Source organism: Streptomyces rubiginosohelvolus, from assembly GCF_014649875.1.
GTDB classification, from domain to species: Bacteria; Actinomycetota; Actinomycetes; order Streptomycetales; family Streptomycetaceae; genus Streptomyces; species Streptomyces rubiginosohelvolus.
In genome coordinates this window covers 342398-453894 of record NZ_BMTW01000004.1, presented here as the reverse complement: position 1 = coordinate 453894, position 111497 = coordinate 342398, and the positions used below count along the sequence as shown (strand labels likewise).

The 111497-nt window shown below is 72.8% G+C and carries 109 protein-coding genes, 2 pseudogenes and 1 riboswitch (2 of these 112 running past the window's edge); of the genes and pseudogenes, 49 read left to right on the top strand and 62 right to left on the bottom strand.

Annotated features, from left to right (window positions below; all coding sequences use genetic code 11):
- From ftsR to IE134_RS14225, 4 genes are all read left to right on the top strand, one after another.
- On the top strand, positions 1-48 hold the 3' portion of the coding sequence (gene ftsR / locus IE134_RS14240; RefSeq protein ID WP_030713672.1) for a transcriptional regulator FtsR. 696 nt of this gene lie to the left of the window's left edge; only the last 48 of its 744 coding nucleotides appear in the window; the start codon falls outside the window, past its left edge; the stop codon is at positions 46-48.
- A gap of 53 nt (positions 49-101) precedes the next feature.
- Positions 102-575, top strand: coding sequence for a bifunctional nuclease family protein (locus tag IE134_RS14235; protein ID WP_006123076.1), 474 nt, complete (start codon positions 102-104; stop codon positions 573-575).
- A 170-nt stretch (positions 576-745) separates the two neighbouring features.
- Complete coding sequence (locus tag IE134_RS14230) at positions 746-1372, top strand: MerR family transcriptional regulator (protein WP_189430660.1); 627 nt, start codon at positions 746-748, stop codon at positions 1370-1372.
- Between the two features lie 110 nt (positions 1373-1482).
- Positions 1483-2943, top strand: coding sequence for a DNA polymerase IV (locus IE134_RS14225; protein WP_030713678.1), 1461 nt, complete (start codon positions 1483-1485; stop codon positions 2941-2943).
- Here IE134_RS14225 and IE134_RS14220 read toward each other — a convergent pair.
- Positions 2862-3236: a PRC-barrel domain-containing protein gene (locus IE134_RS14220; RefSeq protein WP_030713681.1), complete on the bottom strand. Its 375-nt coding sequence runs from the start codon at positions 3234-3236 to the stop codon at positions 2862-2864. The two genes, IE134_RS14225 and IE134_RS14220, sit on opposite strands and share 82 nt — an antisense overlap.
- Before the next feature lie 132 nt (positions 3237-3368).
- Positions 3369-3466: riboswitch (glycine riboswitch) on the top strand.
- Between the two features lie 194 nt (positions 3467-3660).
- On the opposite strand from IE134_RS14220, the gene gcvP reads away from it, so the two are divergent.
- Positions 3661-6546: an aminomethyl-transferring glycine dehydrogenase gene (gene gcvP, locus IE134_RS14215; RefSeq protein WP_030713684.1), complete on the top strand. Its 2886-nt coding sequence runs from the start codon at positions 3661-3663 to the stop codon at positions 6544-6546.
- A gap of 118 nt (positions 6547-6664) precedes the next feature.
- Here gcvP and IE134_RS14210 read toward each other — a convergent pair whose 3' ends face one another.
- Both IE134_RS14210 and IE134_RS14205 read right to left on the bottom strand, forming a co-directional pair.
- Positions 6665-6871 carry a DUF5999 family protein gene (locus IE134_RS14210; RefSeq protein WP_007452228.1) on the bottom strand — a complete coding sequence of 69 codons (207 nt, stop codon included), beginning with the start codon at positions 6869-6871 and terminating at the stop codon, positions 6665-6667.
- Positions 6872-7206: 335 nt separating this feature from the next.
- Positions 7207-7791 carry a hypothetical protein gene (locus IE134_RS14205; protein ID WP_010062209.1) on the bottom strand — a complete coding sequence of 195 codons (585 nt, stop codon included), beginning with the start codon at positions 7789-7791 and terminating at the stop codon, positions 7207-7209.
- 484 nt (positions 7792-8275) lie between these two features.
- On the opposite strand from IE134_RS14205, the gene IE134_RS14200 reads away from it, so the two are divergent.
- Positions 8276-9781 carry a glutamate-cysteine ligase family protein gene (locus IE134_RS14200; protein WP_030713688.1) on the top strand — a complete coding sequence of 502 codons (1506 nt, stop codon included), beginning with the start codon at positions 8276-8278 and terminating at the stop codon, positions 9779-9781.
- 82 nt (positions 9782-9863) lie between these two features.
- Here the strand turns inward: IE134_RS14200 and IE134_RS14195 are convergent, their stop codons facing one another.
- Positions 9864-11657 carry a substrate-binding and VWA domain-containing protein gene (locus IE134_RS14195; RefSeq protein ID WP_229823549.1) on the bottom strand — a complete coding sequence of 598 codons (1794 nt, stop codon included), beginning with the start codon at positions 11655-11657 and terminating at the stop codon, positions 9864-9866.
- A gap of 185 nt (positions 11658-11842) precedes the next feature.
- Between IE134_RS14195 and IE134_RS14190 the strand changes: the two genes are divergently transcribed.
- Positions 11843-12622: a CPBP family intramembrane glutamic endopeptidase gene (locus IE134_RS14190; protein ID WP_030713696.1), complete on the top strand. Its 780-nt coding sequence runs from the start codon at positions 11843-11845 to the stop codon at positions 12620-12622.
- A gap of 33 nt (positions 12623-12655) precedes the next feature.
- On the opposite strand, the gene IE134_RS14185 is transcribed toward IE134_RS14190, so the two are convergent.
- From IE134_RS14185 to IE134_RS14175, 4 genes and pseudogenes are all read right to left on the bottom strand, one after another.
- Positions 12656-13477, bottom strand: a complete 822-nt coding sequence (locus tag IE134_RS14185; RefSeq protein ID WP_030713699.1) for a PhzF family phenazine biosynthesis protein — start codon at positions 13475-13477, stop codon at positions 12656-12658.
- A 130-nt stretch (positions 13478-13607) separates the two neighbouring features.
- Entirely contained in the window at positions 13608-13847 is a 240-nt protein-coding gene (locus IE134_RS14180) for a hypothetical protein (protein WP_189430658.1), read from the bottom strand.
- A pseudogene (locus tag IE134_RS34125) lies at positions 13819-14055 on the bottom strand (DUF6400 family protein); the annotation flags it as partial. The gene IE134_RS14180 and the pseudogene IE134_RS34125, both read right to left, overlap by 29 nt.
- Positions 14056-14317: 262 nt before the next feature.
- Complete coding sequence (locus IE134_RS14175) at positions 14318-14713, bottom strand: RidA family protein (protein ID WP_030713705.1); 396 nt, start codon at positions 14711-14713, stop codon at positions 14318-14320.
- 98 nt (positions 14714-14811) lie between these two features.
- On the opposite strand from IE134_RS14175, the gene IE134_RS14170 reads away from it, so the two are divergent.
- Positions 14812-15783, top strand: a complete 972-nt coding sequence (locus IE134_RS14170; protein ID WP_189430656.1) for a helix-turn-helix transcriptional regulator — start codon at positions 14812-14814, stop codon at positions 15781-15783.
- A 64-nt stretch (positions 15784-15847) separates the two neighbouring features.
- Here the strand turns inward: IE134_RS14170 and IE134_RS14165 are convergent, their stop codons facing one another.
- Positions 15848-16966: an NADAR family protein gene (locus IE134_RS14165; protein WP_098895541.1), complete on the bottom strand. Its 1119-nt coding sequence runs from the start codon at positions 16964-16966 to the stop codon at positions 15848-15850.
- Positions 16967-17128: 162 nt separating this feature from the next.
- Here IE134_RS14165 and IE134_RS14160 point away from each other — a divergent pair, with 162 nt between their 5' ends.
- The gene (locus tag IE134_RS14160) at positions 17129-17737 is read left to right on the top strand and encodes a PadR family transcriptional regulator (RefSeq protein ID WP_073824656.1); all 609 of its coding nucleotides are present in this window, start codon (positions 17129-17131) and stop codon (positions 17735-17737) included.
- Positions 17738-17829: 92 nt separating this feature from the next.
- Here the strand turns inward: IE134_RS14160 and IE134_RS14155 are convergent, their stop codons facing one another.
- The gene (locus IE134_RS14155; protein WP_097971011.1) at positions 17830-18261 is read right to left on the bottom strand and encodes a type II toxin-antitoxin system Rv0910 family toxin; all 432 of its coding nucleotides are present in this window, start codon (positions 18259-18261) and stop codon (positions 17830-17832) included.
- Positions 18262-18322: 61 nt separating this feature from the next.
- Positions 18323-18535, bottom strand: a complete 213-nt coding sequence (locus IE134_RS14150; RefSeq protein WP_030713715.1) for a hypothetical protein — start codon at positions 18533-18535, stop codon at positions 18323-18325.
- Between the two features lie 246 nt (positions 18536-18781).
- Between IE134_RS14150 and IE134_RS14145 the strand changes: the two genes are divergently transcribed.
- From IE134_RS14145 to IE134_RS14135, 3 genes are all read left to right on the top strand, one after another.
- Positions 18782-19327, top strand: coding sequence for a Clp protease N-terminal domain-containing protein (locus tag IE134_RS14145; protein WP_030713718.1), 546 nt, complete (start codon positions 18782-18784; stop codon positions 19325-19327).
- Between the two features lie 86 nt (positions 19328-19413).
- Positions 19414-20439 (top strand): EamA family transporter, encoded by a 1026-nt coding sequence (locus tag IE134_RS14140; protein ID WP_189430654.1) that lies wholly within the window; start codon positions 19414-19416, stop codon positions 20437-20439.
- Positions 20440-20601: 162 nt separating this feature from the next.
- On the top strand, positions 20602-21561 hold the full coding sequence (locus IE134_RS14135; RefSeq protein WP_189430653.1) for a DMT family transporter: 960 nt from the start codon (positions 20602-20604) through the stop codon (positions 21559-21561).
- 68 nt (positions 21562-21629) lie between these two features.
- On the opposite strand, the gene IE134_RS14130 is transcribed toward IE134_RS14135, so the two are convergent.
- On the bottom strand, positions 21630-22340 hold the full coding sequence (locus tag IE134_RS14130; protein ID WP_030713724.1) for a pyridoxamine 5'-phosphate oxidase family protein: 711 nt from the start codon (positions 22338-22340) through the stop codon (positions 21630-21632).
- Positions 22341-22375: 35 nt separating this feature from the next.
- Between IE134_RS14130 and IE134_RS14125 the strand changes: the two genes are divergently transcribed.
- Positions 22376-23707, top strand: a complete 1332-nt coding sequence (locus IE134_RS14125; protein ID WP_030713726.1) for an aminotransferase class I/II-fold pyridoxal phosphate-dependent enzyme — start codon at positions 22376-22378, stop codon at positions 23705-23707.
- Here the strand turns inward: IE134_RS14125 and IE134_RS14120 are convergent.
- Entirely contained in the window at positions 23698-24807 is a 1110-nt protein-coding gene (locus tag IE134_RS14120; RefSeq protein ID WP_189430686.1) for a DMT family transporter, read from the bottom strand. The genes IE134_RS14125 and IE134_RS14120 overlap by 10 nt on opposite strands.
- Positions 24808-24881: 74 nt before the next feature.
- Between IE134_RS14120 and IE134_RS14115 the strand changes: the two genes are divergently transcribed.
- Entirely contained in the window at positions 24882-25796 is a 915-nt protein-coding gene (locus IE134_RS14115; RefSeq protein WP_030713733.1) for a LysR family transcriptional regulator, read from the top strand.
- Between the two features lie 39 nt (positions 25797-25835).
- Here the strand turns inward: IE134_RS14115 and IE134_RS14110 are convergent, their stop codons facing one another.
- Positions 25836-26306 carry a pyridoxamine 5'-phosphate oxidase family protein gene (locus tag IE134_RS14110; RefSeq protein ID WP_097886756.1) on the bottom strand — a complete coding sequence of 157 codons (471 nt, stop codon included), beginning with the start codon at positions 26304-26306 and terminating at the stop codon, positions 25836-25838.
- A gap of 142 nt (positions 26307-26448) precedes the next feature.
- On the opposite strand from IE134_RS14110, the gene IE134_RS14105 reads away from it, so the two are divergent.
- Positions 26449-27120, top strand: a complete 672-nt coding sequence (locus IE134_RS14105; protein ID WP_126931949.1) for a cysteine hydrolase family protein — start codon at positions 26449-26451, stop codon at positions 27118-27120.
- Here IE134_RS14105 and IE134_RS14100 read toward each other — a convergent pair.
- From IE134_RS14100 to IE134_RS14080, 5 genes are all read right to left on the bottom strand, one after another.
- Positions 27107-27565, bottom strand: coding sequence for a Rieske (2Fe-2S) protein (locus IE134_RS14100; protein WP_030713743.1), 459 nt, complete (start codon positions 27563-27565; stop codon positions 27107-27109). The genes IE134_RS14105 and IE134_RS14100 overlap by 14 nt on opposite strands.
- A 113-nt stretch (positions 27566-27678) precedes the next feature.
- Positions 27679-28668 carry an alpha/beta hydrolase gene (locus IE134_RS14095; protein ID WP_126931950.1) on the bottom strand — a complete coding sequence of 330 codons (990 nt, stop codon included), beginning with the start codon at positions 28666-28668 and terminating at the stop codon, positions 27679-27681.
- A gap of 52 nt (positions 28669-28720) precedes the next feature.
- Positions 28721-29434: a C39 family peptidase gene (locus IE134_RS14090; protein ID WP_030714107.1), complete on the bottom strand. Its 714-nt coding sequence runs from the start codon at positions 29432-29434 to the stop codon at positions 28721-28723.
- 142 nt (positions 29435-29576) lie between these two features.
- The gene (locus IE134_RS14085) at positions 29577-30599 is read right to left on the bottom strand and encodes a helix-turn-helix domain-containing ATP-binding protein (RefSeq protein ID WP_126931951.1); all 1023 of its coding nucleotides are present in this window, start codon (positions 30597-30599) and stop codon (positions 29577-29579) included.
- 303 nt (positions 30600-30902) lie between these two features.
- Positions 30903-31742: a LysR family transcriptional regulator gene (locus tag IE134_RS14080; RefSeq protein WP_126931952.1), complete on the bottom strand. Its 840-nt coding sequence runs from the start codon at positions 31740-31742 to the stop codon at positions 30903-30905.
- Between the two features lie 92 nt (positions 31743-31834).
- On the opposite strand from IE134_RS14080, the gene IE134_RS14075 reads away from it, so the two are divergent.
- Positions 31835-32572 (top strand): SDR family oxidoreductase, encoded by a 738-nt coding sequence (locus tag IE134_RS14075; RefSeq protein ID WP_098020351.1) that lies wholly within the window; start codon positions 31835-31837, stop codon positions 32570-32572.
- Positions 32573-32603: 31 nt separating this feature from the next.
- Here the strand turns inward: IE134_RS14075 and IE134_RS14070 are convergent, their stop codons facing one another.
- A complete protein-coding gene (locus IE134_RS14070) occupies positions 32604-34544 on the bottom strand; it encodes an ATP-binding cassette domain-containing protein (protein WP_098020352.1) in 1941 nt (646 codons plus the stop codon).
- A gap of 295 nt (positions 34545-34839) precedes the next feature.
- On the opposite strand from IE134_RS14070, the gene IE134_RS14065 reads away from it, so the two are divergent.
- The 7 genes from IE134_RS14065 (at position 34840) to IE134_RS14035 (ending at position 40931) form a co-directional block, all read left to right on the top strand.
- Complete coding sequence (locus IE134_RS14065; protein WP_030713757.1) at positions 34840-35721, top strand: HipA family kinase; 882 nt, start codon at positions 34840-34842, stop codon at positions 35719-35721.
- Entirely contained in the window at positions 35718-36101 is a 384-nt protein-coding gene (locus tag IE134_RS14060) for a DUF3037 domain-containing protein (RefSeq protein ID WP_030713760.1), read from the top strand. The genes IE134_RS14065 and IE134_RS14060 overlap by 4 nt, the downstream gene beginning before the upstream one ends.
- 238 nt (positions 36102-36339) lie before the next feature.
- Positions 36340-37101 (top strand): 3-oxoacyl-ACP reductase FabG, encoded by a 762-nt coding sequence (fabG, locus tag IE134_RS14055; protein WP_006122981.1) that lies wholly within the window; start codon positions 36340-36342, stop codon positions 37099-37101.
- A gap of 20 nt (positions 37102-37121) precedes the next feature.
- A complete protein-coding gene (locus IE134_RS14050; protein WP_189430651.1) occupies positions 37122-37877 on the top strand; it encodes an SDR family oxidoreductase in 756 nt (251 codons plus the stop codon).
- 118 nt (positions 37878-37995) lie between these two features.
- Positions 37996-39576 carry an ABC transporter substrate-binding protein gene (locus IE134_RS14045; RefSeq protein ID WP_030713769.1) on the top strand — a complete coding sequence of 527 codons (1581 nt, stop codon included), beginning with the start codon at positions 37996-37998 and terminating at the stop codon, positions 39574-39576.
- Between the two features lie 101 nt (positions 39577-39677).
- Positions 39678-40361: a uracil-DNA glycosylase gene (locus IE134_RS14040; RefSeq protein WP_030713772.1), complete on the top strand. Its 684-nt coding sequence runs from the start codon at positions 39678-39680 to the stop codon at positions 40359-40361.
- 96 nt (positions 40362-40457) lie between these two features.
- The gene (locus IE134_RS14035; RefSeq protein ID WP_030713775.1) at positions 40458-40931 is read left to right on the top strand and encodes a hypothetical protein; all 474 of its coding nucleotides are present in this window, start codon (positions 40458-40460) and stop codon (positions 40929-40931) included.
- A gap of 44 nt (positions 40932-40975) precedes the next feature.
- On the opposite strand, the gene IE134_RS14030 is transcribed toward IE134_RS14035, so the two are convergent.
- Both IE134_RS14030 and IE134_RS14025 read right to left on the bottom strand, forming a co-directional pair.
- Complete coding sequence (locus IE134_RS14030) at positions 40976-41452, bottom strand: hypothetical protein (protein WP_078614398.1); 477 nt, start codon at positions 41450-41452, stop codon at positions 40976-40978.
- A 147-nt stretch (positions 41453-41599) separates the two neighbouring features.
- Entirely contained in the window at positions 41600-42121 is a 522-nt protein-coding gene (locus IE134_RS14025) for a DinB family protein (protein WP_373296798.1), read from the bottom strand.
- A 135-nt stretch (positions 42122-42256) separates the two neighbouring features.
- Here IE134_RS14025 and IE134_RS14020 point away from each other — a divergent pair, with 135 nt between their 5' ends.
- Positions 42257-43162 carry a Gfo/Idh/MocA family protein gene (locus IE134_RS14020; protein WP_126931953.1) on the top strand — a complete coding sequence of 302 codons (906 nt, stop codon included), beginning with the start codon at positions 42257-42259 and terminating at the stop codon, positions 43160-43162.
- Here IE134_RS14020 and lnt read toward each other — a convergent pair.
- The 4 genes from lnt to IE134_RS14000 form a co-directional block, all read right to left on the bottom strand.
- The gene (lnt, locus tag IE134_RS14015; RefSeq protein ID WP_189430649.1) at positions 43086-44834 is read right to left on the bottom strand and encodes an apolipoprotein N-acyltransferase; all 1749 of its coding nucleotides are present in this window, start codon (positions 44832-44834) and stop codon (positions 43086-43088) included. The genes IE134_RS14020 and lnt overlap by 77 nt on opposite strands.
- A gap of 163 nt (positions 44835-44997) precedes the next feature.
- Complete coding sequence (locus IE134_RS14010) at positions 44998-45489, bottom strand: nuclear transport factor 2 family protein (RefSeq protein ID WP_030713784.1); 492 nt, start codon at positions 45487-45489, stop codon at positions 44998-45000.
- A 66-nt stretch (positions 45490-45555) separates the two neighbouring features.
- A complete protein-coding gene (locus IE134_RS14005; protein WP_030713785.1) occupies positions 45556-46425 on the bottom strand; it encodes a universal stress protein in 870 nt (289 codons plus the stop codon).
- A 75-nt stretch (positions 46426-46500) separates the two neighbouring features.
- A complete protein-coding gene (locus IE134_RS14000) occupies positions 46501-47514 on the bottom strand; it encodes a ferric reductase-like transmembrane domain-containing protein (RefSeq protein ID WP_126931955.1) in 1014 nt (337 codons plus the stop codon).
- Positions 47515-47749: 235 nt separating this feature from the next.
- Here IE134_RS14000 and IE134_RS13995 point away from each other — a divergent pair, with 235 nt between their 5' ends.
- Both IE134_RS13995 and IE134_RS13990 read left to right on the top strand, forming a co-directional pair.
- A complete protein-coding gene (locus IE134_RS13995) occupies positions 47750-48424 on the top strand; it encodes a hypothetical protein (RefSeq protein ID WP_030713791.1) in 675 nt (224 codons plus the stop codon).
- A gap of 370 nt (positions 48425-48794) precedes the next feature.
- Positions 48795-49412, top strand: a complete 618-nt coding sequence (locus IE134_RS13990) for a sigma-70 family RNA polymerase sigma factor (protein ID WP_030713794.1) — start codon at positions 48795-48797, stop codon at positions 49410-49412.
- A gap of 6 nt (positions 49413-49418) precedes the next feature.
- Here the strand turns inward: IE134_RS13990 and IE134_RS13985 are convergent, their stop codons facing one another.
- The 4 genes from IE134_RS13985 to IE134_RS13970 are packed head-to-tail and all read right to left on the bottom strand — an operon-like array spanning position 49419 to position 53770.
- Positions 49419-50654, bottom strand: a complete 1236-nt coding sequence (locus tag IE134_RS13985; protein ID WP_189430647.1) for an MFS transporter — start codon at positions 50652-50654, stop codon at positions 49419-49421.
- Between the two features lie 10 nt (positions 50655-50664).
- Positions 50665-51888 (bottom strand): ATP-grasp domain-containing protein, encoded by a 1224-nt coding sequence (locus IE134_RS13980; protein ID WP_189430646.1) that lies wholly within the window; start codon positions 51886-51888, stop codon positions 50665-50667.
- Positions 51885-53033, bottom strand: coding sequence for a pyridoxal-phosphate dependent enzyme (locus IE134_RS13975; RefSeq protein ID WP_189430644.1), 1149 nt, complete (start codon positions 53031-53033; stop codon positions 51885-51887). Before IE134_RS13975 ends, IE134_RS13980 begins: the two co-directional genes overlap by 4 nt.
- On the bottom strand, positions 53030-53770 hold the full coding sequence (locus IE134_RS13970) for a class I SAM-dependent methyltransferase (protein ID WP_189430642.1): 741 nt from the start codon (positions 53768-53770) through the stop codon (positions 53030-53032). The genes IE134_RS13975 and IE134_RS13970 overlap by 4 nt, the downstream gene beginning before the upstream one ends.
- Before the next feature lie 428 nt (positions 53771-54198).
- Here IE134_RS13970 and IE134_RS13965 point away from each other — a divergent pair, with 428 nt between their 5' ends.
- Together IE134_RS13965 and IE134_RS13960 are read left to right on the top strand one after the other, a co-directional pair.
- Positions 54199-58368, top strand: coding sequence for a bifunctional nitrate reductase/sulfite reductase flavoprotein subunit alpha (locus tag IE134_RS13965; RefSeq protein ID WP_030713809.1), 4170 nt, complete (start codon positions 54199-54201; stop codon positions 58366-58368).
- A 20-nt stretch (positions 58369-58388) separates the two neighbouring features.
- Positions 58389-58955: an AAA family ATPase gene (locus tag IE134_RS13960; protein ID WP_098895248.1), complete on the top strand. Its 567-nt coding sequence runs from the start codon at positions 58389-58391 to the stop codon at positions 58953-58955.
- A gap of 121 nt (positions 58956-59076) precedes the next feature.
- Here IE134_RS13960 and IE134_RS13955 read toward each other — a convergent pair whose 3' ends face one another.
- From IE134_RS13955 to IE134_RS13945, 3 genes are all read right to left on the bottom strand, one after another.
- Entirely contained in the window at positions 59077-59664 is a 588-nt protein-coding gene (locus IE134_RS13955; protein WP_032768629.1) for a DUF4352 domain-containing protein, read from the bottom strand.
- Positions 59665-59843: 179 nt separating this feature from the next.
- Positions 59844-60716, bottom strand: coding sequence for an undecaprenyl-diphosphate phosphatase (locus IE134_RS13950; RefSeq protein WP_030713817.1), 873 nt, complete (start codon positions 60714-60716; stop codon positions 59844-59846).
- 163 nt (positions 60717-60879) lie between these two features.
- Positions 60880-61602 carry a TVP38/TMEM64 family protein gene (locus IE134_RS13945; RefSeq protein WP_189430640.1) on the bottom strand — a complete coding sequence of 241 codons (723 nt, stop codon included), beginning with the start codon at positions 61600-61602 and terminating at the stop codon, positions 60880-60882.
- 22 nt (positions 61603-61624) lie between these two features.
- Here IE134_RS13945 and IE134_RS13940 point away from each other — a divergent pair, with 22 nt between their 5' ends.
- The 4 genes from IE134_RS13940 (at position 61625) to IE134_RS13925 (ending at position 64796) form a co-directional block, all read left to right on the top strand.
- Complete coding sequence (locus tag IE134_RS13940; RefSeq protein WP_179892628.1) at positions 61625-62377, top strand: DNA alkylation repair protein; 753 nt, start codon at positions 61625-61627, stop codon at positions 62375-62377.
- A gap of 60 nt (positions 62378-62437) precedes the next feature.
- Entirely contained in the window at positions 62438-62611 is a 174-nt protein-coding gene (locus IE134_RS13935) for a hypothetical protein (protein ID WP_179888179.1), read from the top strand.
- 100 nt (positions 62612-62711) lie between these two features.
- Positions 62712-63887: an elongation factor Tu gene (gene tuf / locus IE134_RS13930; protein ID WP_030713823.1), complete on the top strand. Its 1176-nt coding sequence runs from the start codon at positions 62712-62714 to the stop codon at positions 63885-63887.
- 63 nt (positions 63888-63950) lie between these two features.
- Positions 63951-64796, top strand: coding sequence for a spermidine synthase (locus tag IE134_RS13925; protein ID WP_098018672.1), 846 nt, complete (start codon positions 63951-63953; stop codon positions 64794-64796).
- Positions 64797-64851: 55 nt separating this feature from the next.
- On the opposite strand, the gene IE134_RS13920 is transcribed toward IE134_RS13925, so the two are convergent.
- Positions 64852-65943 carry a DUF8017 domain-containing protein gene (locus tag IE134_RS13920; protein ID WP_030713829.1) on the bottom strand — a complete coding sequence of 364 codons (1092 nt, stop codon included), beginning with the start codon at positions 65941-65943 and terminating at the stop codon, positions 64852-64854.
- Positions 65944-66064: 121 nt separating this feature from the next.
- Here IE134_RS13920 and IE134_RS13915 point away from each other — a divergent pair, with 121 nt between their 5' ends.
- Complete coding sequence (locus IE134_RS13915; protein ID WP_030811725.1) at positions 66065-66502, top strand: DUF4442 domain-containing protein; 438 nt, start codon at positions 66065-66067, stop codon at positions 66500-66502.
- Positions 66503-66605: 103 nt separating this feature from the next.
- Here the strand turns inward: IE134_RS13915 and IE134_RS13910 are convergent, their stop codons facing one another.
- Positions 66606-67136, bottom strand: coding sequence for a gamma carbonic anhydrase family protein (locus IE134_RS13910; protein WP_030713834.1), 531 nt, complete (start codon positions 67134-67136; stop codon positions 66606-66608).
- Between the two features lie 160 nt (positions 67137-67296).
- Between IE134_RS13910 and IE134_RS13905 the strand changes: the two genes are divergently transcribed.
- From IE134_RS13905 to IE134_RS13895, 3 genes are all read left to right on the top strand, one after another.
- On the top strand, positions 67297-68046 hold the full coding sequence (locus IE134_RS13905; protein ID WP_030713838.1) for an acyltransferase: 750 nt from the start codon (positions 67297-67299) through the stop codon (positions 68044-68046).
- 100 nt (positions 68047-68146) lie between these two features.
- On the top strand, positions 68147-68719 hold the full coding sequence (locus IE134_RS13900) for a helix-turn-helix domain-containing protein (RefSeq protein WP_189430638.1): 573 nt from the start codon (positions 68147-68149) through the stop codon (positions 68717-68719).
- A 117-nt stretch (positions 68720-68836) separates the two neighbouring features.
- Positions 68837-69391 carry a YbaK/EbsC family protein gene (locus IE134_RS13895; RefSeq protein ID WP_030713844.1) on the top strand — a complete coding sequence of 185 codons (555 nt, stop codon included), beginning with the start codon at positions 68837-68839 and terminating at the stop codon, positions 69389-69391.
- 33 nt (positions 69392-69424) lie between these two features.
- On the opposite strand, the gene IE134_RS13890 is transcribed toward IE134_RS13895, so the two are convergent.
- Together IE134_RS13890 and IE134_RS13885 are read right to left on the bottom strand one after the other, a co-directional pair.
- Entirely contained in the window at positions 69425-70240 is an 816-nt protein-coding gene (locus IE134_RS13890) for an AAC(3) family N-acetyltransferase (RefSeq protein WP_189430635.1), read from the bottom strand.
- A gap of 46 nt (positions 70241-70286) precedes the next feature.
- Entirely contained in the window at positions 70287-70760 is a 474-nt protein-coding gene (locus tag IE134_RS13885) for a CoA-binding protein (protein WP_229823548.1), read from the bottom strand.
- 75 nt (positions 70761-70835) lie between these two features.
- Here IE134_RS13885 and IE134_RS13880 point away from each other — a divergent pair, with 75 nt between their 5' ends.
- From IE134_RS13880 to IE134_RS13870, 3 genes are all read left to right on the top strand, one after another.
- The gene (locus tag IE134_RS13880; protein ID WP_097982589.1) at positions 70836-71468 is read left to right on the top strand and encodes a YigZ family protein; all 633 of its coding nucleotides are present in this window, start codon (positions 70836-70838) and stop codon (positions 71466-71468) included.
- Positions 71469-71657: 189 nt separating this feature from the next.
- A complete protein-coding gene (locus tag IE134_RS13875; protein WP_189430634.1) occupies positions 71658-72827 on the top strand; it encodes an exonuclease SbcCD subunit D in 1170 nt (389 codons plus the stop codon).
- Positions 72824-75835 carry an AAA family ATPase gene (locus IE134_RS13870; protein ID WP_098895252.1) on the top strand — a complete coding sequence of 1004 codons (3012 nt, stop codon included), beginning with the start codon at positions 72824-72826 and terminating at the stop codon, positions 75833-75835. Before IE134_RS13875 ends, IE134_RS13870 begins: the two co-directional genes overlap by 4 nt.
- 21 nt (positions 75836-75856) lie before the next feature.
- Here the strand turns inward: IE134_RS13870 and IE134_RS13865 are convergent, their stop codons facing one another.
- Complete coding sequence (locus IE134_RS13865) at positions 75857-76303, bottom strand: Lrp/AsnC family transcriptional regulator (RefSeq protein ID WP_030713861.1); 447 nt, start codon at positions 76301-76303, stop codon at positions 75857-75859.
- Positions 76304-76391: 88 nt separating this feature from the next.
- Here IE134_RS13865 and IE134_RS13860 point away from each other — a divergent pair, with 88 nt between their 5' ends.
- Positions 76392-76886, top strand: coding sequence for a rhodanese-like domain-containing protein (locus IE134_RS13860; RefSeq protein WP_098895253.1), 495 nt, complete (start codon positions 76392-76394; stop codon positions 76884-76886).
- A gap of 46 nt (positions 76887-76932) precedes the next feature.
- Here the strand turns inward: IE134_RS13860 and IE134_RS13855 are convergent, their stop codons facing one another.
- The 3 genes from IE134_RS13855 to IE134_RS13845 all read right to left on the bottom strand — a co-directional run bounded on the left by IE134_RS13855 (position 76933) and on the right by IE134_RS13845 (position 80109).
- A complete protein-coding gene (locus tag IE134_RS13855) occupies positions 76933-77814 on the bottom strand; it encodes an ATP-grasp domain-containing protein (RefSeq protein WP_030713866.1) in 882 nt (293 codons plus the stop codon).
- Between the two features lie 57 nt (positions 77815-77871).
- Entirely contained in the window at positions 77872-79560 is a 1689-nt protein-coding gene (locus IE134_RS13850; RefSeq protein WP_030713869.1) for a DUF885 domain-containing protein, read from the bottom strand.
- A 69-nt stretch (positions 79561-79629) separates the two neighbouring features.
- On the bottom strand, positions 79630-80109 hold the full coding sequence (locus IE134_RS13845; RefSeq protein ID WP_006122929.1) for an Lrp/AsnC family transcriptional regulator: 480 nt from the start codon (positions 80107-80109) through the stop codon (positions 79630-79632).
- Between the two features lie 59 nt (positions 80110-80168).
- Here IE134_RS13845 and IE134_RS13840 point away from each other — a divergent pair, with 59 nt between their 5' ends.
- Positions 80169-81383, top strand: coding sequence for a trans-sulfuration enzyme family protein (locus tag IE134_RS13840; RefSeq protein WP_126931963.1), 1215 nt, complete (start codon positions 80169-80171; stop codon positions 81381-81383).
- On the opposite strand, the gene IE134_RS13835 is transcribed toward IE134_RS13840, so the two are convergent.
- The 5 genes from IE134_RS13835 to pdxR all read right to left on the bottom strand — a co-directional run bounded on the left by IE134_RS13835 (position 81316) and on the right by pdxR (position 90431).
- Positions 81316-82743, bottom strand: a complete 1428-nt coding sequence (locus IE134_RS13835; protein ID WP_030713875.1) for a GNAT family N-acetyltransferase — start codon at positions 82741-82743, stop codon at positions 81316-81318. The two genes, IE134_RS13840 and IE134_RS13835, sit on opposite strands and share 68 nt — an antisense overlap.
- A 65-nt stretch (positions 82744-82808) precedes the next feature.
- Positions 82809-85598 carry a DUF7824 domain-containing protein gene (locus IE134_RS13830; RefSeq protein WP_189430632.1) on the bottom strand — a complete coding sequence of 930 codons (2790 nt, stop codon included), beginning with the start codon at positions 85596-85598 and terminating at the stop codon, positions 82809-82811.
- Positions 85595-86974, bottom strand: coding sequence for an SWIM zinc finger family protein (locus IE134_RS13825; RefSeq protein ID WP_098018693.1), 1380 nt, complete (start codon positions 86972-86974; stop codon positions 85595-85597). The genes IE134_RS13830 and IE134_RS13825 overlap by 4 nt, the downstream gene beginning before the upstream one ends.
- Positions 86975-87083: 109 nt before the next feature.
- Positions 87084-88676, bottom strand: a complete 1593-nt coding sequence (locus tag IE134_RS13820) for an alkaline phosphatase D family protein (protein ID WP_030713884.1) — start codon at positions 88674-88676, stop codon at positions 87084-87086.
- A gap of 225 nt (positions 88677-88901) precedes the next feature.
- Positions 88902-90431, bottom strand: coding sequence for a MocR-like pyridoxine biosynthesis transcription factor PdxR (gene pdxR / locus IE134_RS13815; protein ID WP_373296797.1), 1530 nt, complete (start codon positions 90429-90431; stop codon positions 88902-88904).
- 47 nt (positions 90432-90478) lie between these two features.
- Between pdxR and IE134_RS13810 the strand changes: the two are divergent.
- Positions 90479-91273: pseudogene (locus IE134_RS13810) on the top strand (DMT family transporter); the annotation flags it as partial.
- Positions 91274-91420: 147 nt separating this feature from the next.
- Here the strand turns inward: IE134_RS13810 and IE134_RS13805 are convergent.
- Complete coding sequence (locus IE134_RS13805; RefSeq protein WP_098895813.1) at positions 91421-92251, bottom strand: alpha/beta fold hydrolase; 831 nt, start codon at positions 92249-92251, stop codon at positions 91421-91423.
- Positions 92252-92373: 122 nt separating this feature from the next.
- Here IE134_RS13805 and sigJ point away from each other — a divergent pair, with 122 nt between their 5' ends.
- Both sigJ and IE134_RS13795 read left to right on the top strand, forming a co-directional pair.
- The gene (gene sigJ / locus IE134_RS13800) at positions 92374-93258 is read left to right on the top strand and encodes an RNA polymerase sigma factor SigJ (RefSeq protein ID WP_098895814.1); all 885 of its coding nucleotides are present in this window, start codon (positions 92374-92376) and stop codon (positions 93256-93258) included.
- Positions 93259-93544: 286 nt separating this feature from the next.
- Entirely contained in the window at positions 93545-94315 is a 771-nt protein-coding gene (locus IE134_RS13795; RefSeq protein ID WP_030713899.1) for a GntR family transcriptional regulator, read from the top strand.
- A 198-nt stretch (positions 94316-94513) separates the two neighbouring features.
- Here IE134_RS13795 and IE134_RS13790 read toward each other — a convergent pair whose 3' ends face one another.
- The 7 genes from IE134_RS13790 to IE134_RS13760 form a co-directional block, all read right to left on the bottom strand.
- On the bottom strand, positions 94514-95671 hold the full coding sequence (locus tag IE134_RS13790) for an ROK family protein (RefSeq protein ID WP_030713902.1): 1158 nt from the start codon (positions 95669-95671) through the stop codon (positions 94514-94516).
- Positions 95672-95801: 130 nt separating this feature from the next.
- Positions 95802-96350, bottom strand: a complete 549-nt coding sequence (gene mug / locus IE134_RS13785) for a G/U mismatch-specific DNA glycosylase (RefSeq protein ID WP_189430629.1) — start codon at positions 96348-96350, stop codon at positions 95802-95804.
- Between the two features lie 70 nt (positions 96351-96420).
- The gene (gene purB, locus IE134_RS13780) at positions 96421-97854 is read right to left on the bottom strand and encodes an adenylosuccinate lyase (RefSeq protein WP_030713906.1); all 1434 of its coding nucleotides are present in this window, start codon (positions 97852-97854) and stop codon (positions 96421-96423) included.
- A gap of 85 nt (positions 97855-97939) precedes the next feature.
- Positions 97940-98788, bottom strand: a complete 849-nt coding sequence (locus tag IE134_RS13775; RefSeq protein WP_030713910.1) for an SGNH/GDSL hydrolase family protein — start codon at positions 98786-98788, stop codon at positions 97940-97942.
- A gap of 44 nt (positions 98789-98832) precedes the next feature.
- Positions 98833-99852, bottom strand: a complete 1020-nt coding sequence (locus IE134_RS13770) for a hemolysin family protein (RefSeq protein ID WP_098018702.1) — start codon at positions 99850-99852, stop codon at positions 98833-98835.
- Positions 99849-101186 (bottom strand): hemolysin family protein, encoded by a 1338-nt coding sequence (locus IE134_RS13765; protein ID WP_098018704.1) that lies wholly within the window; start codon positions 101184-101186, stop codon positions 99849-99851. Before IE134_RS13765 ends, IE134_RS13770 begins: the two co-directional genes overlap by 4 nt.
- A 105-nt stretch (positions 101187-101291) precedes the next feature.
- Positions 101292-101732, bottom strand: a complete 441-nt coding sequence (locus IE134_RS13760) for a GNAT family N-acetyltransferase (RefSeq protein WP_098018706.1) — start codon at positions 101730-101732, stop codon at positions 101292-101294.
- A gap of 95 nt (positions 101733-101827) precedes the next feature.
- On the opposite strand from IE134_RS13760, the gene IE134_RS13755 reads away from it, so the two are divergent.
- Together IE134_RS13755 and IE134_RS13750 are read left to right on the top strand one after the other, a co-directional pair.
- Complete coding sequence (locus IE134_RS13755; protein ID WP_010062312.1) at positions 101828-102055, top strand: hypothetical protein; 228 nt, start codon at positions 101828-101830, stop codon at positions 102053-102055.
- Positions 102052-102423, top strand: a complete 372-nt coding sequence (locus IE134_RS13750; protein ID WP_010062313.1) for a hypothetical protein — start codon at positions 102052-102054, stop codon at positions 102421-102423. Before IE134_RS13755 ends, IE134_RS13750 begins: the two co-directional genes overlap by 4 nt.
- Positions 102424-102426: 3 nt before the next feature.
- Here IE134_RS13750 and IE134_RS13745 read toward each other — a convergent pair whose 3' ends face one another.
- From IE134_RS13745 to bioB, 4 genes are all read right to left on the bottom strand, one after another.
- Entirely contained in the window at positions 102427-103110 is a 684-nt protein-coding gene (locus IE134_RS13745) for a class I SAM-dependent methyltransferase (protein WP_030713918.1), read from the bottom strand.
- Between the two features lie 142 nt (positions 103111-103252).
- Positions 103253-103951 carry a dethiobiotin synthase gene (bioD, locus tag IE134_RS13740; protein WP_030713921.1) on the bottom strand — a complete coding sequence of 233 codons (699 nt, stop codon included), beginning with the start codon at positions 103949-103951 and terminating at the stop codon, positions 103253-103255.
- A 6-nt stretch (positions 103952-103957) separates the two neighbouring features.
- A complete protein-coding gene (locus tag IE134_RS13735; RefSeq protein WP_030713924.1) occupies positions 103958-105319 on the bottom strand; it encodes an adenosylmethionine--8-amino-7-oxononanoate transaminase in 1362 nt (453 codons plus the stop codon).
- On the bottom strand, positions 105312-106574 hold the full coding sequence (gene bioB, locus IE134_RS13730) for a biotin synthase BioB (protein ID WP_030713927.1): 1263 nt from the start codon (positions 106572-106574) through the stop codon (positions 105312-105314). The genes IE134_RS13735 and bioB overlap by 8 nt, the downstream gene beginning before the upstream one ends.
- Positions 106575-106722: 148 nt before the next feature.
- On the opposite strand from bioB, the gene IE134_RS13725 reads away from it, so the two are divergent.
- Positions 106723-107883, top strand: coding sequence for an 8-amino-7-oxononanoate synthase (locus IE134_RS13725; protein WP_098018711.1), 1161 nt, complete (start codon positions 106723-106725; stop codon positions 107881-107883).
- Here IE134_RS13725 and IE134_RS13720 read toward each other — a convergent pair.
- Together IE134_RS13720 and IE134_RS13715 are read right to left on the bottom strand one after the other, a co-directional pair.
- Positions 107876-108130, bottom strand: a complete 255-nt coding sequence (locus tag IE134_RS13720) for a DUF397 domain-containing protein (protein ID WP_189430627.1) — start codon at positions 108128-108130, stop codon at positions 107876-107878. The genes IE134_RS13725 and IE134_RS13720 overlap by 8 nt on opposite strands.
- A gap of 10 nt (positions 108131-108140) precedes the next feature.
- Positions 108141-109007, bottom strand: coding sequence for a helix-turn-helix domain-containing protein (locus IE134_RS13715; RefSeq protein WP_030713933.1), 867 nt, complete (start codon positions 109005-109007; stop codon positions 108141-108143).
- Between the two features lie 236 nt (positions 109008-109243).
- On the opposite strand from IE134_RS13715, the gene IE134_RS13710 reads away from it, so the two are divergent.
- Complete coding sequence (locus tag IE134_RS13710) at positions 109244-109675, top strand: ATP-binding protein (protein WP_030713936.1); 432 nt, start codon at positions 109244-109246, stop codon at positions 109673-109675.
- A gap of 39 nt (positions 109676-109714) precedes the next feature.
- On the opposite strand, the gene IE134_RS13705 is transcribed toward IE134_RS13710, so the two are convergent.
- A complete protein-coding gene (locus tag IE134_RS13705) occupies positions 109715-110656 on the bottom strand; it encodes a LysR family transcriptional regulator (RefSeq protein ID WP_030713937.1) in 942 nt (313 codons plus the stop codon).
- Between the two features lie 74 nt (positions 110657-110730).
- Here IE134_RS13705 and IE134_RS13700 point away from each other — a divergent pair, with 74 nt between their 5' ends.
- Positions 110731-111402 carry a LysE family translocator gene (locus IE134_RS13700; RefSeq protein WP_098896172.1) on the top strand — a complete coding sequence of 224 codons (672 nt, stop codon included), beginning with the start codon at positions 110731-110733 and terminating at the stop codon, positions 111400-111402.
- Between the two features lie 55 nt (positions 111403-111457).
- On the opposite strand, the gene IE134_RS13695 is transcribed toward IE134_RS13700, so the two are convergent.
- A protein-coding gene (locus IE134_RS13695) for a C40 family peptidase (RefSeq protein WP_030713942.1) crosses the window boundary here: on the bottom strand, positions 111458-111497 show its final stretch. Its footprint extends 434 nt past the window's final position; only the last 40 of its 474 coding nucleotides appear in the window; its start codon lies beyond the right edge, outside the window; the stop codon is at positions 111458-111460.

Below are 111497 nucleotides of genomic sequence, written 5' to 3'. Positions count from 1 at the left end.
CTGCACGCGGCGCTCGTGCAGAGCGCTCTGCGCACCCGCCTGCACTGACCTCGGCGGTGCCCGACTACCCAAACATGGCGAGCACGTCCTAGGGTTGCTGTGTGAACGAGCTCGACGTTGTCGGTGTCCGGGTGGAAATGCCCTCCAACCAACCGATCGTTCTCCTGCGTGAAGTGGGAGGCGACCGGTACCTCCCCATTTGGATCGGTCCGGGGGAGGCGACCGCGATTGCCTTCGCCCAGCAGGGCATGGCTCCCGCCAGGCCGCTGACCCATGACCTGTTCAAGGATGTGCTCGAGGCCGTGGGCCAGGAGCTCACCGAGGTCCGCATCACGGACCTGCGCGAAGGGGTCTTCTACGCGGAGCTCGTCTTCGCCAGCGGAGTCGAGGTGAGCGCGCGGCCCTCCGACGCCATAGCGCTCGCCCTGCGGACCGGCACGCCGATCTACGGCAGTGACGGCGTGCTGGACGATGCGGGCATCGCGATCCCCGACGAGCAGGAGGACGAGGTGGAGAAGTTCCGCGAATTCCTCGACCAGATCTCTCCGGAGGACTTCGGTACGAACAGCCAGTGACCGTCCCTCAGAGGGGTGCCGTCAGCGCATCCGACAAGCCTTTCCCGGAAACGAGACACGGGAAACCACCCTCAGGGTGATTATCACTCGGCGTGCCGAGTGTGGCGATCGTTGACGCACCCCGAGTGACTGCCTACCTTCGAGTGGGCAGGTCAAGGACGGAGGTCGGCGTGAGAAGCAGCGGCGACGGAGCGGCGGCGGGTGGGCCGTATCCGCAGCACGGCAGTGGAGCCGACCACACCATCAGGCAGCCGGTTCAACCGGCGGCGATGGCAGCGGGCGGCGTGGCAGCGGCGAGCGATGCCGGCGACATCGGCTATCGCGGACCGACGGCGTGCGCGGCGGCGGGGATCACCTACCGCCAGCTGGACTACTGGGCCCGTACGGGGCTGGTCGAGCCCAGTGTGCGCCCGGCCTACGGGTCGGGGACCCAGCGTCTTTACAGTTTCCGGGACGTGGTCCTCCTCAAGATCGTCAAGCGGTTCCTGGACACCGGGGTCGCGCTCCAGAACATCCGCACCACGGTCCAGCATCTGCGAGACCGCGGTTTCCAGGATCTCGAACGCATGACGCTGATGAGTGACGGCGCCTCGGTCTACGAGTGCTCCTCGCCCGACGAGGTCGTCAGCCTGCTCCAGGGCGGGCAGGGGGTCTTCGGGATCGCCGTCGGCGTCGTCTGGCGGGACGTGGACGCGGCGCTCTCGCAGCTGCACGGCGAGCGGGTCGACACCGGCGAGACGCTCATCGGCCACAACCCCGCGGACGAGCTGGCCCGGCGGCGTAACCGCGCGGGCTGAGCACCCGGGCGAGCGGGACGACGCGACAGGACGACGGACACGGGACGGTCCGGTGCCTCACGGGGCGCCGGACCGTCCCGTTGTCAGTGCCGTAGGGCAGCATCGACGGTGTGAGACCCGCGCCCACCATCCTTCACCTGGACATGGACGCCTTCTACGCGTCGGCGGAGCAGGCGGCCAAGCCGAGTCTGCGCGGCAAGGCGGTCGTGGTGGGCGGCCTCGGCCCGCGGGGAGTGGTCGCCACCGCCTCGTACGAGGCCCGGCGGCTGGGAGTGCACTCGGCGATGCCCACCGCGCAGGCCCGGCGGCTCGCACCCAACGCGGCCTACCTGGTGCCCCGCTTCTCGCTGTACCGGACGGTGAGCGACCAGGTGATGGAGCTGCTGGGGCGGCTGTCCCCCCTGGTGGAGCCGCTCAGCCTGGACGAGGCCTTCGTGGACCTGGAGGCCGGCGGGACGGCGGACGACTCGGCCTCGGCCCGCGCCACGGGGGAGGGGCTGCGGGCGGCCATCCGGGCGGTGACCGGTCTGAGCGGATCCGTCGGACTGGCGGGTTCCAAGATGCTCGCCAAGATCGCCTCCGAGGAGGCCAAGCCCGACGGGCTGCTCGTCATCGAACCGGGCACCGAGCGCGAGCTGCTCGCCCCCATGTCCGTACGCATCCTGCCGGGGGTCGGCCCGGCCACCGGCGACCATCTCCGGCGCGCCGGGATGACCACGGTCCACGACCTGGCCGAGGCGGGCGAGGCGGAGCTCGTGCGGCTGGTCGGCAAGGCCCACGGCCACGGGCTCTTCCGGATGGCGCTGGGCCTCGACGACCGGCCGGTGGTCGCCGAGCGGGACGCCAAGTCCGTATCGGTGGAGGACACCTTCGACGTGGACCTGCACGACCGGGTCCGGGTGCGCGCCGAGGTCGAGCGGCTGGCCGTGCGGTGCGTGGAGCGGCTGCGCGCCGCCGACCGGTCGGGCCGCACGGTGGTGCTGAAGGTGCGCCGCTACGACTTCTCCACGCTGACCCGCTCCGAGACGCTCAGAGGCCCCACGGACGACCCCACCGTGGTCCGTGAGGCGGCGGCGCGGCTGCTGGAGTCCGTCGACACCACGGGCGGCGTACGGCTCCTGGGGGTCGGGGTCACGGGACTTGCCGACTACACCCAGGAGGACCTGTTCGCCCAGGCCGCGGATGCCCGGGAGCTCGCACAGCGGGCCCTGGAACACCCCGCGCCGACCGCGGAGGGCGGCGAGGAGGAAGCAGTACCGGAAGCCGAGGCGGACAGTGCCGAGCAGCTCGCCGCTCGCCGCTGGCCCGCCGGACACGACGTGCACCACGAGGAGCACGGGCACGGCTGGGTCCAGGGGAGCGGGATCGGCCGGGTCACCGTCCGGTTCGAGGAGCCGTGGAGCGCGCCCGGCCGGGTCCTCACCTTCCGGATCGACGACCCGCTGCTGCGGCCCGCCGATCCGCTGCCGCTCGTCCGTGAGAGCCCCGACTACTCCTCCTGGCCCGCCAGCCTGCCGAAGTCCCGGTCCTCGGGCGCCGGCTCCTCCGAGGGCGGGGAGTCCAGCCCGTAATGCCGGTAGAGCTGGAGCTCCTGCTCGGGTGACAGGTGCCTGCCGACGCCGAAGTCCGGCGCGCCCTTGATCAACGCCCGGTCGAAGGGGACGCGCAGCGCGTCCTCGACGAACTCGCTGGGCTCCAGCGGGACGAAGGCGTCCCTGCTGAACAGGCCGGTGCGCACGGCCGCCCACTCGGGCACCCCCGTCGCGTCGTCGAGATAGACCTCATCCACCGTTCCGATCTTGGCGCCCTTGCGATCGAAGGCCTTGCGGCCGATCAGGCGGCGCGGATCGATATCCGTCTGCACGGTGCCTCCCACTGGTCGCGGACTGCTCACGGCGGTCCTGTCGCTCCACCAGCACCAGACAAATGCAGATCCGTGGTGTCGGCCACTCGAGAGCTCCGGCGCGGAGGCCGCTGGTACGCTGGCAATGGCTGCTGACCCCGTGCGGGAGAGTCCTCCGGTGGAGAATCCGGAGGCGCCGAAGGAGCAACTCCTCCCCGGAATCTCTCAGGCCCCCGTACCGCACGGACGAGGTCACTCTGGAAAGCAGGGCGGATCCGTGCGGGCGCAGGCCCGGGTGGACCCTGACCCTCACCGACGGTGAAAGTCGGCACGCCCCCGGGCGGGCCGGTGAAGCTCTCAGGTTGAGATGACAGAGGGGGAGGCCGTTCGGGCACCCGCGCCGTGGTGCCCCTCGCAGGTCGTGACAGACCAGGAGGCCTCCACCATGACCCCCCGTCGCACTCCGCTCTCCCAGCTGGAGCAGGGCATTCCGTTCGAGCAGCGCCACATAGGGCCCGATGCCGAGGCCCAGGCGAAGATGCTCGCCCAGGTCGGCTACGGCTCCCTCGACGAGCTGACCGCCGCCGCGGTGCCCGACGTGATCAAGAGTGCGGAGGCCCTGAACCTTCCCTCGGCGCGCACCGAGGCGGAGGTCCTGGCCGAGCTGCGCTCGCTGGCCGACCGCAACGAGGTGCTGGCCCCGATGATCGGCCTCGGCTACTACGGCACCTTCACGCCGCCCGTCATCCTGCGCAACGTCATGGAGAACCCCGCGTGGTACACGGCCTACACGCCGTACCAGCCGGAGATCTCCCAGGGCCGCCTCGAAGCCCTCCTGAACTTCCAGACGATGGTCGCCGAGCTGACCGGGCTGCCCACCTCCGGCGCCTCCCTGCTCGACGAGGGCACCGCGGCCGCCGAGGCGATGGCCCTCGCCCGGCGCGTCGGCAAGGTGAAGAAGGGCGTCTTCCTGGTCGACGCCGACACCCTGCCCCAGACCGTCGCGGTCATCGAGACCCGCGCCGAGCCGACCGGCGTCGAGGTCGTCGTCGCGGACCTGAGCGACGGCATCCCCGCCGAGATCGCCGAGCGCGGCGTCTTCGGCGTCCTGCTCCAGTACCCGGGCGCCTCCGGTGCCGTCCGCGCCATCGAGCCCGTCATCGAGCAGGCCCACGAGCTGGGCGCGATCGTCACCGTCGCCGCCGACCTGCTGGCCCTCACGCTGCTCACCTCGCCCGGCGCGCTCGGCGCCGACATCGCGGTCGGCACCACCCAGCGCTTCGGTGTCCCGATGGGCTTCGGCGGCCCGCACGCCGGCTTCATGGCGGTCCGCGAGAAGTTCGCCCGCTCCCTGCCCGGCCGCCTCGTCGGCGTCTCCGTCGACGCCGACGGCAACAAGGCCTACCGTCTGGCCCTCCAGACCCGCGAGCAGCACATCCGCCGCGAGAAGGCCACCAGCAACATCTGCACCGCGCAGGTCCTCCTCGCCGTGATGGCCGGGATGTACGCGGTCTACCACGGCCCCGAGGGGCTGCGGACGATCGCCCGCCGCACCCACCGCTACGCCGCGATCCTCGCCGACGGACTGCGCACCGCCGGGGCCGACGTCGTGCACGGCGCGTTCTTCGACACCCTGACCGTCCGGGCCCCCGGCAAGGCCGCCGGCATCGTCGCCGACGCCCGCGAGCGCGGGGTCAACCTCCGCCTCGTCGACGCCGACCACGTCTCCATCGCCTGCGACGAGACCACCACCCGCTCCCAGATCTCCGCCGTCTGGGCCGCCTTCGGCGCCGAGGGCGACATCGAGGCGCTGGACGCCACGGTCGCCGACGCGCTGCCCGAGGCGCTGCTGCGCTCCGACGACATCCTGACCCACCCGGTCTTCCACCAGCACCGCTCCGAGACCGCGATGCTGCGCTACCTGCGCAAGCTCGCCGACCGCGACTACGCGCTGGACCGCGGCATGATCCCGCTCGGCTCCTGCACCATGAAGCTGAACGCGACCGCCGAGATGGAGTCGATCACCTGGCCCGAGTTCGGCGCGCTGCACCCCTTCGCCCCGGCCGAGCAGGCGCAGGGCTTCCTCACCCTCATCCGTGAGCTGGAGGAGCGTCTCGCCGAGGTCACCGGCTACGACGCGGTCTCCATCCAGCCCAACGCCGGTTCCCAGGGCGAGTTCGCGGGTCTGCTGGCCGTCCGGGCGTACCACCGGGCCAACGGCGACGACCAGCGCACCGTCTGTCTCATCCCGTCCTCCGCGCACGGCACCAACGCCGCCAGCGCCGTCATGGCGGGCATGAAGGTCGTCGTGGTGAAGACCGCCGACGACGGCGAGGTCGACGTCGCGGACCTGCGCGCCAAGATCGAGCTGCACCGCGACGAGCTGGCCGTGCTCATGATCACCTACCCGTCCACGCACGGGGTGTTCGAGGAGCACGTCGCCGACATCTGCGGCGAGGTGCACGACGCGGGCGGCCAGGTGTACGTCGACGGCGCCAACCTCAACGCGCTGGTCGGGCTGGCCAAGCCCGGCAAGTTCGGCGGCGACGTCTCGCACCTGAACCTGCACAAGACCTTCTGCATCCCGCACGGCGGCGGCGGCCCCGGCGTCGGCCCGGTCGGCGTCCGCGCCCACCTCGCCCCGTACCTCCCCAACCACCCGCTCCAGCCCGCCGCCGGCCCGGAGACCGGTGTGGGCCCGATCTCGGCCGCCCCGTGGGGCTCCGCGGGCATTCTGCCGATCTCGTGGGCGTACGTCCGTCTGATGGGCGGCGAGGGCCTCAAGCGGGCCACGCAGGTCGCCGTGCTGGCCGCGAACTACATCGCCAAGCGCCTGGAGCCGCACTTCCCGATCCTGTACAGCGGCCCGGCCGGACTGGTCGCGCACGAGTGCATCGTGGACCTGCGCCCGATCTCGAAGGCGACGGGCGTCTCCATCGACGATGTGGCCAAGCGCCTGATCGACTACGGCTTCCACTCGCCGACCATGTCGTTCCCGGTGGCCGGCACGCTGATGATCGAGCCGACGGAGAGCGAGGACCTCGCGGAGCTCGACCGGTTCTGCGACACCATGATCGCGATCCGCGCCGAGATCGAGAAGGTCGCGTCGGGGGAGTGGAGCGCGGACGACAACCCGCTGTCCAACGCCCCGCACACCGCCGCCGCGCTCGGCGGTGACTGGGAGCACGGCTACAGCCGCGAGGAGGCCGTCTTCCCGGCCGGGGTGTCCGCCGCCGACAAGTACTGGCCGCCGGTGCGCCGCATCGACGGGGCTTTCGGCGACCGGAACCTGGTCTGCTCCTGCCCGCCGCTGGACGAGTACGACAACTGAATCAGCCTGTCACAGGGCGTGCGCCGGGAGCGGCGCGCGCCGGACATGCGTCGGGGCCGGTGCGGAGATCTCTCCGGGCCGGCCCCTTTTTCCGTATGACTCTTGCGTACGGCCGTTCTCAGGCCGCCTTCACCACGCGGCCGGCTGCCAGCGGCCGGTGCGGGGCGATGATCTGCCCGTCGGGCAGCAGTTCGCCGGTGTCCTCGAAGAGCAGGACGCCGTTGCACAGGAGGCTCCACCCCTGTTCGGGGTGGTGGGCCGTCAGGCGGGCGGCCTCCCGGTCGGGCGAATCGGCGGTGGGGCAGGGTGGCTGGTGCTGGCACATGGATGGGTTCTTTCGCTGCGTCGAGTCGAGTGTCCTGCGGCTGGATGAGTCGTTCATGGCCGCCCCCGTATCAGTCGGTCCGGTCCCAGTGTTGCCCTACGGGGAAGAATCCGCAGGGATTTCGCTGCAGCACCCGTATTCCTCCCATGACGCATCACCCGCGCGGACGGTTCAACGCAACTGCACTGTCCCTTTGGGTGGTTCGGGGTGGTCGGATGGGACTAGTCCGAACGGGCAGCACAGCGCCCCCGCAGCGAACCCTCTCCGCCGCCCGTCGTGCGGGGGCGGATCGGGGTCGCCACGGGGGCGCTGTGCCCGGGCCGTGCCGACGTCGGTCAGGCCGAGCTGAGGAGTGGCCCCGGGGCCACCCGCAGCGAGATGACGGGCAGCAGATCGGCGACCCGGTGCGGGCGGTGGGCCGCGATGCCCGGCGGGGCCGGCGCCAGGGGCACCAGGACGTCCGTCGGCGCGAGCACCCCGCCGGAGGGATCGGCCTCGGTGTCGCCGTGCAGCCACAGGGTGAGCATGTACAGCTCCGGGATCGACAGCAGCCGCGCCTGGCAGCCGGGGGCCGAGGCCTCCGCCTGCCGGACGGCCAGCTCGGTCGAGGCGAGGTAGGGGCCCTCGAAGAAGTGCGAGAACGTCCAGCCGTCGGGGGTGAGCACGGTGTCCGCCGCGGCGACCGCGCGGCCCTCGCTCCGGATCAGGAAACGCCAGGCCGCCAGGCGGGTCAGCGGCGCCGTCCCGGTGGGAGCGATCCGGTCCAGCACATGCACGGGAAGCGGTAGTTCGGGGCTCAGCGGTCCCTGGACGGACCGGAGACCGGGGGTTCGGGCTTCGCGGACGGCGGTGGGAGAACCGAGGGCCGCGAGAACGCTGCGCAGGGCGGGCGCGGGAGCCGGGGGAACATGCAGCGGCATAGTGGGTCGCCTCTCACTTCGGAGACACGGTGGAGCGTGGGCGGGTGCAGACGGCGCTGTCGGCGTGCGGGCCAGAGGAGGCCGATGACGGGCGAGTCGTATCAACGCTCTGCCTCGTTGAGCGGAGTTTATATGACGCGTGTTCACACAGTGTTTCCGCTAGCAGTCGCGGATATGTCGCGCAAGGCGTCATCCGGCCTTCGAATCGCGGTATTCCTGCGGATTTCACCGGCCGCGGTCGATGGCGACCAGGCACCCTTCCGATGACACGGACGGCCGAAACTCGTCGGTGTTTTCACCACGCATGAACCAGCCGAAAATGCCCCGTGCCGCATGCCGTGGGAATGTGCCCCCGGTCTCCTGCAACCAGACTATCGGGTATCGGAGGCCCGTGGGGGCGTTACGGATCACTCTCGCTGGGCACTATCGATCGTGATGCGAGCGGCCTGGGCCGCGGGCCGCCCACTGGAGGAGGGACCCCTCGATGGGGGAGAAGGTCGTGGCGGGAGCCCTTGACCTGTCCGATCGACAGGCGTACCGGACGAAGCTCAACCGGTGCCTGGAAGGGCTGGGGAGGCTTCTGGAGGAGCGGAGGTTCGACCGTCCGCGGAATCTGATGGGGCTGGAGATAGAGCTGAATCTCGCGGGTTCCGACGGGCTGCCCCGCATGATGAATCAGCAGGTGCTCCAGCGCATCGCGAGCCGGGATTTCCAGACCGAACTGGGGATGTTCAATCTCGAAGTGAATATCGTCCCGCACCGCCTCGGCGGCCGGGTATTCGATCAGCTCTCGGAGGAGTTGCGGACCGGCCTCGCCTATGCACACCGGAAGGCGGGGGAGGTGGACGCGGGGATCGTGATGATCGGAATCCTGCCCACCCTGGGGGAACACGACGTGGTGTCCGCGAATCTCTCGGACGTGGACCGCTACACCCTGCTCAACGATCAAATGGCGGCCGCCCGGGGGGAGGATTTCGCCCTGGATATCGAAGGCGTCGAGCGGTTGGTCTGCACCTCGCCCTCGATCGCCCCGGAATCGGCCTGCACCTCGGTCCAGCTGCATCTCCAGGTGACGCCGGCCCGGTTCGCCGACGTCTGGAATGCCGCGCAGGCGATCACCGGCGTCCAGATCGCGCTGGGCGCCAACGCCCCGTTCCTGTTCGGCAAGGAGCTGTGGCGCGAGTCCCGGCCGCCTCTGTTCCAGCAGGCCACCGACGTACGGCCGCCGGAGCTGGCGAACCAGGGCGTACGCCCCAGGACCTGGTTCGGGGAGCGCTGGATCGGCTCCGCGCACGAGCTGTTCGAGGAGAATCTGCGGTACTTCCCGCCGCTCCTGCCGATCTGCGATGACGAGGACCCGCTGGAGGTGCTGGACGCGGGCGGGGTGCCCGAGCTGGGCGAGCTGGTGCTGCACAACGGCACCGTCTACCGCTGGAACCGCCCGGTGTACGGGATCGCCGACGGCGTTCCCCATCTGCGGGTGGAGAACCGCGTCCTGCCCGCAGGACCGACGGTCACCGACGTGATCGCCAACGCCGCGTTCTACTACGGACTCGTGCGGGCGCTCGCCGAGGAGTCCCGGCCGGTGTGGAGCCGGCTGCCGTTCGAGGCCGCCGAGGAGAATTTCACCGAGGCCTGCCGGCACGGCATCGAGGCCGAGATGCTCTGGCCCCGGTCCGGCCGCTCCGGCGGACTGGCCAGGATCCCCGCCGTACAGCTGGTGCTGGAGGAACTGCTGCCGCTGGCCGCCGCCGGACTGGACGCCTGGCACATCGAGCCCGCGGACCGGGACCACTATCTCGGCGTGATCGAGGAGCGGTGCAGGCGGCGCGTCAACGGGGCCTCCTGGCAGGTCGCCACGTACGACCGGGCCCTGGACGCCGGGCTCGGACGGGAGGCGGCACTCGCGGCCATGACGCGGCGCTACGCCGAGCTGATGCACGCCGGGGAGCCGGTGCACACCTGGCCGGTGGGGTTCCCGGCCCCCTGAGGCGCGCACGTACGCGAGGGAGTGACGGGACCGGCTCGCGGCCCGTCACTCCGTTGCGTTGCGGTGCGGCCGGTCCGGGCCGTCACTCCTGGGCGGCGCGGCCGTTCTGTCCCGCCGCCATGATGGCCTGGAGGATCACCGCCTGGATCTCCGCCGGGTCGCTCACCTCGTAGCCGTCGCCGCCGGTGACCCGGGCGATCTCGGCGACCTCGTCGCGGTCCGCGTCCGGGCCCACCGCGATCGCGATGACCGGGACGGGGCGCTCCGGGTCGACGAGCTCCTTCAGCTCCGTGATGAGGCCGCTCCGCGAGATGCCGTCCGTGTCCTGGTTGGAGCCGTCGGTGAGGATCACCAGTGCGTTGAACTTCCCCTTCACATACGTCGACCGTGCCTCCTTGTACGAGGCCAGCGTCGTGTCGTACAGCCCGGTCGCCCCGCCGGGCACCGGCTGGAGTCCCGCGAAGGCGGCCGTGAGCTTCTCCCGGTGGGTCCCGCCGCCCGCGGCGCGGTCGCCGAGCCGCTTCGTCTCCATGAGCCGCCGGTAGTCCTTCTGGCCGTCCAGTGTGGTGGCGAACTCCCACAGCCCGATCTCGTCGTCGGGCGTGAACTGGTTCAGCGCCTGGATCAGCGACTCCTTGGTGACGTCCATCCGGGACTGGTTCCGCCCCGGCACGAGCGTCGCCATGGAACCGGAGGCGTCGACCACCGTGGTCAGCCGCGCGCTCTGCACGGTGATCGTCCACATCCCGAGGGTCTCCTGGAGCTCCTCGGCCGAGGGCGCCTGGAGGGCCGGTTCCGCGTACGGCTGGGGCTTGCGGCCACCGGCCGCCGCGACGAGGGAGTCCTTCGCGCTGCCGTCACCGGCCCGGAAGCCGTGCTCGGCGAACGTGGCCTGAGCCTCCCGGTCGCCCAGCAGGTTCATGAAGCGCAGGGCCGCGCGGGACTCCGCGGTGCTCAGCCGCGCCTCGTTCACCAGCGTGTACGGGTAGTCCAGCAGCGGAGTGCCGTCTTCCGGGTAGAAGAGGTCCAGCTTGCCGGCGCCGGTCGCCTCCGCGTTGTGCGTGAAGGCCGCCTGCTCGGAGATCAGGACCGCCTGGTTGCGCTTCGGATTGCCCTCCTCGGCCCCGGACGTGCTCCGCGCCAGGGTCTCCAGCACCTGTGCGTCGCCGTCCGACATCCGCTCGGCGAGCACCTTCGCGGTCTGGGCGACCCGGGTGTCACTGTCTCCGCCCTGCCGCGCTGACGAGGCACCGATGCCGGCGAGCGCCAGCAGCCCGGTGGCGCTGCGCGCCGGGTCCGCGGCGCCGAGGCGCACCCGGTCCGAGCCCAGCGCCCCGGCCACCAACTCGGCCCAGGAGTACGTCTTACGGGGCCAGCCCAGGGCACGCGAGGCGGAGGGCACCATGGCCAGGGCCACGGGGGAGGAGGCCACCGAGTCGGACGGGGAGACGGGGACGCCGTCGCCGAGGCCCTTGGCCCGCTCCAGCCACAGGTCGGAGTCGGGCAGCCAGACCTGGAAGCCGGGTTCCGAGTCCCCTGCCGCGAGGGCCTCGGCGACCTTGTGCGCATCGCGGGCCAGCACCTCCACCACGAGGCAGCGGCCGTCGGCCTTCACCTGGTCGGCGTGGGCCTGCTCGGCTATGGAACGTACGGCGGGGGCGATGTCCGGGGACGCGACCACGGACAGGCGCACCGCGGAGTCCTCGCAGGACTCGGAGAACGACAACAGGCCGCCCTTGGCCGCGACAGCCGTTCCCGTCGCCACGGCGAGGACGAGCAGGGTGGCGATGGCGACCGTACGACGCCGGCGCCGGGTGCTGGGGTGGCCCCGGCGTCCCTCCGCCGCCTGGCTGTCGGGCAAGCTATGACGTCCCATGTCGGTGGTACCCCTCCTTGAGGATCAAACAAGGAAAAGGGGGACCCGACCATCAGCGATGGTGGTCATCCCCCGGCCTGTCGCGCATGATCTTCGTACCTTTATTCGAGACCCTAGCGGGACGGTCGGTGGGATGAGACGCGATTGCAGAACAAAAGGCAGGTGTGCAGGTGGAGGCCGGGCGCGTGGCTGATTCTTATCCCCAAGAGGCCGTGTCACGAAGGATCTTGCGGTCCGAGGTGGTGCTGGTCCTGGCGCTCTCCCTGGGAGCCAGCGCACTGTCGGCCCTCATCAGTTTTGTCGGATCTCTGACCAAACCGGGAGGATTGAAGGACCAGGCGGCGACGCTCAACGGTTCGTACGCTCCGGGCCGTCCATGGCTTGATCTGGCCTGGCAAATGTTCGGGATCGCAACGGCTCTGGTGCCGGTCGCGCTGGTCGCGCATCTGCTGATCCGGGAGGGGGCGGGCCTGCGGGCCATCGGCTTCGACCGTACGAAGCCCTGGTTCGACCTCGGCCGGGGAACCCTGGTCGCGGCCGGTATCGGCAGCGCCGGCCTCGCCTTCTACCTCGTGGCCCGCGCCACCGGGTTCAACCTGACGGTCGTTCCCGAATCCCTGCCCGACGTCTGGTGGAAGTTCCCCGTACTGATCCTCTCGGCGATCCAGAACTCCGTGGTGGAGGAGGTCATCGTCGTCGGGTATCTGCTGCGCAGGCTCGGGCAGTTGGGGTGGACGCCGATGGCCGCCCTCGTGACCAGCTCCGTCCTGCGCGGGTCGTACCACCTGTATCAGGGCATCGGCGGCTTCATCGGCAACGTGGTGATGGGCGTCGTCTTCGTGCTGCTCTACCGGCGCTGGGGCCGGGTGGGCCCGCTGGTCGTCGCGCACGCGCTCCTGGACATCGGGGCGTTCGTCGGATACGCGCTGCTCGCAGGCCGGGTGGACTGGCTGCCGACGCCGTAGGGGCCCGCTCCGGGCTTCAGAAGGTTCCGGGCTTCAGAAGGCGGTGAGCAGTTCGCCGTCGATCACGGTGACCGCGGTGCCGGTCAGCAGAGTGCGCTCACCGCGCAGCGCGGTGCGGACCAGCCCCGAGCGGGCCGACGCCTGGAGCCCGGTGAGGTCGTCGCGGCCGAGCCGGGCCGACCAGAAGGGGGCCAGCGCGGTGTGGGCGCTGCCGGTGACCGGGTCCTCGTCGACGCCGACGCCGGGGAAGAAGCCGCGCGAGACGTAGTCGTAGCCCCGGGCGGGGTCCTCGGCCGCTGCGGTGGCGATGACGCCGCGCCGGGAGTGGGTCGCCAGGGCGGCGAAGTCCGGGGCGAGCGCCCGTACAGCCGCCTCGTCGCGGAGTTCGACGAGCAGGTCGCCGATGTGCTCGCCGGTGCCGTGCACCGAGACGGGGTCGCCCCCGAGGGCGTCGGCGAGTCCGTACGGCACCGGCTCCTCGGACAGCGGGGCGGTGGGGAAGTCGAGGGTGAGGCTGCCGTCCGGGTGGGCGGTCGCGCTCAGGATCCCGCAGCGCGCGGTGAAGCGCACCGGGCCGGTGGCCAGGCCCGTGGTGTGCAGGACGTGGGCGGTCGCGAGCGTCGCGTGCCCACACATGTCGACCTCGGCGACGGGGGTGAACCAGCGCAGCGCCCAGTCGGCCGTGCCGCCCGGCGGCAGCGGGTGGGCGAAGGCCGTTTCGGAGAGGTTGACCTCGGCGGCGATCTCCTGAAGGCGTTCGGCGGCCGGGAACGCACCGCCCTCCAGCAGGAGCACACCGGCGGGGTTGCCGGAGAAGGGGCGGTCGGTGAACGCGTCGACGATGCGAATCCTCATACGCCGACCGTAGAGCGCCGGAACGGAGACCGGCCAAGGCCAATTCGCGGTGTCTGGCTCCTTGGCCTCCGGCTGTTCCGAGGCGGCCGGCGGCTCCTGGGCCTCAGGCGGCTCCGAGGCGGCCGGCGCCTCACGGGCAGGAGGTGCCGCCGCCGCGGTGGGGGAGGCCGGGCCGGGTGTCCAGCGACCAGGTGTGCGTACAGCCGGGGCACTGGAGGTGCAGGACCGGGCCGTTGCCGGCGATCAGATGGCGCCAGTGCTCGCCGCAGGTGCGATGGTCCGCGCAGGTCGCGCAGTGGCGGGCGGCGTCGCAGGCGGGGCAGGCCACCCAGGCGCGGCGGGCGATGTCCGCCCTCGTCCGGCAGGACACCGGCGGCCACCAGCCGGTCGTAGGTGCGCTGCTGCTCGGCGTCCAGACCCGAGTAGAGCAGGGCGTAGGCCTCGTTCTCGCTGCGGAGGGCGGCCACCGGATCCCAGTCGGGCCCCAACGCGGCGACGACCTCGGCCCGCCGCCGGGCTTCCTCGAAGGTCAGGTCGATGGTGAAGGGGGTGAGCTCGGCTGTCCGGTCCTGGTTCATGGCTGCGCTTCCGGTGCGGGGGTGAAACCTCACCATCTGTACCAGGGGCGCGCGGGAAGAGGGAAGGGTGACCTAAGTTGCCCGGCGGCGGCTCGGACGCGCCGTCCCGGGGCCGTGTCCGACGGATCGGCGGGGGAGGGCGGGGGATTGTCCCGTACGGAGATGCCGACGGTGGCCCGCGCCGCGCGCGGCCCTGTGGCCCTGTGGCCCACGTCATAGCGGGAGCCGGTCCGGCTCGGGCCGGACCGGCGACGAGGCCGCGTCAGGCGACGGCGGTGCCTTCCAGCTCGACCATCAGCCCGGGGATCGCCAGCCGCGTCACCCCGAGCATCGTGCTGGCCGGCGCCACCCCGGCCGCGCCCAGCCGTCCCGCCAGGGTGCCGTAGTGCTGGAAGAGCAGATCGACGTCGGTCGTGTAGACGTTGAGCCGGACGAGGTTCGCGAGAGACATGCCGGCCTCGCTCAGGACGGCCTCCAGATTGTCGACGCTCAGTGCCAACTGGGCCGCCATGTCACCGTTGTGCTGGGGCTTGCCGTCCTCGCCCGTCGCGGTCTGCCCCGCGATGTACAGGGTCCGCGACTGTCCGGAGACGAGTTCGCCCTGGTTGAAGCCCAGATCCACCGACCAGGTCACCGGGTTGACGGCCGTTCGTTCCACTGCCACTTCAGCTCCATTCGATTCGACCGAGAAGGTACGAGGGGAGCCTTCCAACAAATGATGACACCCTTGGTCAGGTATTTCGTTAGGGTTCCCGCATGCGCGCCGACCGCCTGGTCTCGCTGGTCCTGCTGTTGCGACAGCGTGGCCGGCTGACCGCCGACACCCTGGCCCGCGAGCTGGAGGTGTCCACCCGCACGGTGCTGCGGGACATCGAGGCGCTGTCCTCGGCCGGCGTTCCGGTCTACGCCGAGCGCGGCCGGCACGGCGGGTTCGCGCTGCTGCCCGGCTTCCGGACCGAACTGACCGGGCTGAACCACGACGAGGCCCTCGCCCTGCTGGCCGCCGGATCGGGGCGCGGGGAGCAGGTGTTCGGCCTCGGGGCGGCGCTCGCCTCGGCCATGCGGAAGGTGGTCGACGCGCTGCCCGAGAGCCATCAGGCCGCCGCGGGCGACGCGGCCCAGCGGTTCCTCGTCGACCCGGAGACCGATCTGCTCTCACGCCGCACGGTCGCCGACGAGGTGCCCGACACCACCATGCTGGCGGTCCGCCGGGCCGTGCTCACCGGGCACAAGCTGCGTATCCACTACGCGGCCACGGGCCGGGCGCCGCAGTGGCGCACGGTGGACCCGATCGGCCTGGTGACCGTACGGGACCGGGGCTATCTGCTGGCCACGCGATCCGGCGAGGACCGCACCTACCGGCTGTCGCGTGTGCTGGCGGCCGAGGAACTGCCCGATCCGGCGGAGCGGCCCGACCGCGTCGACCTGGACCGGATCTGGCGGGAACGTTCCGCGCGGTTCCTCTCCGACGACCACATCACCGCGCTGGTACGGGTGAGCCCGATGCGACGCGAGGAGCTGCTGGGCACCGTCCGGGCCGTCCGCGCGGAGGGCCTCGAAGACGACGGCTGGTCGCGCCTCGAGGTTACCTTCCAGGACGCGCGGCACGCCGAATGGGCGGTGTGGCAGCTCGGCACGGACGCGGAAGTCCTGTCTCCGCAGTCCCTGCGCACCGCCCTGCGCGACCGCGCGGCCACGATCGTGGCCCGCTACGGGGGCGCGCCCTGAGAGAGGGGACTCACCGGGCCGTCTCCTGCGGGCCCGGTCTGCCCGCAGGAGACGGTCCGCCCGGTCACAGTCCGGGGATCCCGTTTCGCCGCAGGTGCAGTTCGGAGCGGACGAGTTCGAGGAGACGGCCGGTCCAGTTGCGGCCGCGACCGGCGTTGTCGCCCCAGAAGGTCGAGTCCATGTCGTCGTAGATCAGGGTGGCGTCGTCCGTCGCCAGCAGGATCTCGGCCAGCTCGCGATGCTGGTCGTACTTGGCGCGGAGCAGGCCGGTCATGACGGCGGTGCGGACGTGCTCCCAGCCCTCACGGCGGGGTGCCGCGGCCGCGAGCTCGCGTGCCGCGTGAGCGGTGTCCGCCGCGGTGACCGCGCTGCTGATCTCCGGCCGCGCGACCGACAGGGCCCAGTAGGCATGGGCGACGGAGGGGTGGAGGACTTCCCCGACGGTGATGGGGGCGGGGTAGTCGTTGCGCAGTCCGCGGTGGCCGGGGTCGGCCACCGGCTTGTCTGGATACGACTGGTAGAGCTGGATCGCGGGGGCGTGCGGGGTTGCCGGTCCGTCCGCCGGGACGCGTGTGTCGTACTCCCGCTTCCAGTGGGCGCGCTCCTCGAAGTACGCGAGGGCCCGGTCGTGGTCCTCCTGGGAGACCGGCGGGTCGCCCGGCAGATAGGTCCGGCCCCCGGGCCCGGCCACCAGGACCCGCAGCGGCCAGTCCTTGCTGTCCATGTCGCCCAGCGCGTAGCGGCGCTGGGAAGCCGGGACGGCGAGGAACGCGGCTTCCGCCGCGGCTCGGTTCTCCTCGGTCCGGTCCGCGAGGAAGACGTCGACGGCGGCCAGAGCGCGTCCGGTCGAGTCCGGCCGTTTGTTCAACTGATCGATGGTGTCGCGGACTTCGGCGATGAGCAGTTCGGGGGTGAGCCAGCTCTGCGGCTCACTGAACTTCCAGCTCGCCAGTTCGTGCGCGGAGGCCTCGGCGCCGTCGGGGAGCGTGGTGGCCACCCAGCCGGTCCGCAGCTTCTCCTCGAACTCCTCGATCGTGACCAGGCCCCAGCAGTCGATGAGTCCGTCGGCGTAGATGAAGAGGTCGGTGAGGAAGTACCTGCCGTTGCGGATGAAGGCGTGCCGCCAGGTTCCGGGTATGCGGACGCCGTCCGCGATGCGATAGGTGATCCGTCTGCCGATCATCCCGCGATTGTGCCGCAGCGGCCGCCGGGCGGACCTTGATTTTTTCCGTCAGGGGCAGGGCGGGCAGCACGGGCGGCCCGCGCCCCGACGGTCTTGTCATCCGATAGTTTCCGATATATCGTTGACGCATCGCGACAGATCAACGATGGAAGGAGCGTAGCGATGCGTTCACACGGACATGGACACGAGCACGGGCCGGGGCACTGCGGGCCCGGTCATCACGGTCGAGGCGAGGGTGACGGCCGACGAGCCGCTTTCGGGCCGTTCGGGCCGCCCTTCGGTGGTGGTCCCTTCGGGGGCGGGCGTGGCCGGGGCGGCGGCGGTCGGGGGAGGGCGCGGCGCGGTGACGTGCGGGCGTCGATCCTGGCTCTGTTGAAGGACCGCCCGATGCACGGTTACGAGATGATCCAGGAGATCGGCGAGCGGAGCGGCGGGGCCTGGCGGCCCAGCCCGGGCTCGGTCTACCCGACGCTCCAGCTACTGGAGGACGAGGGGCTGATCGTCAGCGCCAGCGAGGGCGGCAAGAAGCTGTTCACGCTCACCGAATCCGGGCGGAGCGAGGCCGAGACCGGCCCCGAGGCTCCCTGGGAGGAGGCGGGGCGTGGTGTCGACTGGGAAGGCGTCAATGAGATCCGGCAGGCCGGATTCGGTCTGATGGAGGCGTTCGGGCAGGTCTGGAAGACCGGCTCCGCCGATCAGCGGCAGAAGGCGCTGACCGTCATCAATGACGCGCGCAAGAAGCTCTACCTGATCCTCGCCGACGAGCACTGATCCGTGCGCGGTATGCGGCGCGGCAGGCGGTACGTGAAGGGCCCCGCGGGAACGGATTCCCCGGGGCCCTTCGCGTACCGTTCGGGCGTGGGTCACGCAGTCGCGAGACCGCCGAGCTTGCGCAGCGACTCCTGGAGCGCCGCCGTCGCGGAGTCCGTGAGTTTGCCGCCCATCAGCGAGACCGCCGCGCCGGTGAACTCCCCGTCGATGCGTACCGTCGTGGCGTCGCCCTCCGGGGTCAGGGAATACCGCATCGCCAGATTGACCCCCATCGGGCCCTTGCCCCGGGTCGCCAGCAGACGGCCCTGCTCCAGGGCGTCGACCGTCCAGGTCACCTCGGCCGGGAAGCCCATGAGCTTCATGTTCTCCTCGTAGGCGGCCCCGAGCTTGAGCTCGGCCGGCCCGCCCCCGGGGAAGCTGGTGTGAGTGGCGTTCCACTCCCCGTACGACCCGTAGTCCGTGAGGTGGTCCCAGACCTTCCCCGCGGGTGCCTCGATCCGTGCCTCGGCGCTGACTTCAGCCATGCGACCACCCCTGGTTCGTCCGGTATCGGTTCGCGGAACGTAGCGGGGGCCGCACCAACATTCAATACTGATGAACCGTCAGATCTGCTGGGGCTGTCGGTGCCCGCCAGATCACCGCGGCGTCGAAGCGGTCCGACGCGCGGGGGTGGGGCCCGTCGTCGTGGCAGTGGAAGGCCGTCCAGAAGAGATCGGCGGGCAGGGCGTCGTCGGGTGCGTACACACGGTAGACGTACTGCAGCCCGTCCTGGGCGAGCAGGGCGACCATCCAGAACACCCGTTCCTCCCCTCCCGTCCCCGCTGTGTGCGTTGTGGCGTGAGGGACGTGCGCGCGGGGGTCCGCGGTTGCCGCGGGGGCGCGCGATGCAAGGCGGCGCGCGCCCCGGCGGTCGCATGGTTGCCTCCCCCGGCACGATCTCATCCGCAAGGATGACGGATCGCTCTACCGTCCCCAACTTCGGTGGGATGCTCAATGGGTCGCTCCGGCGATGCCTTCCAGCTCCGGGACTGATGGGGTAGAGAGGTGCAAAACCGGACGCCGCGGATCCCTGAGCAGCCCGCACCGAACCACCCCGAACTCGATGCCCGTTTCACCGACGAACTGGCAGCGGTGCTGACCGGTGCGCGCAGGCGTGCGCTGCGGGACGGGGACCGCCAGATCGACACCGCCCACCTTCTGCACTCGCTGATCGAGGCGGACCCCGAGGTCCGTGAGGCCTTCGACGGCGGGCCGCAGCTCGCCAGGGTGCTCGGCTATCTCGTCCAGCGCAGCATCGGTTACGGGCTCCGCTGGCAGGGCTCCGTCGAGGACTCCGGCGCCGTTCCCGTGGTGCGCGACCCGGCCGCCGACGGCTGGTCGCCCTCCGCGCTGGCCGCGCTGGACGACGCGCTGTACCGCGCGGCGGCGCGCGGCGAGGACCGGGCCGCCGGTCTCGACCTGCTCGCCGCGCTGGCCGCCGACGCCGAGTCGCGCGCGGTGGAAGTGCTCGCCCGCGGAGGCGTGGACGCCCGGTGGCTGGCCGACCGCGTCGCGGGGGTGCTCGCGGCCGAGGAGTCGCGGCGCGGCTGAGGTTCCGTGGTGCTCGCCCCCGAGGGCGTCGTCTCGACAGGTGTCACGAGGGTGACGGTGCTGTCGACTGCTGCCATGATGTGCCGATGCACGCGTCTTCGAGGTTTCAGGGCAGAAGCGCAGGGCTGGGACTCGCCCTGCTCTCCGCCTTTGCGTTCGGCGGTTCCGGAGTGGCGGCCAAGCCGCTGATCGAGGCGGGCCTCGACCCGCTGCACGTGGTCTGGCTCCGCGTCGCGGGCGCCGCCCTCATCATGCTGCCGGTCGCCTGGCGCCACCGGAACCTCGTACGCGAACGCCCCGCCCTGCTCGCCGGGTTCGGCCTCTTCGCGGTGGCCGGGGTCCAGGCGTTCTACTTCGCCTCGATCTCCCGTATCCCGGTCGGGGTGGCGCTCCTGGTCGAATATCTCGCGCCCGCGCTGGTCCTCGGCTGGGTCCGCTTCGTGCAGCGCAGGCCCGTCACCCGGGCCGCCGCCGTCGGTGTGGTGCTGGCCGTCGGCGGACTCGCGTGTGTCGTCGAGGTCTGGGCCGGGCTCAGCTTCGATCTCCTCGGACTGCTGCTCGCCCTCGGCGCCGCCTGTTGCCAGGTGGGGTACTTCGTCCTGTCCGACCGCGGCGGGCAGGACGGCCGGTCCGGTGACGGCGCCGAACCCCCGCACCCCGTCGGCGTCATCGCGTACGGACTGATCGTCGGCGCGGCCGTCCTCACGGTCGTGGCCCGCCCCTGGGGCATGGACTGGGCGCTGCTCGGCGGCAGCGCGGGCATGAACGGCGACGAGGTCCCCGCCTGGCTGCTGCTCGGCTGGATCGTGCTGCTCGCCACGGTCCTCGCGTACGCCACCGGGGTCGTCTCGGTCCGGATGCTCTCGCCGCAGGTGGCCGGGGTCGTCGCCTGCCTCGAAGCGGTCATCGCCACCGGGCTGGCCTGGGTGCTCCTCGGCGAGCACCTCTCCGCGCCGCAGCTCATCGGCGGATTCGTCGTGCTGACCGGTGCGTTCATCGCCCAGTCCGCCGCCCCGAAGCCCCCCTCGGGTCCGGTCGCCGCCGGGGCCGGCACCGGAGCGGTCGCCGGGCCGGTCGAGGACGAGTTGTCCCACGGCCGGGCCCCGCATTAGTGTGCCGACCATGCATCTCACCGTGCTGCCGCCGCCTGCCGCCTAGCGCGCGCGGCCACTCCTGACGAAGACCGGGCTCGGGCAGTCCCCGAGCGGTTCGTCGCTGCCCGCGTGCGGAGCCGAGCGACCTGTCGAAATCCTGTCTTCCGCTGGAGAAGTCACATGTCCTTCCCTGTCCCGTCCGCGCTGCCCGTCGGGCGGAGCCTGCTGTATCTCGTCATCGCCGGAGTCGCCTGGGGCACCGCCGGCGCGGCCGCGTCCCTGATCTTCCGGGTCAGCGATCTCGGCCCCCTCGCCCTGTCCTTCTGGCGCTGCGCGGGCGGTCTCGTCCTGCTCGCCGGGGCGCTCGCGCTGCGTCCCCGCCGTACGCCCCGGGAACCCGAGCCCAGGCGACGCCGGCTGCTCCGCATCCTCGGCACCGGCATCGGGCTCACCGTGTTCCAGAGCGCGTACTTCGCCGCGGTCGAGGTCACCGGACTCGCCGTCGGCACCATCGTCACGCTCGGAGCCGGGCCCGTCCTCATCGCCGTCGGGGCGCGTGTGCTGCTGGGCGAGCGCCTCGGCCTGGGCGGACTGGCTGCCGTTGCCGGGGCGTTGACCGGGCTCGCCGTGCTGGTCCTGGGCGGCGAGGGCTGTGACGTCGTACCGGCCGGGGTGCTGCTCGCGCTGCTGTCCGCCTCCGGGTACGCGGCGATCACCCTGCTCACCCGGTGGCTCGGGCGCGACGGCGGCGGCGGTGACGCGCTGACCACCAGCGCCTGGGCGTTCGCCATCGGAGCGGTGGGCCTGCTGCCCATGGCCCTGGCCGAGGGGCTGGTCCCGCACACCGCCGAGACCGGGCAGGTGCTGTGGCTGATCGTCTACGTGGCGGCGGTCCCCACCGCCCTCGCCTACGCGCTGTACTTCGCCGGAGCGGCCGCCGTCCGCGCGGCCACCGTCTCCGTGATCATGCTCCTGGAACCGGTGAGCGCGGCCGTCATCGCGGTGACCGTCCTGCGCGAGCGGCTGACGGCGGCCACGGTCCTCGGCACGCTGCTTCTGCTGGCCGCCGTGGCCGGACTGGCCCTCGCCGAAGCGCGTGGCGCGGCGGTCGCCCGCCGGAAGGAGCCCGTGGCTGTGTGACGGGCCCGGCCGGAGCCGGATGACGTCGGCGGAGGCCTCCGCTCCGTTGCGGTCGGCCTCCGTCGTCGTCAGAGCGCCGACAGGTAGTCCGGTACGTCGATGGCCGGGTCCAGGTCGTCCGCCGGGACCGGCGGGGCGTAGCCCCGGGTGAGCGGGACGATGCCGGTCCAGTGCGGGAGGGTGCCGTCCTCGGGCTCGTCGTTGGGGCCGCCGGTGCGGACCTTCGCGGAGACCTCGTTCAGGTCCAGCCGGATCACCGCGGTCGCGGCCAGCTCCTTGCCGTTGGCGGGGCGGGAGTCCTGGGAGCGGCCGGGCACCACCTGGTCCACGATCGCGTCCAGGGCGAGCCGCAGCTCCTCGGGGTCGGTCACCGTCACGGCCGTGCCGTGCACCACCACCGAGCGGTAGTTCATCGAGTGGTGGAAGGCGGACCGGGCCAGCACGAGGGCGTCGACATGGGTGACCGTCAGGCAGACCGGCAGCCCCGGGTCCGTGGTCTTCGCCGCCCGCAGCGGTCGCGAGCCCGTCGAGCCGTGGACGTACAGGCTCTCGCCTATCCGGCCGAAGAGGGTCGGCAGGACGACCGGGGCGCCGTCCCGCACGAAGCCCAGATGGCAGAGGTAGGCCTCGTCGAGGATCGAGTGCACCAGCTCCCGGTCGTAGGAGGCGCGGTCCCTGGACCGGGTGGGGACCGTGCGGTCGGTGGGCAGGTAGGGGGCGGCCACGCCGGATTCCGGGGCGTCGGAAGCCGTGCCTTCGGGCGCTGCGGTGTGCTGCATGGCGATCTCCGTTGTACTAGTGCATAATGTTGTTTGTGCTAGGAGAGTATCGGATCAGTGGGCGGCGTGCATCGGAGATTGCCGCCAGCGTCGAGCGCGGGGTCGGCTCCGGAGACCTTCCGCCGGGCCATGTGCTGCCGCCCATGCGGGAGTTGGCCGCGCGTCTGGAGGTCAACCCCAACACCGTGGCGGCCGCCTACCGGACGCTGCGCGAGCGCGGGGTGATCGAGACGGCGGGCCGCCGGGGGAGCCGGGTGCGGGCCGCCCCGGCCAGCACCTCGCGCGGCTCCCTGCGGATCGAGGCGCCGCCGGGCGTCCGGGACCTCGGTGAGGGCAATCCCGATCCGGAGCTGCTGCCCGACCTCGGACCGGCGCTCGCCGCGGCCGCCGCCGCCGATGCGGAGAGCCACGGTCTGTACGGGCAGGCCCCCGTGGTCCCGGAGTTCGCCGCGTACGCCCGCGCCGCGCTGGACGCCGACGGGGTCCCCGCCGGGCCGGTCGCCGTGACCTCCGGTGCCCTGGACGCGATCGAGCGGGCTCTCGCGGCGCACCTCAGGCCGGGCGACACGGTGGCCGTGGAGGACCCGGGCTGGGGCAGCGTGCTCGATCTCGTACCGGCGCTCGGACTCCGTGCCGTACCGGTCGGGGTGGACGACTCCGGGCCACTGGCCGCGGATGTGGAGCGGGCGCTGCGGTCCGGGGCGCGGGCCCTCGTCGTCACGTGCCGCGCGCAGAACCCGACCGGCGCGTCGGTGGACGCCCGGCGCGCCCGGGAGCTGCGCGCGGTCCTCGCCCGCCATCCGGACGTGCTGCTGATCGAGGACGACCACGGGCACGCCATCGTCGACCTGCCGCTGCACCCGCTGGCCGGGGCGACGGTCCACTGGGCGTTCATCCGCTCGGCTGCCAAGGCGTACGGCCCGGACCTGCGGGTCGCCACGCTCACCGGGGACGCCGTCACCGTCGACCGGGTGGAGGGGCGGCAGCGGCTCGGGCCCGGCTGGGTCAGCCGGCTGCTCCAGCGCGCCGTGCTCCACCTGTGGACCTCGGGGGCCGTCGACACCGGTACGGTCGCCCGGTCCTACGGTGACCGGCGGGACGCGCTCATCCAGGCGCTGGCGGAACGCGGTGTCAGCGCCCGGGGCCGCAGCGGGATGAACGTGTGGGTGCCCGTGAGCGACGAGACCGGGGCGGTCGCCCGGCTGCTCCACGCGGGCTGGGCGGCCGCCCCGGGCGCCCGCTTCCGGCTGGACACGCCCCAGGCGGTCCGGCTCACCGTCTCCCCGCTGACCGCGGCGGACATCGGGCCCCTGGCGGACGCGGTGGCCGCCGCGGCGGGGCCCGCGCGACCGGTCAGTTACGGCTGAGGCGGGCGGGGGCCGTGTCCGGCGGCCTCGACCGGAGGCGATCCCGGGGCCGGAGCGGCGGGCAGGCTGCCCTCCGGGGTGGGAGCGGGGGTCGGGATCGGGGCGGTGGCGGGGGTCCGGCGGGGGCGGCTCTGGGTGAGGGCCGCCCCGACGAGGACGACCAGTGCCCCGACCGGAGTGTTCCAGCTCAGCTGTTCGCCGAGCAGCGCGACGCCCGCCGCCGTCGCGATCACCGGGATGAAGTACGTGACCATCTGCGCCGTCGTCGGGCCGACTTCCTGGACCAGGCCGTACTGGAGCAGCACCGCGAGGCCCGTGCCCAGCGCCCCCAGGGCGAGGACGGAGAGCGTGGGAAGAAGCGGGAAGGAGGTGGGGGCGGAGGTGAACAGCGGTGTCACCACGGCCAGTTGCACCGTGGCAAGGCACAGCTGACTGCCTGTCAGCGCCAGTGTCGACGAGCCGGTCCCGGCCAGCGTGCGGCGGACGTAGATCCAGCCGACCGGATAGCAGAACGAGGCGAGCAGGGCCATGCCCGTGCCCGGCAGATCCAGGCCGGAGAAGCCCTGCCAGGCGCCCAGCACCGTGAGGACGCCGAGGAAGCCCACGCCCAGGCCGGCCACCCGGCGGCGGGTCGGGCGGTCCTCGGACAGGGCGACCACCGACAGCGCCATGCCCCACAACGGCGAGGTCGCGTTGCAGATCCCGGCCAGCGTCGAGGGGATCGTCAGTTCCGCGTAGGAGAAGAGGGAGAACGGCAGCGCGTTGAGGAGCAGCGCCGCGACCGTGAGGTGCCCCCAGGTCCGGGCCGAACGCGGCAGCCGCTCCCGGCGCATCACCATGGCGGCGACCAGCACCGCCGTACCGGCCAGCAGGCGGCCGAAGGTGACCTGGAACGGGGCGTACCCCTCGGTCCCGACCTTGATCAGCAGAAAGCTGAACCCCCAGATGAGCGAGAGCCCCGCGAACCGGATCCGCCAGTCGAGAGCCGGCCGCCGGGCGGCCGGGGCCGACGCCGATGCCGTGGTCGTCGCCGACGGCACGGGCGGGACGGGAGGGGCTGACGCCGGGGCCGTGGCCCTCGGCTCGCAGGGAGCGCTCATGAGGTCCAGCTTGGCGGCGACAATGTCGTAGGACAAGCGAATCTTTCTGCGGTGGATCGCGTAGCATCACTTATATGTTGAACCTGGAGCGGCTGCGTACCCTGGACGCCCTCGCCCGGCACGGCTCGGTGAGCGGGGCGGCCGACGGGCTGCACGTCACGACGTCGGCGGTCTCGCAGCAGATGGCCAAGCTGGAGCGCGAGGTGGGGCAGCGGCTGCTCGCCAAGAACGGCCGCGGTGTCCGCCTCACCGACGCCGGCCGGCTGCTCGCGGACCACGCCGCGCGGATCCTGTCGCAGGTGGAGCTCGCCCAGTCCGACATCGAGGCCCAGCGGGGCGAGGTCGTCGGCGAGGTGCGGATCTGCGCCTTCCCGACCGCGGCCCGGGGGCTGTTCCCCGCGACGCTCACCTCCCTGCGCGCGGACCACCCCGATCTCACCGTCCGTACCAGGGAGCTGGAGCCCGAACAGGGGCTGCGCGCGGTGTTCCGCGGAGACGTCGACCTAGCCGTCGTGCTCGACTGGAGCAACAAGCGGCTGCCCGTGCCCGGGGGGCTGACCAAGGCCGAACTCCTCGACGACGCACCGGACATCGCCATGCCTGCCGGGCATCCGCTGGCGGACCGCGACGAGGTGGACCTGGAGGACTTCGCGGACGATCCGTGGGTGTCCTGGCCCGAGGGCGAATTCTGTTACGACTGGCTGATGTTCACCCTCCGCTCCCGGGGCATCGAGCCGCGCATCGCCCACCTGGCCGGTGAGCATCACACGCAACTCGCCCTGATCGCGGCCGGTTTCGGCGTCTGCGTGGCTCCGCGGCTGGGGCGCGGTCCGGTGCCCGACGGGGTGCGGCTCGTCCCGGTGCGACAGACGATGCGGCGGCATGTCCACGTGGTCTGGCGCACGGACGCGGACCGCCGCCCGTCGGTCAGGGCCGCCGTGACGGCGCTGCGTGCGGCGGGGGCGGGCGTGGCGGCCGCAGGCGGGTGAGCCTCTGAGAGGCAGCCCGAAGGGCGGCGGCCCCCGGGTTCAGGTGAGACCGGCGAGCTTGCGGAAGTCCCAGGAGGTGATCTTCTCCGGGGTGAGCCGCAGCCAGGCGTGCCGTCCGTCGTGCGGCATCTCCGTGATGCCGAAGTACTTCACGGGGAACAGCCGCTCCGGCTGCACCAGTTCGGGGCAGGGTTCGCCCGTGCGGGGCGCCTCGCCGACGAACTCCGCCCGGCCGGTGAGCTCCACGCCGCGCAGCTCCTCGTACCCTTCGCCGTCGTCCACGACCACGGCGATCCTGGGATCCTTGCGCAGCTGCGACCAGCGCAGGCTGCGCGTGATGGAGTACAGCCAGAGCGAGCCGCCGTCCCAGACGAACCACAGCGCGCCGATGTGCGGAGCGCCGTCCGGGCCGAGGGTCGCCACCCGGCAGGTGCGCTGTTCGCCGAGATACGTGTCCCGCTCCTCGGGCGTCATCATGATCCGGCGGCCTCGTCGCTGGGTGTCGGTCATGGCCGCCCTCTCCTCGAAGTCCATGGTGCTGACTGGGTGTCAGAAATCATGGACGCTCTTCCTTCATGACGCAATGGCCGCTACTCTCGCGCGCCCGGTCCGTCCACGGGACCCGCCCCGGAGACACAGGAGAGGAGTGCCCGTGCCGTCGAGGGAATCGCACGAGCGGCTCACCGCTCTGCTCGACCCCGCCACCACCGTTCTTCTGACCGTCGAATGCCAGCAGGGCGTCGTGGGCCCGGACAGCGCCCTGCCCGAACTCGCCGCCGCCGCACGCTCGTCGGGCGCGCTGGCCAACGTCGCCCGCCTCGTCACCGCCGCCCACGAGGCCGGCGTCCAGGTCATGCACGCGGTCGCCGAGAGCCGGCCCGACGGACGCGGCGGCAACCGCAACGCCCGGCTCTTCCGCGCCGCCGCCCGGCTGCCCGTCCAACAGCACTCCGGCAGCACCGCCGTCCGGGTCGCGCCTCCCATCGAGGTCGCCGACGAGGACCTCGTCGTCCGCCGGCTGCACGGACTCTCGCCCCTGGCCGGCACCGACGTCGACCCGCTGCTGCGCAACCTCGGCTGCCGCACGCTCGTCGTCACCGGCGTCTCGGCCAACATCGCCATCCCCAACGCCGTCTTCGACGCGGTCAACCTCGGCTACACGGCCGTCGTCCCGGCCGACGCCATCGCGGGGGTGCCCGCCGAATACACCCCCGCCATGGTCCGCAACACCCTGGCCCTGGTCGCCACCGTCACCACCACGGACGCGGTCCTCGGCGGCTGGAAGCGGCCCCGCAGACAGGGGGCGGCGGTTACGCCAGCCTGATCGAGTCGCCCTCGACGGTGATCTCACGGGCGGGCAGCGGCTGCGTGGCGGGCCCGCCGGTCGGGCTGCCCGTGGCGGCGTCGAAGGTGGAGTTGTGGCAGGGGCAGGTGATCGTCCCGGCCGAGACGTCCTTGACCGCGCAGCCCTGGTGGGTGCACGTGGACGAGAACGCTTTGAACTCGCCCGGTTTCGGCTGGGTCACCACGACTTTCTGTTGCGCGAAGACCTTTCCGCCCCCTTCCGGAATGTCGGCGGTGGCGGCGAGCACCGCACCGCCGCCCTGCTGTTCGCCCCCGCTCCCGGGCTGCTCGACCGCGTCGGAGCCTCCCTTGTCGTCCGATCCGCCGCCGCACGCGGTGAGGGCGGCAGCCGCTCCGGCCGCTCCCACCGCGGCGACGACCGTGCGGCGTCCGAGGAGGCTCCGGTGCTCCTGCGTTGCGCTCATCGCGGCATTCCCTTCGTCGGTGTCCCCGTCTCGGGCACGTCGGTCAGAGGTACGTGCCCTGAGACCGCGATGTTCACGCCGACGACCGCGCCGTAAGCCGGTGGCCCGGCCCGTCAGGCCTTACGGAGGCGGGCGATGATCCCGTCCACATCCCGCCGGAACAGATCGGGGCGGACGAAGTGGCCGCCGGGCACCTCGTGCCACTCGTGCGGAATCCCCGCCGCGCCGAGACTGCCCCGGAACTCCCGCTGGCCGGCCAGGACTTGTGTCTCGTTGACCGTGTCGAACCAGTTGACCGGGTCGGGGCTGGTGCCCGCCGCCAGGAACACCCGCTTGTTCCGGTAGCTCTCGACGCGCTGCACCGGATTGTCGGCGCTGACCCGCGCCTCGTCCCACAGCGGCGCCCCGTAGACCGTGCCGCCGCCCAACTCCACGGCAGCGGAGGAGAGGTTGGCCCAGTGGGTGACGAGTCCGGCGTCACGGCGCAGGCTGGCCGGGCCGGAGTGGGAGCTGACCGAGGCGAAGTGCCCGTAGTACTTGGCCGCGTACTTCAGCGCGCCGAACCCGCCCATCGAGAAGCCGGAGACGGCCCTGCCGTCGTACTCCGCGTACGTACGGAAGTTGGCGTCCACCCACGGGAGCAGCTGGGCGATGTGGAACGTCTCCCAGTTGCGGGGGCCGACGTTGGAGGCGACCGGGTTGGAGTACCAGCCCGCCGCACCGCCGTCCGGCATCACGACGATGAGCGGCTTTCCGGCGGTCCAGTCGCGGATGCCCATCCGGTCGAAGGTGATGAAGTCCTGCCCGGTGCCGCCTCCGTGGAACAGGTACAGGACCGGATACCTGCGCCCGCCGGTGTGGTAGCCGTCCGGCAGCAGGACGTTGACGCCGGGGTTCCAGCCGATCGCGTCGGTCGCGAAGCGGAAGTAGCGCATACGGGGATCGCGCTCGTCGCGGTCCACGATGCGCAGACCGAAGCCGTCGCCCACCGCATGGGCGGCGGACGCCGACGCCAGGACGCCTCCCGCGCCCAGTGCCGTGGTCGCGGTGATTCCGGCGGCGGCCTTCAGGACGCCTCTGCGGGTGGGCCGTCGGGTGCTCAACGTGACCTCCTGGTCAGGGGAGTGGGAGTGCGGGACGTGGGGTGCGGAGCCGTCAGGCGGAGTAGCCCTTCGGTGGGATCAGCGTGGCCAGCTGGTCGAAGGAGATCCAGTAGATCTGGTTGCCGCCGAAGGACGCCGGGTCCGCGATGAGGACCGTGCGGTCGACCGCGTCGTAGCCGAAGACGGTGAAGTAGTGGTAGATCGTCTGGTCCGGCGGGTAACCGGGCGGCTGGTTGCCGGGCGGGGCGACGATGTTGGCGACCAGCGGATAGTTGCGGTCGATGTCGAACACGATGTCGTGCCACAGGAGGTCCCGCTGCGCCTGGGTGGGCGGGTCGTTCGGCATCTCCTTGGTCTCGTACCAGCCCCCGCCGAGACGGGCGTTGAGCACGGCGGTGACCTGGCCGATGTGGTCGGTGCCCGCCTCCGTCGTGCCGAGCTGCGCCGCCAGCTCGCCCTGGCTCGGCGCGGCGGTGCGGGCGGAGAGCGCGATGCGGGTCGCGGCGGGACCGCACCAGTAGCCGGTCTGCTGGACCTGGTAGTCGATCTCCAGCCAGCGGGCGGCGCTCGTCCGCCCGGCGTCGACGCGCAGTTCCGTTCCCGGCTCGTTGTATCCCGAGGCGAGGGCGGTGCCGGCCGTCGAGTCGTGGGCCCGCACGTCCACGACCGGGACGGCGGGGCCGGGGGCGGCCTGAGCGGTGCCGGGGAGCAGAAGGGCTCCGAGGGTCAGTGCTGCGATCACACCGGGGACAAGTCTCGCGCGCATGAGGGCTCCTGTGGGGGACGGGGCCGTACGGGAACGTCGCCGTGCGAGGACGGGAGGATGGGGCCGTCCGGCCGGGCGGTGCGGTGACAGGGGACAGCGTGATGGCCCGGCGGCGACGGGCACAAGCGCTGTAAGTCCAGGCTTACGGGCGCGGGTTGACGCCGGGTCCGCGTCCCGCTCGGCGGTCCTCGGCGGCCAGCAGCGCCCGTCCCTCGGCGGTCGCGACGTGAAAGGCGCGGCCGGCCGTGCGGACGGTGGTGGTCAGCCCCGCACCGCGCAGGACGTTCATGTGCTGGCTGACGGCCGGGTGGGTCACCTGGAGCATCCGGGCCGCCTCCACGGTCGAGCATCCGCTACGGGCGGCTCGCAGCAGATCGGCGCGGGTCTGCCCGAGGAGGCGGCCGAGAGGGCTCCGGCCGGTCGCCGGTTCCGTCGAGCCCGCGGTGTCCGCCCAGTCGGCCGCGTGCTGGACCGGATGCACCAGGACGGGCGGCAGATCACTGTCCGCCAGGGTGGTCGGGGTGGGCCAGCAGAAGAACGACGGCTGGAGCACCAGGCCCCGCCCGTTCAGCCGCAGGTGCTGGTCGACCGGGTAGGTGACCTCCAGCACGGGCGGCCGCCAGCGGACGTCGGGCCCGAGACCGGCCAGCAGCGCCTCGGTGCCGCCGTCCATCAACTGCCGTGTCCGCAGCGCCCGGTCGGCCTCCAGCGCCACGCGGACATGCCGCCAGTGCGGTACGAGCGCCTCCGCCTGGTAGGCGTGGAGCGCCTTGCCCAGCCGTGCGAGCGCGTCCGGGTCTCCCTCGGCCAGAGCGGCGGCCCAGCCGGGCAGCCGCCTCGTCCCGGCCAGCCGGGTCAGCTCCGCCCGCAGCCTCGGCCGCGGCGTACCGAGCAGGGTGTCGACGGCGGCCCCGAGCGTGGTGCGGTCGCCGGAGGTGGGGGTGAGGAAGTCGGGGGAGTACCCATGAGGCGGCAGGAGCGGGGAGAGCAGCCGGCGGCTCTCCGGGAGCCGGGGCCGCACCCAGCGCCGCCAGGCGCCGAACACCCGCTCCCCGTCCGTCCGTTGCAGGGTCTGCACGCTGTTGGTGATCTCCCACAGGAAGTCCGGCCCCGGCGCGACCCTGACCCGCGTCAGGTCCTCGGGGGTGAAGTGGATCCGCAGCATGGACGCTCCATGGGAAGGCGGGCCGGGCGACCGCACACGCGGCCCGTTCGGCTGCACGCGCCTGCGGCCCGGCGGGCTGCCGACCGTGCGCGAACACCGGCGGGGAACGGAGGACCACCTACCGCTCGCCGCACCGGCGGAGAACAGGCCACTACCCGTCACCGGGACGGGGTATGCCGGGCTCCGGGCCGAGGCCGTCCAGCGGACCGGCAGCCGCACCAGACCGCCGCGCCCCTCAGGGGTGCCGGACACCCGTAGCGCCGCGTAACGTGGGGCGCCTTCTGCGACGGACCCCCGGAGGGCTCAGACCGTCGCCGCCACCCGGACGAGATCGGCCACCGGCCGCGACCGGCTCTCCGGCAGCCAGGCGAGCACCGTCGTCACCGGCGGCGCGTCCGTCACCGGCACGGCGACCAGGTCCCGCCGCAGGTCGACGGCGGCCGAGGCGGGCAGGACCACGGTGGCCCGGCCGAGGGCGATCAGCTGGAAGAGCTGGGTCAGGTTCCGCACGGCGACCCCGGGGCCCTCGGGGCAGCTGCCGTCCGGGGCGGGCCAGCGGGCCGAGGGAGGGCCGGGCGCGGTGGTCACCTCGGCCTGCGACACCGCCGTCCGGCCGGCCAGCGCGTGGTCGCCGGGCAGGACCACGACCTGCCCCTCGGTCAGCAGCGCCTCCGTGTCGAGTCCGGTGACGGTGTCGAACGGCAGATGCAGCAGCGCCACGTCCGCCCGCCCCGAGCACACCAGCTCCCGCTGCTCGTGCGCCTCGCACAGCAGCAGATCGACCGCGCACGCGCCGGGGTGCGCGGCGTACGCGTCGAGCACCTTGGCCAGCAGCTCGCCCGCCGTCCCGGCCTTGACCGCCAGGGCGATACGCGGCCGCCGCTCGGCCGCTTCCCGGGTGCGGCGCTCGGCAGCCTCCGCCGCCGCGAGGATCGCACGCGCCTCCGTCAGCAGCACCGCTCCCGCATCGGTGAGCCGGACCCGGCGGCTGGACCGCTCCAGCAGCACCACCCCGAGCCGTCTCTCCAGGCCGGCGAGCGCACGGGACAGCGCCGGCTGGGCGATCCCCAGCCGCTCGGCCGCTCTGCCGAAGTGCAGTTCCTCCGCGACCGCGACGAAGTACCGCAGCTCACGCATCTCCATGGCGGCACCGTAACCCGCCCTGACCGCTACCGATGCCGCGAAGGCATCGCTGCCAGGCCCGTACGGTGTTGGTCCCCGGCGCCCGGCCGCCGATGCTGGCGGACATGAGCGAACAGACGATCGCGCTGGTCACCGGCGCGAACAAGGGAATCGGATACGAGATCGCGGCGGGCCTCGGCGCGCTCGGCTGGAGCGTCGGCATCGGCGCCAGGGACCGGGAGCGCGGCGCGCAGGCCGTCGCGGCGCTGTGCGCGAGGGGGATCGACGCCTTCGCCGTCCCGCTCGACGTCACCGACGACGCCGACGTGAGGGCCGCCGCCCGGCTCGTGGAGGAGCGCGCGGGCCGGCTCGACGTACTCGTCAACAACGCCGGTGCGGCGGGCGGTTGGCCCGACGAGCCGACGTCGCTCGACCCCGCCGCCCTCCTGCGGCTGGTCGACACCAACGTCGTCGGGGTCGTCCGGGTCACCAACGCGATGCTGCCCCTGCTGCGCCGCTCCGCGCATCCGCGGATCGTCAACCAGTCCAGCCACGTCGGCTCCCTGACCCTGCAGACCGACCCCGCCACCCACCTCGGAGGGGTCAGCGGGGGCTACGCGCCGACGAAGACCTTCCTCAACGCGGTCACCGTCCAGTACGCCGCGGAGCTGCGCTCCACCTCGATCCTCGTGAACAACGCCTGCCCCGGCTATGTGGCCACCGACCTGAACGGTTTCAGCGGGACCCGCACCGCCGAGGAAGGGGCACGGGTCGCGATCAGGCTCGCGACCCTCCCCGACGACGGGCCGACCGGGGGCCTCTTCGACGACGAGGGCTCCGTGCCCTGGTGAAGAGGCGCCCCGGCGCGGCGTGCCGGGGAGGTCAGGCGGCGCCGTCGCTCATACGGCGCTGCAGTTCCCACAGGGACCGGAAGAGCCCCGGCTCCCGGGTGAGCTGGGCGTAAGTGCCCTCCTGCACGATCCGGCCCTCGTCCAGGACGACGATCCGGTCGGCGACCGCCACATTGGTGAGGCGGTGGGTGATCAGCAGGACGGCGCGGTCCTTGGCCAGGTCGCGCAGGCCGGTGAAGATCCGGTGCTCCGCGCGGGCGTCGAGCGCGGCCGTGGGTTCGTCCATCACCAGCAGCGCGGCCTGCCGGTGGAAGGCGCGGGTGAGGACCAGGCGCTGCCACTGTCCGCCGGAGAGCTGCTGCCCGCCGAACCATTCGCTGGTGAGGAGGGTGTTCAGGCCGGAGCGGAGCTCCGGCAGGATCTCCGCGGCACCGGACGACTCGCACGCGGCGAGCACGGCCGCGTCACCGGTGTCGCCCTGGCCGAAGGTGATGTTGTCGCGCATCGTCAGCGGCAGATACGTGAACTTCTGCGGCACCAGCGCGACATGCTCCCATGCCGTCCACGGATCGAGGTCCACCGTGGAGGCGTGGTCCCAGGCCACGTCGCCCTCGGTGGGCAGCAACAGCCCGCACAGCAGGCGGGAGAGCGTGGACTTGCCGGAGCCGTTCTCCCCGACCAGCGCCACGATCTCGCCGCGCTTCACCAGCAGCGAGACGTTGCGCAGGCTGTCCTTCGGGGCGCCGTCGTAGCGGTAGGTGACGTCGCGGACCTCGAAGCGCTGCGGGGCGGCGGTCAGGGAGGCGGTGCCACGGGAGTCGGTCATGGCCTGGCCGTGGGCGTTGTCGAGGAAGTTCTGCCAGTCCTGCACATACCAGCCGGTGCGCACCAGGCGGGCCCCGCCGCTGATGATGCCCCGCACCGAGCCGGTGGCGGTCTGGAGAGCGAACACGGCGCCGCCGCCCGCCGCCAGGTCCATCCGCCCCGAGGCCAGGAGCCACAGCAGCGCCGCCCACACCGCGATCGAGGCGACTCCGCCGGCAGCGGCCCCGGCCAGTCCCATCCAGGCACCGGTGTTCGCGGCGCTGCGTTCGGCCGCGTTGACGGTGGCGGCCAGCTTTCGGTAGCGGCCGGTGAGGAAGGGACCGGCCAGGCAGGCTCGCATCTCCTCGCTGGACTCCATGTAGGCCATGTGCCAGCGCAGTTTGCTCAGCATCCGGCGCCGCCCGGAGGTCTCCAGACCGGCGAGATAGATCACGCGGGCCGAGCGGACGTAGGCGGCGGCCTGCGGCAGGGTCGCGAGAAGGAGGAGGGGAAGGAGAAGCGGGTGCAGGACGGTCAGCACGGTCGCCCCGGCGGCGAGTGTGGCGGTGGCCGCGAGGACGTCCTGCGCCTCCTCGACGAGGTCGGGGGTGACCTGCGCGCCACGGTCGGCGATGTCGTAGGCGTCGTTGTAACCGGGCTTGTTGTTGGCGGCCAGCTCCGCGCCCAGCGCGGCCTCGATCATCGTCAGCTCCGCCGCCCGGCCGAGCACCGGGCGCAGCCGGCCGGTGAGCCAGACGACGGTGATGCCCAGCAGCGCGCGCAGACCGGCGGCGGTGGCGATGACGGCGAGCTGCGGGGCGGCGTCCCACAGGCGCTCGGTGATGTCGCCCGAGGAGACCAGTGCGGTGATCGTGCCCGTGACGGCCAGGAGACCGAGGGCCGCGAGGACACCGGTCCCGATCTGGCACACCAGCAGGCCGACGGTCGCGCCGCGGTCCACGTGCCAGGCCATCCGCACCGAGCGCCGGACGAGGGCGGGCAGGCGCCGTGCCATGGTCCGTGAGGTCAGCTGGGATCCGGCCCCGAGCCGGGACTCGTCCCGGTAGAGATACTCCTCCTCTCGAACACCGGCCTCCTCCGGTGCGTCGTCCGGCGCACCCCCTCGCGGTCGTTGTGGCGGCTGGTCCTGCGTGATGGCCGACGTCATCGTTCCCCCTCGGACGGTCGCTGCGGCAGAGTCACGAGGTACAACGAGGCGGCCGCAATATCGAACACACGTCATCCGGTCGTGCTGTGAGGCCCGTGATCCCCGGCGTCAGGAACCCCGCGGGCGCGGGACCCCTGGTGGGGCCCGGAGCGGGACCGGGCAGGAAGTGGCCGAAACGCCGACACCACCGCGCGGCACGAACCGTTCACCGGGGGAGCGGGCGCCGAGGCCGGCCTGCCCGGTGATCACCCCCGGCTAAAATGCTCACTTCACAAGGGATGGGTGGCCCGAAGAAATGCTAGAAGAGGTCATTGCGACCCGCTACGTCACGCCCCTGCGTGAGGGTGGCTCGCTCCCCGGCATCGTCGAGGCCGACGATCTCGGTACGTACGTCATGAAGTTCACCGGTGCAGGACAGGGCCGCAAGACGCTCGTCGCCGAGATCATCTGCGGGGAGCTCGGCCGGCGGCTGGGACTGCGGGTGCCCGAGCTGGTGACCATTGAGCTCGACCCCGTCATCGGACTCGCCGAGCCCGACGAGGAGGTGCAGGAGCTGCTCCGGGCGAGTGGCGGGCTGAACCTCGGGATGGACTATCTGCCGGGCTCGTTCGGGTTCGACCCGCTCGCCTACGAGGTCGGGTCGGCCGAGGCCGGGCGGATCGTCTGGTTCGACGCGCTGATCAACAACGTGGACCGTTCCTGGCGCAACCCCAACCTGCTCGTCTGGCACGGCGACCTCTGGCTCATCGACCACGGCGCGACCATGATCTGGCACCACAACTGGCCGGGTGCCCAGGCGTCCGCCGCCAAGCCGTACAACGCCTCCGACCACGTCCTGGCCCCCTTCGGGCCGGACATCGCGGCCGCCGCCGCCGAGCTCGCCCCGCTCGTCACCGAGGAGCTGCTCACCGAGGTCGCCGCCGACGTACCGGACGTCTGGCTGGCCGACGAGCCCGGCTTCGGCTCCGCCGACGAGGTGCGCCGGGCCTATGTCGCCCCGCTGCTCGCGCGGGCCGCGACCATCCACGAGCGGATCACGCTGGACGCGCCCACCGCGACCCGGCCCTCCCAGGCCCCGGGCTGGCTCACCGACCGGCTGCCACCACGGCGGAAGCAGGCCGCGGGCGACGACCGCGCCGCGGCGGTCGCCCGTACCGGCGAGGAGGGCGGCCGATGACGCGGCGCGATGTCTTCGAGTACGCGCTCCTGCGCGTCGTGCCCCGGGTCGAGCGGGGGGAGTGCTTCAACGCCGGGGTGCTCGTCTACTGCCGGGCCCACTCGTTCGTGGCCGCCCGGACCTACCTCGACGAGGCGAAGCTGAACGCGCTCGACCCGGACGCCGACGTCGTCGGGGTGCGGGCCGCCCTGCGCGCCGTCGAAGGGGTCTGCGGCGGCGGTGCGGAGGCCGGTCAGGCGGCGGGCGACGACGCCGGACGGCGGTTCCGCTGGCTGATCGCCCCGCGCTCCACGGTCGTCCAGCCCGGGGCGGTGCACAGCGGGCTGACCACCGACCCGGCCGGTGAGGTGGAACGGCTGCTCGACCTCCTCGTGCGCTGATCCGCGCCCCGGCCGGGCCACGACGGCACAGCGGCGGACGCTCCCGCCCGGTGTGACGTACGGCCCGCCGGGGCGTGCGCCGTTGACACCGGGTGCCAGGGCTTCTAGCGTCTCGTCTGCTGAAGGTACTAAGCGGTTGCTCAGCAATCGGAGGTCTTTCCGTCAGGGAGTGTCAGGGCTGGCGGGGAAGCGCCCCGATGTCCGCTGAGCCGCTATCCAAGGGCGAGGAGAACCAAGCATGTCCACCACCGAGCAGCGCGTCGCCATCGTGACGGGAGCGGCGCGGGGCATCGGCGCCGCCACCGCCGTACGCCTCGCGGCCGAGGGCCGCGCCGTCGCCGTACTCGATCTCGACGAGGCGGCCTGCAAGGACACGGTCGAGAAGATCACCGCCGCCGGGGGCACCGCGCTGGCCGTCGGCTGCGACGTGTCGGACGCCGGTCAGGTGGAAGCCGCCGTCGCGCGGGTCGCCGCCGAGCTGGGCGCGCCGACGATCCTCGTGAACAACGCGGGCGTGCTCCGCGACAACCTGCTGTTCAAGATGAGCGAGTCCGACTGGGACATCGTGATGAACGTGCACCTCAAGGGCGCGTTCCTGATGGCCAAGGCCGTCCAGGCTCACATGGTCGAGGCCAAGTTCGGCCGGATCGTCTCGCTCTCCTCCTCCTCGGCCCTCGGCAACCGGGGCCAGGCCAACTACTCCGCGGTCAAGGCGGGCCTCCAGGGCCTCACCAAGACGCTCGCCAAGGAACTCGGCAAGTTCGGCGTCACCGCCAACGCCGTCGCGCCGGGCTTCATCGTCACCGAGATGACCGCGCAGACCGCCGAGCGCGTCGGCATGGGCTTCGAGGAGTTCCAGGCGGCGGCCGCCACCCAGATCCCGGTCCAGCGCGTCGGCCGTCCCGAGGACGTCGCGAACGCCATCGCCTTCTTCGCGGGCGACGACGCGGGCTTCGTCTCCGGCCAGGTCATGTACGTGGCCGGCGGACCCCTCAACTGATCCGAAGGGCAGCGGACATCATGACGGTGCAGGACAGTGGAAAGGTCGCCCTCGTCACGGGCGCCAGCCGGGGCATCGGCTACGGGATCGCCGAGGCGCTCGTCGCCCGCGGCGACCGGGTCGCCATCACCGGGCGGGGCGAGGACGCCCTCAAGAAGGCCGTGGAGCGGCTCGGTGCCGACCGTGTCATCGCCATTCCCGGCAAGGCGCACGACGAGGCGCACCAGGCCGCGGCGGTCGAGCGCACGATGGAGGCGTTCGGCCGGGTCGACTTCCTGGTCAACAACGCCGGGACCAACCCGGTCTTCGGCCCCATGGCCGAGCTCGACCTGAATGTGGCCCGCAAGGTCTACGAGACCAATGTGATCTCGGCGCTCGGCTTCGCCCAGCAGACCTGGAAGGCCTGGCAGAAGGAGAACGGCGGGGCGATCGTCAACATCGCCTCCGTCGCCGGCGTCGCCCCCTCGCCGTTCATCGGCGCGTACGGGATGTCGAAGGCGGCCATGATCAACCTGACCGCCCAGCTGGCGCACGAGTTCGCCCCGGTCGTCCGGGTCAACGCGATCGCCCCGGCCGTGGTCAAGACGAAGTTCGCCGAGGCGCTCTACGAGGGCCGTGAAGCGGAGGCGGCCGCCGCCTACCCGCTGGGCCGGCTCGGTGTGCCCGAGGACATCGGAGGTGCGGCGGCCTTCCTGACCTCCGCACAGTCCGACTGGATCACCGGCCAGACCCTCGTGGTCGACGGAGGAATTTTCCTCAACGCGGGCGTGGGCTGAGAGCGGCCTGGACCGATTTGGCCCTGATTGAGTCAAGTGCCCCGCCGGGTCAGCGGATTGACCTGGTGGGGCGCTGCGGTATGGTCTGCCGACCCATGGCTGATCGAGGAGCGTGCACGTGTTCTACCGGGCCAGTCTGCAGGCTGCTGCAGCCCTAGCTTCCCTTTCTCTGCTGGCCGGCTGCGGTCTCCTTTCCGACAGCGGATCGGAAACGAACCAGAAGATAACCGTCGGGACGACCAGCTCCCCGTCCACGCTCGATCCGGCGGCGGCCTGGGACGGTTCCTGGGAATTGATGCGGAACGTTTACCAGACCCTGGTGAGCTTCCCCACCGGCAGTACGAGCCCGGAGCCGGACGCGGCGGAAGAGTGCAAGTTCACCGACGCCACGAGCATGGCGTACCGGTGCACGCTCAAGAAGAACCTCAAGTTCTCCAACGGCGAGAAGCTCGACGCCGAGGCCGTGAAGTACTCCATCGACCGCATCGTGGACATCCACTTCAAGGGCGGCCCGGCCGGGATGCTCGGCTCGCTGGACCGGATCGAGACCAAGGGTGACGACACGGTCGTCTTCCACCTGAACAAGTCCGACGCCACGTTCCCGTTCATCCTGGCCACGCCCGCCATGTCGCTCGTCGCCCCCGGCGACTACCGCAAGGACAAGATCCGCGACGACGGCAAGGTCACCGGCTCCGGCCCGTACCTCCTGGAGTCCTACGAGGGCCAGAAGACCGCCGAGCTGAAGAAGAACCCGGACTACAAGGGCTTCGCCAACCGGAAGAACGACGCGGTCACCATCCGCTACTTCGAGAAGTCCGCGGACATGGTGAGCGCGCTCAAGGCCGACGAGATCGACGCCACCTACCGGGGTCTGACCGCCGAGGAGGTCGTCAGCCTGGAGGACAACAAGGACGACAACGCCGGCCTCCAGATCGTCGAGAGCACGGGCGCGGACATCCGCTTCCTGGTCTTCAACCCGAAGGACCCGGCCGCCGCGAACCCCGCCGTCCGCAAGGCGATCGCCCATGTCGTCGACCGCGACGCGCTGGTCGAGAAGGTCTACCGGGGCACCGCCGAGCCCCTCTACTCCATGATCCCCAAGGGCATCGCCGGACACACCACGAGCTTCTTCGACACCTACGGCGACCCGGATGTGAAGAAGGCGAAGAACATCCTCTCCGAGGCCGGTGTCACCGAGCCCGTGAAGATGACCTTCTGGTACACCACCGACCGCTACGGCTCCGCCACGGAGCCCGAGTTCGAGGAGCTCAAGCGGCAGCTGGAGGAGTCCGGACTGTTCAAGATCACGCTGCGGGGCGAGCCCTGGCAGAAGTTCCAGGAAGGCTTCAACAAGGGCGAGTACCCGGTCTTCGGCCGCGGCTGGTTCCCCGACTTCCCGGACCCCGACAACTTCGTCGCCCCGTTCGTGGGCCAGGAGCCCGTCACCGGCAGCCCGTACATCAACAAGGAGATCACCCAGCAGCTGATCCCCGCCTCGCGGCAGGAGAGCGACCGGGGCGCGGTCAGCAAGCAGTTCGAGCGGGCCCAGGAGATCCTCGTCAACGACGTCCGCCTGCTGCCGCTGTGGCAGGGCAAGCTGTACGTCGCCGCGGGCGAGGACATCGGCGGCGGCGAGCGGGCACTGGACCCGCAGACCGTCATGCAGATGTGGGAGCTGTACCGCAAGGCCAGCTGGTAGCACCTGGTGGCAGGGACGACGGGCCTCCTCGGGGGCCCGTTGTCAGTGGTGACCGGTAGGTTCTGGGATCAAGAACCTGTTGCTCACCGGAGGTTGTGGACGTGACCGATATCGACCTGCTGCCCGAGTCCTGGCGCGGCGTCCTCGGCGAAGAACTGCAGAAGCCGTACGTCAAGGAGCTGGCGGACTTCGTCGAGGAGGAGCGGGCCAAGGGTCCCGTCTATCCGCCCCGTGAGCAGGTCTTCGCCGCCCTGGACGCCACGCCCTACGACCAGGTGAAGGTCCTCGTCCTCGGCCAGGACCCGTATCACGGCGAGGGTCAGGGGCACGGGCTCTGCTTCTCCGTGCGGCCCGGCGTCAGGACGCCGCCGTCGCTGCGCAACATCTACAAGGAGATGCAGGAGGAGCTGGGCCTGCCCATCCCGGACAACGGCTATCTGATGCCCTGGGCCGAACAGGGCGTCCTCCTGCTCAACGCCGTGCTGACCGTCCGGGGCGGCGAGGCCAACTCCCACAAGGGCAAGGGCTGGGAGAAGATCACCGACGCCGTGATCCGCGCCGTCGCCGACCGGCCCGACCCGGCGGTCTTCGTGCTCTGGGGCAATTACGCGCAGAAGAAGCTGCCCCTGATCGACGAGGAGCGCCACATCGTGGTGAAGGGCGCGCACCCCTCGCCGCTCTCCGCCAAGAAGTTCTTCGGCTCCCGCCCCTTCACGCAGATCAACGAGGCCGTGGCCGCCCAGGGGCACCAGCCGATCGACTGGCGGATCCCCGACCTCGGCTGATGTGGCCCGCCGCCCGTGTCTGACCGGTTATGCGGAAGCCCGGCGTTAGCGTCGGACGGACGGGTGACCGGCCGGACGGGCGACGAGGAGAGCGCAGTGGTGGAGCAGCAGGAGGCGTCGGAGGACGCCGTCATGACCAGGATCGGCCAGGCGATCATGCTGCTCCACGGAGGTGACCGGGAGGAGGCCCGCAACCGCTTCGGCGCGCTCTGGTCGGAGCTCGGAGCGGACGGCGACGCCCTGCACCGCTGCACCCTCGCGCACTACATGGCCGACACCCAGGACGACCCCGGCGACGAGCTGGCCTGGGACCTGCGCGCCCTGACGGCCGCCGAGGGTGCGGGCGGCGGGCGGGCGGCGGAGCACCGGGACCTTCCGGCCGTCCGGGCGTTCTACCCCTCGCTGCACCTCAACCTCGCGGCCGACTACCTCAAGCTCCAGCGCCCCGACTCCGCCCGTATCCACCTCCATCGGGCCCGCGCCGCGGCCGAGTCCCTCGCGGACGACGGGTACGGCGGCGGGGTCCGCGCCGCCATCGACCGCCTGGAGCTCCGCCTGCGGGAGCAGTGACCCCCGGGGCCCCGCAGGCCCCGGGGGCCAGGAACGCAGGAGCGTCAGCGGCCGTACGCCTCCGAGCAGATGCGGGCCTGCGGGCTGCCCGCGGGCCAGCCGCCGTACCCCCGGCCGAGCGCACAGACGTCCGCGCCGCCGGGGACGCGTGGCAGGGCGGGCACCGTGACGGACGGGACCCTCGGGGCCCGGTCGGGCGCCCGCCGCGGCGGCGGGTCCCCGCGCTCGGGCGGCCTGGCGGCCCCCGCCGGCCCGGCGCGTCGTGTCTCCGTGGGGGAGCCGGCGGCCGGAGGCGCGGGGGAGGACGGCCGCGCGGGCGGCCCGCTCGGATCCGGCACGACCTCCAGCCCCTCACGTGCGGGAGGCTGCACGATCTGCGGAGCCACGTCCTGGGCGGGCCCGGTGGCTCCCGGACCGGGCGGCGGGGAAGAAACGGTCCCGGGCGCCACCGAGACGCATCCGGAGACGGCGGTGACCGCTAACCCGACCAGGAGTTTCGCGGTGATTCTGGTTCTCTGCACCCGGCCAACTCTGCGGTGCGGCCCGGCCCCGGGGGGCCCGGTGGGCGGGGAACAGCCCGCACGAGTGACCCGGTCAGCGCGGCGCCCCGCACCCTGCTGACCGGGAGCCACCGACGTCCGGCAGCGTCCGCCGACGGCTCGGGGAGGTCAGACCCCGGTGGCGCCGTCCACGCGCTCGCGCACCAGGTCGGCGTGGCCGTTGTGCCGGGCGTACTCCTCGATCATGTGCGTGTATATCCACCGCAGATTGAACGGTTTGCCCGACGAACTGAGGCCCTTGGAGAAGTCGTCCAGGCCGAACGCGGCCGCGCTCTCGCGCGCCGCCGCCGTCTCCGACCGCCAGACGGCCTCCGTCTCGGCCCAGGTGGTGGTCTCCGACACTGTGAAGTCCGCGTCCGGGTCCTCCTCGGTGGAGTAGAGGTCCGGGAGTTCCTCGCCCGCCAGGATCTCCCGGAACCAGAAGCGCTCCACCTCGGCCAGATGCCGCACGAGGCCGAGCAGGGTGAACGCGGAGGGCGGCACGGACGCCTCCCGCAACTGCGCGTCCGTGAGACCCGCGCATTTCGCGATGAGCGTCTCGCGGTGGTAGTCCAGCCAGCCCTCCAGCATGGGGCGTTCGGCGGCGTCGATGGGGGGTTCAAGGCGTTCGGCAAAAGTCATGGGGGTCATCGTGACCCCTGATCAGGGGGCTGGCCAGGGGTTTTCTGAACGGACCGGCAGCCGGGCGCCAGGCGGCGGCGACGTATGCTGCCGGGGCGCGAACAGCCGCGTACAGCGGCCCGGCACGGCGACAGGGAGACCCTCGTGAAGATCGGTTGCATCGGACTCGGCGATATCGCGCAGAAGGCGTACCTGCCGGTGCTCACCGCCGTACCGGGGGTCGAACCGCACCTGCAGACCCGCACACCGGCCACGCTCCAGGCGGTCGGCGACGCCCACCGCGTTCCGGCCGAAGGCCGTCACGAGACCCTCGACTCCCTCCTCGACGCGGGGCTGGACGCGGCGTTCGTGCACGCCCCGACCGCCGTGCACCCGCAGATCGTGGAGCGCCTCCTGGACGCCGGCGTCCACACCTATGTCGACAAGCCGATCGCCTACGAGTACGCCGAGTCCGAGCGGCTGGTGAACCTCGCCGAGGAACGCGGTGTCAGCCTCGCCGTCGGCTTCAACCGCCGTTTCGCCCCGGGCTACGCGCAGTGCGCGGAGCACCCGCGCGAGCTGATCCTCCTGCAGAAGAACCGGGTCGGGCTGCCCGAGGACCCCCGGACGATGATCCTCGACGACTTCATCCACGTCGTCGACACCCTGCGTTTCCTGGCCCCGGGCACCGTCGACCACACCACCGTGCGGGCCCGGATCGTGGACGGCCTGATGCACCACGTGGTGCTCCAGCTGTCCGGCGACGGATTCACCGCGATCGGCATGATGAACCGGCTGAACGGGTCGACCGAGGAGATCCTCGAAGTCTCCGGCCAGGACACCAAGCGCCAGGTCCTCAACCTCGCGGACATCGTCGACCACAAGGGCCAGCCCTCGGTGCGGCGGCGCGGCGACTGGGTCCCCGTGGCCCGGCAGCGCGGCATCGAGGCCTGTGTGCACGCCTTCCTCGACGCCGTGCGCCGGGGCGAGACGCTCAGCGCCCGGGACGCCCTGGCGACCCATGAGCTGTGTGAGCGGGTGGTCCGGGAGGCCGTGGAGCAGACCGCCTGAGCGCCCGCAGCCCCTCGACGGCGCACAGCGCGGCGAGCGCCGCGAACGCCCCGTACACCGGCCAGTCGCCGAACCGCCCGTAGAGCGTCTCCCCGCGGGCCAGCGGCAGGTCGAAGACCTCCGCCGCGCTCGCGTCCGTGCCGAGCGGGCGGCCCGCCCGCTCGCCCCGGGGCCCGTACGCCGCGCTGATCCCGGTGAGCGTGGCGTGGACCATCGGGCGGCCGTTCTCGGCGGCCCGCAGCGCCCCCAGCGACGCGTGCTGGGCCGGGGCCCAGCTCTCCTGGAACGTCGAGGTGGCGGACTGGGCCACGAGCACCTGCGCACCGTCGCGCACCAGCCTGCGGCTCATGTCGGGGAACGCCGTCTCGAAGCAGACCAGCGGGCCGATCCGCAGCCCCCGCGCCCCGTCCGGCAGGGTCATCACCACCTGGCGGTCGCCGCGCAGCCGGTCCTCGCCCGCCGCCTTGCCCACGGAGGTCGCCCACCCCAGCAGGGAGCGGGCCGGGACGTACTCGCCGAACGGGACAAGGCGCATCTTGTCGTAGCGGTCCCCGGTCGGCCCGTCAGGACCGACGAGCACGGCCGACTTGAAGATCCCCGAGCGCCCCGTACCGTCCGTCTGCCGGGCGTCCACGTTGACCAGCAGGTCCGCGCCGACCAGCCGGGACAGCTCCGCCAGCCGCCGCGCGGTCTCCGGGTTCTCCCACGCCCCGGCCCCGATACTGCTCTCGCCCCACACCACCAGGTCCACGCCCCGGCCCGCCAGCGGACGGGTCAGCTCCTCGCCCCGGTCGAGCCGGCGCGCGACGCTTCCCGGCCCCTCCACGATCCCCGGCTGTACGACGGCGATCCTGACTGTGCCCGCGTCCTCGGGCCGGGGCGCCCAGGCCCACATCGCGGTCACGGACAGGGCGCACACCAGGAGCGCGACCCCGGCGGCCGTACGGGCGCGGGGTACGGCGATCAGCAGCGCCGCACCGGTGTTCACCGCCAGCACCAGCAGGCTCACCAGCCACACCCCGCCCACCGAGGCGACCCGCAGGGCGGGGGAGACCTCCCACTGACTCGCGCCGAGGAGCCCCCAGGGTCCGCCGAGCCCCTCCCAGGACCGGACCAGCTCGATCAGCAGCCACCCGGAGGGCACGACGACCACGGCGGCCACGGCGCGCCGCGCGGAGGGGGAGCCGCCGAGCAGCCGGGACACCAGCAGGCCCCAGGGGGCCCAGAGCAGCCCGAGCAGGGCGGCCAGCAGCACGATGAAGACATGGAGGCTCGGCATCAGCCAGTGGTGCACGGCGATGACGAACCCGATGCCGCCGATCCACCCGTCCAGCACCGCGCGGCGCGGCGTGCGGGCCGTGCGGATCAGCAGCAGCCAGGGGACCAGGGCCACGTAGGCGAGCCACCAGAGCCCGGGTGCGGGGAAGGCGAGCGCGGGCAGTGCCCCGGCGAGCAGGAGGGCGGCGGCCCGGGTCCAGGGTGACGCGAGCCGGCCCGCGCCGGTGGAATCCGGGCCGCCCGCAGTCGGCCCGTCGCCGGATGTGCCGCCGCCGGGCGTGACGCCGCCGGGCGTGTCGTCACCAGAGGCGCCGCCGGACGTGCCGGAGCCGCCGCTTCCGGAGGTGTCGGCCGCGTTCCTGCCGACCGGGAGACGCCCGCCCCGGATTCGCATGCCGTGCCCTCCTCGGTCCCGCGCGGGCGGGCGATCGCCCCGCCGCGTCGACCCCTGGATACCCAGTGTGGGGGAGGTGATCCCCGCCGGACACAGGACGCGGGCCGAGCGGGGCACGGCAGACGGCTCCAGGGCCAGGCAGGCGGCACTCGGACGACAGGCTCTACGGGGTCCGGCGCCACTTCTCGTGGACGGTGACCGTACGGATCAGCCAGCCCGCCTCGGCGCGGTGCAGCGCGAAGGTGTAGCGGCCGCCGGTCACGAAGTCGGGCGTGGCGGCACCCGCCTTGCCCGGCGTGTCCGCGTCCGGACCGCTCGCCGTCCGCCGGGCCAGGCACATCGGATTGAGGTAGTCGGCCCGCACCTCGGCCCAATCGCCCGTGTAGCCGCCCAGGTCCTCCAGGTCGATCCGGCGGTTGACGATCAGGTGCTGGCGTACGGGGAAGAGACGCATCGTCTCCTCCAGCCACCGGGCGACCTCATCGGCCGGGCCCTCCATGCCACCCGCGCCCCGGTAGTCCGCGCGGCCGTCCGGGGTGAACAGGGCACCGTAGTCCGACCAGGCCCCGTCGTCGACGGCCACCGCGTATCCGGTGATCACCGCATCGATGGCAAGCCGGTCCATCACGGTCGCGAGCGCCACACGCTGTGTCATCGGTCAAGTCTCGGCCAAGCCGCCCGCCAGGCCAAGAGTCCTGCGTCCCTCGGAGACGGAACAGCCTCAGCAGGGGACGACGGCGACCGGCCCCAGCGCGTGCGTGACCGCCGTCTGCGCCACCGGGGACAGCCCGAGCCCGAGCGACTCGCCGCCCTTGCGGCGGCCGATCACCGTCAGGGCCGCCGTCGCCGACGCGGTCACCAGGGTGCGCGAGGCGGAACCGTTGACCGGCTCCCGGACGATCTCCACCTGCGGGTACTTCTCGTGCCAGCCCGAGGTCAGCTCGGCCAGCGTCCGGGCGGCGGACCCCGCCGCCTCCTGCCGGTCCAGGACCGGGCCGCCCGCGAGCATCGAGGAGAACATCGTCCAGCCGTGGACGATCCGCAGCCGGGCACCCGGCCGGGAGGCCGCGGTGGCGAAGGCGAACTCCAGAACCGCCTCACTGCTCTCGTCGGCGGCCACCCCCGCCACGATGTCGGTGAAGGCGTCCGCGTCGGAGCCCCGGTCCTCGTCCCCCTCGGGGCGGTCGTCCTGCACCACGACGACGGGACAGCTCGCCATCGACGCCGTGGCGAGGCTGTTGGAACCGATCATCAGCGAGCGGAAGCCGCCGAGCCCGCGCGATCCGACCACGATCATCGACGCGTCCCGGCCCAGCGAGACCAGGGCCGCCGACGGGAAGTCCAGCGGGGCCAGCGTGGAGGGCCGCAGCTCCGGGGCGATGAGCGCGCTCCGGCGTACGGACTCGGCCAGGAGCGCCTCGGCCTCGCGCCGCCCGGTCTCCTCGTCGACCTGCCGGGTGAGCGGGCGCACGTGGACGATCAGCAGCGGCAGTCCGCGCCGCGCGGCTTCGCGGGTGGCCCAGTCCAGCGCCTGCCGGCTGTGTGTGGAGCCGTCGACGGCGGCGATCACGGGAAGATCGTTGGTGGTCATGCCCCCGAGCGTACGTCGCCGGGCCGGCAGCACTCGTCCCTGGTGCCCGAGAGGCCCCGGGGGTCCGGCGGCCCGTCAGTCGTGGTTGTGGGTGGAGGAGGTGTCGTCCGGGGGCACGCTGCGCCCGCCGTCCCTGCCGCTGGCCACGACGGCGACCAGGGCCACCACGATCGCCACCACCGCGAGCCGGCCGCCCAGCCGCAGCGCCCATCCTGTCCGGGCCTTGGCGGTCTCCCCGGGCCTGCCCGGCAGTTTCTCGGAGCGCCGGGCGGGCCGCAGCAGCCGCAGGAGCAGCAGGGCCGCGATCGGGATCTGGAGCAGCCAGACGCTGGTCCGGAACCAGCCGTCGTACCAGACGTTGGTCCCGTACAGCAGGGTGTGCCAGACGCTGAGGACGTACACGACGATCACGCACCGGTGCAGGACCCGCCAGGTCTTGGGGCCGATGCGGTGGCGTACGTAGAAGAGCAGGCCGAGCGGGATCGCGAGGTAGAGCGCCGCCTGGCCGACGGGGATGGCGATTCGCCCGGTCCCGGAGTCGTAGCCGCCGGGCACGAAGGCCTCCACGAAGGCGGTGGCGACGGCGGAGTTCCAGGTGGCCGTGTCGTGCCGGACCAGTTCGGCCGCGAAGAGCAGGGCGTGGGCGGCGATCAGGGCGATGGTGTTGAGGCTCGTGGTGCGGTGCAGGCGTTCCAGCCGGGGGCCCGACAGCGGAAGGCGGGAGGGCCGCGGCCCGGACAGCATCAGGCCGAGGACGACCGTGCCCCAGGCCCAGAGCAGGGCGGACCAGCCGAACGCCTGGCTGAGGAAGTACATCCAGAAGCCGCCCGCGTCGGCCATGAACGGCATCACGGTGACCGTGGAGGAGGTCTTGTTGCGGATGCGTATGTAGAGCAGGACGAAGACCGCGGCGGTAATGACGAGCGCCACCAGACCGTCGGGCCACGAGGCCCGCAGGTCGGAGCGGAGCGTCGGCCGTCTCGGCTCTCCCGCCCGCCGGGGGCCGGGGACCTGCGGATCGCCGGATGCGGTGCTTTCGGGCGCCTCGGCGGCCGCTGCCGGTTCGGGGGCGGGGGGCGGGTTCGTCATGCGGCCTCTTCGGGGCGGGGATGGGGGCGGATGCGGCGGCCCCGGGCCACGAGGCGTACGCAGACGCGTTGTTGGAGCAGTCGGGCGGCGGGCAGGGAAAGTTCCCCGCAGCGCCATGTGACATGGATCACACATGGTGCTGGTGGGGCAAACGAGGCGAACTCCCGTTGTTTCGGCATCTGGTGCTCTTCTCGCCGGGGTGGGTACGGCTGGCACCATGGCTGCCATGGCTGCCATGGGAGCCGGAACCGCACTCCGACTCGGGCGCACCGCGCTGTTCGCGGTCGTGTGCGTCGCCGTGTCCGGGCTCGGCCACGCGCTGATGTCCGGCGCGCCCCTGCCCCTGCTCGTCCAGGCCGCCGCGCTGCTGCCGGTGTGCGGGGCGGGATGGTGGCTCGCCGCGCGGGAACGGAGCGCTCCGGCGACCGTCGCCGCCCATGTCCTGGGCCAGTTGGGGCTGCACGCCTTCTTCTCCGGTGCCGGATCCTGGCTGCCGTCCGGCGCCGGCGCGCACCACGCGGGCGGTGGACACCATGGGGCGGGGACGATGGGCCACTCCGCGCACGAGGTCCCGATCGGCGGCTCGTCGGACCTGATGGGGCTTCTGGCCGCCTTCGACGGGACGGTGTTCACCCTCGGCATGGCCGTCGCCCACGCGCTGGCCGGGCTGGTCTGCGGCTGGTGGCTGTGGCGCGGCGAGGTCGCCCTCGCCCGGCTGGGCCGCTGCCTGGTGCTGTTCGTCCGCGCCCCGCTGCGGACCGCCTGGGGCCTGTGGTCCGCGACGCCGCCCGCCCCGGTGCCGCCCGCCCGGCGACGCACCCGGCGCCGGGCCGGCCGCCGCCCCCAGGACCTTCTCGCCCTGCACGCCATCTCCCGGCGCGGGCCCCCGCTCTCCCTCCGCTTCCTCTGACCTCCATCCGCCCTCCGGCCTCTGTGCGCCGGAGGCGGTACGGGTGTGCGCCCGCGCGCACACCCGTGACAGGCATACCGGTTCCCCGGGCCCGCCCCCAGCGGCGCGTCCGGAACGGAACCGGTCACCGGAGCCGGGCGACCGCTGCCGCGGCTCCGCAAGGACGCGAAGGACTGCTGTGACACTTCCTGCTCCCGCACTACCGGCCGCCGCCGCATCACCGGCTGCCGCGCCGCCCGTCCGGCCCCCCGCACTGTCGGCCGCCGCACTACCGGCCGCCGCGCAACCCGCCGTGGCCCTGACCGCCGCACTGTCGGCCGCCGCATCGCCGCCCGTCCGGCCCACCGTCTCCCGGCCGCCGGTCCTCCGGGTGTCCGCCGCCCGGCCGCCCCACCCCCGGGTCCCGGCCGCCCGGCAGAACGACGGGCAGATCACCGACTGGGCGCTGGCCGCGGGCGGCGGGGACCAGGAGGCCGCCGACCGGTTCGTCCGGGCGACCTACGAGGACGTCCGCCGGTTCGTCGCCTACCTGAGCTCCGACGCCCCGGGCGCCGACGACCTGGCCCAGGAGACCTACCTGCGGGCGATGAGCGGACTGGCCCGGTTCGCGGGGCGGTCCTGCGCCCGGACCTGGCTGATGTCGATCGCGCGGCGCGTCGTCATCGACCGGCACCGGGCGGCCGCCGTGCGCCCCCGCACCGCCGACACCGCGGACTGGCAGACCGCGGCGGAACGCGCCCAGCCCCGCCATCTGCCCGGGTTCGAGGAGTCCGCCGCGGTGCTGGACGCCCTGCGCCGACTGGACCCGGCCCGCCGCCAGGCCTTCGTGCTCACCCAACTGCTGGGCGCGTCCTACGAGGAGGCCGCGGCCGCCGCGGGCTGCCCGATCGGTACGGTCCGCTCCCGGGTGGCGCGCGCCCGCCGCGAACTCGCCGGACAGTGGCGCGCGGAACCGGCCGACCCCGCCGACCTCGTCCGAGCGGGCTAGCCCGGCTCAGGCACCCTCCGCCCGGGGCCCCGCACGGCCCCGGGCGGTACGGCGGCGGAGCAGCAAGACCGACGGCAGCAACAGGCACTGGAGGCAGACCACCGCCCAGAACCCCCGCGCCGAGCCCGCTGTTTCGGCCGCCCCATACAGCTGACCGCCCACCACCCCACTGGCGAACGCACCGACGCCCGCCGCCAGCCGCTGCCGCCCGAACACGCTCGCCGGGGCGGCGGCCGAACGGGCCAACGCCTCCAGGTCGTTCTTGAGGAAGAGCACGATCTCCCCGAGGCACAGCAGCGCCCCGCCCACGGCGATCCCCGCGTGTCCGCCGGCCCCGATCGCCGCCATCCCCGCCGCCATCGCCCCGAACCCCCACCGCAGCGCGGCCGGGTAGCTCAGCGCGGCGACCCGTTCCGCCAGCAGCGGCTGGGCGACGACGAGGAGGGCCGCGTACCCCGTCAGGACGGCCCCGTAGAAGGCGGCCGACGTCCGGGGGACCGCGTAGAGCGCCAGGTAGTGCTGGAAGAACATGAAGGCGTACACGCTGAGCACGGTCACCAGGAACGGCGAGAGTCCGGAGGCTCGTTCACCGGTGTCCCGTGCCTCTGCGGCGGTGGGTCCGGCACCGCCCGACGGCCGGTCCGCCACACCCTGCGGCAGCAGCGCGTGCCCGGCCCCGATCAGCGCGAACAGCCCGGCGACGCACGCGAACAGCACCCCGGGCGAGCCCAGGACGAGCGGCGCGGCGGCGGGCGGGCCCAGCGCCATCCCCGCGTTGAACGCCGAACTGCTCGCCGACAGCAGCCGGGGGCGGCCCGCCTCGGGCACCCCCTCCACCAAGTACGCCTTGTTCGCCGGGAGATACAGAGCCGCACCCGCCGACACCAGCAGCAGCGCCCCGACCGCGAGGACCGGACTGGTCAGCCCGGGCACGAACGCGGCGAACCCCGCCGTACGCAGCGCCAGCGCCAGCAGCATCGCGCGCCGCAGCCCGATCCGCGCCACCACCGGACCCGCGACGGCACCCCCGGCGAACTGGATGAGCGAGGCCACCGCCAGCACGAGACCGACCGTGCCGAGGCCGATGCCCAGCCGCTGGTGCAGCAGCACCGACATGTAGGGCAGCACGGCGAAGCTGCCCAGCGTGATCAGGAACGAGCCCGCCAGCAGGAACCGTTGAGGACCGGAGAAAGGCTGCCGTACGCGGGCCCCGGGGGACGCCTCCGCGCGCAGCGGCCTCACCGCCCCGGGCTCACGGCTCGTCCGCGATGACCGGGCGGACCCGGACGGCCGCGCTCCACGCCCGGTGCTGGGCCAGCTCCGCCGTCCGCCCCTCGGCCAGCACCATGCCCGTACAGCCCCGCTGGTCGCCGACGTGGACCACGCTCTCGCCCGGCTCGCGTACCGGGAACCACTCCACCGACCCCGGGAACGCGGCGAGTTCGTCGAGCCCGAGCCAGCCCTTCAGCACCCCGGGCCGCTCCGGGTACACCAACACGAAGCCGTACGCGGGGCCTTCGGCGTCGAGCGGGGCGTCCAGCAACGCTGGGCGCTGGCCCAGCGCCTCCTCCATCATCGCCGTGTAGACGTTGGTCCGCAGCGTGCGGCACAGCACCTCGCCGACCAGCGCGCCGCCGATCCTCCGGTTGACCTCGACCAGTTCGGGCCCGTCGGCCGTCAGGATGAACTCCACATGGGCGAAGCCCCGTTCATGCCCGGCCGCCGCCAGGACCCGGCCCGCCCACGCCTCGATCCCGGCCCGTTCGTCCTCCGGCAACGCCACCGGGAACGCCGCCGCCTCCTCCCGTACCACCGCCGCCCGGGACGTCTGGCGGCTCAGCACCCCGAGCAGCCGGGTGGTCCCGTCCCAGCTGAGGGTCTCCGCGCTGTACAGCGGGCCGGCGAGAAACCCCTCGGCGAGCAGGGCGCCCGTCAGGCGCTGTTCGGCCGCCTCCGCCAGGGCCCGGTGCAGGGCCTCCTCGTCGTGCACGATCCACACATGGCGGGACGAGGTGCCCGCCGAGTCCTTCAGGACCGCGGGCAGCCCCACTGCCCGCAGCACCTCCCCGGCGCCTTCGGGACCCGGCGGGACAGCTAGGGCCGTACTGCGGCTCAGCCCGTGCGCGTGGAGCGTCTCCCGGACCCGGCGCTTGTCCCGCAGCAGCGTCACGGACTCCGGGTGCGGCCCCGGGAGCCCGAGTTCGCGGGCCAGTTCGGCGGCCGGCAGGCTCCAGGTGTCTGTCGTGTTGATCAGCCCGGCCAGGTCCGGCATGGCGGCCAGCGCCCGGCGGACGGCGTCCTGGTCCCACGTGTCGACATCGACGACGTCCAGCGCGTCCGGCGGCAGCACCGCCAACTCGTGCCGGTAGACCGCACGGTCACCGGTCAGCAGGCACAGCCGATGCCCGGCATCCGCAGCGGCCTCCGCCATCCGCCCCAGACCGAAGGACAGGGACTCCAGTGCGACGATCGTCATGGCAGCAGCTCCACGCTCGGTACGGAGGAAGGGGAGGGGGACGGGGAGGGGACATCGCCCTCGGAGGTCCAGGAGCCCTCGGCGGTCCTGGCCGCCTCCGGAGCGGCACGCCCGGCCCACTCCATCACCGACCACGGCGGCCGCAGTTCGTCCGGTGACGCGATGATGCGGGGCCGTAGCCCGGCCGGGTCCATGGCTTCGGCGTGCCGGGCGAACACCCGCTCCGCGTAACGGTGTCCGGTGTCTGCGCCCAGCACCAGATGCAGCCGTCCGGGGTCGCGGGCCGCCTCCCAGGAGGCCGTCAGATGGGCCGCCCCGGTGGAAAGACCCGCGAACACCGCGTGCTCCCGCAGCAGTCCGACCGCCCCGGCCATCGCATGGCGGAAGTCCAGCCAGTGCACGGTGTCGTACAGCTCGTGGCGGACGTTCCCGAACGGGATCGAGCTGCCGATACCCGCGATGATCGCCTCCGGGTCCTCGAAGCGCTCGCTCCCGAAGGTCACACTGCCGAACGGCTGGATGCCCACCAGCCGCACCGAACGCCCCGACTCCCGCAGCGCACGCGCCAGTCCACCGGTCGACGCACCCGTGCCCACCGCGCCCACCACGGTCAGCGGACCGTCCGGCAACGCACCGGACAGCAGCTCCGCGAACTCCCGGTAGCCCTCGTGGTGGACCCCGTCGTGGTACTGCCGCATCCAGTGGAAGTCGGGCCGCTCGGCGAGCAGTCGGCGCACATGGCGTACGCGCAGCTCCTGGTCCAGGCGCAGGCTCTGCGAGGGCGGCATCGCGTCGACCGTCGCGCCGAGGATCTCCAACTGCGCCCGCATGGTGGCGTCCACGGTGGTGGAGGCGACGATGTGGCAGCGCAGCCCGTAGCGGTGGCAGGCCATGGCGAGGGCCAGCGCGTAGATGCCGCTGGAGCTGTCGACCAGGGTCTGTCCGGGCACCACCCGGCCCCGGCGCAGCAGCGAGCGGACCGCGCCGAGCGCCGCGTACACCTTCATCGTCTCGAAGCGGGCGAGGACGACGTCGTCGGTCAGCCGGATCAGGTCCGGGGTCTTCACCGCGTCGGTGATGTGGTCGTGCACGGTGGCGGCAGGCGTGGTGGTGCTGCGCGGACGGGCGTCCGCCCCCGCCCTCACGTGCGCCGCCCGCGCACGATGAGCCGGTCCGAGCGCTGGTCGTAGCCGGAGGCGTCGAACCCGCCGAAGCACTCCACGTCGGTGAAGCCCGCGCTCTCGAAGAGGGCGTGCAGCTCGGCCGCCGAGTAGAGCCAGGAGGTGATGGAGGCGGTGCGGGCCGTCGTGCCGCGCACCAGCGTCCAGTCCGTGCGCAGGCGCCGCCAGCTGTCGAGCACGGTGTCGCGCTGGACGACGTAGGCACCGTCGGGCAGATCGACCGCCTTCGGCCGCCCGATCCAGCCCGCCAGCACCTCCTTGCCCATCACGTCCACCAGCAGCTGCCCGCCCGGCGCGAGGCTCTCGTGGGCGTTGCGCAGCACCTGGAGGTTGTCCTCGGCCGCGTCGAAGTAGCCGAACGACGTGAAGACGTTCAGGATCACGTCGAAGGCGCCCGGCTCCCGGTACGTGAGCATGTCGGCGCGCTCCAGCCGGACCGCGGCGCCCGCCGCGTCGCAGGCGGTACGGGCGCTGTCCAGCATCGACGGGGACAGATCGACGCCCGTCACCTCGTACCCGCGGCCCGCCAGCGGCACCACGAAGAGGCCGGGGCCGCAGCACAGGTCCAGGACTCTCGTGCCCGGTGGGAAGTCCAGCAGCGGGGAGGACGCGACCAGGGCGGCGGCGGACTCGGCCCGTGCCGGTGGGAACATCGTCGCGGCGAAATCCGACCAGAGCGCGTCGTCCTCGTACCAGTGCATGCCTCGCGGTCTCCTCCCGGGCCCGGGGCCCCGTGGGTGTACTGCGGCGGTCATCCCGGCGGCGGTCCCCCTCGCACCGGCCGCCGCTTCCGTCACCGGGGCGTCGTCCGCACCCGGTGTCTCTCCAGTAGTCGGCCGCCCCGGCCGGGAAGTTCCCGCGTGATCACCGGCCGATGTCCTGCCCGGACCTTCCCCGTGATCACCGGACGACGCCGGGGCCCGCTGCCAGGCGGCCTCACCGGAGGTTTCCGGCATCGGGGCCCACTGCCGGGCAGCCTCACCGGAGGTTCCCGGCCGGTGTGCAGGCGACGTAACCGGCGTTGTTCGCCCGGTGTCATCCCTGGGTAACGGGCCTTTCCTAGATTCGGGAGCGACCGCCGCCCGCCCCGCGTCCCTCCGGGAACGCCCGCCCCCGAAGGGCCCCGCACATGACCGTGCCGACCCCGCCGCCGGACGCCCCCGCCACCGACCGGGTGCGTACGGTCTGCTCGTACTGCGGTGTCGGCTGCGGGATCGTCCTCGACATCGCCGCCGGCCCCGACGGCCGCCGCACCGTCGTCAAGGCGTCCGGCGACAAGGAGCACCCCTCGAACGCCGGCCGGCTGTGCACCAAGGGCGCGACCGGCGCGGACCTCCTCGCCGCGCCCGGCCGGCTGACGACCGCCCTGGCCCGCGCCGACCGCAGCGAGCAGCCCGCCCCGCTCGGCAGGGACGCCGCCATCGCGGAGACGGCGCGCCGGCTGCGGTCCGTGCTGGACACCCACGGCCCGGACGCGGTGGCCCTCTACGTCTCCGGCCAGATGACGCTGGAGGCGCAGTACCTCGCCAACAAGCTGGCCAAGGGGTTCCTGAGGACCAACACCATCGAGTCCAACTCCCGGCTCTGCATGGCGAGCGCGGGCAGCGGCTACAAGCTGTCCCTCGGCGCGGACGGGCCGCCCGGCTCGTACGAGGACTTCGCCCACGCCGACGTCTTCCTCGTCACCGGCGCCAACATGGCCGACTGCCACCCGATCCTCTTCCTGCGGATGATGGAGCGCGTCAAGGCGGGCGCGAAGCTGATCGTCGTCGACCCCCGGCGCAACACCACCGCCGCCAAGGCGGACCTGTACCTGCGGATCCGGCCCGGTACCGACCTGGCCCTCCTCAACGGCCTGCTGCACCTCCTCGTCGAGAACGGGCACACCGACCCCGCGTTCATCGCCGAGCACACCGAGGGCTGGGAGCAGATGCCCGCCTTCCTCCGCGACTACCCGCCCGCCGTGGTCGCCGAGATCACCGGCATCCCGGAGGACGACATCCGGCAGGCCGCCCGCTGGATCGGCGAGGCGGGCGAGTGGATGAGCTGCTGGACGATGGGGCTCAACCAGTCCACCCACGGCACCTGGAACACCAACGCCCTGATCAACCTGCACCTGGCGACCGGCGCGATCTGCCGCCCCGGCAGCGGCCCGTTCTCCCTCACCGGCCAGCCCAACGCCATGGGCGGCCGCGAGATGGGCTACATGGGCCCCGGGCTGCCCGGCCAGCGATCGGTCCTGTCCGACGAGGACCGCGCCTTCACCGAGGAGCTGTGGGGCGTCCCGCCCGGCACCCTGCGCGCGGACGGCTCGGGCAGCGGCACGGTGGACATGTTCCGGCGCATGGCCGAGGGGGAGATCAAGGCCTGCTGGATCATCTGCACCAACCCGGTCGCCTCGGTCGCCAACCGCCGGACCGTCATCGAGGGCCTGGAGGCCGCCGAATTCGTCGTCACCCAGGACGTGTTCGCCGACACCGAGACCAACGCGTACGCCGATATCGTCCTGCCCGCCGCGCTCTGGGCCGAGTCCGAGGGCGTGATGATCAACTCGGAGCGCACCCTCACCCTCTCCCGCCGCGCCACCGACCCGCCCGGGGAGGCCTGGCCGGACTGGCGGATCATCGCGGAGGTCGCCTGCGCCCTGGGGTACGAGGACGCCTTCGGCTACACGAGCGCCGAGGAGATCTTCGCCGAGATCACCCGGGCCTGGAACCCGCGCACCGGCTACGACCTGAGGGGTGTGACGTACGAGCGACTGCGGGGGACGCCCGTCCAGTGGCCGAGCGCGGACGTCGAAGGCCCGGCCCGCAACCCCGTGCGCTACCTCAACGACGGCGTCAGCCAGGAGCTGACCGTACGACCCGACGGAACGGTCCCGAGGCTCGCCTTCCCCCTGCCGGACGGCCGGGCCGTCTTCCACGCGCGCCCGCACCTGCCGCCGGCGGAGATGCCCGACGAGGACTTCCCGTTCGTCCTCAACACCGGGCGGCTCCAGCACCAGTGGCACACCCTCACCAAGACCGCCAAGATCACCAAACTGAACCGGCTGGACCCGGCTCCCTTCGTGGAGATCCACCCTGATGACGCGGCCGCTCTGGGACTGGCCGAGGGCGACGGCGTCGAGGTCGCCTCGCGGCGCGGGCGCGCTGTGCTCCCGGCGCGGATCACGGACCGGGTCGCGGCGGGGGAGTGCTTCGCGCCGTTCCACTGGAACGATCTGTTCGGCGAGTACCTCGGCGTGAACGCGGTGACGAACGACGCGGTCGACCCGATCTCGTTCCAGCCGGAGCTGAAGGTGTGCGCGGTCCGGCTGGCGAAGGTCGCTGCCCCGGCGGTCACCACGGAAGGCCTGCCGGACACCTCGGGTCTCGCGGGCACCTCAGGTCTCGCGCACACGTCTGAACTCGTGGACGCCTTGGGGCTCGCGGAGATCGCCCCGCCCGTCCTCAGCGACGCGGAACGCCGCTATCTGGCCGGATTCCTGGCGGGCCTCGGCGCCCGCCCGGCGGGCACCCCGGTCCTCCCGGCGGGCGCCCCGTTCGCCCCGGAGACCGCCCTGTGGGTCAACGGCATGCTGGCCGGCGCCCACTCCCGGCTCCCGGAGCCCTCGGGACCCGGGATCGCGCCCGTACCACCGGAGAGCACCCCGGCGCACCAGGGCGGCCGGCCGGTCGTCGTGCTGTGGGCCTCGCAGACCGGCAACGCCGAGGAGGTCGCCGCGACGGCCGCCCGGACGCTGGCCGCCGAGGGGTACCGCACCACGCTTCTCGGCATGGACGACGGGACGCCCGACGCCCTGCCGAGCCCGGCCGACCTCCTCGTCGTCACCAGCACCTTCGGCGACGGCGACGCCCCCGACAACGGCTCCGGCTTCTGGGAGTCGCTGAACACGCCCGAGACCCCGCGTCTGGAGGGCGTCCGCTACGCCGTACTCGCGCTCGGCGACTCCACGTACGACGACTTCTGCGGCCACGGCCGCCGCCTCGATGAACGCTTCGGCGAACTGGGCGCGGAGCGGCTGGTCCCGCGCACCGACTGCGAACCGGAGTACGAGCAGCCCTTCGACCAGTGGCTCAAGGAGGTCAGGGCGGCGCTGGAGGTGACGACACCGGAAGGAACGACGGGGCCGGAAGCCACACCGACAGCGGCACCGGCCCCGCCGGAGAAGCAGCCCTCCAGGGCCGAGCCCGTCACCGCCCTCCTCACCGGGAACCGCCTCCTGAGCCTGCCCGGTGCGACGAAGGAGGTGCGTGCCTTCACGATCGACACGCGGCACGCCGACACCCCCCTGACGTACACGGCCGGGGACGCCCTCGGCGTACGGCCGCTCAACTGCCCGGACCTGGTGGCCGAGTGGCTCGCCGTCACCGGGCTCGACCCGGCGGCCGAGGTGGACGTCCCCGGCCAAGGGACGGTCGCGCTGGGCGAGGCCCTGTACCGCCACCTCGACATCACCCGCATCACCCCGGACCTGCTGCGCCTGGTCGCCGACCACACGGGGGACCGGCCCCTGAAGAAGCTGCTGCGCCCCGACAACAAGGGCGAGCGGGACCGGTGGACGTGGGGGCGGCAGGCCGTCGACGTGCTGGCCGAGCACCCGGTACGGGCCACGGCCGCCGCCTGGGCCGAGGTGCTGGGACCGCTGCGCCCCCGGCTGTACTCCATAGCCTCCAGCCCGCTGGAGGACCCGCACCGGATGCGTCTCACGGTCTCCGTGATCCGCTACGAGAGCGCCCTCGGCGGGATGCGGAAGGGCGTCGCCTCCACGTTCCTCGCGGACGCCGAACCGGACAGCTCCGTACCGGTGTTCGTCCAGCGCAACGACCGCTTCCGCCCGCCCGCCGACCCGGCCACCCCGATGATCATGGTCGGTCCCGGTACGGGAGTCGCCCCGTTCCTGGGCTTCCTGGAGGAACGCCGTGCGCTGGGCCACTCCGGGGCCAACTGGCTGTTCTTCGGCGAGCAGCACCGCGCCACGGACTTCTACTACCGCGAGGAACTCGACACGATGAGCCGCTCGGGCACCCTCACCCGGCTGGACACCGCCTTCTCCCGCGACCAGCGGGCCAAGGTCTACGTCCAGGACCGGATGCGCGAGCACGGAGCCCAGCTCTGGTCCTGGCTCCGCGACGGCGCCCACCTCTACGTCTGCGGCGACGCCTCCCGCATGGCCAAGGACGTCGACCGGGCGCTGCGCGACATCGCCGTCGCCCACGGAGGGCTCGAACCCGACGCCGCGGCCGCCCAGGTCAAACAGCTAGCCTCGGACCGCAGATACGTACGGGACGTGTACTGACGGGACGAGGGAGTACGGGGATGGCCTGGGCGGAAGTACCGGTGGACACCGCGGAACCGGCGGTGGGCGCGGTCCTGCTGACCGGCATCCCCGGCAGCGGCAAGAGCACGGTGGCCGCGGCGCTCGCCGCCCGGTTCCCCGCCTCCGCCCACATCGAGGTGGACGCCCTCCAGGAACTCATCGTCTCGGGCGGCCGTTGGCCCTCGCCCGACCCGGACGAGGAGGCCGACCGCCAGATCTTCCTCCGGGCCCGCAACGCCTGCCTGCTGGCGGACAGTTTCCTCGCCGCGGGCTTCCTCCCGGTCATCGACGACGTCGTCGTACGCCGCGCCCACCTCGACTTCTACCGAGCCACGCTCTCCGGCGGACCGCTGCACCATGTCATCCTGGCCCCGGGCGCGGTGAAGGCCCGGGAGCGCAACCTCGCCCGGGACAAGACCCTCACGACGGACTGGTCGTTCCTGGAGACGGCGATGCGCGACGAACTGGCCGACGAGAAGATCTGGATCGACAGCGCGGACCTGACGGTGGCCGAAACGGTCGAGGCGGTCCTGTCCGCCACCGGCCTGACACCCACGGCACCCTGACGCCCCAGGCGTTGTCAGACCCCCGCCGTACGGTGGAACCATCTATCCGCGCTGCTGGCTGCTGCGCTGCTGGATCGCCCCGCCCGGCTGCTCCCGGGCGGGGCGCACCCTCCTTCTCGGGTCAGGAGACGTCACCGCGGACGCTGTCGCCGATGAGCCCGTCGGTGTACGTCACGTACTTGGCGTCGAAGGTGCCCTTGGCGGTGACGGTTCCGGTGACGTTCTCGCCGGGGGAAAGGGTTACGGCGTCCAGCGGGTCCTCGTCGACGCCGAGTTCGACGGTGTGCTTGCTGCCGTCGGTGTCGGTGATGGTCACGTACAGCGGGTTGACCTCGATGTCGTTCTTGCTGTTGTTCGTGATGGTGACCTGGACGCTGGTGTAGTCGTCGCCCTGGGCGAGGACGCTCTTCTTGAACGCGACGGCCTTCGCGGTGACCGTCACGGGAGCCTTCTCGGCGGACTCCTCTTCCTTGGGCTCGTCCTTCTTCGCTTCCCCCTGGGTGGCCGACGGATTCGTGGTCGACGATTCGTTGCCGTCGTCACCGCCACTGGCGACCATGGCGATGACGACGATGAGGACGATCAGGCCGACGACCCCGAGGCACCCGAACCCGATGATCTTCCCGGTCTTCCTCTTCCGAGGCGGGGGCGGCTGCTGCCCCCACCCGGGCTGCTGCGGCTGACCGGGCTGCGGCTGCTGGTACGTCATGCGTCCCCCTTGTGCGGTTCGTGGAGGCATGACCGTAGCGACCCGTAGGCAACGGGAGAGGCTGGTTGTCCGGTTGGTGACGGAGATGTGACCGAAAGGTAGAGGAAGTCTCGATCGTCCGTTCTGTGCTCGAACTGAACGCCGGTTTCTGGAGCCCCTGCCGACGCTCGGCGGCCGGGTCAGCCCGCCGACTCGCCCGCGTGCGGGCTCAGCGCGCCCGACCAGACCAGGGCGAAGATGAGGATGCCGAGCAGAATGCGGTAGATGACGAACGGCATGAAGCTCTTGGTGGTGATGAACTTCATGAACCACGCGATGACGGCGTAGCCGACGACGAAGGCCACCAGGGTCGCGAAGATCGTCGGGCCCCAGGAGACATGTCCCTCGCCCACGTCCTTCAGCTCGTACGCGCCCGAGGCGAGCACCGCGGGGATCGCGAGCAGGAACGAGTAGCGGGCGGCCGACTCGCGGGTGTAGCCCATCAGCAGGCCGCCGCTGATCGTCGCGCCGGAGCGGGAGACGCCGGGGATCAGTGCCATCGCCTGGCAGAACCCGTAGATCAGACCGTCCTTGACGCTCAGGTCCTTGAGCGTCTTGCGCTCCTTCACCACCCGGTGCCTGCCGCCCGTCTCGTCGCGCGCGGCAAGCCGGTCGGCGACGCCGAGCACGATGCCCATGACGATCAGCGTCGTCGCGATCAGCCGCAGATCGCGGAACGGGCCCTCGATCTGGTCCTTGAGCGTGAGGCCCAGCACGCCGATGGGGATCGAGCCGACGATGACCAGCCAGCCCATCTGGGCGTCGTGGTCGCTGCGCATCGCACGGTCCGTCAGGGAGCGGAACCAGGCCGACAGGATGCGCGCGATGTCCTTGCGGAAGTAGATGAGCACCGCCGTCTCGGTGCCGATCTGGGTGATCGCGGTGAACGCCGCCCCCGGGTCGTGCCAGCCGGCGAACGCGGCCGTCAGCCGCAGATGCGCGCTGGAGGAGATCGGCAGGAACTCGGTCAGTCCCTGAACAAGTCCCAGGACGAATGATTCGAACCAGCTCATGGGGCTTAGGCCATCCCGGAGGTGATCGTGCATCGGCCACGGGCGGCTGGGGCCCGTCGGCTGCGTGCAAAGTGCGGTCAAGGACATCGAGGTCGCGGGCAGCGTATCGCCTGAAAGTGAACGTCAGGCCGACTGCACCGGTCATCCACGTGCCGCCGTACGCTCAGTTGTCCGGCGTGTCCCGGCCCAGCCGGTGGCGTCTGCGCCAGGCCACCAGGGCCCCGCCGAGACCGGACAGCACGATGAAGCCCATGGCGGCCAGGAACACCGGCGAGGTCGGCGACGCGGCCTCGCTGCCGGCTATCACGTACGCCGCCGTGTTCGGGATCGACCCGAGGCCGGTCGCCAGCAGGAACGGCGGAGCGCCCATCCGGGAGGTCGCCGCACAGTAGTTGGCGGCGGCGAACGGCACACCGGGGAAGAGCCGCAGCGCCAGGACCGAACGGAAGCCGTGCCGGCTCAGCACCCCGTCCGCCGCAGTGAGCAGCCTCCCGCGCAGCAGGGTCCGCAACGCGTCCTGGCCCAGCACCCGGCCCAGCATGAACGACACGCCCGCACCCAGCACCGTGCCCGCCAGCGCCGCCGCCAGACCCGTCTGCGCGCCGAACAACGCGCCCGCGGCGACGTTGAGCAGCGGGCGCGGCACGAACGCCACCGTCAGCGCCCCGTACGCCAGACCGAAGAGCATCGCGGCCGTGCCGCCGGTCAGCTGGGTCGGCCACCCCGACTCCAGCAGCCGCTGTGGTTCGAACAGCAGCATCGTCGACGCGGCGCCCAGCAGGACGACGACGAGCAGCGAGAACCGGGACCACGGCGACAACAGCGCCCGGGAGAGGCGCAGGGCCGGACCCGAGGCGGGCCGGGCGGCGGGGACGGGGTCGAACATTCGGGGAGAGTAACCGAAAAGGATGTGTGATCGCCGTAATGTGCGTCGCGTGACCCCCGACGCCGACCCTGCCGCCCACGCCTCCGCCCCGCCGGTCAGCACCCTCGCCGACATCGTCCTGGAGCGGCTCGTCGCCGCCTACGCCCCCGCGGCCGACCCCGTACGGGCCGAGGGCGCCGCCGCGTACATGAAGCACGTCGCCCCCTTCCTCGGGATCCCGACCCCCGAGCGCCGGGCCCTGTCGCGGACCGTGCTGGCGGGCACCGGGCGGCCGGACGAGCGGGACTGCACGGCGATCGCGCTGCGCTGCTGGCGGCTGCCCGAGCGCGAGTACCACTACTTCGCCGTCGACTATCTGCGCCGCCACGCGGGCCGCTGCACCTCCGGCTTCCTGCCCGTCCTGCACCACCTGGTGACCACCGTCCCCTGGTGGGACACGGTCGACCTGCTGGCCGCGCATGTCGCGGGCCCCCTGGTCGCCGCCGACCCGGCGCTCGTCCGGGAGATGGACCGGTGGATCGACGACCCCAGCCTCTGGGCCGCCAGGACCGCCCTGCTGCACCAACTGCGCTACAAGGAAGCCACCGACGCCGACCGGCTGTTCGGCTACTGCCTGCGCCGCGCGGACCACCCCGACTTCTTCATCCGCAAGGCGATCGGCTGGGCCCTGCGCGAGTACGCCAAGACCGACCCCGCCGCCGTACGCGACTTCGTCGACGGCGCGCGGACCCGCCTGTCGCCGCTCTCCGTGCGCGAGGCCCTCAAGAACCTCTGAGCCTCGTAGCCGTCCGAAAACCATTCGACGCGGCCGCCGTGCCCGGCCATGATCAGGGGCATGTTCCGGTACGCCTTCCTCGCAGCGCCGTCCGCAGTCGCGGACGCGCCGAAGGCTGCCGTGAACGACGCGGTCGCCGAGGCACTCGCCCCGACCGCAGCAGCAGTTGCCGCAGCAGCAGTCGCATCGGCTTTCGCCGGTGCCGCAGCGCCCTTCGGCGGCGCCCGAAGCTGACCCTCCCCCGACAGTCCGGCGGACCCCGCAAGGGGAGGGTCGGCGGGGCCCTGGGGTCTTCATCTTTTCTCAGCTTCGCGTGCTTCAGAAGGAACGAGCCATGTCCAAGACGGCTTACGTGCGCACCAAGCCGCACCTCAACATCGGCACCATGGGCCACGTCGACCACGGCAAGACCACCCTCACCGCCGCCATCACCAAGGTCCTCAGCGAGCGCGGCGGCAGCTCCACCTCGTACGTGTCGTTCGACCGGATCGACCGGGCACCCGAGGAGGCCCAGCGCGGCATCACCATCAACATCGCGCACGTCGAGTACGAGACCGACACCCGCCACTACGCCCACGTCGACATGCCCGGACACGCCGACTACATCAAGAACATGGTCACGGGCGCGGCGCAGCTCGACGGGGCGATCCTCGTCGTCTCCGCGCTCGACGGGATCATGCCGCAGACCGCCGAGCACGTCCTGCTGGCCCGTCAGGTCGGCGTCGACCACATCGTCGTCGCCCTCAACAAGGCCGACGCGGGCGACCCCGAGCTGACCGACCTGGTCGAGCTGGAGGTCCGCGAGCTGCTCTCCGCGCACGGGTACGGCGGTGACACCGTCCCCGTGGTCCGGGTCTCCGGGCTCAGGGCGCTGGAGGGCGACCCACGGTGGACGGCGGCGATCGAAGGGCTGCTGGACGCCGTCGACACGTACGTACCGATGCCGGTGCGCTACACCGACGCCCCGTTCCTGCTGTCCGTCGAGAACGTCCTGACCATCACCGGCCGGGGCACCGTCGTCACCGGCGCCGTCGAGCGCGGCACCGTTCGCGTCGGCGACAAGGTGCAGGTGCTGGGCGCGGACGTCGAGACGGTCGTCACCGGCCTGGAGACCTTCGGCAAGCCGATGGAGTCCGCCGAGGCCGGGGACAACGTCGCGCTGCTGCTGCGCGGGGTGGAGCGCGACCGGGTCCGCCGCGGCCATGTCGTGGCCGCGCCCGGCAGCGTCACGCCCAGCCGCCGGTTCACCGCGCAGGTGTACGTGCTGTCGGCGAAGGAGGGCGGCCGGACCACCCCGGTCGCCACCGGCTACCGGCCGCAGTTCTACATCCGTACGGCGGACGTCGTCGGCGACGTCGACCTCGGCGAGGCGGCGGTCGCGCGCCCCGGCGACACGGTCACCATGACCGTGGAACTGGGCCGTGACGTGCCGCTGGAGTCCGGCCTCGGCTTCGCGATCCGCGAGGGCGGCCGCACGGTCGGCGCGGGAACGGTCACCGAGCTGCTCTGAGACCGCCCGTTGCCCGCCACCCCTCGGTTCGGGGTGGCGGGCAACGGCGGCGACAATGGAGAGGTGAACGAGCCGATACCCGTCATCCGCGAGGTCGACTGCGGCACCGCCCGGCTGCTGCCCGACCTGGACCGCGACCGGGCCTGGCTGCTCACGGTCGACGACGCGCCCCAGTCCTACGTCGACCTCGACGACCCCTCCCACCTGGAGTTCGAATACGTGCGGCGGCTCGCCCACGTCGTGGACGGCGCGGTGGAGCCGGGCGCGCCCCTGGACGTCCTGCATCTGGGCGGAGGCGCGCTGACCTTGCCCCGTTATGTTGCGGCGACCCGCCCCGGCTCGCGGCAGGACGTCGTCGACGCCGACCGGGGGCTGCTGGGGCTGGTCCGGGAACATCTGCCGCTGCCCGACGGGAGCGGCATCACCCTGCACGCGGCCGACGCCCGGGCGCGACTGGAAGCGGCGGCCCCCGCCTCCGCCGACCTTCTGATCGCTGACGTCTTCGGCGGCTCCCGGGTTCCGGCGCACCTCACGTCCGTCGAGTACGCGCGGGCGGCCGGACGGGCCCTGCGCACGGACGGGATCTACGCGGCCAACCTGGCCGACAGTGCGCCGTTCGCCTTCCTCCGCTCGCAGTTGGCGAACTTCGCCGAGGTCTTCCCTGAGCTGGCGCTGGTCGGGGAGCCGGCGGTGCTGCGCGGGCGGCGCTTCGGCAACGTCGTGCTGCTCGCCTCGTACACGCCGATCGATGTGGATCCGCTCGTCCGCCGCTGTGCTGCGGACGCCTTCCCCGCGCGGGTCACCCACGGTGCCGCGCTGAGGCGGTTCATCGACGGGGCCCGCCCGGTGGCGGACGCGGACGCGGTCGCCTCGCCCGTACCGCCCGCCGGGGCCTTCAGCGTGGGCTGAGGCGCCCGGCGGGCGGGGCGGGGCGGCAGGGTGGTGCGGGAACGCGGTGCGGGTGTCAGCCCGTGGGCTCACCCGCGAGGCGGACCGTGCTCAGGATCTGCTGGATGGTCGTGTCCGGAAGCTCGTCCTTGACGCCGGTGGCGGCGTAGAGGACCCAGGTCGAGAAGTCGCCCTTGGAGTTCTTGAAGGAGAACGCGATCGACTTCCCGTCGCTGTCGCACTTCTCCTTGTTGGCCAGCTCCAGGGCGGTGGCCTGCGCGACGCTGCCGGAGAGACCCGACTTCGTCGTGAAGGGCTTGGCCTTGCCGATCTTGACCTTGGACTTCGGGTCCAGCTGGGAGTAGGCGGCCCACACCCAGTTGGCGGCCTCGTTCCGCGCGGCCTCGTCGGTGTTCTTGGCGCCCTGGGCGCCCTTCGTCCCGACGCCGGCGAGCCCGGTGTCCTCCTGGCTGCCGTCCCCGTCGGAGTCGTCGACGCACCACTTGCTCTTGTAGTAGGCGGGCGCGGAGAAGCCGGCGACCGGCGACCCGTCCTCCTTCTTGGCGTCCTCGAAGCCGGCGAACGTTCCCGAACTGGCGACCTCCCAGTCACCGGGAACGTCGAACTGCGTGCCCCACTTGGGGTTGGTGACGACCTTCCAGCCCGGGATCAACGGCTTGGGGTCGCTTTCGGAACCCCGCGGGTTCTCCCCGGGAGGCGCGGCGTCGGTGGCCGATTCGCTGGGCTTGGCACTCGGCGACGCGGACTTCTTGTCGTCGGCGACGTTCTTGCCGTCGTCGTCCTTGCCGAGCACGAGGAAACCGGTGACGCCCGCCGCGACCACGACGGCCAGCGCCGCGACGATCGCCACGATCGTCGTCTTCTTCTTGTCGTCGCCGGGCGTCGGCCCGCCGGGCGGACCCGGGACGGCGTACTGCGGAACCGTCGGCTGCTGGTAGGGATTGGGCTGCTGGTAGCCCGGCTGCCCGCCGGGCGGGCCCTGCGGGTACCCGTAGCCCGGCTCGGCGGGCTGCCCCGGCTGGCCCTGCGGCGGATATCCCGGTTGCTGATAGGGATTCGGCTGCTGGTACCCCGGCTGCTGGTACGGGTTCTGGTTCTTGTCCTGCGGGTTCTGCTCGCCCCCGGGCGGCTGCGTTCCTGGCCACATGGCCAGTAACCATAGATGGGCCGTGCGCCCACTTCTACGGCCGCCCTGTACCGGAGCCGTCACAAGGGGATGGCCAAACGGTGCTACTGGTGAGTAACCTTCGGACATGAGCGCTGAACAGATGACCGTCGGCGAGATGCTCGTCGCGACGGTTCCGATGGCCCGGACCCTCAACCTCGCATTCCTGGAGACCACCCCGGAGCGGGCCGTCGTCCGGCTGCCCGACCAGGCGGATTACCACAACCACGTCGGCGGACCCCACGCCGGAGCGATGTTCACGCTCGCCGAGTCCGCCAGTGGCGCGATCGTCATCGCCGCCTTCGGCGACCAGATGTCGCGGGCCGTGCCGCTCGCCGTGAAGGCCGAGATCGGCTACAAGAAGCTCGCCATGGGCGAGGTCACCGCCACCGCGACCCTCGGCCGCCCGATCGCCGACGTCGTCGCCGAGCTGGACGCCGGACAGCGGCCGGAATTCCCCGTCGCCATCGAGATCACCCGCGCCGACGGCGCCGTCACCGGCGAGATGACCGTCGTGTGGACCCTGCGCCCCAACGGCTGACCACTGCCGTACGCAGATGAGACCGGGCCGCCGCCCCTCCGGGAACGGGAAGGGCGGCGGCCCGAGTGCCTTTCGGTGCCTTCCGGCGTTCTGCGGGCGGGCGTCAGCCGCCGTGCGCCTCGCGGTGCGCCTTCGCCAGCTCCACGTACCCCGCCGCGTTGAAGCGGATGCTCTCCAGCTCCTCGGCGGTCAGCGGCCGCTTCACCTTCGCGGGCACCCCCGCGACGAGCGAGCCCGGCGGCACCTGCATCCCCTGCGGGACCAGAGCCTGCGCCGCGACCAGCGAACCCGCGCCGATGTGGGCCCCGTTGAGCACCGTGGCGCCCATCCCGACCAGCACGTCGTCCTCGATCACACAGCCGTGCAGCACCGCGTTGTGTCCGACCGAGACCCGCGCGCCCACGGTGAGCGGGAACCCGGGGTCGGTGTGCACGCTGCAGTTGTCCTGGATGTTGCTGTCGGGGCCGAGCGTGATGGGACCGCAGTCGGCGCGCAGCACGGCCTGATACCAGACGCTGGAGCCCGGGGCGAGCGTCACCTCACCGATCACCACGGAGGTCGGGGCCACGAAAGCGTCCACGTCGATGTCCGGCTCCTTGCCGCCCATGCCCGTGATCAACGCCTGCTCCGCCATCGCCTGCTCCTTCGCGCCGGTGTGGTGCTCCTGGGCCCTCTCCACCGGATCAGGCCGACTCTCACGGTAGGCGACGGCCCCCGGCGGGTGCCGCGCAGTGGGGTGAACATCACAGGTCACCGCGGGGATCGCCCACCGCGCCGCCGACTACCGTGAGCGCGTGCCGAAGAACCGAAACACGTTCTCCTTCCTCGCCCGCTGGCCGCGCAGCGCCGCCTCCCGCGCGGTTCACCTCGGCTGGGCCTGGGCACAGCGGGCGGGCGCGGTCACCGCCGAGCACCCCGGGCGGCTGCGGTTCGGCGCGATCGGCGCGGGCACCCGGCTCGCCTTCCCGCAGGGGACCGTGTTCGGGGAGCCGTGGATCGAGCTGGGCGCGCACTGCATCATCGGCGAGCAGGTCACCCTCACCGCCGGGATGATGCCGGACCTGGACCTGGGACCCGACCCGATCCTCACCCTGGGCGACGGGGTGGTGCTGGGGCGCGGCAGCCATGTGATCGCCGACACGACGGTGACCATCGGCTCGGACACGTACTGCGGCCCGTACGTCTACATCACCTCGACCAACCACAGCTACGACGACCCGCACGAGCCCGTGGGCAAGCAGTGGCCCCGGATGGAGCCGGTGGCGATCGGCCCCGGCTGCTGGATCGGCACCGGTGCGGTGATCCTGCCCGGGGCCCGGCTCGGCCGGAACGTGGTGGTCGCGGCGGGCGCCGTCGTCCGGGGCGAGGTCCCGGACCACGCGGTGGTCGCCGGAGCCCCCGCCCGCGTCGTGCGCAGCTGGGACCCGGAGAAGGGCTGGCAACCGCCCCTGCGAACGCCCGCCCCCGTGCCGATCCCGGAGGGCGTCACGCCCGAGCAGCTGCTGGCCCTCGCCGAGCTGGACGAGGTGCGGGAAACCCCGTAGGACGCCGGTACGGCCCGGTGGATGGTGGAGTGCACCGTACGGCAGTCGGCAGTGCAATATTCTTGACCGCGTTCTCGACCATCCACCGCAGGGACGGTACGTGTCCGACCTCGACCAGCTCACCCAGTCGCTGGCCCGCAACCTCAAGCGCTGGCGGGGCGAGCGCGGCTTCACCCTCGACGCCCTCGCGGCGCGCTCCGGGGTCAGCCGCGGGATGATCATCCAGATCGAGCAGGCGCGGACGAACCCGAGCGTCGGCACCACGGTGAAGCTGGCCGACGCGCTCGGCGTGCCCATCACCACCCTCCTCGACCACGAGCAGGGGCCCCAGGTCCGGCTGGTCCCGGAGAGCCGGGCCGTCCGCATGTGGTCCACCGAGGCGGGCAGCTTTACCACCCTGCTCGTCGGAACGGAGGCCCGCGGTCCGCTCGAACTGTGGACCTGCCGGCTGATGCCCGGGGAGGGCACCACGTCCGACCCGCACCCCGAGGGCACCGTCGAACTCCTCCACATCACCGAGGGCGAACTGACCCTCCTCGTCGACGGCCTCGCCCATGCCGTCCCCGCCGGGACCTCCGCCACCTTCGAGGCGCACGTGTCGCACGGCTATCGCAACGAGGGCGGCGAACCGACGGTCTTCACCATGGCCGTCGCCATCCCGCCCGTTCGCTGAGACGCCTTCGCCGAGAAGCCTTCGCGGAGGCTCCTTCGCCGAGGCGCCTCTCGCCGGGGTGCCCGTCCCCTGAGACGCCCGGCCGGCCCCGCTCCCGCCGCTGTTAGCGTGAGCGCCATGCGCGCACCCATCGGCACCTTCGAGGACGCCGCTCCCGCCGCGGAACGGTTCGACCTGCTCCCCGCCCCCGTCGTCGCGGCGCTGACCGCGGGCTGGGGCGAGTTCACCGCCGAGCAGCTCGTCCACGTCGACAGCGACCCGGCCGTCGCCGACACCGCCGTCTTCGCCGAGCACCACGGCGTCGAACTCCTCGACACCTCGGCCAACTGCGTGGTCGTGGCGGGCAAGCGCGGCCAGGACGTCACCCTCGCCGCCTGCGTCGTCCTCTCCCGTACCCGGGTCGACGTCAACGGCGCGGTCCGCAAGCACCTCGGCGCCCGCAAGGCCTCCTTCGCCCCGATGGACACGGCGGTCGGCGAGAGCGGCATGGAGTACGGCGGCATCACCCCGATCGGCCTGCCCGCCGCCTGGCCGCTCCTCCTTGACCCCGCCGTCGTCGACCAGGAATGGGTCCTGATCGGCAGCGGCAGCCGGCGCGGCAAGCTCATCGTCCCCGGCAAGGCGCTCGCCGCCCTCCCGGGCGCGGTGATCGTCGAGGGCCTCGGCGTCTGAGCCTCCCCCCTCGAACGGCCGTGGGCGGCCGGGTCAACTCCCGGACGTCCGGTGCTCCGTGAGCCAGGTCGTGGCGAAGTCGACGGCTGGGCGCAGCCGGACGAGCCGGCACTCGGCCGCGCCGACGCACCCCACCCGTACGTCACCCTCGGCGGCGGCCTCCTCGAACGCCGTGCCCAGAGCGGCGAAGTCCCCGTCGTCCAGGGCGACATCCTCGTACTCCCACCACCGGCGCACCCCCCGCGACGCCACCACACAGCGGTAGCTCCGGCGCGGCGGGCCGGGCATCCGGTACTCGCCCAGGTGGAACGCCGTACACGTGGCGTAGCCGGTGCCGAGCAGCAGGATCCGGGCATCCGCCTCGTACAGCCGGGCCAGCGGCGAGTCCTCCCCGAGGTGGCAGTCGGGGCGGTGCCCGGCCAGCAGCCGCCCCGCCCCGGGGCCGAGCGCGGCGAACGAGGTCTGCGGATGCGCGCTGCGTTCGGCCCCCGCAGTCGTCCGTACGGTCTCGGCCAGCGCGCCCATCGACGGCGCGGGCGTCAGCGCCGGATCGTACGCCGGCATCGCGGCGCGCACGGCGTCCACGGCCCCGGCGTCCAGGCCCCGCACCCGCTCGCGGTAGTGCGGGGAGGTGTCGGAGTTCTCCGGGGTGAAGGCGGGGACCACCACCGTCCCCGAAGGCCCGACGGCCCGGCGCACCGCGTCCAGCACCCCCCGCGCCCCGCCCGCCACCGGCCCCAGCGACCGCAGCGAGGCGTGCACCAGGAGCACATCACCCGGCCGTACGCCGAGCGCGGTCAGCGCGGCCGTCGTCCGGGCCCTGTCGGTCACATCGAGTACGTCCTTCACGGCGGGGATTCTGCCCACCCCGCGGCGCCCCGCACACCCGGGCAGCTCAGGCGCGAGCACCCAGCCGCGGGATCTCGATCGCGGGGCACCGGTCCATGACCATGTCCAGGCCTGCCGCGCGCGTCCGCCCGTAGGCGTCCGGGTCCACGACACCGAGCTGGAACCACACCGCCTTCGCGCCCACCGCCACCGCTTCGCCCGCGACGGAGCCCGCCAGCTCGCTGTTGACGAACACGTCCACCACGTCGACCTGGAAGGGGATGTCGGCGAGCGAGGCGTACCCCTGTTCCCCGTGGACCGTTTCGGCCTTCGGGTGGACCGGCACCACCCGCTTGCCGAACCGCTGGAGGACCTGGGCCACTCCGTAGGCCGCCCGGGAGGAGTTGTTCGACAGGCCGACCACCGCCCAGGTGTCGCCCGTGTCCTCAAGAATCCGCCGGATCGTCGCGTCGTCCGCGTACGAGTCCACCACGCCGCTGCCGTCCGCGTTGCCGTCTGCGTTCCTGCCGTCTGTGTTCATGCCGGGACAACCCACGGCCCCCACCTCCCCATTCCCGCCGCGACCCGCCCTCGCGGCGGCGCATAGGGTGGACGGATGCAGGAGCAGTACCGGACCGTCGCCCGCGCGGGCGTGCACGAGAGCGAGATCAACCGATCCCGTTTCCTCTGCTCGCTCGCCCCCGCCGCCACCGAAGAGGAAGCGCAGGACTTCGTCGCCCGCGTCCGCAAGGAGCACCCGACCGCCTCCCACAACTGCTTCGCGTACGTGATCGGCGCCGACGCCTCCGTACAGAAGGCGAGCGACGACGGCGAACCCGGCGGCACCGCGGGCGTCCCCATGCTCCAGATGCTGATGCGGCGGGAGATGCGGTACGTCGTCGCGGTCGTCACCCGTTACTACGGCGGGGTCAAACTCGGGGCGGGCGGACTGATCCGGGCGTACGGGGGAGTGGTCGGCGAAGCCCTCGACGCGCTCGGCACCCTCACCCGGCAGCGCTTCCGGCTCGCCACGATCCACGTCGACCACCAGCGGGCCGGAAAGCTGGAGAACGACCTGCGGGCCACCGGGCGGGACGTCCGCGAGGTGCGGTACGCCGAGGCCGTCACCATGGAGATCGGACTGCCGGACGGCGATGTCGAGGCGTTCACCGCCTGGCTGGCCGACACGACCGCGGGGACCGCGACCCTGGAGCTGGGCGGCGAGGCGTACGGGGACGCGACCGCGTGAACCGCGTGAACCTCGTGAGGTGAGGGCAATCCCACGGACGCCCACGGGGGCCAAAATCATGATCGATGCGGGTTCGGCGGCCCGGCGGCGTTAGCGTGGTCGGTGCCGAGCGGGATCACGGGCCGCCGGTGCGCGGCCCACGGGGTGGAGGACGACGACGATGCAGGGCAAGACCGGCGGAGTGATGGCGTGAGGCTCCTGCACACCTCGGACTGGCATCTGGGCCGGTCCTTCCACCGTGTCTCCCTGCTGGACGCGCAGGCCGCCTACCTCGACCACCTGGTGGCGACCGTCGCGGAGCGCGAGGTGGACGCCGTCCTCGTCGCGGGCGACGTCTACGACCGGGCCGTACCGCCGCTCACCGCCGTCGAGCTGTTCGACCGGGCGCTGCACCGGCTCGCCGCCGCAGGCGTCCCCACCGTCATGATCTCCGGCAACCACGACTCGGCCCGCCGGCTCGGCGTCGGCGCCGGGCTCTTCGAACGCGCCGGGATCCATCTGCGGACCGACCCCGAGGGCTGCGCCACCCCCGTCGTCCTGTCCGACGACCACGGCGACGTGGCGTTCTACGGACTGCCCTACCTGGAACCGGCCCTGGTCAAGGACGCCCTGGGCGCGGGCAAGGCCGGTCACGAGGCGGTCCTCACCGCAGCCATGGACCGGGTCCGCGCCGACCTCGCCACCCGCCACGCCGGCACCCGCTCCGTCGTCCTCGCGCACGCCTTCGTGGCGGGCGGCGAGCCCAGCGACAGCGAACGCGACATCACCGTCGGCGGGGTCGCCGCCGTCCCCGCCGGGGTCTTCGACGGCGTCGACTACGCGGCACTCGGCCACCTCCACGGATCCCAGCGGGTCACGGGCAGGGTCCGCTACTCCGGCTCCCCGCTCGCCTACTCCTTCTCCGAGGCCGACCACCGCAAGACCATGTGGCTCATCGACCTCGACGCCGACGGGGGCATCGCCGCCGACGAACGGATCGACTGCCCCGTGGAGCGGCCCCTCGCCCGGCTCCGCGGCCGCCTCGACACCCTCCTGGAGGACCCCGCCCTGGACCGCCACGAGCACGCCTGGGTCGAGGCCACCCTCACCGACCCGGTACGCCCCGCCGACCCCATGGCCCGCCTCGCCCGGCGCTTCCCGCACACCCTCAGCCTCGTCTTCGACCCCGAGCGGCCGCCGGACGACCCGGGGGCCTCCTACGCCCAGCGCCTCAAGGGCCGCGACGACCACCAGATCGCCGAGGACTTCGTCGCCCACGTGCGCGGTGGCAGCGGCCCCAGCGACCTCGAACGCACCGTGCTGCGTGCCGCGTTCGACGATGTCAGGGTGGACGAGACCGTGCGCGAGGTGTCCCGGTGAGACTGCACCGCCTGAGCATCACCGCCTTCGGGCCGTTCGGCGCCACCCAGGAGGTCGACTTCGACGCCCTGTCCTCCGCCGGACTCTTCCTGCTCCACGGCCCCACCGGCGCGGGCAAGACCTCCGTCCTGGACGCCGTCTGCTTCGCCCTGTACGGAGCCGTTCCCGGCGCCCGGCAGAGCCCCGGGGCCTCCCTGCGCAGCGACCACGCGCCCGTGGACCTGCCCACCGAGGTCCAGCTGGAGCTGACCGTCGGCGGCCGCCGCCTCGAAGTCACCCGCAGCCCAGCCCAGCCCCGCCCCAAGAAGCGGGGCGACGGCTTCACGATGGAGAAGGCCCAGAGCAGGCTGCGCGGTTACGACCCCGAGCGCGGCTGGCACGCCCTCAGCAAGTCGCACCAGGAGATCGGCGAGGAGCTGACCCAGCTCATCGGCATGAGCCGGGACCAGTTCTGCCAGGTGGTGCTGTTGCCGCAGGGCGACTTCGCCCGCTTCCTGCGCTCGGACGCCGAGGCCCGCGGCAAGCTCCTCGGCCGGCTCTTCGACACCCGCCGCTTCGCCGCCGTCGAGGAACGCCTCGCCGAACTGCGCCGGGGCGCCGAGGCCAGGGTCACCGCCGCCGACGAACGGATCCTCGCCCTCGCCCAGCGCATCGCCCAGGCCGCCGGACCCGCCGGGGCCGAGGCCACGCCGGTCGCCGCCCGGCCCGGCGAACCCGGCCTCGCCGAAGCGGTGCTGGAGTGGGCCGCGATCGCCCGGTCCACGGCCCGCGAACGGCTCGACATCGCCCACCGCGTCGTCGCCTGGGCCGAGGGCCGGCAGCGCGAGGCCCGCCACGCCCTGGACGCCGTACGTGAACTCGCCCGCCTCCAGCAGCGGTACGAGGAGACCCGGCTGCGCTCCGCGGCGCTGGAGGAACGCCGCCCCGAACACGACCGCTGCCAGAAGGAGTTGGAGCGCGCCCGCAAGGCCGACCGGGTCGCCCCGGCCCTGGAGCTGCGCGAGGAGGCGGAGCGGGCGTACCGGGCCGCGAGCGACGGTCTCGGCCGGGCCCGCGCGCTGCTCTCTCCGGAGCTGCGCGACGTGGGCGCCGACCGACTGGCCGAGCTGGAGCGGAAGTTCCAGCAGGAGCTGTACGCACTCGACGCGGCACGAGAGGCCGAGGAGCGCAGCGCGCGGATCGAGGGGGAGCGCGTCCGGCTGAACCGGGAGGCCCAGGCCGACGACGAGCTGATCCGCGAGGCGGACGTGTGGCTCGCCGACTGGGACTCCACCCGTGCGGCCCTCAAGGGACGCATCGACGCCTCGCAGGAAGCCGCCACCCGCGCCGAGCAGCTCGCCGGACTCCTCGCCCCGGCGCGCCGCCGCCTGGACGCGGCGGGCCGCCGCGACGCCCTCGCGACCGACGTACAGCAGGCGGAGGAGCGGCTCACCGGCGCGCGCGAACAGGAGTTGGACGCCCGGAAGTCCTGGCTCGATCTGCGGGAGCGCCGGCTGCGCGGCATCGCGGCGGAACTGGCCGCGGGTCTCGTCGCGGGTGAGCCCTGCACGGTCTGCGGGTCGGCCGACCACCCGGTCCCCGCCAGCCCCGGCGACGGTCATGTCGACCGGGCGACGGAGGAACGGGCGCTGGCCGCCCAGCAGTCCGCCGAGGAGGCCCGCGCCCGCGCGGAGCAGCAGCTCGGACTCGTACGCGAACGGCACGCGGCGGCGGAGACGGAGGCCCGGGGGGACGATGCCTCCGCATCCTCCACCGTGGCCGAACTCGGTGAGCTGGTCGACCGGTTGACCGGCGAGCACGCCGAGGCCCACCGGCTCGCCGCCGCGACGAACCCGGCACGTGAGGCACTCACCGCCGCCGAGCGCGAGCACACCGAGCGGCTGGAGCAGCGGCAGCAGGCGCACGGTCGGATGTCCGCCCGTACCGCCGCGCGCGAGGCCCTCGACGCCGAGCAGGCCCGCCTGGAGGAGCAGATCGCCGCCGCCCGGGGCGAGTCGCCGTCCGTCGCGGCCCACGCGGAGCGGTTGACTCGCCGCGTGGCACGCCTCGCCGACGCCGCCGAGGCCGTACGCACCGAACAGGACGCCGCCCAGCGGCGCAAGGAGGCCGACGACCGGCTCTCCGACGCGGCGTTCCGGGCCGGCTTCGACACCCCGGAGGCCGCCGCCGCGACGCTCCTCGACGCCGCGGCCCAACGCGACCTCCAGCACCGCATCGACACCTGGCAGGCGGAGGCCGCCGCGGTGGCCGACCGCCGTGCCGAGCGTGACGCCCGCGAGGCCGCCGAACAGCCCGCCGCCCAACCATCAGCGGCACAAGGTGAGTTCGAGACGGCGGAATGGCTGCTGCGCGAGGCGTCGTCCGCGCTCGCTGCCGCCGACGAGCGCTGCGGCGAGCTGACCCGGCTCTCCCGGCAGGCCGCCGACGAGGTACGGCGGCTGGGCCCCGTACGCCAGGAATACGACCGGATCGCCCGGCTCGCGGGACTGGCGGCGGGCACCTCCGCCGACAACGAACGCAAGATGCGCCTGGAGGCGTACGTCCTGGCCGCCCGCCTGGAACAGGTGGCGGCCGCCGCCACCGCACGGCTCCAGCGGATGTCCTCGGGCCGCTACACGCTGGTCCACTCCGATGCCCGCACCGGCGGCCGCCGCGCCGGACTGGGGCTGCACGTGGTCGACGCCTGGACCGGCAGCGAACGCGACACCGCGACGCTGTCCGGCGGGGAGACCTTCTTCGCCTCGCTGGCCCTCGCGCTGGGCCTGGCCGATGTCGTGACCGAGGAGGCCGGTGGCGTACGTCTGGACACCCTCTTCATCGACGAGGGGTTCGGCAGCCTGGACGACCAGACGCTGGACGAGGTGCTCGACGTACTGGACTCCCTGCGGGAGCGGGACCGCAGCGTGGGCATCGTCAGCCATGTGGCCGACCTGCGCCGCCGGATCCCGGTCCGGCTCGAAGTGGTGAAGGAGCGGCAGGGCTCGTCCGTCCGGCACCGCCTCGCGTGAGCCGGGGCCCCTCCGGGCGGTTCAGCGGCCGATCGCGCGGCGGGGGAGCGGTGAGGAGTACACGACGCTCGTGGTGACGGAGCCCAGCGCCCCGATCCGCCCGGTGGTCTCCTCCAGATGCTTCATCGAGCGGGCCGTGACCTTGAGGACGAAGCAGTCGTCGCCGGTGACGTGGTGGGCCTCGATGATCTCCGGCGTGGTCTCCAGCAGATCGTGGAAGGGCTTGTAGTTCCCGTTCGGATAGCGCAGGCGGACCAGGGCGAGGATGGGCAGCCCGAGCCGTTCGGCGTCGACCACCGCCGCGTACCCGCTGATCACCCCCAGCTCCTCCAGCCGCCGCACCCGCTCCGTCACGGCGCTCGGGGACATGGCGACGGCACGGGCGAGCTCGGCGAAGGTGGCGCGGCCGTCGCGCTGGAGGACGTCGAGGATGCGCCAGTCGGTGGCGTCCGGGGAATAGTCGGTCACCTCCCCGAGACAACAGGGAATTCCCCGGAGAATCAAGAGAAGCGCCGGGGGATCTCACTTCCCGGGCCGGTTTCGCGGCCATAGATTCATGGTCATGACCTCGCACTCCACGGCCCTGGCCGACCACCCCGTCCTGCGCGTCCCGCCCGCCTCGCCCGCTGCCGCGGCCGCCTACTTCGGCGCCTCGCTCGCCTTCCACGCGGACGTCTCCGACGTCGCATCCGCGCTCGCCGCCGACGGCGACCCCGGGTTCGTCGTCCTGGACAGCCGCTCCACCGCGTCCTGGGACCAGGGGCACATTCCCGGGGCGGTCCACCTGCCGACCGCCCTGATCCCCGAGCAGGCGGCGGCGCTGCTGGACCCGGCCGTGCCCGTGGTCACGTACTGCTGGGGGCCGGGCTGCAACGGCGCGACCCGCGCGGCCCTGGTCCTCGCCCAACTGGGTTTCCAGGTCAAGGAGATGCTCGGCGGGTTCGAGTACTGGGTGCGCGAGGGGTTCGCCTACGAGACCTGGGAGGGCGGCGAGCGGCGCGCGGCCGATCCGCTGACCGCTCCGGTCGACGCGGCCGACTGCGGCTGCTGAGCGCCGAAGGGGTCCGGGTGGAGGGCCCCTGGAGGTCCGGCGGGAGTCAGCGTGCCCCGGCCGCCGCGAGCGCGGCGAACAGGGCACCCGCCCCCGCCCCTGCGGGGAGTCCGCTGACCTGGCCGTCGCCGACCTCGACCACCCGCCACACCCCGTCCTCGCGCAACGCCAGATCGGTGGTGACCCAGCGCAGGCCGAGACGGCCCACCGCCTCCCGCACGGAGTCGAGTTCGGGGACAGGGAGCCGGTCGGGGGTGTCCGGGTGGGCGGTGACGAGCACCGCCTCCCCGTCCACCCACCACACCCGTGCCTCGCCGCCCGCGACGAACGGCTCGAAGGCCCGCAGCACCAGACCGCCCGCGAGGAAGTCACCCTGCAACGCGACGAACCGGCCGGCCACGGAGGCCAGTTGTCTCCGGTCCCCGAGCTCCGGCACATAACAGGCCTCGTGCCACTCGTGCTTGCGGGACTTCACGAAGTCCTTCACGATGCCGGGCCCCGGCCCCAGCGGCGCCGCGAGCCCGGTCAGCTCCTCGACGGAGGGCGGCGGAGCCCCCGGAGCCATGGCGCACCAGGCGCTGCGCGGCGTCAGCCCGTCGAACTCCTCGTACCAGCCGGGGAGTTCATGCGCCCGCCGATAGCCCACGGCGTCGGTGAGCAGGGAGCAGCCCCGCGCACCGAGCGCCGTCTCCAGCTCCGCGTACCGGGCGGAGGGGATCATCCAGCCGCGGTACCAGTACGGTCCGGAGTCCCGCGCGACCCGGGCCACCGCCCCGGCCGCGTCTCCGGCGAGCAGCGCGTCATGATCGAGCAGGGCGATCCGGCCGCCCGCCGCCCGCGCTGCCGCGACGTCCTCGGCGAACTGCGGATCGGGCCGCGACGCCCTCAACGGGTCGGCGCAGAACAGGAATCCGCTGCGCTCGGTCATGACGGGCTGCCTTCCTTCACCTGAGGAGACTCCGGACCGTACGTACCACCGGCCCGGTCAGAGCCGCGACAGCTCGTCCACCAGATCGTCCAGGCCCAGCGACCCCTGCGAGAGCGCCGCCATGTGCCACGCCTTCAGGTCGAACGCGTCGCCGTGCGCGGCGCGCGCGTTCTCCCGGCCGAGCAGCCAGGCACGCTCGCCCAGCTTGTAGCCGATGGCCTGGCCGGGCATCGACAGATAGCGGGTCAGCTCGCTCTCCACGAAGTCGGCGGGGCGGCCGCTGTGGTTGCCGAAGAACTCCTGGGCCAGATCGGGGGTCCAGCGCTCGCCCGGGTGGAAGGGGGAGTCCGCCGGGATCTCCAGCTCCAGGTGCATGCCGATGTCGACGATCACCCGGCAGGCGCGCATCATCTGGGCGTCCAGGTAGCCGAGCCGCCGCTCCGGGTCGGGCAGGAAGCCCAGCTCGTCCATCAGCCGCTCCGCGTACAGCGCCCAGCCCTCGGCGTTCGCGCTGACCATGCCCACCGAGGCCTGGTAGCGGGAGAGGGTGTCCGCGACATGCGTCCACTGCGCGAGCTGCAGATGGTGGCCGGGAACGCCCTCGTGATACCAGGTGGAGACCAGGTCGTACACCGGGAAACGGGTCTCGCCCATGGTCGGCAGCCAGGTGCGCCCAGGACGGGAGAAGTCCTCGGAGGGACTGGTGTAGTACGGCGCGGCTGCTCCGCCGGGCGGGGCGATCCGGGACTCCACCTTCCGTACCCGCTCGGCCAGGTCGAAGTGCGTGCCGTCCAGCGCCTCGATCGCCTCGTCCATCAGGCCCTGGAGCCAGTCGCGGACCTCGTCCACCCCTTCGATGTGCTTGCCGTGCACATCGAGGTGGGCGAGCGCCTCCCAGGGACCGGCTCCGGGCAGCACCTTCTCGGCCTCGGTCTTCATCTCGGCAAGCAGCCGGTGGTACTCCGACCAGCCGTACGCGTACGCCTCGTCGAGGTCCAGGTCGGTGCCGTTGTACAGCCGCGACCAACGGGCGTAACGCTCCCGGCCGACCGGGTCCGGGGCGCCCTCGATCGCCGGGGCGTACACGTCGCGCACCCAGTCCCGCAGCGCGAGCACCGAGGCCGTCGCCTGCCCGGCCGCCTCGTCCAGCTCCGCCCGCAGTGACGCGGGGCCGGGGGCCACGAACTCGGCGAAGAACCCCTCGCTCCCGCCCTCCCCGCCCCACTCCGAGAGCTGCCCGACGAAGGTGGCGGTCGCACGCGGGCCGCCGTACAGCTTGCGCTCCAGACCGAGCGCGAGCGAGGCGCGGTACCCCTCGTACGCGGCGGGCACCGCGCGCAGGCGCTCCACGACCGCCGCCCAGTCCTCGTCCGTCGCGGTCGGCGTGAGGGTGAAGACCTCGGTGACGTGGTGGGCGGGCGACGACAGGTTGGAGACGGCCCGCAGGCCCTCCTCCGCCTCGTGCACGGCGAGTTCCGCCGTCAGGCGCTCCCGCAGGAGCCGTCCGCAGCGCCGCTCGGCATCGCTGTCCGCACCGGGCAGTTGCTCGGCGGCGTCCAGCTTCCGCAGCGTTTCGCGGAGGAGGCCGGCGGACGCCTCCTGGCCTGCCGGTGAGAAGTCGGGCAGCCGGCGCGAGCTTTCGGGCACACCCAGAAAGGTGCCCGTGATGGGGTCGAGTTCGATGAGTGCGTCGACGTAGGCGTCGGCGACCTGACGGGGCAGCGCGCTGCTCGAAGTGTCTGACATGCGGACATCCTCGTACGGCGGCGGCCCTTCCGTCATCACCGGGGCCGCCCGGTGTCCGAACCCGGCCGGTCAGTTCGCGGCGGGCGGCAGCAGCGGACCGCACTCCCACTGCTGGAAGATCAGCCGGGTGTCCACCCGGGCGACCTCCCGGCGCGAGGTGAACTCGTCCAGGACCAGCCGTTGCAGATCCGCCGCGTCGGCCACCGCCACCTGCACCAGATAGTCGTCGGGGCCGGTGAGATGGAACAGCGCACGTGACTCCGGCAACGACCTGATCCGGTCGACGAACGGCCCGATCAACTCCCGGCGGTGCGGCCTGACCTGCACCAGCAGCAGCGCCTGGAGCCCTCGGCCGAGCTTCGCCGGATCGAGGCGCAACTGGTCCCCGAGGATCACCCCGCTGCGGCGCAGCCGGGCCACCCGGTCCAGACAGGTCGAAGCGGCCACGCCGACCTCGGCCGCCAGCTCGCGGTACGTGGTCCGCGCATCGTTCTGCAGTAGCCGCAGAATCTGCAGATCCACCGGATCGAGAGCGACGGAATCGGACATGTGGCGAACGTAGCACGGGGACCGGCCGCTACGAACCGGTAACTGTTCAGAGTGACGCCATGGACAACGAAGTCTCGATGACGCCCCCTGCTCCCACCCCGTCCAGGGCTCTCGCCACCGAAGCCGTGCACGCCGGACGCGACGACCTCGCCTCCCTCGGTGTGCACGCCCCGCCGATCGACCTGTCCACCACCTACCCCTCCTACGACTCGCGCGACGAGGCGATGCGCATCGACGCCTTCGCCACCACCGGCTCCCTCCCCGACGGGCCGCCCGTCTACGCCCGGCTCGACAACCCCACCACGGGCCGCTTCGAGACGGCGCTCGCCCGGCTGGAGGGGACCGACAGCGCGGTCGCCTTCGCCAGCGGGATGGCCGCGCTCACCGCCGTACTGCTCGCCCGCGCGAGCCAGGGACTGCGCCATGTCGTCGCGGTCCGCCCGCTCTACGGCTGCAGCGACCATCTGCTCGGCGCCGGGCTGCTGGGCACCGAGGTGACCTGGACCGACCCGGCGGGCATCGCCGACGCCATCCGCCCGGACACCGGCCTGGTGATGGTCGAGACGCCGGCCAACCCGACCCTGGCCGAGGTCGACATCAGGGCCGTCGCCCACGCCTGCGGAACCGTGCCGCTGCTGGTCGACAACACCTTCGCCACCCCGGTCCTCCAGCGCCCCGTCGAACAGGGCGCCCGCATCGTGCTGCACAGCGCCACCAAGTACCTCGGCGGCCACGGGGACGTCATGGGCGGCGTCGTCGCCTGCGACGAGGAGTTTGCCGCGACCCTGCGCCAGATGCGGTTCGCCACCGGCGGGGTGCTGCACCCGCTGGCCGGCTATCTGCTGCTGCGGGGCCTGTCCACGCTGCCGGTACGCGTCCGGGCGGCGTCGGCGAGCGCCGCCGAACTCGTCCGCAGGCTCACCGCCGACCCGCGGATCGCCCGGGTGCACTACCCGAGGATCGGCGGCGCGATGATCTCCTTCGAGGTGTACGGGGACCCGCACCGGGTGATCTCCGCGGTGCGGCTCATCACGCCCGCCGTCAGCCTCGGCAGCGTGGACTCGCTGATCCAGCACCCGGCCTCCATCAGCCACCGCATCGTGGAGGAGGGAGACCGGCGGGCGGCCGGTGTCGGCGACCGGCTGCTGCGGATGTCGGTCGGCCTGGAGGACGTCGAGGACCTGTGGGCGGATCTGTGCCAGGCGCTCAGCGACGGGCCCGTTCCGTCGGCGCGGACGGCCGTGCGGCCCCTTCACTCGACAGCCGGGCGGTGATGACGAGCGTGCCCTCCTCGATCTGGTAGTCGAGGGGCAGCTCCAGCGCGCGCATCGCGGCCACCATGCCGGTGTTGCGGGACTGCGTCACGGCGTACACGCTGTCGCAGCCCGCCTCCTCGGCCAGGGCGACCAGGCGGCGGAGCAGTTCGGAGCCGATGCCCCGGCGCTGCCAGTCGTCCTCGACGAGGAGGGCGACCTCGGTCTCATCGCCGTCCCAGAGGAGGTGGCCCAGCGCCACCAGCCTGCCCGACGCCGTCTGCACCGCCAGGGTGCGGCCGAAACGGGGGCTCAGCAGATGGTCGAGATAGCGGTCGGCGTCCGCGACGGGACCGTGGTAGCGCAGGCCCAGGGTGTCCTGCGAGCAGCGGTCGTGCATGGCGCGGGCGGCGGTGAGATCGTCCTGGTCCGCGCGGCGCACGGTGATCTCGTTGCCCTCGGGCAGGGTGAGGACGTCCTCGCTGCGCGGCACGCGGGGGCCGAGCCGGGCGTCGAGCTCGACCAGGGCGCGCGCCCGCGCGAACTCCGTCGGCGTGAACGGCAGATAGGGCCGCTCGACGGAGATCACCCCGCCGGACGGGTCCCGCAGCCGCATCACCGTCTCCTCCAGCACGCCCTCGACCGGGGCGCTCTGGCCGGTCGCCCGGCCCGTCACGGAGACGGCGGGCAGCGAGTGGATGGTGCACCGGCCGAGCAACTGGCGCAGGGCGAGCGGCAGCTCGGCCGCGTCCAGTGCCGTCCGGGTGGCCAGCGACAGCACCCGGGTCGGGGTGTCCACCAGGTCGTGGGCGTCCGCCCGCTCGATCCAGGTGGAGGCGCCGCCCGCGGCCGCGATCTTCCGGGACAGCTCCTGCGCCTGGAGCGAGGCCGGGGCCCGCAGCAGGAACTCGTCGACGGTGCCCTGGGCGAGCGGGTGCGTCTGGAGGGTGAGGATGTCGACGCGGAGCCCGGCGAGCGCCGTGCACAGAGCGGCCAGACTGCCCGGGGCGTCGAGCACCGTCGTCCGCATCCGCCACAGCGTGGTCCCGGTCTCCCCGGCGCCGACGACCCCGCCTTCACCGGTGCCCTCGGCCTCGCCGGCCGATGTGCCGGTCCCACCCGCCGCGCCGGCCCCGACCGGCGCGACGTCCGCCTCGTCCGACGGGGGTGCGTGACTGTGGCGTCGGGCCCACCAGGTGTGGAACGCGGCCGTGGCCACCAGCGCCACCGCCGACGCCATGAGCAGGTAGGGCCCGTCGGGCTGGTGTCCGATCAGGTTGGCGATCGCGTCGGCCACGGCCACGGCGGTGAACAGGGCGGCCAGTTCGATCAGGTCCCGCCGCCAGTGGTGCGGACGGCGGGCGCTCTTCGCGGAGGTCACATCAGTCATATCCTCACTGTGAACGAATGGTGTTGCCTGATCACGAACGCCTTGTGACTGATGGGTTACGTGTTGATCTGGTCCTCTATCGTCGCTTTTCGGTCAGATTCCAGGGCCGGTCGCTGCTGGGTCTCCCGGTCCCCGAACGTGGCGATCAGCCGGGCGGCCTGGCGGACCGTCTGGGACGAGCCCTTGCGCCCCGCCGTCGCCGCGAGCCCCGCTATCGGCTCGATCCCGTCCGTACCGCAGCGCTCGGCGCACTCGGCCGCCACGGACAGCAGGTCCCCGAGCCCCCGGGGCGTCTTCTCGTACGCCAGGAGACCGGGCAGCATCGCCGCCAGCACGGTCAGCACCGTCCGGCAGGCGCCGGTGGCGGCGGCCGTGCCGAGCGCGTCGGCCGTACGGTTCACCTTCACCAGGTCGCGGTCGACCAGGATCGCCAGCTCCCGCCCGAGCATCGCCCCGTCCAGCCGCCCCCGCGCGGCCAGCACCAGCAGCGTGTCCACCGCCGCCGTCCGGTCCTCGGGGTGCCGGGCGCCGAGCGCGTAGGCTAGCGCGAGATGCATCGCCCCGCCCGTCTCGCCCGCGCTCTCGGCCAGCGCGGGCAGGAACCCGACGGCTCCCCGCTGCCCCTGATCGGCGGCGAACAGCAGGTCAGGCATCAGCCAGGCGGCCAGCGTCTCCGGGTCGCCGGGCAGGGTGGCCGTCCAGTGCGAGGACCGCTCGGGTCCCCAGTGGTAGCACTCCTGGGCGCGGGGGAGCTGGGCGCGGCCCAGCCAGTGGAAGGCCTCCGGGAAATCGCGCTGGATCACCAGCCGTTCGCGGGTGGCCGGCAGCACCTGACGGGCCCCGGTCGTCGTCCGCTGCCACCACGTGCCCGCCGACGGGCGGGAGACGATGGTCGCCGGATGCCGCAGCACCGGGGCCACCGACTCCTCGGCACGGACCCAAGCGGCCAGCCGGTCGCCCTCGCCGGTGCCCAACGCCTCGGCCGCCGCGGCGGCCTCCGCGCGCTCGGGCCCGCTGCCCCGGCGGACCCGCAGCAGGGCCTGGGCGAAGTCGGCGGGACCCGGGCGAACACCCAGCTCCCCGTAGGCCCGCAGCCGCTCCACGAGCTCGGCCGCCTCGACCGCCCCGGTGTGCCAGGTCGGCGTCGCCAGCAGGAACGGCACCCGCCCGGCGGCTATCGCCTCCGACACCTCCCACACCCGGTCGAGCAGCACCCCGTTCAGCGCGGCATGAGCACAGGCGGCCGACCCCGTCACGACCGTCTTCGCCCGCCACGCGACCCTGTCCCGCTCGGATACCAGGCCCAGCAGCGAGGCCACCACGACGGAGAGCCCGTGCGAGGTCGAGACGCCGCGCGGATCGACCATGTACGGAGACAGACCGTGCTCGACGAAATGCACCCCGGCCAGCGCCTCCCGCAAACCCCCCGTCAGCTCCTCCCGGTCGCTCCGGGCCAGCCGGACGATACCGTCGAGCGCCCGCTCGAAACCGGTGATCCCGGCCGAGGTGTCCAGAACGGCCGACGCCGGGATCCAGTGCTCCGACGCATGCGCCTTCACCCGGGCGGCCACCTCCTCGACCAGCTCGGCCACGGTCCCCGGAGCGGGCTCCTGACGCCGCAGCACCGGCGCCGGCGGCAGCCACTCCTCGTACGCCTCCTGCGGCACCTCCTCCACGAGACCGCCGAACAGGGAGGTGACCGTCTCCCGGTGCACGGGGCCCAACTGCGCGGCGGCGGATGCCAGCAGCTCCCGCACCTCCGGGCCGGCGGCGGGGAGATACCGGGCCACCAGCTTCAGGGCCCGCTCCTGGATGTCGATGCCCTCATGGCCGAACGCCTCGGCGACCGCCGGAAGAAGCTCACCCGCCGTCGAGGAGTCCCGGCGCAGCACCTTTCCCAGCAGGGTCAACTGGGCCCGTACCAGCTTCTTCTCCGGGCGGAAGAGCAGCGCCCCCGACACGTCCGCCAGCTCCCGGGTCGGCAACGCGCCCCGCGCGTCGAGCCGTACGAGCACCTGCTGGGCATGCGAGGCGACCGGGGCGATGCCGTCCGCCGCCATCGCCGTCCAGTCCCGCAGATGCCTCTGCTCCTCGTCCTCCGTCGCCTCCAGCCGCTGCAGAACGGCCAGGAAGAACCGCTGGTCGACGGATCTGCCGCCACGTATCAGACGCGCCACGCACCGCTCCACCAGATACGACCGGTCCAGCACCCCGTCCTCGGCCAGCGCGCACAGCGCTCCGGGCCAGTGGTCCTGTGCATCCGGCGCGTCGTGGAAATCGACCTGCGGCGGCAGCTCCGCCATCTCGAACAGCCGGGGTGCCAGCACGGCGGTGTGCGGATCGTCCCGCAGGATCTCGGTCAGCGGGCGGCGGGTCCGGCGCCGCCAGCGCGCCGCGCCGACCAGCTCCGTCCAGCCCGTCACGAGGTTGTCCGTGGCAGGAAGCGGGACCCGGGCGATCCGGGTCAGCTCGCCGACGAAGGTGTACTCCGCCTCGGAGAGGGCCGAGCGCCCCGCGAAGCGGCGGGCGAGATCGCCGAGCCACACCGGATCGCGGTCCTTCAGCGAGGCGAGGATCAACGGATACGGGGAGCGGGTCCAGTCCCGCAGATCACGGCCGCCGATCCAGGCGGCACACCCCGCCGCCCCGGTGTGACAGCCCGCACCGGCCACCAGCAGCGCCTTGCGGATCTTGTCGCGCCGCTGCCAGTCCCAGCCCCGCACCTCCTTGCGCAACTCCTTCAGCTCGGCGAGCGCGGACCTGCGGCCGGGCCGGTCCAGGGCGAGCACCAACGGCGGCACATCGTGGTGACGCCCCGCCCGCACGGCGGTCAGCAGCTCGTTCATCGCGCACCTCCGGCGACCGGCGCACCCCGGCGGACCATACGCACGGCGAGCGCGTGCTTGCAGGGACCTCGCCGCCCCCGGTAGTCCGCCCACCACTGACACGTACAGCTGAACGCGGAACCGCTCTCCCGCACTTGGTAGCGGCGGTCCCCGGAAACGACCGTCGCCCGCGAACCGTCGAGGGACACCGCGCCCTCACCGGCCAGCCGGCGGGCGGCCACAAGACGCGGATTGTGCCGCTCCGCCCGGTCCGCGTCGTACGGCAGCTCGCGGTGGAAGTACGCCGCGTCCGCCAGGTCGTACCCCACGCGGCCCGCCGTGCCGAGCCGGGTCAGCGCGGCCCGCACCCGCTCCACGCTCAGCCCTGACTGCTCGGCCAGCGACGCCGGTTCGATCCGGGGCTCCCAGGCGAGCAGCACCGACACCAGCTCGGCATCGGCCGCCGCGTCGTCCGTGGCCAGCGCCTCCAGGACGCCGCCCTCGCCCGAGAACCCCCGCGCGGAATCGGGGGAGAGCGTCAGCGTGAGCCGCATCCCCGGCAGCACCACCTCCCAGGCGCTCGCCGCCGCCGCACCGTCGGCCACTGGCCCGTACACCCGCAGGGCCGTCGCGTCGCGCAGCACCCGCTGCAACGCCACCAGCCGCTCCGGGCCCGGCAGGCACACCGCGCCCGGGACCGGCCGGGTCGTGGGGCGCAGGGACCCGCCCGCCGCCACCACCCACCGGGCGCCGCGCCCGGCGTTCCCCGAGGACGGGGTGCGGGGCAGCGAACGCAGGAACGCCACCGCCCGCGCCGCCGTCAGCTCGGCCCGCAGATCGAATCCTGCCGAGGCGACCTGCGCCTCCGCGAAACCGCGCAGCCACCTGTCGGGCAGCGGCACCTTCTTCTCCACCACCGGACCGTCCAGGGTGGTCACCGCCAGCTCCTCGGGCCCCACCCGCAGATGCAGCGGATCGTCCGCCGTGATCCGCGAAAGCGCCTCCCGCAGCGGAGCGTTCACATCCACATTCGTCGTACCGTGGCCCGTCTCCTGCCCGTCCAGCCCTTCCCGGAGCACATCGAGCCGGGCATACACCCCGCAGCAGCCGGAGAACGACTCGAAGCGCAACCGGTCCCCGTTCCCCGTCACCACCGGGTCCAGCGAGGCGGGCAGCGTGCGCTGGTGGTAGCGGGCGGCGGCCACGTCCGCCACCGCAAGCAGCCCACGCGCCGCTATGCGCGGATCGGAGAGGAAACCCGCGAAGAACCGCGGGTGCGCCTCCGCTCCGCGCGGGGTGAGGCCCCCTGCGGTCTCCAGACCGAGGGAGGGCCCCACCTGCGAGGACGCCAGGGCGGACGGGCGTGCGTAGGCCAAGGCCTGAACGGATCGGGTCATGAAAAAAAGCGTAGGACCCACCACTGACAACGGTCCTCGCCGAAGCCGCCGTTCGCTGCGGAACGCCCCGTTCACCCGCCCCTGTTCGCTCCGAAGCCGTTCGCCGCCGCTACTGCCCGACGCGGCCCGGCCGGAGCACCTTGGTGAACAGCACCGACCCGCCCTCGGCCCGCAGACGTACCGTCAGCTCCGCGCTGCCCCCGTCGATCTCCACCTCGCCGAAATACTGCGGCGACTCCATCGGCGAGACATTGGCCCGGTCGGGGGCCCGCACGAAGACCCGGTCGGGGCCGAACGTGCCGTCCAGCGCATTGGCCGGGAAGCCACCCGCGGCCAGCGGGCCCGACACGAACTCCCAGAACGGGGCGAAGTCCTTGAACGCCGCCCGCTCCGGCGCGTAGTGCTGGGCCGAGGTGTAGTGGACGTCGGCCGTCAGCCACACGGTGCCGGTGATCCTGCGGTGCTTGACGAAGCGGAGCAGCTCGGCGATCTGGAGCTCCCGCCCGAGCGGGGCCCCGGGGTCACCCTGCGCCACGGCCTCGAAGTTCGTCGCACCGTCCGGGACCACCAGGCCGAGCGGCATGTCGGCGGCGATCACCTTCCACTCCGCCCGGGAGGCGGCGAGCGAGCGCTTCAGCCACCGCAACTGCTCGGCGCCGAGGATGCCCGTCGCGTCGTCGGCCTGCCGATTGGGGGAGTTGGCGTTGCGGTACGACCGCATGTCGAGGACGAACACGTCGAGCAGCGGCCCGTGGTGGACCACCCGGTACATCCGCGACCGGCGCCCGGAACCGTGCGACGGCGCGAGCGGCACGTACTCCTGGAACGCCCGCACGGAGCGCGCCGCGAGAATGTCCACGTTCTTCTCGGTGTAGCGGGCGTCGTCGAGGATCTGGCCGGGATACCAGTTGTTGCGCACCTCGTGGTCGTCCCACTGCACGACGGAGGGCACCTGCGCGTTGAAGCGGCGGACGTTCCGGTCGAGCAGGTTGTAGCGGAAGTTGCCCCGGTACTCGTCCAGTGTCTCGGCGACCTTCGCCTTCTCCTCGGTCATGACGTTGCGCCAGATCCGGCCGTCCGGCAGCGTCACGCTCTCCTCCAGCGGACCGTCCGCGTAGATGCTGTCGCCGCTGCACAGGAAGAAGTCCGGGTCCAGGCGGCGCATCTCCTCGTACACCCGGTAGCCGCCGATGTCCGGATTGATGCCCCAGCCCTGCCCCGCGATATCGCCCGACCACACGAAACGCACCCCGGACCGGCGCCGCGCCGGAGCGGTGCGGAAGGTCCCGTACACCGGTTTTCCGGTACGGCGCGGATCGGCCGGATCGGCTAGCGTCACGCGGTAGTGCACCTGCTCGCCCGGCGGCAGTCCGTACAGCGGCGTGGTCCCCGTGAAGTCCGTTCCGGGCCCGATCGACGGCCCGTGCCACCTGCGGACCCGCCGGAACGATTCGGTCGCCGAGGTCTCCACCAGCATCCTGGCCGGCCGGTCCGAGCGCACCCACAGCAGCGCCGACGAGGAGGTGACACCGCCCACCTGCACACCCCAGGACGCCTCGGGCCGCCCCGCCAGGTGCAGCGAGGGGGCTGCCGACGCGACCGCGGGTGAGAGGGCGAGGGCCGCCGGGGCGATCAGCGAACCGCGCAGGACGGTACGGCGGCCGGGAGAGGACACCAGCGGACGGTGCGGACGGTGGGACATCGAAGCGCCTCCAGGGAGGTGGTCGGGCGGTGCACCGTACGGGGAAGGGCGCGGCCCGTCCCGGTACGGAACCGGTCTGCGCCATGCCTAGTGCCTCGCGGCGGCCGGAGCCCGAACCCCGGGTGAACGACGCCCGTCGGCCGGGCCCGGGCGGTCGGTCCCGGCCAGCCGTGCGAGGCCGGTCGGTCGCCCGGCCGGTCGGCTCCGAGCGGCCCCACCGACCGCTCAGCCGGAACCCGCCCGTCCGGTACGCCACGCCTCCGCCAGCGCCGCGACCCCCCGGGCGATGTCCCCGGGTGCGAGATGGGCGTACCCGAGAACGAGCGGCAGGGTGCCGTCCTCGGAGCCGGCCGTTCCGCAGTCGCGCAACGGCCGCAGGGCGATGCCCGCCCCCGCCGCACGCTTGAGGAAGACGTCCTCGGGGCCGTACCGCGCGGGCAGCCGGGCGATGATGTGCAGCCCCGCCGCGATCCCGCTGACCGCCGTGCCGGGGAAGTGCTCGTCGAGCGCGGCCACCATCCCGTCCCGCCGTGCCCGGTAGGCCCGTTGGCAGCGACGCAACTGCCGGTCGTAGCCGCCGCGCACGATGAAATCGGCCAGCACGGCCTGGTCGAGCACCGGGTTGCCCAGATCCATCGTCCGTTTGCGGGCGACGATGCGCTCGGTGAGCGCGGCGGGCGCGATCAGCCAGCCGAGCCGCAGACCGGGGGCCAGCGACTTGCTCACGGAGCCGGTGTACACGACCCGCTCGGGATCCAGACCCTGCAAGGCGCCCACCGGGGCCCGGTCGTACCGGAAGTCCCCGTCGTAGTCGTCCTCCATGATCACGGCGTCCGCGTCCCGCGCCCAGCCGAGCAGTTCGCCGCGCCGCTGCGCGGAGTAGCCGATTCCGGTGGGGAACTGGTGCGCGGGCGTGGTCACCACCGCGCGTACGCCGGAGCGCTCCAGGGGCGCGAGAGCGAGCCCCTCGTCGTCGAGGGGGAGCGGGACCGTGCCCAGGCCGGTCGCCGCGAACAGCGAGGAGTGTTCCGGGCTGCCCGGATCCTCCACCCCGACCGAGACCACGCCCTCGTCCCGGAGGACGAAGCCGAGCAGAGTCGTCGCCTGGGCCACCCCCGAGCAGACCACCAGCCGCTCCGGATCGGCCACCACGCCCCGGCGCCGGGCGAGCAGTCCGGCCAGGGCCTCGCGCAGCTCCGGCAGCCCGCGCGGATCGGGGTAGCCCAGAGCGCCGTGCGGCAGCCGGCCGAACACCGTCCGCTGGGCGGCGGCCCACGCGCTGCGCGGGAAGAGCGACAGGTCGGGGGTGCCGGGCCGGAAGTCCACGCGTGCGCCCGCCGCGCCCGGCGCACGGTCGCGCACGGGACGCTCCGCAGCGCGTACGCCCTCGCTCACCCAGGTGCCCGCGCCCCGTCCGCTGCGCAGATAGCTCTCCGCGGTGAGCTGCTCGTACGCCTCGGTGACCAGACCCCGCGACACCCCCAGATCAGCGGCGAGTTCACGGCTGGAGGGCAGCCGCGTGCCGCCTGCCAGACGGCCGGAGCGCACCGCTTCCCGGAGCGCGGACCGCAGCGCACGCCCCCGCCCGCGCGCCGGCGCGGCAGCGGCGGGCAGGAGCAACTCCCAGGCCGGAGAGAGCGATTCCGCCGCCGGACGCGGCGGACCGGCCACTGGAGCGGCCCCCGAACCGGCTTCCGAGTCGGCCCTCGACTCGGCCCCCACCTCCGCCCCCGCATTGGTCCCCGAACTCGTCATGGAAGTGGACCTTAAACCGGTCCGTCGCCGACCCTAGCGTCGGCCCCATGAACGCAACCTCTCTGCGCGGGGCCCTCCTCGCGGCCCTCGCGTGTGTGCTGGTGGGGGCATCCTTCACGGCCAACAGCGTCCTCGGCGACTATCCGTTCGCGGGCGGCCAGGCGCTCCGCTACGGTCTCGCCGCGCTGCTGCTCATCCCGTTCCTTCGCCGCGACCCCGACTCCGCGACGGCCCGGCTCCGACGCCTCACCCGTCGCCAGTGGGTGCGGATCGTCCTGCTCGCCGCCGTGGGCATGGTCGGGTTCAACCTGGCGGTCCTGGCGGCCGAACAGACGGCGGAACCGGCTGTTCCGGGCGTCTTCGTGGGCTGTGCGCCGATCGTGGTCGGCGTGCTCGTCCCGCTGCTGGACGGCCGTCGTCCGTCCCGCGTCACGCTGTACGCGGCAGGCCTCGTCGCCGTCGGGGCGTTCACCGTCCAGGGCTGGGGGCGCACCGACCTGGCAGGCGTGCTGTTCTCGGTGGGCGCGCTCGCGGGCGAGGTCGGTTTCGCGGTCCTGGCCGTCCCGGTCCTGCGGCCGCTGGGCCCGAAGCTCCTCACCGCGACGGTCTGCGGCGTCGCGGCCATCGAGTCGGCGCTGCTCGGGCTGCTGCTGGACGGCGGCTCGTTCCTGCGGGTCCCGACGGGCGGCGAGGCGACGGCGCTGCTGTGGCAGGCCGTCGTCGTCACCGTGATCGGGTTCGTCTGCTGGTACAGCGGGATGCAACGCATCGGTGCGGAACGCGCCACGCTCTTCTCCGGGCTGATCCCGGTCTCCGCCGCCCTGACCGCCCCCTTGGTCGGGGCCGGGACGTACGGCCTCGCGCAGGGCGCGGGAAGCCTCCTGGTCGGCGCCGGTGTGGCGTACGGCTCCGGTGTCCTCGTCCCCGGGCGGCGCGGGGCCTCCGGCGTACGGTCCGGGAGCCGTACGCCAGACGTCCCGCGCGACGGCTCAGCGGCTGGTGTCCAGGATGACGCGGGCCACGAGCGCCGGGTCGTCGTTCATCGGAACGTGCCCGCAGCCGGGCAGCCGCACGAGCCGGGCGTCGGGGATGACCCGCTTGGCGCGGACCCCCTGCCGGCGCAGCAGGATGCGGTCGCGGGTGCCCCAGGCGACGGTGACGGGGATACCCTTCACGTCCTCGCCGAAGAAGGCGCCCCGGCCGACCTCCAGCGTCTGGTGGAAGCCGGTCGCTCCGCGCAGGGCGAGCGTCTCGGCGACGACGGCCTCCGGTGAACGCCTGCCGGGCCGGGCGTAGATGGTGCTGGTGAGGGCCGTCCGGCCCGCCGCACTGCCGGACAGGCGCTCGATCAGCGGCACCGGCAGAGCCAGCGCGCTCCGGCGCATCGCCCGCAGGGTGCCGAAGGCGTACCGCCGCTCCGCCTCCGTCCAGAAGCCCGCCGGGGACAGCGCGGTCACCGACCGCACCACCTCGGTGCGGCCGAGTTCCAGCGCGAGCAGCCCGCCCAGGGAGTTCCCGGCCACATGGGGGCGGTCCAGGCCGAGTTCGGCGCAGAAGGCGCCGAGGACCGTGCCGACGGTCCCGAGATCGTACGGAACTCCGTCCGGCAGCGCGGGCGAGGTGCCGAAGCCGGGCAGGTCGACGGCGATCACGTCACGCTCGGCGGCCAGGATCCGCTTCACCGGGTCCCAGGCCCGCAGGTGGTGGCCGATGCCGTGGAGGAGCAGCAACGGTTCGCCCGAGCCGGTCCGTTCGTACGCGACCGAGACCGGACGGGGGCCGTCGGCCGTTGCGACGGTGAAGGAGACCGTGGTGGTCATGCTGCTGCTCCCTGGAGTGGGTAGACATCTCGTCAACAACAATTACCGCCGGGTAGCTTGTAGTTCAAGAGGCCCGGCGATTCCCGCTGGACACCCTGTGCCCCGTGGGCTGGGATGGATCGATGACCGTCGACGTCGCGACCGAGATCTTCGAAGAGCACCGGCCCGTACTCACCGGGGTCGCCTACCGCATGCTCGGCCGCGTCGCCGACGCCGAGGACGTCGTCCAGGAGGCGTGGCTGAGGTGGTCGGCGGCGGCGCGCGAGGACGTCCGGGAGCCGCGGGCCTTCCTGGTGCGGATCACCACCCGGCTGGCCATCGACCGGCTCAGGCACCTCCGGTCGCGCCGGGAGACGTATCCGGGGACCTGGCTGCCGGAGCCGGTGGTCACGGACTTCGGCCCCACCCCGCCCGACACCGCAGAGCATGCCGTCCTCGCCGACACCGTCTCGATCGCCGTACTGGTCGTCCTCGAATCGCTCTCGCCGCTGGAGCGCGCGGTGTTCGTGCTCCGGGAGGCCTTCGGATTCCCGTACGCCGAGATCGCCACCACCCTGGACCGCACCGAGGCGGCCGTCCGGCAGCTCGCGGGCCGCGCCAGGCGGCATGTGGAGGAGCGCAAGCCGCGCTACGACGTGGACCCGGCCGAACGGCGCGACCTCACCGAACGCTTCCTGGCCGCCGCCTCCGGAGCCGGCATCGAGCAGCTGCTCGCCCTGCTGGCCCCGGACGTCCGGCTCGTCAGCGACGGCGGCGGCAAGGCGAAGGCGGCGCGGCGGATCATCGAGACCGCCGACAAGGTCGGCCGCTACCTCTTCACGGTGGCGGGCGAACTCGACCCCGACGGGGAGCTCCGCGTCATGGAGCTCAACGGCGGACCCGCCGTGGTCTACTTCGCCGGAGGGAAAGCCGACACCGTCTTTCAGATCGAAGTCAGCCAAGGTGTCATTCAATGCGGCTATATCATTCGTAATCCGGACAAGCTCTCCGGATTGCCCGTCGAATAGCCGCACGCGCCACGGGCCCGCCCGGGCCCCATCCGCCCCACCGGCCTGCCGCGTGCCTGGTCAGAGCCCCGCCGTCTGTCGCGATGGCGGGGCTCTGTGCTGCGCTCGCCTCACGGCTCCGCGAACGTCGTGTGAACGCTCTGCGCCAGAGTCCCGTTTCACTGCGTTACGGAATAAGGATTGGTCTTGACCAAGGGGGTATGCCGTCCTAGGGTCTCCACTTAAGGCAGGAACCTTTAATAAATAACGTCGCGGAAATGGCGCCGGGCGATTGCGGAGGATCAGGGTGGGGACCACGCAGCTGGAATCGGTACAGGAGCCGAAGTACTGGCACCTCAAGACCGTGCTCAGTGAGGCACTCGACTCGGACTTTGCGGTGGGGGAGATCCTGCCCAACGAGCGGGACCTCGCGGCGCGGTTCGGTGTTGCGCGAGCCACGCTCCGGCAGGCCCTGGAGCAGCTCGAACTCGAAGGCAGGCTGCAGCGCCGCCGCGGTGTCGGGACGACCGTCGCCCCGCCGCGCGTGGGCGTCGCCGTCTCCACCGACCAGCGGGAATGGGCGGACGGCGTCGGCGGCGAGGCCTGGCAGCCGCTCGACAGCACCATGGCCAAGGCCCCGGCGCCGGTGGTCGCGATGCTCGGAACGGACCCCGCCGAGCCGGTGCACGTCGTGCGCCGGATCCGTGACACCCAGGGGCAGGCGGTAGCGGCGGAGCTTCTCTACGTCCCCGCCTCCTCGGTCCCCGATCTCTCCGCCATCGAAGCCCCGTCCGGCCCGGTCCGCGCCCGGAGCGTCCTGCGCGAGCTGCACCGGCTCGGCCTGCAGGGCCAGGACCGCTCCGTGGAGCTCGGCTCCGCGCGCGCGGACGACGCCAAGGAACTGGACCGGCTCCCCGGCGCCCCCGTCCTCGTCGTCACCACCCGCTACTTCACCGCGGACGGTACGGCGGCCGTCTCCGTCGCCACCTACCGTGCGGACACCTGCCGGCTCACCTTCGGGGACTCCGGCGCGCTGGAGATCAGCCACGACGAACAGCCGGAACGCCAGGCCTCCTGACACCTGCGGCCCGCTCGGCCCCATGCCCGCCGCTCTCCGATGACTCCGGTCATCGGAGAGCGGCGGGCATGCGTCGTCCCCGGCCCGTTCCGGGGTCACGAAGCAGCACCCGGGCCCTTGTCGGTCCAGGGCGGTGGGAAGGCGCGTCGGCAGCAGGCCCGCCTGTGTCCGCGCCCCGGCCCGCTTTCGCCTGCACGGTCAGCGGCGGGCCGTCACGGCTCCCTCGACGGCGAACAGCTCCTCTTCGACATGGTCCAGCGCGAGCCGCAGCGCCCCCGTCGCGACGGCGGCCTCTCCGAGCAGTGACAGCGTCACCCGGGGCGGGCGCAGACAGTAGCGGGCCAGCTCCTTGCGGAGAGGTTCCAGCACTCCGTCCAGTCCGGCCGCCCAGCCGCCGACCACGACCAGCTCCGGGTCGAGCGCCAGCACCAGCGCCGCCACATCGTGCACCAGCCGCTGAAGGAACCGCTCGACCGCCGCCTGGGCCCCCGCGTCGCCCTCCTTGGCCTTGGCGAACACCACGGCCACCGCCTGCTCGTCCAGCGGGTCCAGGGGTGTGTCCGTCGTCGACAGCAGATGCTCCGGCGTCAGCTCCCTGCCCAGCAGGTGCAGTGCGCCGATCTCCCCGGCGGCCCCGCCGAACCCCCGGTGCAGCCGCCCGCCGATCAAGGACCCCGCGCCGGGGCTCAGCCCCGCCAGCACGAAGACCACGTCGTCGGACTCGGTGGCCGCACCCTTCCAGTGCTCCGCCACCGCGGCGGCGTTGGCGTCGTTCTCGACGAGCACGGGGCAGCGGAACGAACGGCGCAGCCGCTCCCCGAGCGGGAGGCCGGTCCAGTCCGGCAACGCCGTACCCAGCCGCACGGTGCCGTCGGCCTCCACGATCCCGGGACTGCCCACGCCGACCGCGCGCAGACTGCTCCGGGCCACTCCGGTGCGGCGCAGCACATCGGCGATGACGGCCCGGACCTGGTCGAGCCGGTCGTCCGCGCCCGCGGTCTCCGACACCACGCGGGAGCCGGCCCCGATGATCCGCCCGTCCAGCCCCGAGATGAGCGCCGATACCCGGTGCGGGCCGATCTCCACACCGAGGAGGTGCCCCGCCTCGGCCCGGAAGCGGAACCTCCGGGCAGGGCGCCCCTGGCGTCGCGCCTCGCTCTCGTCGGGCACGGCCTCGACCACGAGACCCGCTTCGAACAGCCCCTCGACGACCCCTTCGACCGTCGGCCGGGACAGGCCCGTGATCCGCGTCAGGTCCGTCAGGGTCGGTGCGACGGCCCCCCTCAGGGCGTGCAGCACTACCGCGGAATTGATCCGCCGCAACAGCGACGGGTCCCCACCGGTCAGCCGGCCCACGGTATGTCCTCCCAGCTCGTGCGCATGTCTGCCGGATCGTACTCGCTGGCCGGGGCCCCTGCGACCAGCGCGGGAAGCCGGTATCGAGCCGCAACCTGGGTCACCCCGGAGCGACGAATCGGGACGCGCGTTACGAGCCGGACCGGTCGGTCACGGCCTCCCGGAGCCGGGCGTACTCCTCGGCCATGGTCTGGACCGTCCAGTGGGCGTTGAGGCCGCTGGGGTTGGGGAGGGCCCACACACGGGCGCCGCCGATCGTGCGGTCCTGGGGGCCGATACGGGCCTTGGGCTCGCCGAAGGCCGTGCGGTAGGCGGTGATGCCGACCACCGCGAGCCACTGCGGGGCGAGCCGTTCGACCTTGGCCGCAAGCGCCGCCCCGCCTTCGCGGAACTCCTCCGCGTCCAGCTCGTCCGCCCGGGCCGTGGCCCGCGCCACCACGTTGGTGATCCCGAGTCCGAGGCCGAGCAGCTCGCCCTGCTCCGCCGGACGCAACTGCCGCGGGGTGAAACCGGAACGGTGCAGTACCGGCCAGAACCGGTTCCCCGGGTGGGCGAAGTGGTGACCCGTCACCGCGGTCGTGAGGCTCGGGTTGATGCCGCAGAAGAGCACGCGCAGAGCGCCCGTGGCCACATCGGGGACGATGCGGCCACGGGCGGCGTTCAGCTCTTCCGGCGTCATACGGCTTCCGGTGTCATGCGGCTTCGGGTGTCAGGCCGCTTCGCGCGTCATACGGTGACGGCGGTGCCGGTCAGAGGATCGAGCCGGGGGTGTAGCCCGCTGCCTCGGGGTGCTGCTTGGTGATCTCCTCGATCCGGGCGACCAGCGAGGTCACCTGGTCACCCGCGGCACCCGTGAACGAGAGCTTGTCGGCCATCAGCTCGTCCAGCTGCGCCCGGTCCAGCGGGATCCGCTCGTCCGCGGCGAGCTTGTCGAGCAGCTCGTTGCGCTCGGCGCCCTGCTCCCGCATCGCGAGGGCGGAGGCGACCGCGTTCTCCTTGATCGCCTCGTGGGCCAGCTCACGGCCGACCCCGGCCCGTACGGCGCCCATCAGGACCTTGGTGGTGGCCAGGAAGGGGAGGTAGCGGTCCAGCTCGCGCGCCACGACCGCGGGGAACGCGCCGAACTCGTCCAGCACCGTCAGGAAGGTCTCCAGCAGGCCGTCGAACGCGAAGAACGCGTCCGGGAGTGCCACCCGGCGGACCACGGAGCAGGACACATCGCCCTCGTTCCACTGGTCGCCCGCCAGCTCACCGGTCATCGAGGCGTAGCCGCGCAGGATCACCATCAGCCCGTTGACCCGCTCGCAGGAGCGCGTGTTCATCTTGTGCGGCATCGCGGACGAGCCGACCTGGCCGGGCTTGAAGCCCTCGGTCACCAGCTCGTGGCCCGCCATCAGCCGGATGGTCTTCGCCACCGAGGAGGGCGCCGCGGCCAGCTGCACCAGGGCGGTGACCACGTCGTAGTCGAGCGACCGGGGATAGACCTGGCCGACCGAGGTGAACGCCTCGGCGAAGCCGAGATGCCCGGCGATGCGCTGCTCGAGGTCGGCGAGCTTGCCCGCGTCGCCGCCGAGCAGGTCCAGCATGTCCTGGGCCGTGCCGACCGGGCCCTTGATCCCGCGCAGCGGGTAGCGGGAGAGGAGGTCCTCCAGGCGGCCGTAGGCGACCAGCAGCTCGTCGGCGGCGGTCGCGAAGCGCTTGCCCAGCGTCGTCGCCTGCGCGGCGACGTTGTGGGAGCGTCCGGCGATCACCAGCTCGCGGTACTCCGCCGCGAGCTTGCCGAGCCGGGCCAGCACAGCCACGGTGCGGTCGCGCATCAGCTCCAGCGAGAGGCGGATCTGCAGCTGCTCGACGTTCTCCGTCAGGTCCCGGGAGGTCATGCCCTTGTGGACCTGCTCATGCCCCGCGAGGGCGTTGAACTCCTCGATCCGGGCCTTCACGTCATGCCGGGTGACCTTCTCGCGCTCGGCGATGGAGGCCAGGTCCACCTGGTCCAGCACCCGCTCGTAGTCGGCCAGCGCCGCGTCGGGCACCTCGATCCCGAGGTCCTTCTGAGCACGCAGCACCGCCAGCCACAGCTGACGCTCCAGCTTCACCTTCTGCTCGGGGGACCAGAGGACGGCCAGCTCCGCGGAGGCGTAGCGGCCGGCCAGGACATTGGGGATGCGAGGCTTCGCAGACACGGCGTTCACGTAAAGGGATTCTACTGGCGGTTCGTGCAGGCCAGCGCCGCGCCCCCGTTTGTGGCTTGCTACGAAGGAGGGCCGGCTACGAGGGGGCGGGAGAGGCGGCGCGCCGCCACTCCGTCACCGGGCCCGGGGTCTCGGCGTCCGTCGGGGTGATCCAGAAGGCCTTGCCCGTCGCGGCGTCGAACTGGGCGCCCGAGCGTCCGTCGCCGGAGGAACGGCCGGTGAGCCGTCGTCCGATCCAGGGGGCCAGGTGCTGCCGGGCGAAGCGGATGTCCTCCGTCCGCCGGGCCGCCCAGCGTGGCGGTGCGGTCGCGGGCATCCGAGCCCGCCAGTCCAGCTCGGCCGGCAGCCCCAGCGTCTGCCAGACGGCCTCGGCGACGCGCCGGTGGCCCTCGGCGGCAAGGTGGAGCCGGTCCACGTCCCACATCCGGGGGTCGGCGATCGAGGGCGCGGAGTAGAGGTCCACCACCACGGCGCCGTGCTGCCCCGCCAGATCGTCGATCAGGGCGAACAGCGCCTCCACCCGGGGCCGGAACCGGTCGAACACCGGCCCGCTGCGCCCGGGGCTGCGCATCAGCACCAGCTGCTTGCAGGTCGGCGCGAGACGCTCCACGGCCTCTTCGAGCCGGGCCCTGACCATCCCCATGTCGCACTTCGGGCGCAACGTGTCGTTGAGCCCGCCGACGAGCGTGACCACATCGGCCCGGAGCTCGGCCGCCGCCTCCACCTGCTCGTCGACGATCTGGCCGATGAGCTTCCCGCGTACGGCGAGATTGGCGTACCGGAACCCGGGGGACCGGACCGCGAGCCGGGCGGCGAGGACGTCGGCCCAGCCCCGGTACGTACCGTCGGCGAGCAGGTCGGACATGCCCTCGGTGAACGAGTCGCCGACCGCGACGAGACTGGTGTAGGAGGCATTCAATTCCATGGCCCGATGAGCGTACCGGTCGGTAGGTCGGTACGGCCAGTCGGTCAGCGGGACCCCGGCCGTCCGACGAGTTCGCGCAGTACGTCCTCCATCGTGACCATGCCCGCCAGCCGCCCGTTCTCGTCGAGGACCGCCGCCAGATGGGTCCGGCTGCGGCGCATCGCGGTCAGCGCGTCGTCCAGCGGAGTCGCCGTCCGGACCCGGGCGATCGGCCGCATCGCCGACACCGGGAAGGGGACATCGCGCGGCATCGCGTCCAGGGCGTCCTTCACATGGAAGTAGCCGAGGATGCGCTGTTCGCGGTCCATCACCGGGAAGCGGGAGAACCCGGACTCGGACGAGAGCCGCTCCAGCTCCTCCGGCGTCGTGCCGACCTGGGCGTACAGCACCCGGTCGACCGGCATCACCACATCCCGCACCGGCCGGCGCCCCAGCTCCAGAGCATGGTGGAGCCGTTGCGCGGAACGGTCGTCGACCAGTCCGGCGTCCCCGGCGTCCTGCACCATCCGGGCCAGTTCGTCGTCCGAGAACGTCGCGGAGACCTCGTCCTTCGTCTCCACCCGCAACAGCTTGAGCAGGGCGTTGGCGAACGCGTTGATCGCGAAGATCACCGGCCGCAGCGCCCGGGCCATCGCGACCAGCGGCGGGCCGAGCGCCAGGGCGCTGCGGGTCGGTTCGGCCAGCGAGATGTTCTTCGGGACCATCTCGCCCAGCAGCATGTGCAGATACGTCGCCACGCTCAGGGCGATGACGAACGACAGCGGGTGCACCAGACCGTGCGGCACCCCGACCGCGTCGAAGACCGGCTCCAGCAGATGCGCGATGGCCGGTTCGGCGACGATGCCCAGCACCAGGGTGCAGAGCGTGATGCCGAGCTGGGCGGCGGCGAGCAGCGCGGAGACGTGCTCCAGGCCCCAGATGACACTGTGGGCCCGCCGGTTCCCGGCCTCGGCCTCCGGTTCGATCTGGCTGCGGCGCACCGAGATCATGGCGAACTCGGCGCCGACGAAGAAGCCGTTGGCCACGAGGGTCAGCAGACCGATGAAGAGCTGGAGAACGATCACCGTTCGTCCTCCGTCCGGTCCTCGGACCCCGGCAGCGGGGCGTGCAGCAGGGCCCGCGCGGCCCGGCGGCCCGACGCGTCCACCACATCGATCCGCCAGCCCGACAGCTCGACGCTGTCGTCCACCGTCGGGATCCGACCGAGCTCGGCGGCGATCAGCCCGGCGAGGGTCTCGTAGGGCCCCTCCGGCACCCGCAGACCGATCCTGCGGAGCTGGTCGGTGCGCGCCGCCCCGTCCGCCGACCACAGGGTGCGGCCGTCCGCGTCCTCACCCGCGGCGGCCAGATCGGGTGTCTCGTGCGGGTCGTGCTCGTCGCGGACCTCGCCGACGACTTCCTCCACGATGTCCTCCAGCGTCGCGACCCCGGCCGTACCGCCGTACTCGTCGATCACCACGGCCATGGCGAGCTTGCCGGACAGCCGGTCCAGCAGCTTGTCCACGGTGAGCGTCTCCGGTACGAGCAGGGGCTCGCGCAGCAGTTCCGAGACGCGGGTCCGGGGCCGCCGGTCGGCGGGGATCGCCAGGACGTCCTTGATGTGGGCCACGCCGACCACGGTGTCCAGGCTGCCCCGATAGACGGGGAAGCGGGACAGACCGGTCGCCCGCGTGGCGTTGGCGACGTCCTCCGCCGTCGCGTGCAGGTCCAGCGCGGTCACCTGGACCCGCGGGGTCATCACGTTCTCCGCCGTCAGCTCGGAGAGGTTCAGGGTGCGGACGAACAGCTCGGCCGTGTCCGCCTCCAGCGCGCCCTCCTTCGCGGAGTGCCGGGCCAGCGCCACCAGCTCCTGCGGGCTGCGGGCGGAGGCCAGCTCCTCCGTCGGCTCCAGGCCGAAGCGGCGCACGATCCGGTTGGCGGTGTTGTTCAGGTGGCTGATGAAGGGCCGGAACACCGCCGTGAAGCCCCGTTGCGGTGTCGCCACCGCCTTGGCCACGGTCAGCGGGGAGGAGATCGCCCAGTTCTTCGGAACCAGCTCGCCGACCACCATCAGAACCACCGTGGACAGCGCCGTACCGATGACGAGCGCCAGGGTGGACGCGGCGGCGGGATGCAGCCCCGCCGCCTCGACGGGGCCGCGGATCAGCTTGGCGATGGACGGCTCGGAGAGCATGCCGATCACCAGGTTGGTGACGGTGATGCCGAGCTGGGCCCCCGAGAGCTGGAACGTGAGACTCCGGACGGCCTTCAGCGCGCTCGCGGCACCCCGCTCGCCCCGCTCGACAGCCCGTTCGAGTTCGCTGCGCTCCACCGTGGTCAGCGAGAACTCCGCCGCGACGAACGCGCCGCAGGCGACGCAGAGCAGCAGGGCGACGAGCAGCAGAAGCACTTCGGTCATCGGTTCACCTCCGTCCCATGATCGGGCAGGGGCGGGGGGACCGCGCGATGTCGGTGGAGCATGGTCATCGTAGGCGTCTGCCCAGCGGCGCTCCCTCCTACCGCATCAGTCCGTCAGATGCTTCACCCAGCGGCTCCACTGCGGCTCGGGCCCGTATCCCGCCGCGCGCCAGGCGTGGTGCGCGGAGCTGTTGCGGTCGAGGACCATGGCGTCGGCGCGCCGCCCGCCCAGAGCGGTGAACCGTTCCTCCGCCGCCGCGAGGAGGGTGCTTCCCACACCCCGGCGCCGCTGGTCCGGGTGGACCGCGAGGCGGTAGAGATGGCAGCGCCAGCCGTCGAAGCCCGCGATGACCGTGCCGACCAGTTCCCCCTCCCGCTCGGCCAGGATCAACGCCTCGGGGTCCCGTTCCACCAGGCGGGCGACCCCGTCCCCGTCGTCGCTGATGCTGGTGCCCTCGGCGGCCACCTTCCAGAAGGCGAGGACCTCGTCCAGATCGGCCGGGGTCGCGGACCGTGTCGACAGCGAAAGATCGTTCATGACGGCCATCCCACCATCCGCCGCGCCGGGGCGTCGATCGCATTCCGCAGGGTGGTCGCACGCTCCCCTTGCCGGTGCTAGCGCGACCGCGCTAGCGTGGTCGGGTGCCCAAGACCCAGCTGAACGTCCGAGTGGACGAGGCCACCGCCGAGGCCGCGCGGCAGCGCGCGCTGCAGAGGGGGATGAGCGTGAACCGCTACATAGAAGAACTCGTCCAGCAGGACGCGGGCGAGGTGGGACACACGTTCGTCGAGGCCGCGGCCGACTTCATGAAGCAGTACGAGTCGGTGTTCGCCGAGGAGTTCGGCCCGGAGCGCGAAGGCACCCGTTGAACCTGCGGATCGACCTTTCCTGGCTGCTGATGGTCGCCGAGCACAAGACGCCCGGAGACCCGCAGGTCGTCGACTGGGGCGCGCTCGTCGCCGCCGTGGCCCGCCATGACGCGGAGATCTTCGGCAGCAGCGTCTACAGCGACCCGCACGCACGGGCGGCCGCCTTGCTGCAACTGCTGCTGCATGTGCCCGCGCTCGAACACTCGAACGCCATGTTCGCCTCGGCCGTCGCGTACGGCTACCTCGTCGCCTCCGGCCTCAAGGTCATCACCTCGCCCGAGCAGGTCCGCGATCTGGCGCTGCTGGTGAAGCAGGGCAAGGCGGACGTACGGGCCATCGCCGACGAGCTGCGTCAGTGGAGTGTGTGAGGCTCAGCCCCCGTTCTCCGTGAACGGCTTGCGGGCCACGCCCAGGACACAGGGCGACGAGGGCATCTGAAGACCCGTCTCCGGGATGCGCAGCCTGCGATACGTGCCCAGCTCGAATCCGGCCGTCTCGATCGCGGCCAGCGGGTCCCGGGCCGTGTGACAGCCGCCGAAGAGCAGCGGCCACAGGGTCCGGTCGGCCGCCCGCTGTGCCGTCGCCAGCGCCCGCCCCGGAGCCAGCCCGTGCTCGAAGAACCGCAGTTCGCCGCCCGGCCGCAGAACCCGCTTGATCTCGGCGAGCGCCCGGGGCAGATCCCGTACGGTGCACAGGACCAGGGACGCCACCGCCCCGTCGAACGCCTCGCTCTTGACCGGCAGCGCCTCGGCGGCCCCCGGCACCACGTCCACCGGCACCTCGGCGCGCAGGGCGGCGCGGACCGCGAGCTGCCGCAGCGAGCGTTCGGGCTCCAGCGCCACGACCTCCGAGACGGCGCCCGGGTAGTGGGCGAAGTTCAGCCCGTTTCCCGCACCGACCTCGATGACCCGGCCGGAGAGCCCCGACAGCAGCTCCTCGCGGTACGCGGCGACGCCGCCCTTCACATCCGCGGCCTCGCTGAACCGGGCGTAGAAGCGGGCGAAGACCGGGTGGTGCACGGCGTCCCGGGGGAGCTTCCTGCTGCGCAGCTGCATGACGGACCTCCGTTACGGAGTGGGCGTGAGGCTCCTGGACAATTCTCCCCCGAATTGCCTGCGGATAGCCCCCGGGACAGTCCCCGAACGGCCCGGGGACTCCGGTCCGGCACCTCGGGCGCCGTCGCGGAGCTCCGGCCCCTCAGTGCCGCCTCGGGGCCCAGCTCCCGCCCAGCTCCGGCGCGAGCCACCGCGCCGCGCCCGCCGCGAAGTCCGCGCCCGGCAGCGCACCCGCACCGGCCGGTACCGCGCCCAGCAGCGGCGCACCGGCCGCCACCGGCAGGTCCTCGATGTTGCACCGGGACGCGAGGTCCGGCTCCGCCGGCATGCTGCCGATCACCACACCCCGGCAGTCCAGCCCCCGGCTCCGCAGCGCCTCGGCCGTCAACGCGGTGGCGTTCAGCGTGCCCAGACCGGCGGGGGCCACCACCAGCACCGGCGCTGCCAGCAGCCGGGCCGCGTCCGCGAGGGTGGAGCCCTCGTCGTCGAACCGTACGAGCAGCCCGCCCGCACCCTCCACCAGCACGAGGTCGTGCTCGGTGGCCAGCTTCTGAGCCGCCTCGGCGACCTCGAACGGCCGCACCGGGGGGAGACCCGCCCGCCGGGCGGCCGTGGCCGGGGCCAACGGCTCCGGGAACCGGGCCAGTTCGACCGCCGTCACATGGCTTCCCGCCAGGCGCGCGACCTCGGCCGCGTCGCCCGGCTCCCCGGGGGCGAGCCCGGTCTGCGCGGGCTTGAGCACCGCGACCCGGCGTCCCCGCGCGGCGGCCGCCACGGCGGCGGTCACCACGGTCTTGCCGATCTCCGTGCCCGTACCGGACACCACCAGAATCGTCGACATATCGCTTCAGCCCTCCCGCGCCGCGGCACACACGGCCCGGCAGATCCGTGCCACGTCCTCGTCGCCCGTGACGTACGGCGGCATCGTGTAGACGAGATCGCGGAACGGCCGCAGCCACACGCCCTCGCGCACGGCCGCGCGGGTCGCCGCCGCCATGTCCACCTCGTGGTCGAGCTGGACGACCCCGATCGCCCCGAGGACGCGTACGTCCACCACACCCGCGAGGTCCGCGGCGGGAGCGAGCCCGGAGCGCAGCCCCGCGCCGATCCGCGCCACCTCGCCCTCCCAGTCCTGCCCGAGCAGCAGGTCCACCGAGGCCGAGGCCACCGATGCGGCCAGCGGGTTGCCCATGAACGTCGGCCCGTGCGCCAGCACCGGAACCTCGCCGCTGGAGATGCCCTCGGCCACCCGGGTCGTGCACAGCGTCGCCGCCATCGTGAGATAGCCGCCGGTCAGCGCCTTGCCGACACACATGACGTCCGGCGAGATCCCGGCATGCCCGGCCGCGAACAGCGTGCCCGTACGCCCGAAACCGGTCGCGATCTCGTCGAGGACCAGCAGGACGTCGTGCTCGTCGCACGCCTCGCGCAGCACCCGCAGATAAGCGGGGGAGTGGAACCGCATTCCGCCGGCTCCCTGTACGACCGGCTCCACGATGACCGCCGCCAACTCCTCGGCGTGCACCGCGATCAGCTCCCGCAGATGCGTGACGTACCCGGCGTCCGGCTCCGCGTCGAAACCGTCCGGCGGGGCGTCGGCGAAGACCTGCCGGGGAAGGGAGCCCGACCACAGCTCGTGCATCCCGCCCTCCGGGTCGCACACCGACATCGGCTGCCAGGTGTCCCCGTGGTAGCCCCCGCGCCAGGTCAGCAGCCGCCGCTTGGCCGGCCGGCCGGCCGAACGCCAGTACTGCAGGCACATCTTGACCGCGACCTCGACCGAGACAGAACCGGAGTCGGCCAGGAAGACGTGCTGGAGCGGCTCGGGGGTGATCTCCACCAGCCGGGTCGCCAGCCGGACGGCGGGCTCGTGCGTGAGCCCGCCGAACATCACATGGCTCATCCGGTCCAGCTGGCCGCGTGCGGCCTCGTTGAGGACCGGGTGGTTGTAGCCGTGCACCGCCGACCACCAGGACGACATGCCGTCCACCAACTCGCGCTGCCCCTCGACGGGTTCGGCGAGCCGGAGCCGTACCCCGGAGGCCGACTCCACGATCAGCGGCTCCTGGCGGCCGGGCATCGGACCGTACGGGTGCCAGACATGCGCGCGGTCCAGCGCCCGCAGTTCGTCGGGGGCGTACGGTTTCGGCGCGGCGGATCCGGAGTGCGCGGCCTGCTGGGGGAGCGCGGGGGCGTACGGCTCAGGCATTGGGGGCGAGATCCGTCCCCGCACCGCGCCGGCGGACCGCCACCAGATCCGTGCGCGGCGCGCCGTTCGCCTCCGTACGCCCGGCCGGAACGTCCGCGTCCGTGTCGATGACGGCCACCGGTTCCTGCTCCCCGTGGCCACCGCACGGTCCGCAGCCGCCACCGCCCCCGTGCGAACCGCACCCCGCGGACTCCTGCGTTCCGCACCCGGCCGGCTCCGCCGCCGTACCGCAGCCGCCGGCCAGTGCGTCGGCCCGGTGGCGCGGCAGCGTCGTCGTGCCCGCGCCCTCCACCTCGAAACCGGCATCCGTGATCATGTCGAGGTCGGCCTGACCGGCCTGGCCCTCACTCGTCAGATAGTCGCCCAGGAAGATCGAGTTGACCAGGTGCAGCGCCAGCGGCTGCATCGAGCGCAGGTGCACCTCACGGCCGCCCGCGAGCCGCACCTCGACATCCGGGCAGACGAAGCGGACCATCGCCAGAATCCGCAGGCAGCGCTGCGGGGTGAGGTTCCACTCCTTGGCGAGCGGCGTGCCCTCGAACGGGATCAGGAAGTTCACCGGCACCGAGTCCGGGTCCAGGTCGCGCAGCGCGAACACCACGTCGACCAGGTCCTTGTCGCTCTCGCCCATCCCGGCGATCAGCCCGGAACACGCCGAGAGCCCGGCGGCCTGGGCCTGCTGCACGGTCTCCACCCGGTCCGCGTAGGTGTGGGTGGTGGTGATCGCCCCGTACGTCTCCTCGGACGTGTTCAGGTTGTGGTTGTACGCGTCGGCGCCCGCCGAACGCAGCCGGTCGGCCTGGCCGTCGGAGAGCAGACCGAGGCAGGCGCAGACCTCGATGCCCTCGTTCTCCTCCTTGATGGCCTCGATGGTCCTGGTGACCCGGTCCACGTCCCGGTCCGTGGGACCGCGTCCGCTCGCCACCAGACAGACCCGCTTCGCGCCGCCCGCGACCCCGGCGGCGGCGGCCTTGGACGCCTCCTCCGGCTTCAGCCAGGTGTACTTGAGGATTCCGGCCTTCGAGCCGAGCCGCTGCGAGCAGTAGGAGCAGTCCTCGGGGCAGAGCCCGGACTTCAGGTTGACCAGATAGTTGAGCTTGACGCGCCGCCCGAACCACTGACGGCGCACCTTCCCGGCGGCGGCCACCACGTCGAGCAGCTCGTCGTCGGAGGTCGCCAGTACGGCGAGCGCTTCTTCGCGGGTCGGCAGTTCGCGCCGCAGCCCCTTGTCCACCAGCGTGTTCAGCAGGTCCATGAAAGATGATCCTGTCCTACGGCACCGCCTCCAGCCAAGGAGGAACCAGACAGGAGACCCGGGCGGGGGTGTGTGTATTGCCACACCCTGACCTGCTGCGCACCCGGCTAGGGTCTGTGGGCTGCCTACAAAGACAGGGACCCGCCCCATGTCCTTCGCCCCGTTCGACTGGATCGACGCCGAGGCCCGCCGCCGGGCCGCCGCCGGACTCGTACGCACGCTGCGTCCGCGCGACGCCGAGCCGGAGCTGCTGGACCTCGCGAGCAACGACTACCTGGGCCTCACCCGGCATCCGGAGGTCACCGCCGCCGCGGCCGCCGCCGCCCACCGCTGGGGAGCGGGTGCCACCGGCTCCCGGCTGGTCACCGGCTCCACCGCCCTGCACGCCGAACTCGAACGGGAGCTGGCCGCGTTCTGCGGCTTCGAGGCGGCCCTCGTGCTCTCCTCCGGGTACGCGGCCAACCTCGCCGCGCTGACCGCGCTCTCCGCGCGCGGCTCCCTCATCGTCTCCGACGCGGGCAACCACGCCTCGATCGTGGACGGCTGCCGGCTCTCCCGCGCCGAGACCGCCGTCGTCCCCCACGCCGACCCGGACGCGGTCGCCAAGGCGTTCGGGGCCCATGACGGGCGGGCCCTCGCGGTCACCGACTCGGTCTTCTCCGTCGACGGCGACGCCGCCCCGCTCCCGGCCCTCGCCGAGGTCTGCCGCGCCGCGAACGCCGCCCTGCTGGTCGACGACGCCCACGGCCTGGGCGTCCTGGGCGACGGCGGACGAGGAGCGCTCGCGGCGGCCGGACTGGCGGGCGGTGACGGGGTCGTGGCCACCCTCACCCTGTCCAAGTCGCTCGGCAGCCAGGGCGGAGCGGTCCTCGGGCCCGCCCGGGTCATCGACCACCTGGTCAACACGGCCCGGACCTTCATCTTCGACACCGGACTCGCCCCGGCGGCCGTCGGCGGCGCGCTCGGCGCCCTCGCGGTGCTGCGCCGGGAGCCCGAACGGGCCGCCCGCGCCCGGGAGGTGGCCACCGCGCTGTACACGCGGCTCACCGCCGCCGGGCTGGAGGCGGTCCGGCCCGACGCGGCCGTCGTCTCCGTCCGGGCGCCGTCGGCGGACGCGGCGGTGCGCTGGGCGGCCGACTGCCGCACGGCCGGAATGGCGGTGGGCTGCTTCCGCCCGCCGTCGGTTCCGGACGGCATCTCCCGGCTGCGGCTGACCGCGCGCGCCGACCTGACCGAGGAGCAGATCACGACCGCGGTGGCCACGATCGTCGCCACCGCTCCCCGGCAGGCGGACGCCGACGTCAGCTGACGTGCCCTGGACCGGCTCCGCGCTGACCGAGCCCGTCCACGAAGGTGGTCCAGGCCGCCGCCGAGAACCGCAGCGGCGGCCGGTCCACGTCTTTCGAATCGCGTACGGCGAGGAGCGCGTCGGCGAACCGCGCGGTCTCCACGCAGTTGTTCATCCCGGTCGACCGGCTGCTGCGCCGCCACTGCGGGGCGGGCGGCGGTGCCATCGATGGCGGCGGTGCGGCGGGCAGTGCGCGTCGGTCTGACATGGCGGCCCCCTCAGCTGCGTCTGAAGCTACGTCCGATCTCGGTGATCAGGTCCAGCGAGCGTTCGGGCGACAGCGCATGCGCCTGCAAGGTACGGAAGGCCGAGCTGTACGCCTCAAGGTCTTCTCTCCGCTCCAGATAGAGGCTACTCGTCAAGTGGTCAAGAACGACCACATCCAGGTCAGAAATGTTCGGAAAGGAGAAGATGACGAAAGGGCCGGTGAGTCCCACGTACCCGCCCACCGAGAACGGCAGCAACTGCAGCTCCACGTGAGGCAGTTGAGCCACCTGGATCAGATGCTGCAGCTGATCCCGCATCACTTCGGGCCCACCCACCTCGCGGTGGAGCACCGCCTCGTCCAGCACCGCCGTGAACCGCAGCGGCGGGCTCGCGCGCAGCACCCGCTGACGGGTCAGCCGGACCTCGACCAGGGAGTCGAGGCGGCCGTCCGGTAACCCGTCCAGCGAGGCGCGGGTCACGGCACGGGCGTACCCGGCGGTCTGGAGCAGCCCCGGCACCACCGAGGTCTCCAGCGTCCGGACCGTACTGGCCTGCGACTCCAGACTGATGAAGTCGCGGTACTGCGGCGGGATCAGCCCCCGGTACGCGTGCCACCAGCCCGAGCCGCCACCGCCCGCCGACCCCGCGAGGACTTCGAGCAGGGAGCGCAACTGGGGGTCGCACACCGCGTAGACGTCCAGCAGCCGTGCCACGTCGGCCGGGGTCACCCCGCTGGCACCGGTCTCGATACGGCTCACCTTCGACTGGTGCCAGCCGAGCAGCCGCGCCGCCTCCCGGCTGGTCATCCCGGTGGCGTGACGCAGACTCCGCAGCTCCTCGCCGAGCTTGCGCCGCCGGACGACGGGGCCGTGCAGCATGCCGGTCTCCTTCCGCTGTCGCAAGGGGCTGATCCGTCGCCGGGACCGGCCCGCAGAGGGGCCAGTGTGCCGCCCGTCGACCCCGTACGGGTCCCGAATTCACCGCTTCGAGCGACAGATATATGCATATCTTGGCCGAACCTCGTTACAGCGAGCTGCATCAATGGCAGTCTGGCGCGAAGCACAATCCCGGCCGACCGTCGCTCGGTCCGGGGCGGGAAAGGGGCGGTGTCGCCATGGCGGACCATCAGGAAGCAACCGTCACTCTGCCGAGCGATCCGGTCTCGGTCTCCGCGGCCCGCAGACATGTCGCCAGGACCCTGTCCGAATGGGGCCTGCCCGACGACAGCGAGTTCGCCGACACCATCCGGCTGATCGTCTCGGAGCTGGCCACCAACGCCGTGCAGCACACGTTCGGCCAGTCGCCCACCTTCACCGTGGACCTGCGCCTCGAACGCGACGAGGAGCTCTATCTCGGCGTCACGGACAGTCACCCCCGGTGGCCCCAGAAACTGCCCGCCGCCGTACGGCAGGACAACGGCCGGGGCATGGTCATCATCCGGATGCTGGCCAAGGAGCGCGGCGGCCGGCTCCAGGTCACGCCGACCGCCGAGGGCGGCAAGACGGTCTGGATCGCGCTGCCCTGGGTCGTCGCGGTTCAAGGATGACTCCGTAGGGGCCCGGCGGGGCCGGTCGGCCGACGCGGATCAGCCCGCCGGAGCCCGGTTCGGCCCCGGGGCCACGCCCCCGCGGCCGAAGCCGCTGCGCAGCAGCGCGAGCAGCGTCGCCGCGGCCGCGCTCGACCGGTCGCCCCGGTGCACCACCGAGATGGTCCGGCGGAACGACGCGGGCTCCAGCCGCCGGACGGACAGCGGGGCCGACGCCATCGAGGCGACCATCTCCGGCACCACCGCCACGCCGAGCCCCGCACTGACCAGCGCGCACACCAGTGCGTACCCGGGTGACTCGCAGACCACCGCGGGCGTCGCCCCGGCCTCGGCGAGCGCGTCCTCGACCCCGCGCCGGGGCGGATGGGTGGGCGCACTGCTGATCAGCGGCCGCCCCGCCAGCTCGCCGACCGGCAGCCGCCCGGTGCCCTCCGCGAGCCGGTGTCCCACCGACGTGACGAGCACCAGCTCCTCGACCAGGAGCGGGTCGACGAGCACGCCCACCGGCGGCGGCCCGACCGCCCCCGGTTCGTAGGCGTGCGTCAGGGCGAGGTCCACCTCGCCCGCGGCCACGGCGGCGATGCCGCCGGGCGGCTCGTGGTCGGCGACGGCCAGCTCGACCTCGGGGTGGGCCCGCCGGAAGGCGCTCAGGACGGGCGGCAGCAGATGAATCCCGGCCGTGGTGAACGTCCCCACCCGCAGCCGGCCGCCCGAGAGCCCGGCCAGCTGCGCCAGCTCGTGCCGCGCCTGGTCCAGCTCGTCCAGCACCCGCCGGGCCCGGCCCGCCAGCAGCTCGCCCGCCGCCGTCAGCCGCGCCCCGCGATGGTGGCGCACCAGCAGCGCCGCCCCCGCCTCCCGCTCCAGCTTGGCCAGCTGCTGCGAGAGCGCGGGCGCGGTGTAGCCGAGGCGGGCGGCCGCCCGGGTGATCGATCCGGCCTCCGCGACCGCCACGAGCGCCGCGAGACGTGTCGGGTCGTACATGAAAGCGTTCCTTTAGGCAGACCCAGAAGATTGCAAGTACACGCTAAAGGCTCCGCAGGTCCAAGGTGGACCTCATGGACGCACAACTGATCGCCTTCACCGGGGTCGCCGCCGGCATGGTCGCGCTGCCCGGCGCCGACTTCACCGTCGTCGTACGCAACGCCCTGGCCTCGCGCACCGCGGGCCTGGCCTCGGCGCTCGGCGTAGCCGGGGGACTGCTGGTGCACACCGCCCTCGCGGTCGCCGGACTCGCCGCGGTGCTGGTGACGATGCCCGTGCTCTTCCGCACCGTCCAGCTGCTCGGCGGCGCGTACGTCCTCTACCTCGGGCTCAGCGCGCTGTACGCGATCCGCCGCCGCCCGGCGCAGGACGGAACCGGTACCCCTTCGGGGGCGCCGGAAGGTGCTCCGGAGGGTGAGCCGGAGCGGCCCGCGCCCAGGGAGTTCGGACGCGCGGTGCGCCAGGGTTTCCTGACCAACGCGCTCAACCCGAAGGCCCCGGTCCTCTTCCTCAGCCTGCTGCCGCAGTTCGTACCCGACGGTCAGCCGCCGCTGCCCAGGACCCTGTTGCTCGCGGCCCTGGTGGTGGTGCTGGCGCTGATCTGGTTCCCGGCCGTCGCCCTGCTCGTGGACCGGCTGGGCCGGTGGCTGCGCCGCCCGCGTACCGCCCGCGCCATCGAGGGCGGCAGCGGGGTGGCGCTCACCGGACTCGGACTCGCCCTGGTCACCGGCCCGCTGCTGCGCTGAGAGCGGAGCGCGGCAGGGGCGGGTGCCCGCAAGGGAAGAGCGTCCGGTCGGTGGGTCAGCGGACCCGTCCGTACCAGACGCTCTTGGACCAGATT

What these genes read in the sequence shown, in the direction of transcription:
- IE134_RS14165 (WP_098895541.1), bottom strand. Translation starts at nt 16,966, where the DNA reads ATGATCGGCAGACGGATCACCTATCGCATCGCGGACGGCGTCCGCATA.
- IE134_RS13820 (WP_030713884.1), bottom strand. Translation starts at nt 88,676, where the DNA reads ATGTCCCACCGTCCGCACCGTCCGCTGGTGTCCTCTCCCGGCCGCCGT.
- IE134_RS14205 (WP_010062209.1), bottom strand. Translation starts at nt 7,791, where the DNA reads ATGCCGCTGCATGTTCCCCCGGCTCCCGCGCCCGCCCTGCGCAGCGTT.
- IE134_RS14025 (WP_373296798.1), bottom strand. Translation starts at nt 42,121, where the DNA reads ATGACCCCCATGACTTTTGCCGAACGCCTTGAACCCCCCATCGACGCC.
- IE134_RS14090 (WP_030714107.1), bottom strand. Translation starts at nt 29,434, where the DNA reads ATGCGCGCGAGACTTGTCCCCGGTGTGATCGCAGCACTGACCCTCGGA.
- IE134_RS13965 (WP_030713809.1), top strand. Translation starts at nt 54,199, where the DNA reads ATGACCGTGCCGACCCCGCCGCCGGACGCCCCCGCCACCGACCGGGTG.
- IE134_RS14135 (WP_189430653.1), top strand. Translation starts at nt 20,602, where the DNA reads ATGTCCTTCCCTGTCCCGTCCGCGCTGCCCGTCGGGCGGAGCCTGCTG.
- fabG (WP_006122981.1), top strand. Translation starts at nt 36,340, where the DNA reads ATGTCCACCACCGAGCAGCGCGTCGCCATCGTGACGGGAGCGGCGCGG.
- IE134_RS14080 (WP_126931952.1), bottom strand. Translation starts at nt 31,742, where the DNA reads ATGGAGATGCGTGAGCTGCGGTACTTCGTCGCGGTCGCGGAGGAACTG.
- IE134_RS13845 (WP_006122929.1), bottom strand. Translation starts at nt 80,109, where the DNA reads ATGTCCGATTCCGTCGCTCTCGATCCGGTGGATCTGCAGATTCTGCGG.
- IE134_RS13775 (WP_030713910.1), bottom strand. Translation starts at nt 98,788, where the DNA reads ATGGAATTGAATGCCTCCTACACCAGTCTCGTCGCGGTCGGCGACTCG.
- IE134_RS14050 (WP_189430651.1), top strand. Translation starts at nt 37,122, where the DNA reads ATGACGGTGCAGGACAGTGGAAAGGTCGCCCTCGTCACGGGCGCCAGC.
- IE134_RS13765 (WP_098018704.1), bottom strand. Translation starts at nt 101,186, where the DNA reads ATGACCGAAGTGCTTCTGCTGCTCGTCGCCCTGCTGCTCTGCGTCGCC.
- IE134_RS13915 (WP_030811725.1), top strand. Translation starts at nt 66,065, where the DNA reads ATGACCGTCGGCGAGATGCTCGTCGCGACGGTTCCGATGGCCCGGACC.
- IE134_RS13860 (WP_098895253.1), top strand. Translation starts at nt 76,392, where the DNA reads ATGGTCATGACCTCGCACTCCACGGCCCTGGCCGACCACCCCGTCCTG.
- IE134_RS14060 (WP_030713760.1), top strand. Translation starts at nt 35,718, where the DNA reads ATGACGCGGCGCGATGTCTTCGAGTACGCGCTCCTGCGCGTCGTGCCC.
- IE134_RS14210 (WP_007452228.1), bottom strand. Translation starts at nt 6,871, where the DNA reads ATGTGCCAGCACCAGCCACCCTGCCCCACCGCCGATTCGCCCGACCGG.
- IE134_RS13760 (WP_098018706.1), bottom strand. Translation starts at nt 101,732, where the DNA reads ATGGCCGTCATGAACGATCTTTCGCTGTCGACACGGTCCGCGACCCCG.
- bioB (WP_030713927.1), bottom strand. Translation starts at nt 106,574, where the DNA reads ATGGACCTGCTGAACACGCTGGTGGACAAGGGGCTGCGGCGCGAACTG.
- IE134_RS13955 (WP_032768629.1), bottom strand. Translation starts at nt 59,664, where the DNA reads ATGACGTACCAGCAGCCGCAGCCCGGTCAGCCGCAGCAGCCCGGGTGG.
- IE134_RS13715 (WP_030713933.1), bottom strand. Translation starts at nt 109,007, where the DNA reads ATGCTGCACGGCCCCGTCGTCCGGCGGCGCAAGCTCGGCGAGGAGCTG.
- IE134_RS13725 (WP_098018711.1), top strand. Translation starts at nt 106,723, where the DNA reads ATGTCCTTCGCCCCGTTCGACTGGATCGACGCCGAGGCCCGCCGCCGG.
- IE134_RS14085 (WP_126931951.1), bottom strand. Translation starts at nt 30,599, where the DNA reads ATGCTGCGGATCCACTTCACCCCCGAGGACCTGACGCGGGTCAGGGTC.
- pdxR (WP_373296797.1), bottom strand. Translation starts at nt 90,431, where the DNA reads ATGACGAGTTCGGGGACCAATGCGGGGGCGGAGGTGGGGGCCGAGTCG.
- IE134_RS14120 (WP_189430686.1), bottom strand. Translation starts at nt 24,807, where the DNA reads ATGAGCGCTCCCTGCGAGCCGAGGGCCACGGCCCCGGCGTCAGCCCCT.
- IE134_RS14110 (WP_097886756.1), bottom strand. Translation starts at nt 26,306, where the DNA reads ATGACCGACACCCAGCGACGAGGCCGCCGGATCATGATGACGCCCGAG.
- IE134_RS14000 (WP_126931955.1), bottom strand. Translation starts at nt 47,514, where the DNA reads ATGACGAACCCGCCCCCCGCCCCCGAACCGGCAGCGGCCGCCGAGGCG.
- IE134_RS13935 (WP_179888179.1), top strand. Translation starts at nt 62,438, where the DNA reads ATGTTCCGGTACGCCTTCCTCGCAGCGCCGTCCGCAGTCGCGGACGCG.
- gcvP (WP_030713684.1), top strand. Translation starts at nt 3,661, where the DNA reads ATGACCCCCCGTCGCACTCCGCTCTCCCAGCTGGAGCAGGGCATTCCG.
- IE134_RS13700 (WP_098896172.1), top strand. Translation starts at nt 110,731, where the DNA reads ATGGACGCACAACTGATCGCCTTCACCGGGGTCGCCGCCGGCATGGTC.
- IE134_RS13910 (WP_030713834.1), bottom strand. Translation starts at nt 67,136, where the DNA reads ATGGCGGAGCAGGCGTTGATCACGGGCATGGGCGGCAAGGAGCCGGAC.
- IE134_RS14195 (WP_229823549.1), bottom strand. Translation starts at nt 11,657, where the DNA reads ATGGGACGTCATAGCTTGCCCGACAGCCAGGCGGCGGAGGGACGCCGG.
- IE134_RS14005 (WP_030713785.1), bottom strand. Translation starts at nt 46,425, where the DNA reads ATGACCACCAACGATCTTCCCGTGATCGCCGCCGTCGACGGCTCCACA.
- bioD (WP_030713921.1), bottom strand. Translation starts at nt 103,951, where the DNA reads ATGTCGACGATTCTGGTGGTGTCCGGTACGGGCACGGAGATCGGCAAG.
- IE134_RS14170 (WP_189430656.1), top strand. Translation starts at nt 14,812, where the DNA reads ATGCGCGCCGACCGCCTGGTCTCGCTGGTCCTGCTGTTGCGACAGCGT.
- IE134_RS13885 (WP_229823548.1), bottom strand. Translation starts at nt 70,760, where the DNA reads ATGAACACAGACGGCAGGAACGCAGACGGCAACGCGGACGGCAGCGGC.
- IE134_RS13855 (WP_030713866.1), bottom strand. Translation starts at nt 77,814, where the DNA reads ATGACCGAGCGCAGCGGATTCCTGTTCTGCGCCGACCCGTTGAGGGCG.
- IE134_RS13880 (WP_097982589.1), top strand. Translation starts at nt 70,836, where the DNA reads ATGCAGGAGCAGTACCGGACCGTCGCCCGCGCGGGCGTGCACGAGAGC.
- tuf (WP_030713823.1), top strand. Translation starts at nt 62,712, where the DNA reads ATGTCCAAGACGGCTTACGTGCGCACCAAGCCGCACCTCAACATCGGC.
- IE134_RS13840 (WP_126931963.1), top strand. Translation starts at nt 80,169, where the DNA reads ATGGACAACGAAGTCTCGATGACGCCCCCTGCTCCCACCCCGTCCAGG.
- IE134_RS13895 (WP_030713844.1), top strand. Translation starts at nt 68,837, where the DNA reads ATGCGCGCACCCATCGGCACCTTCGAGGACGCCGCTCCCGCCGCGGAA.
- IE134_RS14075 (WP_098020351.1), top strand. Translation starts at nt 31,835, where the DNA reads ATGCTGGCGGACATGAGCGAACAGACGATCGCGCTGGTCACCGGCGCG.
- IE134_RS13735 (WP_030713924.1), bottom strand. Translation starts at nt 105,319, where the DNA reads ATGCCTGAGCCGTACGCCCCCGCGCTCCCCCAGCAGGCCGCGCACTCC.
- IE134_RS13980 (WP_189430646.1), bottom strand. Translation starts at nt 51,888, where the DNA reads ATGACGATCGTCGCACTGGAGTCCCTGTCCTTCGGTCTGGGGCGGATG.
- IE134_RS14160 (WP_073824656.1), top strand. Translation starts at nt 17,129, where the DNA reads ATGCGTTCACACGGACATGGACACGAGCACGGGCCGGGGCACTGCGGG.
- IE134_RS13805 (WP_098895813.1), bottom strand. Translation starts at nt 92,251, where the DNA reads ATGACCACCACGGTCTCCTTCACCGTCGCAACGGCCGACGGCCCCCGT.
- lnt (WP_189430649.1), bottom strand. Translation starts at nt 44,834, where the DNA reads ATGCGAATCCGGGGCGGGCGTCTCCCGGTCGGCAGGAACGCGGCCGAC.
- IE134_RS13950 (WP_030713817.1), bottom strand. Translation starts at nt 60,716, where the DNA reads ATGAGCTGGTTCGAATCATTCGTCCTGGGACTTGTTCAGGGACTGACC.
- IE134_RS13945 (WP_189430640.1), bottom strand. Translation starts at nt 61,602, where the DNA reads ATGTTCGACCCCGTCCCCGCCGCCCGGCCCGCCTCGGGTCCGGCCCTG.
- mug (WP_189430629.1), bottom strand. Translation starts at nt 96,350, where the DNA reads ATGACGCCGGAAGAGCTGAACGCCGCCCGTGGCCGCATCGTCCCCGAT.
- IE134_RS13920 (WP_030713829.1), bottom strand. Translation starts at nt 65,943, where the DNA reads ATGTGGCCAGGAACGCAGCCGCCCGGGGGCGAGCAGAACCCGCAGGAC.
- IE134_RS13940 (WP_179892628.1), top strand. Translation starts at nt 61,625, where the DNA reads ATGTGTGATCGCCGTAATGTGCGTCGCGTGACCCCCGACGCCGACCCT.
- IE134_RS14185 (WP_030713699.1), bottom strand. Translation starts at nt 13,477, where the DNA reads ATGAGGATTCGCATCGTCGACGCGTTCACCGACCGCCCCTTCTCCGGC.
- IE134_RS14070 (WP_098020352.1), bottom strand. Translation starts at nt 34,544, where the DNA reads ATGACGTCGGCCATCACGCAGGACCAGCCGCCACAACGACCGCGAGGG.
- IE134_RS14100 (WP_030713743.1), bottom strand. Translation starts at nt 27,565, where the DNA reads ATGAGCGCAACGCAGGAGCACCGGAGCCTCCTCGGACGCCGCACGGTC.
- IE134_RS13720 (WP_189430627.1), bottom strand. Translation starts at nt 108,130, where the DNA reads ATGTCAGACCGACGCGCACTGCCCGCCGCACCGCCGCCATCGATGGCA.
- IE134_RS14115 (WP_030713733.1), top strand. Translation starts at nt 24,882, where the DNA reads ATGTTGAACCTGGAGCGGCTGCGTACCCTGGACGCCCTCGCCCGGCAC.
- IE134_RS13830 (WP_189430632.1), bottom strand. Translation starts at nt 85,598, where the DNA reads ATGAACGAGCTGCTGACCGCCGTGCGGGCGGGGCGTCACCACGATGTG.
- IE134_RS13970 (WP_189430642.1), bottom strand. Translation starts at nt 53,770, where the DNA reads ATGCACTGGTACGAGGACGACGCGCTCTGGTCGGATTTCGCCGCGACG.
- IE134_RS13960 (WP_098895248.1), top strand. Translation starts at nt 58,389, where the DNA reads ATGGCCTGGGCGGAAGTACCGGTGGACACCGCGGAACCGGCGGTGGGC.
- IE134_RS13705 (WP_030713937.1), bottom strand. Translation starts at nt 110,656, where the DNA reads ATGTACGACCCGACACGTCTCGCGGCGCTCGTGGCGGTCGCGGAGGCC.
- IE134_RS14130 (WP_030713724.1), bottom strand. Translation starts at nt 22,340, where the DNA reads ATGCAGCACACCGCAGCGCCCGAAGGCACGGCTTCCGACGCCCCGGAA.
- IE134_RS14010 (WP_030713784.1), bottom strand. Translation starts at nt 45,489, where the DNA reads ATGACACAGCGTGTGGCGCTCGCGACCGTGATGGACCGGCTTGCCATC.
- IE134_RS13850 (WP_030713869.1), bottom strand. Translation starts at nt 79,560, where the DNA reads ATGTCAGACACTTCGAGCAGCGCGCTGCCCCGTCAGGTCGCCGACGCC.
- sigJ (WP_098895814.1), top strand. Translation starts at nt 92,374, where the DNA reads ATGACCGTCGACGTCGCGACCGAGATCTTCGAAGAGCACCGGCCCGTA.
- IE134_RS14155 (WP_097971011.1), bottom strand. Translation starts at nt 18,261, where the DNA reads ATGGCTGAAGTCAGCGCCGAGGCACGGATCGAGGCACCCGCGGGGAAG.
- IE134_RS13745 (WP_030713918.1), bottom strand. Translation starts at nt 103,110, where the DNA reads ATGCAGCTGCGCAGCAGGAAGCTCCCCCGGGACGCCGTGCACCACCCG.
- IE134_RS14140 (WP_189430654.1), top strand. Translation starts at nt 19,414, where the DNA reads ATGCACGCGTCTTCGAGGTTTCAGGGCAGAAGCGCAGGGCTGGGACTC.
- IE134_RS13710 (WP_030713936.1), top strand. Translation starts at nt 109,244, where the DNA reads ATGGCGGACCATCAGGAAGCAACCGTCACTCTGCCGAGCGATCCGGTC.
- IE134_RS13995 (WP_030713791.1), top strand. Translation starts at nt 47,750, where the DNA reads ATGGGAGCCGGAACCGCACTCCGACTCGGGCGCACCGCGCTGTTCGCG.
- IE134_RS14200 (WP_030713688.1), top strand. Translation starts at nt 8,276, where the DNA reads ATGGGGGAGAAGGTCGTGGCGGGAGCCCTTGACCTGTCCGATCGACAG.
- IE134_RS14065 (WP_030713757.1), top strand. Translation starts at nt 34,840, where the DNA reads ATGCTAGAAGAGGTCATTGCGACCCGCTACGTCACGCCCCTGCGTGAG.
- IE134_RS13825 (WP_098018693.1), bottom strand. Translation starts at nt 86,974, where the DNA reads ATGACCCGATCCGTTCAGGCCTTGGCCTACGCACGCCCGTCCGCCCTG.